This window comes from Pseudomonas sp. PKS, from assembly GCF_051913525.1.
Taxonomy (GTDB): Bacteria; Pseudomonadota; Gammaproteobacteria; order Pseudomonadales; family Pseudomonadaceae; genus Aquipseudomonas; species Aquipseudomonas guariconensis_D.
The window spans coordinates 54803-147902 of sequence record NZ_JBEGDO010000013.1; the positions used below are offsets into that span (position 1 = coordinate 54803).

The 93100-nt window shown below is 62.0% G+C and carries 85 protein-coding genes, 2 tRNA genes and 1 other RNA gene (1 of these 88 only partly in view); 55 read left to right on the top strand and 33 right to left on the bottom strand.

Annotated elements, in window-relative coordinates:
- The 3 genes from ABOA88_RS14790 to ABOA88_RS14800 all read right to left on the bottom strand — a co-directional run.
- Positions 1-546 carry the 5' portion of an endonuclease/exonuclease/phosphatase family protein gene (locus ABOA88_RS14790; protein ID WP_367851771.1) on the bottom strand. 537 nt of this gene lie to the left of the window's left edge, so 546 of the gene's 1083 nt are visible here — the first part of the coding sequence; the start codon lies at positions 544-546; its stop codon lies off the left edge, out of view.
- Between the two features lie 61 nt (positions 547-607).
- Positions 608-1102 carry a hypothetical protein gene (locus ABOA88_RS14795; RefSeq protein ID WP_196170162.1) on the bottom strand — a complete coding sequence of 165 codons (495 nt, stop codon included), beginning with the start codon at positions 1100-1102 and terminating at the stop codon, positions 608-610.
- A 123-nt stretch (positions 1103-1225) separates the two neighbouring features.
- Positions 1226-1882, bottom strand: a complete 657-nt coding sequence (locus ABOA88_RS14800; RefSeq protein WP_090346781.1) for a YciC family protein — start codon at positions 1880-1882, stop codon at positions 1226-1228.
- A gap of 156 nt (positions 1883-2038) precedes the next feature.
- Between ABOA88_RS14800 and ABOA88_RS14805 the strand changes: the two genes are divergently transcribed.
- Together ABOA88_RS14805 and ABOA88_RS14810 are read left to right on the top strand one after the other, a co-directional pair.
- Positions 2039-2767, top strand: coding sequence for a DUF2076 domain-containing protein (locus ABOA88_RS14805; RefSeq protein WP_367851770.1), 729 nt, complete (start codon positions 2039-2041; stop codon positions 2765-2767).
- A gap of 109 nt (positions 2768-2876) precedes the next feature.
- Entirely contained in the window at positions 2877-3359 is a 483-nt protein-coding gene (locus tag ABOA88_RS14810; protein WP_196170159.1) for an NYN domain-containing protein, read from the top strand.
- Between the two features lie 33 nt (positions 3360-3392).
- On the opposite strand, the gene ABOA88_RS14815 is transcribed toward ABOA88_RS14810, so the two are convergent.
- Complete coding sequence (locus tag ABOA88_RS14815) at positions 3393-3851, bottom strand: Lrp/AsnC family transcriptional regulator (protein WP_043211229.1); 459 nt, start codon at positions 3849-3851, stop codon at positions 3393-3395.
- Between the two features lie 155 nt (positions 3852-4006).
- On the opposite strand from ABOA88_RS14815, the gene yedA reads away from it, so the two are divergent.
- Both yedA and ABOA88_RS14825 read left to right on the top strand, forming a co-directional pair.
- Positions 4007-4927 (top strand): drug/metabolite exporter YedA, encoded by a 921-nt coding sequence (yedA, locus tag ABOA88_RS14820; protein WP_196170158.1) that lies wholly within the window; start codon positions 4007-4009, stop codon positions 4925-4927.
- Between the two features lie 93 nt (positions 4928-5020).
- On the top strand, positions 5021-6352 hold the full coding sequence (locus ABOA88_RS14825) for a DEAD/DEAH box helicase (protein WP_367851769.1): 1332 nt from the start codon (positions 5021-5023) through the stop codon (positions 6350-6352).
- Positions 6353-6386: 34 nt separating this feature from the next.
- Here ABOA88_RS14825 and ABOA88_RS14830 read toward each other — a convergent pair whose 3' ends face one another.
- The 3 genes from ABOA88_RS14830 to ABOA88_RS14840 all read right to left on the bottom strand — a co-directional run bounded on the left by ABOA88_RS14830 (position 6387) and on the right by ABOA88_RS14840 (position 9529).
- A complete protein-coding gene (locus ABOA88_RS14830) occupies positions 6387-7628 on the bottom strand; it encodes a TIGR03862 family flavoprotein (RefSeq protein ID WP_367851768.1) in 1242 nt (413 codons plus the stop codon).
- Between the two features lie 149 nt (positions 7629-7777).
- The gene (locus tag ABOA88_RS14835; protein WP_367851767.1) at positions 7778-8692 is read right to left on the bottom strand and encodes a histone deacetylase family protein; all 915 of its coding nucleotides are present in this window, start codon (positions 8690-8692) and stop codon (positions 7778-7780) included.
- A 147-nt stretch (positions 8693-8839) separates the two neighbouring features.
- Positions 8840-9529: a histidine phosphatase family protein gene (locus tag ABOA88_RS14840; protein WP_196170154.1), complete on the bottom strand. Its 690-nt coding sequence runs from the start codon at positions 9527-9529 to the stop codon at positions 8840-8842.
- A gap of 168 nt (positions 9530-9697) precedes the next feature.
- Here ABOA88_RS14840 and ABOA88_RS14845 point away from each other — a divergent pair, with 168 nt between their 5' ends.
- The 7 genes from ABOA88_RS14845 (at position 9698) to ABOA88_RS14875 (ending at position 15552) form a co-directional block, all read left to right on the top strand.
- Complete coding sequence (locus ABOA88_RS14845) at positions 9698-10267, top strand: GNAT family N-acetyltransferase (RefSeq protein ID WP_070576566.1); 570 nt, start codon at positions 9698-9700, stop codon at positions 10265-10267.
- 95 nt (positions 10268-10362) lie between these two features.
- Entirely contained in the window at positions 10363-11232 is an 870-nt protein-coding gene (tesB, locus tag ABOA88_RS14850; RefSeq protein ID WP_367851766.1) for an acyl-CoA thioesterase II, read from the top strand.
- Positions 11229-11819, top strand: coding sequence for an HAD family hydrolase (locus ABOA88_RS14855; RefSeq protein ID WP_196170152.1), 591 nt, complete (start codon positions 11229-11231; stop codon positions 11817-11819). The genes tesB and ABOA88_RS14855 overlap by 4 nt, the downstream gene beginning before the upstream one ends.
- Positions 11820-11880: 61 nt before the next feature.
- Complete coding sequence (locus ABOA88_RS14860) at positions 11881-12891, top strand: zinc-dependent alcohol dehydrogenase family protein (RefSeq protein WP_196170151.1); 1011 nt, start codon at positions 11881-11883, stop codon at positions 12889-12891.
- Positions 12892-13286: 395 nt separating this feature from the next.
- On the top strand, positions 13287-14681 hold the full coding sequence (gene gabP / locus ABOA88_RS14865) for a GABA permease (RefSeq protein ID WP_070576557.1): 1395 nt from the start codon (positions 13287-13289) through the stop codon (positions 14679-14681).
- Between the two features lie 142 nt (positions 14682-14823).
- Entirely contained in the window at positions 14824-15042 is a 219-nt protein-coding gene (locus ABOA88_RS14870) for a hypothetical protein (RefSeq protein ID WP_070092222.1), read from the top strand.
- Between the two features lie 57 nt (positions 15043-15099).
- Positions 15100-15552, top strand: coding sequence for a hypothetical protein (locus tag ABOA88_RS14875; protein ID WP_230387851.1), 453 nt, complete (start codon positions 15100-15102; stop codon positions 15550-15552).
- 62 nt (positions 15553-15614) lie between these two features.
- Here ABOA88_RS14875 and ssrA read toward each other — a convergent pair.
- From ssrA to ABOA88_RS14900, 5 genes are all read right to left on the bottom strand, one after another.
- Positions 15615-16006, bottom strand: a transfer-messenger RNA (tmRNA) gene (gene ssrA / locus ABOA88_RS14880).
- A gap of 89 nt (positions 16007-16095) precedes the next feature.
- On the bottom strand, positions 16096-16389 hold the full coding sequence (locus ABOA88_RS14885) for a hypothetical protein (RefSeq protein ID WP_196170141.1): 294 nt from the start codon (positions 16387-16389) through the stop codon (positions 16096-16098).
- Positions 16390-16574: 185 nt separating this feature from the next.
- Positions 16575-19385, bottom strand: coding sequence for an FAD-binding and (Fe-S)-binding domain-containing protein (locus ABOA88_RS14890; RefSeq protein ID WP_367851765.1), 2811 nt, complete (start codon positions 19383-19385; stop codon positions 16575-16577).
- Between the two features lie 72 nt (positions 19386-19457).
- Entirely contained in the window at positions 19458-20603 is a 1146-nt protein-coding gene (lldD, locus tag ABOA88_RS14895; protein WP_043210138.1) for an FMN-dependent L-lactate dehydrogenase LldD, read from the bottom strand.
- Positions 20604-20666: 63 nt separating this feature from the next.
- On the bottom strand, positions 20667-22337 hold the full coding sequence (locus ABOA88_RS14900; RefSeq protein ID WP_196170139.1) for a lactate permease LctP family transporter: 1671 nt from the start codon (positions 22335-22337) through the stop codon (positions 20667-20669).
- 254 nt (positions 22338-22591) lie between these two features.
- On the opposite strand from ABOA88_RS14900, the gene ABOA88_RS14905 reads away from it, so the two are divergent.
- On the top strand, positions 22592-23359 hold the full coding sequence (locus tag ABOA88_RS14905; protein ID WP_196170138.1) for an FCD domain-containing protein: 768 nt from the start codon (positions 22592-22594) through the stop codon (positions 23357-23359).
- Positions 23360-23489: 130 nt separating this feature from the next.
- Here the strand turns inward: ABOA88_RS14905 and smpB are convergent, their stop codons facing one another.
- A complete protein-coding gene (gene smpB, locus ABOA88_RS14910; RefSeq protein ID WP_070092229.1) occupies positions 23490-23972 on the bottom strand; it encodes an SsrA-binding protein SmpB in 483 nt (160 codons plus the stop codon).
- Positions 23973-24135: 163 nt separating this feature from the next.
- On the opposite strand from smpB, the gene ABOA88_RS14915 reads away from it, so the two are divergent.
- Both ABOA88_RS14915 and ABOA88_RS14920 read left to right on the top strand, forming a co-directional pair.
- Positions 24136-24570, top strand: coding sequence for a type II toxin-antitoxin system RatA family toxin (locus ABOA88_RS14915; RefSeq protein WP_043210130.1), 435 nt, complete (start codon positions 24136-24138; stop codon positions 24568-24570).
- The gene (locus ABOA88_RS14920) at positions 24563-24871 is read left to right on the top strand and encodes an RnfH family protein (protein WP_367851764.1); all 309 of its coding nucleotides are present in this window, start codon (positions 24563-24565) and stop codon (positions 24869-24871) included. The genes ABOA88_RS14915 and ABOA88_RS14920 overlap by 8 nt, the downstream gene beginning before the upstream one ends.
- Positions 24872-24963: 92 nt before the next feature.
- Here the strand turns inward: ABOA88_RS14920 and ABOA88_RS14925 are convergent, their stop codons facing one another.
- Complete coding sequence (locus tag ABOA88_RS14925; protein ID WP_196170137.1) at positions 24964-25494, bottom strand: outer membrane protein assembly factor BamE; 531 nt, start codon at positions 25492-25494, stop codon at positions 24964-24966.
- A 97-nt stretch (positions 25495-25591) separates the two neighbouring features.
- On the opposite strand from ABOA88_RS14925, the gene fur reads away from it, so the two are divergent.
- Positions 25592-25996 (top strand): ferric iron uptake transcriptional regulator, encoded by a 405-nt coding sequence (fur, locus tag ABOA88_RS14930; RefSeq protein WP_043210124.1) that lies wholly within the window; start codon positions 25592-25594, stop codon positions 25994-25996.
- Between the two features lie 137 nt (positions 25997-26133).
- On the opposite strand, the gene recN is transcribed toward fur, so the two are convergent.
- Entirely contained in the window at positions 26134-27807 is a 1674-nt protein-coding gene (recN, locus tag ABOA88_RS14935) for a DNA repair protein RecN (RefSeq protein ID WP_196170136.1), read from the bottom strand.
- A gap of 194 nt (positions 27808-28001) precedes the next feature.
- Between recN and grpE the strand changes: the two genes are divergently transcribed.
- The 8 genes from grpE (at position 28002) to ABOA88_RS14975 (ending at position 38438) form a co-directional block, all read left to right on the top strand.
- The gene (grpE, locus tag ABOA88_RS14940) at positions 28002-28556 is read left to right on the top strand and encodes a nucleotide exchange factor GrpE (protein WP_196170135.1); all 555 of its coding nucleotides are present in this window, start codon (positions 28002-28004) and stop codon (positions 28554-28556) included.
- A 101-nt stretch (positions 28557-28657) separates the two neighbouring features.
- Positions 28658-30583, top strand: a complete 1926-nt coding sequence (gene dnaK, locus ABOA88_RS14945; RefSeq protein ID WP_043210119.1) for a molecular chaperone DnaK — start codon at positions 28658-28660, stop codon at positions 30581-30583.
- Between the two features lie 207 nt (positions 30584-30790).
- Positions 30791-31915 (top strand): molecular chaperone DnaJ, encoded by a 1125-nt coding sequence (gene dnaJ / locus ABOA88_RS14950; protein ID WP_043210117.1) that lies wholly within the window; start codon positions 30791-30793, stop codon positions 31913-31915.
- Between the two features lie 13 nt (positions 31916-31928).
- Entirely contained in the window at positions 31929-32735 is an 807-nt protein-coding gene (gene dapB, locus ABOA88_RS14955) for a 4-hydroxy-tetrahydrodipicolinate reductase (RefSeq protein ID WP_043210115.1), read from the top strand.
- A 332-nt stretch (positions 32736-33067) separates the two neighbouring features.
- The gene (gene carA / locus ABOA88_RS14960; RefSeq protein ID WP_196170134.1) at positions 33068-34204 is read left to right on the top strand and encodes a glutamine-hydrolyzing carbamoyl-phosphate synthase small subunit; all 1137 of its coding nucleotides are present in this window, start codon (positions 33068-33070) and stop codon (positions 34202-34204) included.
- 106 nt (positions 34205-34310) lie between these two features.
- Positions 34311-37532 carry a carbamoyl-phosphate synthase large subunit gene (gene carB, locus ABOA88_RS14965; RefSeq protein WP_043210112.1) on the top strand — a complete coding sequence of 1074 codons (3222 nt, stop codon included), beginning with the start codon at positions 34311-34313 and terminating at the stop codon, positions 37530-37532.
- Positions 37529-38011 (top strand): transcription elongation factor GreA, encoded by a 483-nt coding sequence (greA, locus tag ABOA88_RS14970; RefSeq protein ID WP_196170133.1) that lies wholly within the window; start codon positions 37529-37531, stop codon positions 38009-38011. The genes carB and greA overlap by 4 nt, the downstream gene beginning before the upstream one ends.
- Positions 37989-38438: an MFS transporter gene (locus ABOA88_RS14975; RefSeq protein ID WP_081337442.1), complete on the top strand. Its 450-nt coding sequence runs from the start codon at positions 37989-37991 to the stop codon at positions 38436-38438. Before greA ends, ABOA88_RS14975 begins: the two co-directional genes overlap by 23 nt.
- A 12-nt stretch (positions 38439-38450) precedes the next feature.
- Here the strand turns inward: ABOA88_RS14975 and yhbY are convergent, their stop codons facing one another.
- Positions 38451-38759: a ribosome assembly RNA-binding protein YhbY gene (yhbY, locus tag ABOA88_RS14980; protein ID WP_023378620.1), complete on the bottom strand. Its 309-nt coding sequence runs from the start codon at positions 38757-38759 to the stop codon at positions 38451-38453.
- 102 nt (positions 38760-38861) lie between these two features.
- Here yhbY and rlmE point away from each other — a divergent pair, with 102 nt between their 5' ends.
- The 16 genes from rlmE to ABOA88_RS15060 all read left to right on the top strand — a co-directional run bounded on the left by rlmE (position 38862) and on the right by ABOA88_RS15060 (position 54827).
- Positions 38862-39488 (top strand): 23S rRNA (uridine(2552)-2'-O)-methyltransferase RlmE, encoded by a 627-nt coding sequence (gene rlmE, locus ABOA88_RS14985; protein ID WP_196170132.1) that lies wholly within the window; start codon positions 38862-38864, stop codon positions 39486-39488.
- A gap of 203 nt (positions 39489-39691) precedes the next feature.
- Positions 39692-41599 (top strand): ATP-dependent zinc metalloprotease FtsH, encoded by a 1908-nt coding sequence (gene ftsH, locus ABOA88_RS14990; protein WP_043210103.1) that lies wholly within the window; start codon positions 39692-39694, stop codon positions 41597-41599.
- Between the two features lie 8 nt (positions 41600-41607).
- On the top strand, positions 41608-42459 hold the full coding sequence (gene folP / locus ABOA88_RS14995) for a dihydropteroate synthase (protein WP_196170131.1): 852 nt from the start codon (positions 41608-41610) through the stop codon (positions 42457-42459).
- A gap of 16 nt (positions 42460-42475) precedes the next feature.
- Positions 42476-43816 (top strand): phosphoglucosamine mutase, encoded by a 1341-nt coding sequence (gene glmM / locus ABOA88_RS15000; RefSeq protein WP_367851763.1) that lies wholly within the window; start codon positions 42476-42478, stop codon positions 43814-43816.
- 66 nt (positions 43817-43882) lie between these two features.
- On the top strand, positions 43883-44638 hold the full coding sequence (gene tpiA / locus ABOA88_RS15005; RefSeq protein ID WP_367851762.1) for a triose-phosphate isomerase: 756 nt from the start codon (positions 43883-43885) through the stop codon (positions 44636-44638).
- 4 nt (positions 44639-44642) lie between these two features.
- Positions 44643-45035 carry a preprotein translocase subunit SecG gene (gene secG / locus ABOA88_RS15010; protein ID WP_367851761.1) on the top strand — a complete coding sequence of 131 codons (393 nt, stop codon included), beginning with the start codon at positions 44643-44645 and terminating at the stop codon, positions 45033-45035.
- A gap of 21 nt (positions 45036-45056) precedes the next feature.
- A tRNA-Leu gene (locus tag ABOA88_RS15015) sits at positions 45057-45142 on the top strand.
- A 98-nt stretch (positions 45143-45240) separates the two neighbouring features.
- Positions 45241-45317: transfer RNA gene (locus ABOA88_RS15020), tRNA-Met, on the top strand.
- Positions 45318-45446: 129 nt separating this feature from the next.
- Positions 45447-45905 (top strand): ribosome maturation factor RimP, encoded by a 459-nt coding sequence (gene rimP / locus ABOA88_RS15025; protein WP_043210161.1) that lies wholly within the window; start codon positions 45447-45449, stop codon positions 45903-45905.
- 59 nt (positions 45906-45964) lie between these two features.
- Entirely contained in the window at positions 45965-47446 is a 1482-nt protein-coding gene (gene nusA, locus ABOA88_RS15030; RefSeq protein ID WP_043210092.1) for a transcription termination factor NusA, read from the top strand.
- 27 nt (positions 47447-47473) lie between these two features.
- Positions 47474-50008: a translation initiation factor IF-2 gene (infB, locus tag ABOA88_RS15035; protein WP_367851760.1), complete on the top strand. Its 2535-nt coding sequence runs from the start codon at positions 47474-47476 to the stop codon at positions 50006-50008.
- A 115-nt stretch (positions 50009-50123) separates the two neighbouring features.
- On the top strand, positions 50124-50522 hold the full coding sequence (gene rbfA / locus ABOA88_RS15040) for a 30S ribosome-binding factor RbfA (protein WP_043210088.1): 399 nt from the start codon (positions 50124-50126) through the stop codon (positions 50520-50522).
- Between the two features lie 3 nt (positions 50523-50525).
- Positions 50526-51443 (top strand): tRNA pseudouridine(55) synthase TruB, encoded by a 918-nt coding sequence (gene truB / locus ABOA88_RS15045; protein ID WP_367851759.1) that lies wholly within the window; start codon positions 50526-50528, stop codon positions 51441-51443.
- Positions 51444-51592: 149 nt separating this feature from the next.
- Positions 51593-51862 (top strand): 30S ribosomal protein S15, encoded by a 270-nt coding sequence (gene rpsO, locus ABOA88_RS15050; RefSeq protein ID WP_011532144.1) that lies wholly within the window; start codon positions 51593-51595, stop codon positions 51860-51862.
- 250 nt (positions 51863-52112) lie between these two features.
- Positions 52113-54218: a polyribonucleotide nucleotidyltransferase gene (gene pnp / locus ABOA88_RS15055; protein WP_196170125.1), complete on the top strand. Its 2106-nt coding sequence runs from the start codon at positions 52113-52115 to the stop codon at positions 54216-54218.
- A 255-nt stretch (positions 54219-54473) separates the two neighbouring features.
- Positions 54474-54827 (top strand): BON domain-containing protein, encoded by a 354-nt coding sequence (locus tag ABOA88_RS15060; protein WP_043210081.1) that lies wholly within the window; start codon positions 54474-54476, stop codon positions 54825-54827.
- Between the two features lie 111 nt (positions 54828-54938).
- On the opposite strand, the gene ABOA88_RS15065 is transcribed toward ABOA88_RS15060, so the two are convergent.
- Entirely contained in the window at positions 54939-55253 is a 315-nt protein-coding gene (locus tag ABOA88_RS15065; protein WP_367851758.1) for a putative quinol monooxygenase, read from the bottom strand.
- Between the two features lie 60 nt (positions 55254-55313).
- Here ABOA88_RS15065 and ABOA88_RS15070 point away from each other — a divergent pair, with 60 nt between their 5' ends.
- Entirely contained in the window at positions 55314-55727 is a 414-nt protein-coding gene (locus tag ABOA88_RS15070) for a VOC family protein (protein WP_043210077.1), read from the top strand.
- A 118-nt stretch (positions 55728-55845) separates the two neighbouring features.
- On the opposite strand, the gene ABOA88_RS15075 is transcribed toward ABOA88_RS15070, so the two are convergent.
- The 13 genes from ABOA88_RS15075 to dksA form a co-directional block, all read right to left on the bottom strand.
- The gene (locus ABOA88_RS15075) at positions 55846-58782 is read right to left on the bottom strand and encodes a DUF748 domain-containing protein (RefSeq protein ID WP_196170123.1); all 2937 of its coding nucleotides are present in this window, start codon (positions 58780-58782) and stop codon (positions 55846-55848) included.
- A 78-nt stretch (positions 58783-58860) separates the two neighbouring features.
- Positions 58861-59730: an oxygenase MpaB family protein gene (locus ABOA88_RS15080; RefSeq protein WP_196170122.1), complete on the bottom strand. Its 870-nt coding sequence runs from the start codon at positions 59728-59730 to the stop codon at positions 58861-58863.
- A 31-nt stretch (positions 59731-59761) separates the two neighbouring features.
- Positions 59762-61696 (bottom strand): acetate--CoA ligase, encoded by a 1935-nt coding sequence (gene acs, locus ABOA88_RS15085; RefSeq protein WP_367851757.1) that lies wholly within the window; start codon positions 61694-61696, stop codon positions 59762-59764.
- 258 nt (positions 61697-61954) lie between these two features.
- Positions 61955-63619, bottom strand: a complete 1665-nt coding sequence (pgi, locus tag ABOA88_RS15090) for a glucose-6-phosphate isomerase (protein ID WP_196170120.1) — start codon at positions 63617-63619, stop codon at positions 61955-61957.
- Positions 63620-63809: 190 nt separating this feature from the next.
- Positions 63810-64673 (bottom strand): pantoate--beta-alanine ligase, encoded by an 864-nt coding sequence (gene panC / locus ABOA88_RS15095; protein WP_367851756.1) that lies wholly within the window; start codon positions 64671-64673, stop codon positions 63810-63812.
- A complete protein-coding gene (gene panB / locus ABOA88_RS15100; RefSeq protein ID WP_196170118.1) occupies positions 64670-65470 on the bottom strand; it encodes a 3-methyl-2-oxobutanoate hydroxymethyltransferase in 801 nt (266 codons plus the stop codon). The genes panC and panB overlap by 4 nt, the downstream gene beginning before the upstream one ends.
- A 250-nt stretch (positions 65471-65720) precedes the next feature.
- Positions 65721-66200 carry a 2-amino-4-hydroxy-6-hydroxymethyldihydropteridine diphosphokinase gene (gene folK, locus ABOA88_RS15105; protein WP_196170117.1) on the bottom strand — a complete coding sequence of 160 codons (480 nt, stop codon included), beginning with the start codon at positions 66198-66200 and terminating at the stop codon, positions 65721-65723.
- A gap of 2 nt (positions 66201-66202) precedes the next feature.
- Entirely contained in the window at positions 66203-67591 is a 1389-nt protein-coding gene (locus tag ABOA88_RS15110) for a polynucleotide adenylyltransferase PcnB (RefSeq protein WP_196170116.1), read from the bottom strand.
- Between the two features lie 909 nt (positions 67592-68500).
- Positions 68501-69955, bottom strand: a complete 1455-nt coding sequence (locus ABOA88_RS15115; RefSeq protein WP_196170115.1) for a sigma-54-dependent transcriptional regulator — start codon at positions 69953-69955, stop codon at positions 68501-68503.
- A 4-nt stretch (positions 69956-69959) separates the two neighbouring features.
- Positions 69960-72935: a sensor histidine kinase gene (locus ABOA88_RS15120; protein WP_367851755.1), complete on the bottom strand. Its 2976-nt coding sequence runs from the start codon at positions 72933-72935 to the stop codon at positions 69960-69962.
- Positions 72919-73095: a hypothetical protein gene (locus tag ABOA88_RS15125; RefSeq protein WP_003250005.1), complete on the bottom strand. Its 177-nt coding sequence runs from the start codon at positions 73093-73095 to the stop codon at positions 72919-72921. The genes ABOA88_RS15120 and ABOA88_RS15125 overlap by 17 nt, the downstream gene beginning before the upstream one ends.
- A 155-nt stretch (positions 73096-73250) precedes the next feature.
- Positions 73251-74138, bottom strand: coding sequence for a tRNA glutamyl-Q(34) synthetase GluQRS (gene gluQRS / locus ABOA88_RS15130; RefSeq protein WP_196170113.1), 888 nt, complete (start codon positions 74136-74138; stop codon positions 73251-73253).
- Between the two features lie 63 nt (positions 74139-74201).
- Positions 74202-74648: an RNA polymerase-binding protein DksA gene (gene dksA / locus ABOA88_RS15135; protein ID WP_070092263.1), complete on the bottom strand. Its 447-nt coding sequence runs from the start codon at positions 74646-74648 to the stop codon at positions 74202-74204.
- 211 nt (positions 74649-74859) lie between these two features.
- Here dksA and ABOA88_RS15140 point away from each other — a divergent pair, with 211 nt between their 5' ends.
- Complete coding sequence (locus ABOA88_RS15140; RefSeq protein WP_367851754.1) at positions 74860-76032, top strand: pyridoxal phosphate-dependent aminotransferase; 1173 nt, start codon at positions 74860-74862, stop codon at positions 76030-76032.
- Positions 76032-76745, top strand: coding sequence for a DNA/RNA nuclease SfsA (sfsA, locus tag ABOA88_RS15145; RefSeq protein WP_367851753.1), 714 nt, complete (start codon positions 76032-76034; stop codon positions 76743-76745). The genes ABOA88_RS15140 and sfsA overlap by 1 nt, the downstream gene beginning before the upstream one ends.
- On the opposite strand, the gene ABOA88_RS15150 is transcribed toward sfsA, so the two are convergent.
- Entirely contained in the window at positions 76735-77052 is a 318-nt protein-coding gene (locus ABOA88_RS15150; protein WP_337159731.1) for a Rieske (2Fe-2S) protein, read from the bottom strand. The two genes, sfsA and ABOA88_RS15150, sit on opposite strands and share 11 nt — an antisense overlap.
- 152 nt (positions 77053-77204) lie before the next feature.
- On the opposite strand from ABOA88_RS15150, the gene ABOA88_RS15155 reads away from it, so the two are divergent.
- The 4 genes from ABOA88_RS15155 to ABOA88_RS15170 are packed head-to-tail and all read left to right on the top strand — an operon-like array spanning position 77205 to position 80781.
- On the top strand, positions 77205-78080 hold the full coding sequence (locus ABOA88_RS15155) for a heme/hemin ABC transporter substrate-binding protein (RefSeq protein ID WP_367851752.1): 876 nt from the start codon (positions 77205-77207) through the stop codon (positions 78078-78080).
- 50 nt (positions 78081-78130) lie between these two features.
- Positions 78131-79114, top strand: a complete 984-nt coding sequence (locus ABOA88_RS15160) for a FecCD family ABC transporter permease (RefSeq protein WP_367851783.1) — start codon at positions 78131-78133, stop codon at positions 79112-79114.
- On the top strand, positions 79114-79881 hold the full coding sequence (locus ABOA88_RS15165) for a heme ABC transporter ATP-binding protein (RefSeq protein WP_367851751.1): 768 nt from the start codon (positions 79114-79116) through the stop codon (positions 79879-79881). Before ABOA88_RS15160 ends, ABOA88_RS15165 begins: the two co-directional genes overlap by 1 nt.
- A 12-nt stretch (positions 79882-79893) precedes the next feature.
- The gene (locus ABOA88_RS15170) at positions 79894-80781 is read left to right on the top strand and encodes a ChaN family lipoprotein (RefSeq protein WP_196170107.1); all 888 of its coding nucleotides are present in this window, start codon (positions 79894-79896) and stop codon (positions 80779-80781) included.
- A gap of 183 nt (positions 80782-80964) precedes the next feature.
- Here the strand turns inward: ABOA88_RS15170 and ABOA88_RS15175 are convergent, their stop codons facing one another.
- Entirely contained in the window at positions 80965-81243 is a 279-nt protein-coding gene (locus tag ABOA88_RS15175; protein ID WP_043210034.1) for a TfoX/Sxy family protein, read from the bottom strand.
- Between the two features lie 225 nt (positions 81244-81468).
- On the bottom strand, positions 81469-83031 hold the full coding sequence (locus ABOA88_RS15180; RefSeq protein ID WP_367851750.1) for an AAA family ATPase: 1563 nt from the start codon (positions 83029-83031) through the stop codon (positions 81469-81471).
- 153 nt (positions 83032-83184) lie between these two features.
- Between ABOA88_RS15180 and mrcB the strand changes: the two genes are divergently transcribed.
- From mrcB to msrQ, 9 genes are all read left to right on the top strand, one after another.
- Complete coding sequence (gene mrcB, locus ABOA88_RS15185; RefSeq protein WP_367851749.1) at positions 83185-85506, top strand: penicillin-binding protein 1B; 2322 nt, start codon at positions 83185-83187, stop codon at positions 85504-85506.
- Positions 85507-85531: 25 nt separating this feature from the next.
- Positions 85532-86308: a tetratricopeptide repeat protein gene (locus tag ABOA88_RS15190; RefSeq protein ID WP_367851748.1), complete on the top strand. Its 777-nt coding sequence runs from the start codon at positions 85532-85534 to the stop codon at positions 86306-86308.
- Positions 86305-86637: a YqcC family protein gene (locus ABOA88_RS15195; RefSeq protein WP_070576444.1), complete on the top strand. Its 333-nt coding sequence runs from the start codon at positions 86305-86307 to the stop codon at positions 86635-86637. The genes ABOA88_RS15190 and ABOA88_RS15195 overlap by 4 nt, the downstream gene beginning before the upstream one ends.
- Before the next feature lie 408 nt (positions 86638-87045).
- Positions 87046-88770: an acetolactate synthase 3 large subunit gene (locus tag ABOA88_RS15200; protein ID WP_367851747.1), complete on the top strand. Its 1725-nt coding sequence runs from the start codon at positions 87046-87048 to the stop codon at positions 88768-88770.
- 1 nt (position 88771) lies between these two features.
- On the top strand, positions 88772-89263 hold the full coding sequence (gene ilvN, locus ABOA88_RS15205; RefSeq protein WP_003250040.1) for an acetolactate synthase small subunit: 492 nt from the start codon (positions 88772-88774) through the stop codon (positions 89261-89263).
- A 58-nt stretch (positions 89264-89321) separates the two neighbouring features.
- Positions 89322-90338 (top strand): ketol-acid reductoisomerase, encoded by a 1017-nt coding sequence (gene ilvC / locus ABOA88_RS15210; protein WP_043215774.1) that lies wholly within the window; start codon positions 89322-89324, stop codon positions 90336-90338.
- Positions 90339-90491: 153 nt separating this feature from the next.
- Positions 90492-91343 carry a CDP-diacylglycerol--serine O-phosphatidyltransferase gene (gene pssA / locus ABOA88_RS15215; RefSeq protein ID WP_043215775.1) on the top strand — a complete coding sequence of 284 codons (852 nt, stop codon included), beginning with the start codon at positions 90492-90494 and terminating at the stop codon, positions 91341-91343.
- A gap of 77 nt (positions 91344-91420) precedes the next feature.
- The gene (gene msrP / locus ABOA88_RS15220; RefSeq protein ID WP_196170103.1) at positions 91421-92434 is read left to right on the top strand and encodes a protein-methionine-sulfoxide reductase catalytic subunit MsrP; all 1014 of its coding nucleotides are present in this window, start codon (positions 91421-91423) and stop codon (positions 92432-92434) included.
- On the top strand, positions 92434-93042 hold the full coding sequence (gene msrQ, locus ABOA88_RS15225) for a protein-methionine-sulfoxide reductase heme-binding subunit MsrQ (RefSeq protein ID WP_367851746.1): 609 nt from the start codon (positions 92434-92436) through the stop codon (positions 93040-93042). The genes msrP and msrQ overlap by 1 nt, the downstream gene beginning before the upstream one ends.
- Positions 93043-93100: the final 58 nt, after the last annotated feature.

Here is a 93100-nt window from a genome sequence, read left to right on the forward strand (position 1 = left end):
CGCGGCGTTGGGCAGTTGCAGGCGCTCGGCCTTTTCGATCGGGTAGCGGCTGAGGGTGGCCAGGGTGCGGCCAACACTGCCGAAGATATGCCGATCAGGCACGAAATCGGCTTTCCACTCGTAGGTCTGGACGGTGCAGGGGAAGAGGTCGGCCAAACGTTCACGCAGCAGTGCCAACTGGTCCTGGTAGTCGCTGGCCTTGGCGTTGTTGTCCAGCTCCTGCAACAGGACGACATCCGGCGTTTCTGCACGGATCACGCGGGTGACTTCGTCGAGGTTGAAGGCCAGGTCGTCTGCGCTGGGGCGGGTGTCGCTGCCTTGTCCTTGGTCGTACCAGAACACGTAGCGCTTGCCCGCCAGGTATTGCACGTTCCAGGTCATGACCTTGAGGGCCTGGCCAGGTTGTAGCGATTGGGGGTTGCCTTGGCAGGCGACTGGCAGCGGTTCTCGGGGGGAAGGCTGCCAGCCCAGGTAGTCGGCGAACAGCCAGAGCAGGGGCAACAGCAAGAGCAGGCAGAGCAAGACGTTGCGCAGTAGTCGGATCATCGGCTCGGTTTGTCGGTGCAGGTAGCGTCAGCATAACTGAGCCGTTCGTCGGTCGGCCAGCTTAGTGCGTTCGGACGATCAGGAACTCAAGGGCGTTTCCTGCGCCAACCGTCAGGTAAAAAGGGGCGTTCGCCTGTGCCTTCACCTGCTGGCCTCGATGATCACGAATCCGGCAACGCAGGGTATCCGCGCCCCAGGCCAAAGGTTCGATTTTCCAGAAGTCCTCGACGCTCGAATACTTGTAGAGCCCCACGTAGTTGTTGTTGCTGATACCCAGCTTTCGGTCTCGGTCGCTCTCCAGCGAGAGCATGAAGTTCAACCGGTTCGTGGTCTGGGAGTGATAGTGGAAATGCAGCGTCATGGCGGTCTGCGTGGCGCTCAACCTCAGCCAGCCATCGTCTTTCGTCCCCTGTTCAGGGCTGCCAGTGCTGCCTATCGGAGCATAGAACCGGGAGAGATGGCTGACAGCGATCTTGCGGGTGCCGTCGAGTGCGAAGAGGTGGGCCGAGAAGGAGCGTTTGTCCGCCCAGCCCGCTGTAGAAACGATATCGCTCATAGGATTGATCCTCTAATGTGAAGTGCCAGCCCTGTCCATCGACAAAGGGCTTGACCACTCTAGAGGTCCTCTGCCTGCACGGCAGATTGAAGCGGTTCCCTGAGAAGGGCGCTCGTTCAGATGTCAGGCGAGCGCGTCGTTCTCCAGCAGCATGAACAGGCGGTACAGCACCACGCTGCTGAACAGCTGCAGGAAACCGCTGAGGCTATCCAGTGCCAGTTGCACGCCCGGCTGCGGCTCGGGGAAGGCCATCAGCAGCAGGCCGTCGAGCAGCCACAGCGGTGCCAGTACCGCAACGACACAGACCAGGATGCGCATGAAATGCCCGGTGGTCATCCTGGCGCTTTCGCGCATGGCCTGTACCACGGGCAGGCCGCGCAAGACCAGCAGGTACTCGGCGAACACCAGGTTGATCATGATCCACACGCCCGGGAAGATGAACAGCGCAAGGCCCGCCATGATCAGCAGCGAACTGATCAGGATCAGCAGTGCCAGCGATGGCCACAGCTGCACGGCACGGGCGAACAGGTTGCGCTTGGCGATGTCCTGGCCATTGCTGCGGGTATCCATGTAGAGGATCAACGCGGCGCTGTACAGCGGGTAGAACAGCAGGCTGACCAGCATGCCGTAGCCCGCCGAAGCCTGGTCGCCCAACTGGCGATACAGCAGTTGAGTGCACAGGGCCTCGAGGATCACCAGCGGCAGGCAGAGTTGGAGGATGCTCACCAAGTGGCGGCGGAAGAAATACAAGGAGTCGCGCAGAACGCTCAGCGGATTCATCGGGTCAACATCGCATGGCAGAAAAAGCAGGGCGTAACTTTAGCCCAGTCCACCCCTGGCTGAAAAAAGTTTCACGGTTTTGCTGATTGAATCCCCGGCCGGCGAGCCCCATCTTTGACGCTATCCGATGTATTGCCCAGCGCACGAGGTAGCTCCATGAACACTGAAGAACAAACCCTGATCGACGGCCTGTTCAGCCGCATCAAGCAAGCCGAGGACGCAGGCCAGGCCCGTGATCCCCAGGCCCAGGCGCGCATCGAGGAGCACCTGCGCCAGCAGCCGGCAGCGGCGTACTACATGGCCCAGGCGATCCTGGTCCAGGAGGCGGCGATCAAGCGCCTGGATGAGCAGAACAAACAGCTCGAGGCCGAACTCAAGCAAGCCAAGGCACAAGCCGAGGCGAGCCGAAGCGGCGCTGCGGGTGGCGGGTTCCTGTCGAGCTTGTTTGGCTCAAGCTCCCGTGAACCTGTACCCGCGCCGCAGCCACAGCGTCAGGCCGCGCCGGTGGCCCCTGCCGGCGGTTGGCGTGAACCCTCGGCCCAGGGTTTCGCCCAGCCACAAGCGCAGCCGGGTTTCAATGCTGCACCCGCTCGCAGTGGGGCCAGCAGTTTCCTCGGCGGCGCCATGCAGACCGCCGCGGGCGTGGCTGGTGGCGTGTTGCTGGCGCAAGGCATCAGCAGCCTGTTCAACCACCATTCCCAGCCAGAGGAGGTGGTCGAGGTGATCAAGGAAGAGCCCGCTCCGGCCAGTGACAGCAGCGGCTGGAGTGACCAGGATAGCCAGCATCAGGTAGCCGACAACGGCTACGACCAGGGCGGCTTCATGGACAGCGATTACGGCAACGATGGCGGTGGCTTCTTCTCCGACGACGACACCTTCATCTGAGGCCTCTGGCATACTGGCTGCACTTGGGGGCGCACACGGCGCCCCTTTCGCGATACGAGGGCCGATCCCGCGGGCAGTCTTCGTTACCCGCGCAATTGCCAGAGAGGTCATGGTGAAGAAGATCGCGCTGTTCGCCGATGTGCAGAACCTCTACTACACCGTGCGCCAGGTGCATGGCTGTCATTTCAACTACGCCGCGCTGTGGGCTGATGTCAGCAGCCAGGGGCAGATCGTCGAGGCGGTGGCCTATGCCATCGACCGCGGCGACAGCAAGCAGCAACAGTTCCAGCAGATCCTGCGCAACCTCGGCTTCGAGGTACGCCTCAAGCCCTTCATCCAGCGCAGCGACGGTTCGGCAAAGGGCGACTGGGACGTGGGCATCACCCTCGATGTAATCGATGCCGCCAGCCGTGTCGACCAAGTGGTGCTGGCCTCCGGCGATGGCGACTTCGATCTGCTGATGGAGCGGGCCAGCCAACGTCACGGTGTCGAGACGGTGGTCTATGGGGTGCCTGGGCTTACCGCGTTGTCGCTGATCCGGGCGGCTGGCCGATATGTGCCGATCGAAGGGCGGCTGCTGTTGCGCCATTGAGGCTGGTACCCCTGGTCGATAGGCAGGAGCGCCTCAAGGCTTTCTGCCATTGCCCTCCAGATGGTCGAGCGGCACTCGCCGCTCGACCGCACTGGACAGGATGATCGACGTCTTGGTGAACCCCAGTTGGGATACCTGATTGATCAGCGCCTCCAGCTCGTTCATCGACGCTACCGCCGCTTGCATGATCACGCAGGGGTCACCGGTGACGCGATGGCATTCGGTGAGCTGCGGGATGCGGGTCAGCGCATCGTATGCCTGTTGGGTGCCGTGGCTGGCCAGCCGCAGTTCGATCACGCACTGGATCGGCAAGCCGATTTTCTCCAGGTCCACCTTGGCGGCATAGCCGGTGATCACCCCACTGGCTTCCAGCTTGGCGACTCGCTCGGCTACCGCGGGTGCGGAAAGGTTCACTTGGCGCGCCAGTTGCGCGTAGGTGGCCCGGCCGTTTTCCAGCAGGGCAGCAAGGAGCATGCGGTCGTACTTGTCCATGAATGGTTCCAGTGTGCTTTGCAATCGATGGTAAAGCCCCTGCACAACCATGCATTGCAAAGTGTTTCGGTCATTTAAAGCTGTTTTGTAACTTAAGTTTGCGGTGGTGCCTTCTTAAACTAAGTCACCCGTAAACGGATTTCGAGTGTTTTCCCATGCCTGCCTCCCGTCGCTTCCCGTTGTTGCTCATTGGTGCCTTCCTGGCCTTGTACTTGGTCTGGGGCTCGACCTACCTGTTCATCCGCATTGGCGTGGAGTCGTGGCCGCCGATGCTCATGGCTGGAGTGCGTTTCGTCATTGCGGGCAGCCTGCTGTACGGGTTCTTGCGTTGGCGGGGTGTGCCGGCGCCGACCTGGCCACAATGGCGGGCGGCCGGGGCGATCGGTTTTTTGCTGCTCAGTTGCGGCAATGGTGGCGTGACCTTGGCCGAGCATGCCGGTGTTGCATCGGGCGTTGCCGCCTTGGCGGTGGCCACTGTGCCGCTGTTCACCCTGGTGTTTGGCCTGTTGTTCGGTCATCGCAACTCGCGGCTTGAATGGGCGGGAATCGGCCTGGGCCTGGTGGGCATCGGCATGCTCAACATGGGCTCTAACCTCCAGGCCAGCCCTATGGGTGCGGCGCTGATTCTGTTCGCGGCCGCCGCCTGGGCCTTTGGCTCGGTGTGGAGCAAGAGCCTGCCCTTGCCCCAGGGTGCCATGGCCAGTGCCGCCGAGATGCTCGTTGGCGGCGCCGCCTTGCTGATCGGCAGCGCGCTCAGTGGCGAGCGCCTGACCCAGATGCCGACCGCAGCCGGTTGGGGCGCGCTGGCGTACCTGGTGTTCTTTGGCTCGATCCTGGCCTTCAGTTCCTACATGTACCTGCTCAAGCACGTACGCCCGGCGGCGGCCACCAGCTATGCCTACGTCAACCCGGCGGTGGCGGTGCTGCTGGGGATCATCTTTGCAGGTGAGCGCATCGGCGCGGAGGAGTGTGTGGCCATGGCGGTGATCATCGGCGCGGTGGTGCTGATCGGCTTGCCGCAGTGGCGCAAGGCGCCCGAGCTGCCAGCGCCGCTCAAAGAGCAGGTGTGCAAGTAACCTCGAGGTATCGTGAGCGCGGCAAAGCGTCCACAGGGGCAGCGTCGGTTGCGGTAAACTGCCGCCTTCGCTGAACCCCCTGACGGTATTGCCATGAATTTCGCCAAACTCGGCCTGATCGAACCCTTGCTGCGCACTTTGCAGCGCCTGGACTACACCACCCCAACCCCAGTCCAGGCCCAGGCCATCCCCGCCGTGCTGGCCGGCCGCGACCTGATGGCCGCGGCCCAGACCGGTACCGGCAAGACGGCCGGCTTTGCCTTGCCGGTGCTGCAACGCTTGGCCCTGGAAGGCGCCAAGGTCGCCAGCAACTCGATCCGTGCCTTGGTGCTGGTGCCGACGCGCGAGCTGGCCGAGCAGGTCCATGCCAATATCCGTGAATACGCCGAGAACCTGCCGGTGAGCACCTATGCGGTGTATGGCGGCGTCAGTCTTAATCCGCAGATGATGCGCCTGCGTCGTGGCGTGGACCTGCTGGTGGCTACTCCGGGGCGTTTGCTCGACCTGTTCCGGCAGAACGCCGTCAAGTTCGGTCAGGTGCAGACCCTGGTGCTCGACGAGGCTGATCGCATGCTGGACCTGGGCTTTGCCGAGGAGCTGCAGGCGGTCTATACCGCCTTGCCACGCAAACGCCAGACGTTGCTGTTCTCCGCCACCTTCTCAGACCAGATCCGCATGCTGGCCGGGCTTGCGTTGAATGATCCGCTGAGCATCGAAGTCAGTCCGCGCAATACCACGGCCAGCACCGTGAAGCAGTGGCTGGTGCCGGTGGACAAGAAGCGCAAGGCCGACCTGTTCTGCCACCTGCTGCGCAAGCAGCGCTGGAAGCAGGTGCTGGTGTTTGCCAAGACCCGCAATGGTGTCGACCAGTTGGTGGAGCGGTTGCTTGCCGAGGGTGTCAATGCCGACGGTATCCATGGTGACCGCCCGCAGGCCACCCGCCAGCGTGCCCTGGACACTTTCAAGGCCCGTGAGATCCAGGTGCTGGTGGCGACCGATGTCGCTGCCCGTGGCCTGGACATCGACGACTTGCCATTGGTGGTCAACCTCGATCTGCCGATCGTGGCCGAAGACTATGTGCACCGCATCGGGCGCACCGGACGTGCAGGAAACAAGGGCGAGGCGATTTCGTTGGTGTGTGCCGATGAAGTGCAATTGCTGGCGGCCATCGAGACGTTGATTCGCCAGACCTTGCCGCGTCACGAAGAACCGGACTTCATCCCCGATCACCGCGTGCCGATGACCGATGCCAGTGGCCAGGTCGTGAAGAAGCCGAAAAAGCCCAAGAAACCGAAGGAGAACAGCGCCAAGCGTGGCCTGGGGCGCTGGATGGACAGTGCCGAGTCGAGTTTCTCGGAACCTTCGGTCAAACCGGTGCGCAAGGTGCCGAGCTTCAACAGCGGGCCGCGCAAGCGCAAGCCGTAAGGCCTGGGGGGCCGCAAAGCGGCCCCTTAACGTTTCAACGACACCGAGCCAGCCAATCCACCACCGCCTTGCCTGCCCGCAATCCGCTGGCAAAACAGGCCGTCAGCAGATACCCGCCGGTTGGCGCCTCCCAATCGAGCATCTCCCCTGCGCAGAAAACCCCGGGCAGTTGCTTGAGCATCAATCCGCCGTCCAGCGCTTCAAAGCGCACACCACCGGCGCTGCTGATCGCCTCATCCAGTGGCCTTGGCCGCACCAGTTCGATCGGCAAGGCCTTGATCGCCCGGGCTAGCGCTTGGGGATCAGCGAAGGTCGCTTGATCGGTCAGCTCCCGCAGCAACGCTGCCTTGATCCCATCGATGCCCAGTTGGCCTTGCAGGTGCTTGGCCATCGAGCGAGATCCACGGGGCTTGGCCAGCGTCTGGGCGATTTTATCCACAGGGCGGTCCGGCAGCAGGTCGAGCAGCAGCCTGCCCCGGCCATCTCGGTTGATGGCCTCGCGCACCGCTGCCGACCAGGCATATACCAGGCTGCCTTCGACGCCTTGGGCGGTGAGGATGAACTCGCCCTTGCGCGGGGCGCTGCCGGGTACGCTTAGGGCAATATTCTTCAGCGGTGCGCCGGCGAACTTGTCCTTGAGCAGTTGGCTCCAGCCCTGAACCTCGAAACCACAGTTGCTCGGCTGCAACGGTGAGATATCCACACCCCGCTCAGCCAACAAGGGTTGCCACGTACCGTCGGAACCCAGGCGTGCCCAACTGCCACCACCCAGGGCCAGCACCACGGCATCGGCGCGCACCCGCAGTTCGCCCTGTGGATAAGCGATCCGCAAGGTGCCGTCGCTGTTCCAGCCTAACCAGCGGTGACGGGTGTGGATAACCACGCCGCGCTCACGCAGGCGCTTGAGCCAGGCGCGCAGCAGCGGTGCGGCTTTCATGTCACGGGGGAACACCCGACCTGAGGTGCCGACAAAGGTTTCGATGCCCAAGCCGTGAATCCATTGGCGCAGGGCATCGGCATCGAAGTCGTGCAGCAGCGCATCGATTGCGTCCTGGCGCTCGGCATAACGGGAGAGGAATGCGGGGTAAGGCTCGGAGTGGGTGATGTTCATGCCGCCAACACCGGCCAGCAGGAACTTGCGGCCCACTGATGGCATGGCATCGAACACCTGCACCGCCAGGCCGGCATTGGCCAGTGCCTCGGCCGCCATCAGGCCGGCGGGGCCGCCACCGATGACGGCGACGAGGGAAGGGGAGGCGGGATGTTGATCGGACATGGTGGGCGGCAGGCTGTGGAAAAGAGCCGGCATTCTACCCCAGCGAGGCCTGTCCAAGCACTGATCAGAAAATGATCAGATCCTTGTGGGGCAGGCAGTTAAAGGCCTGCAGCGGCTTCCTCGCAGGTTATCCACAGGCGGTTCCACAGTCATTGTGCACAACCCAGCACCCGCGCCGCGCTGTGATGAAGAATGCCATGGCGCCTGGCCAGGGCTTCGCGGTCTTTGCTGTAGCCACCGCCGATGACGCCGACCACGGGGATGTCCCGACCCAGGCAATGACGCATCACGCGTTCATCCCGGGCGGCCAGCCCTTCGTCGGTCAGTTGCAGGTAACCCAGGGCATCGTCCTTGTGGACATCCACGCCGGCGTCATACAGCACCAGGTCGGGCTGGTACAGCGGCAGAAGGTAGTTCAGGGCGTCGTCCACGACCTTAAGGTACGCCGTGTCGCCCATCCCTCGGGGCAGGGGGATGTCCCAGTCGCTCTGGGCCTTGCGCGCCGGGAAGTTCTGCTCGCAGTGCAGCGACACGGTGATCGCCTCAGGGGTGTCGTGGAGGATGCGCGCGGTGCCATCGCCCTGGTGCACGTCGCAGTCGAAGATCAGTACCCGATGCACCCGTCCGGCTTCGAGCAGGTAGCGGCTGATCACCGCCAGGTCGTTGAAGATGCAAAACCCTGCCGGGTGGTCGTAGTGGGCATGGTGGGTGCCACCCGCCAGGTGGCAGGCGATACCGTGGCGCAGGGCCATTTCGGCGGTCAGCAGCGAGCCGCCCACTGCCCGTACCGTACGCCGGGCCAGCGCCTCGCTCCAGGGCAGGCCCAGGCGCCGTTGGTCCTCTCGCGACAGCTCGCCCTGCATGTAGCGCTCGATGTAGCTGCGGTCATGGGCCAGGGCGAGGATGTCGTTGGGGCAAATGTCCGGGCGCAGCAATTGCTCGTCCGTGACCAGGCCGCTGTCGACCAGGTGATCGCGCAGCAGGCGGAACTTGTCCATGGGGAAGCGATGCTCGGGTGGAAAGTCCGGGCTGTAGTCGTCGTGGTAGATCAGCGGCAACGGCATGGAAGGTATCGCGGTGAGGGCCAAGGACTGATGTTGCCAGCAGTCGCAGTGGGATGCCATCGCGGGCAGACGGTGCGCAGCCAGACACCGCCGGCACAGTGTCCAGGCGATGTATCCAGTCGCCGGCAATCGTAGGGTCGCCGCGCACTACTTGCCGGCGCTGGCCAGCACCCGCTGCCAGTCGGGCTCGTTCATGCGCCCAAGGATCCGTGCCTTGCCGTTGCTGTCCACCGAGACGAACAGGGCGCTGGCATAGCCGCTTTCGCGTTCTCCCCCGAGTACATGCAGTTCACGCTGGAAGTGATCGATGCAGCCGTTGTGGGTGACCAGCACCAGGTTGTGGCCAGGGCGCTTGCGGGCGAGGGCTTCGGCAGGAAACTGACTGTCGCAGTTTCCCAGCCAGCCTTCACTGGGCACGGCCTGGCCGAGAATGAAGTGTGCGGTCTGGCGGGTTCGCAGCTTGGGGCTGCTGTACTGATCGGCAGTACCCAAGCCCAGTTGCTGCAGGCCTTGACCGACGCGTGTCGCCGCCTGGCTACCGGCGACGGTGATCCCGCTCGGGTCGTCCAGGCACGGGCCGGGGGCGCTGTCGCAGCGTTCGGCGTGGCGAATCATCACGATCACCGCTCCCTGTGCCCAATCTTGCAGCAACCCGCTGTCGCTCAGCTGTTGCTCGTTGCCAAGGTCCACGATGTGCGTCCTCGTCGAAAGCCAGGTGGTCAGCCCGGCCAGCACCAGCAGCAGGCCTGCTGCTGCGCCAATCGCCTTGCGCGAGTAGCGGCGTCGTTTGGGGGGCGTATGTACGGCGGGGTTTTGCAAGGTGTTGCTCGGGTGCATGCTTGACTCCAATGACAGGACGCAGCCGTGGGCCGCGGCGTTTGGCGGCATTGTGCAAAGCGGGCTGTTGGAGGCCGGTGAAGTGCGTGTGAAAATTGCATTCACAGTGCCAAAGGCGCGCCGGCGCCTACGCTGTACAGTGCATGACCGCGAATTCGGAGCCCCCTGATGACCCCTATCCTCGAACTGGAAAGCGCACGGCTTGTGTTGCGCCAATGGCAGGACGACGATTTGCGCGAGTTCGCCGCGCTGTGCGCCGACCCGCAGGTGATGCGCTATTTTCCGGCACCGATGACGCGCCTTGAGTCCGCGGCGCTGATCGGGCGGATTCGTGGGCATTTCAATGAATACGGTTTTGGCCTATGGGCCTTGGAGCGCAAGGACAGCGGCGCCTTCATCGGCATGACGGGGCTGCTCAATGTCAATTTCGACGCCCCTTTCGGCCCTGCCGTGGAGATCGGCTGGCGCCTGGCCCGGCGTCATTGGGGCCTGGGCTTTGCCAGCGAGGCGGCGTGGACCTGCCTGCGTTGTGCTTTCGCCCAATTGCACCTGGATGAAGTGGTGTCGTTCACTACTGAGGGCAACCTGCCGTCGCAGAAGGTCATGCAGGCCATCGGCATGGTCCAGGACCTTGCCGGCAGTTTCGAGCATCCTCGCCTGGCCGCCGGCCACCCCCTGCGCCCTCATGTGCTCTACCGCATCGATCGCGCGCGGTGGCAACAGACCTTGCGTGGCTGAATGGCGCGCCATGCAGGGCGCGAATGACAAACCCTGTATCATTTGCCCGCATGAGAGCGCCGTAGAGCCGTGATGCCTTGCTAGGAGAATTCCCCATGAGCCATGTATTGGACGACCTGGTCGACCTGCTGAGCCTCGAGTCCATCGAAGAAAACCTGTTCCGAGGTCGCAGCCAGGACCTGGGCTTCCGTCAGTTGTACGGCGGACAGGTGCTTGGCCAGTCGCTGTCGGCGGCCAGCCAGACCGTCGAAGAGGCGCGCCATGTGCATTCATTGCACGGTTACTTCCTGCGCCCGGGCGACGCCAGCATGCCGGTCGTGTATTCGGTCGATCGTGTACGCGACGGCGGCAGCTTCAGCACCCGGCGGGTGACGGCGATCCAGAAGGGGCACCCGATCTTCACGTGCAGCGCTTCGTTCCAGTACGACGAGGGTGGTTTCGAGCACCAAGCGCCGATGCCGGATGTGGTCGGGCCGGAAAACCTGCCCAGCGAAGTCGAGTTGGCGAGCGCCATGGCCGACCATCTGCCCGAGCGCATTCGCGACAAGGTGCTGTGCGCCAAGCCCATCGAGATCCGCCCTGTCACCGAACGCGATCCGTTCAACCCCAAGCCGGGCGATCCGATCAAGTACGCCTGGTTCCGTGCCGACGGCAAGCTGCCGGACATGCCGGCCTTGCACAAATACCTGTTGGCCTACGCCTCGGACTTCGGCCTGCTGACCACCTCGCTGCTGCCCCATGGCAAGTCGGTGTGGCAGAAGGACATGCAGATTGCCAGTCTCGATCACTCGCTGTGGTTCCACGGCAACCTGCGCGCCGATGAGTGGCTGCTGTACGCCACTGACAGCCCCTGGGCGGGCAACGCCCGTGGCTTCAACCGCGGCAGCATCTTCAACCGCGCCGGCCAGTTGGTGGCGTCGTCGGCCCAGGAAGGCTTGATCCGCCATCGTGAGGACTGGGCATGAGCCTGGGCAGCATTCGCCACTGGGTGTTCGACATGGACGGCACGCTCACGGTGGCGGTGCACGATTTCGCGGCGATTCGCGAGGCCCTGGGCATACCGCCTGAGCACGACATCCTCACTCACCTGGCGGCCTTGCCGGCCGAGGAGGCTGCGGCCAAGCATGCCTGGCTGCTTGAACACGAGCGTGACCTGGCGATTGCGTCCAAGCCGGCTGAAGGGGCGGTGGAGTTGGTACGCGAACTGGCCGGACGGGGTTGTCAGCTGGGCATCCTGACCCGCAATGCACGGGAGCTGGCGCACGTCACCCTCGAGGCCATCGGCCTGGCCGACTGCTTTGCTGTCGAGCACATCCTCGGTCGCGACGAAGCCGCGCCCAAGCCCAGCCCCGACGGTTTGTTCAAGATCGCCCAGGCCTGGGACGTTTCTCCGGCTTCACTGGTAATGGTTGGCGACTACCGTTTCGACCTGGATTGCGGCCGCGCCGCAGGGGCGCGCACGGTGCTGGTCAATCTGCCGGACAACCCCTGGCCGGAACTGGCGGACTGGCATGCCGCCGATTGCCGCGCCCTGAGGTCGTTGCTCGGCTGACCCTGCCCAGACCGGTCTAATCTGCTGTGTTGGTTTTTCGATCCCTCAAGGAGACTTCGTGATGAGCAACAAGGCCATCTATGTGCAACCCGGTGGCGGTTACGACAAGGTCCAGGTAGGGACCAGCGAGGCACGCGCGCCGCAGGCCGGCGAAATCACCGTGCGCCTGCACGCCAGCTCCCTCAATTACCATGATTTCGCCGTGGTCAGTGGCATGTGGGGGCCGAGCGAGCGACGCATCCCAATGGCCGATGGCGCAGGCGAGGTGGTCGCGGTCGGGCCGGGTGTCAGCGAGCTCCAGGTGGGGGACTCTGTGGTGAGCACGTTCTTCCCCGACTGGCTCGATGGCCAGGCGAACGTGGAAGGCTTCGCCACGGTGCCCGGTGATGGTATCGATGGCTACGCCCGTGAACAGGTGACGGCCCGCGCCACTGCCTTCACCCTGGCACCCAAAGGCTACAGCCACGCCGAGGCGGCCACCCTGACCACCGCCGGCCTTACCGCCTGGCGAGCCCTGATGAGTGACGATCACCTCAAGCCGGGCGACACTGTGCTGGTGCAGGGCACCGGTGGTGTGTCGATCTTCGCTTTGCAGTTCGCCAAGCTGGCCGGTGCTACGGTGATCGCCACCTCCTCCAGCGATGCCAAGCTCGAGCGCCTCAAAGCCCTGGGTGCCGATCATTTGATCAACTACCGCAGTACCCCGGCATGGGGCGAGAAGGTACGTGAGCTCACGGATAACCGCGGTGTCGATCATGTGATCGAAGTCGGTGGGCCAGCCACCCTCGAGCAGTCGATGATCGCTGCACGTATCGGCGGACACGTCTCGTTGATCGGCATCCTCACCGGTGTTGCCGGTCAGTTGCCGTTGGTCCAGGCGCTGGTGCGCCAGATCCGCCTGCAGGGCGTGCTGGTGGGCAGTCGCGCCCAGCAACAGGCGATGATCCGGGCAATCGACGCCAATGGCCTGCGCCCTGTGGTGGACAAGCACTTCGAGCTCGAGCAGATCGTCGAGGCCTTCCGCTATCAGGAAAGCAACCGGCATTTCGGCAAGATCTGCCTGACCTATTGAGGCGGGTAAGGGGGCCGCTGTGCGGCCCTTCGCGGGTAGATCCGCTCCCACAGCTTCCGCGCCGTTTTCAAAGCCTGCAATGGGGCCGTCCTGTCACGCTGGAACGAGCGTTCCAGAGCGATTCTGTGCAAACATAGGTGGCAATCTACTGGCTATGGCATGGATGGAAACACCATGTCGTGATCGAGCAGTTGTGGGGCGTTTTCGAGCATTTTTTCGTCGTCCACCCCCGCTTAAAGTGGTCCCTGCGTTTTGTGGGTGCATCGCCCTGGATACGTGAAAACCTCAACAACACCACGTAAGCGATGCGCCGTGTCACCGTTCTTTCAAAGGAGAAGTTGTTCGCCTACCTCTGCCCGTCCTTTCCTTGTGTCAGCAAAAAGAGAACAAGATCAATGAACACCGTGGGATCTGATGGCAACCTTGCACAAGGTTTCAAGCCACGTCATGTAACGATGCTGTCCATCGCAGGCATCATCGGTGCCGGACTTTTCGTAGGCTCAGGGCATGCCATCGCGGCAGCCGGGCCGGCAACCATTCTTTCTTATTTCGTGGCCGGGACCTTGGTGGTTCTGGTCATGCGCATGCTCGGTGAAATGGCGGTCGCCCATCCTGACACCGGCTCCTTCTCCACTTACGCCGAGCAGGCCATCGGCCGCTGGGCCGGCTACACCATCGGTTGGCTGTACTGGTGGTTCTGGGTCTTGGTGATCCCGATCGAGGCCCTGGCCGCCGGGCACGTGCTCAATGCCTGGTTCCCCCAGGTGGACAGCTGGATCTTCGCCCTGCTTTCGGTCGTGCTGCTGGCCGGCACCAACCTGTTCAGCGTGGCCAAGTACGGTGAGTTCGAGTTCTGGTTCGCGATCCTCAAGGTCACGGCGATTCTCGGTTTCATCGGCCTGGGCTTCGCCGCTCTGCTGGGCTGGCTGCCCAATCGCGAAGTCAGCGGCTTGAGCACGCTGATGGCTGAGCACGGTGGCTTCACGCCCAAGGGCTGGTCCGCCGTGGTTGGCGCCTTCATCACCGTGATGTTCAGCTTCATCGGCACCGAGGCGGTGACGATTGCCGCTGCCGAATCCAGCGACCCGTCGCGCAACATCGCCAAGGCCACCCGCTCGGTGATCTGGCGGATCAGTACCTTCTACATCCTGTCGATCTTCGTGATCATCTCCGTCGTGCCGTGGAACGATCCGCAACTGGCAGTGGTGGGGTCCTATCAGCGTGCCCTGGAAATCATGAACATCCCCAATGCGGCCTTCATGGTCGATCTGGTGGTGTTGGTGGCTGTGACCAGCTGCATGAACTCCTCGATCTACATCGCCTCGCGGATGATGTACTCCCTGGCCAAGCGCGGTGACGCCCCGGCGATCCTGAACAAGACCAACAGTGTCGGCGTACCTCGTGCCGCAGTGTTCGGCAGTACCTTGATCGGCGCGGCCATTGCCATCCTCAACTACTTCGCGCCCAAGGGCGTGTTCGAGTTCCTGCTCGCCAGCTCTGGTGCCATCGCATTGCTGGTGTACATGGTCATCGCCATTTCCCAGCTGCGCATGCGCCGCCGTCTGGAACGCGAGAGCACGGAGCTCAAGTTCCGCATGTGGCTGTTCCCCTACCTGACCTGGGCAGTGATCATCTTCATCGCCTGTGCGCTGGGCGTGATGATGTTCACCGAGGAGCACCGTGCGGAGGTGACGGCAACCTTGAGCCTGGCATTGGTGATTTCCTTCCTGGGGATCGTCACGACCCGTGGGCAGGCGCGCAGGGAAATGGGCGTGCGCTCGATGGGTTGATCCAAGAGCCCGAGCGGGAGCTTCGATGGCATCGCCGCCGCTGCTCCCGACTCGGTAGCCTTATGGATGACATTGAATTGCTATCACTGTGGTGATAATTTTTGAAACAGTTCAATGGCGCCCTCATCTATAAGGAAGCTTCATGTCGCTCAAGGGAAAACTCATCGCCGGCTATTTCGCCATCGGTTTGATCTACACCCTCTACTCCTGGCTGTTCGGCCAATACTCCCACTTCAGTTTCGCCTACAACCTCGGCCGCGGGGTGATCTGGCCTGCGGCGATGTTCCCGGCCGTTGGCGCGGTGCTGGGCGTCATCGTCCTGCTCGTGGTTATCGTCGGCCTTCACCTCAACCGCCGCTAGGCGCTGTTTTCTCACCCAGACAAGGGCATCGGACTCATGGATTTAAGGACACTGGTCATGGCTGCCGCCTGTGCGGCCATGCTGACGGGCTGCGGCTCGAGCAAGGACAAGGCTGAGGAGCTCATCAAGACCACCGGGCTGACTGAGCAATATGGCGTGATCGTGGACATTGCATCGTCCGGCTACGCTACCCAGTACCCGATGCTTGGGCGTGATCAGATTCGCAATGTGGTACGCCAGAATCTGCCGCAGGACGCATTGAAAGAGGCGATGGTCGAGGTCTATGCCGATCATTTCGATGACGATGAGCTGGACCTGATGATCCGCGCCAACCAGCACCCGGAGCAAGCGATGGCGATTATCCTGGGTTCCAAGGATGGTCGTGAGCTGGCGCTGAAAGTGGTCGAGGTGCAGAAGGCCATGATGCAAGACATGCAGGATGCGATGTCCGACAACGACGAAGCGATCGTGGATGCGCTGGATGATCTGAAGAATCAGGCCGAAGGCTGACCGGTAGCCGTCGTGCAGGCATAAAAAAAGGCACCTGGATGACCAGGTGCCTTTTGTGTGTCTGGTGGAGCCGGGGGGATTTGAACCCCCGTCCGCCAGTCCTCCGCTGTCGGTACTACATGCTTAGCCGTGTCTATTGAGTTAATCCGCAGCCGCCCGACGGGCAGGGTGCTTTGGACGAGTTGTGTAAGTTTTAGCCGCTTCGTCCACAACGTACTACGCGGCGATCCTGTTCTGTATGACAATCACTTCGGGTTTACAGGCATCCCCTGGTGATTGCTGGAGCCGAAGCTACCAGGAGAGCGGGCTCAGCTGCTTACGCAGCGAGAGCGTAGCCCTCGTAGTTTTCGTCATTGGCAACTATAGAAAGTTGCAACAGTGGATTTACGAGTTCTGTTACCAACTCGGCATGCACCTAGAGTTTCGATACCGGCGTCGAATCCTAATCGGCCCCACACTCAGCTCTAGCTGACGTGCCTTTCGACACGTGAGTGGAGTATACGCGTTTGCACGCTCGGCGTCGACAGCTGCGCCGATGGCGCGTCAGGAGCCGCTACCGCTGCTGGAGCCACTGCCTTTCTCGGTTTTTTCCATGCGTTCGAGTACCTGGCTGGTGATGGCGATGCATTCCTTGGTGTTGCCGGAGGCCTGGGCGGCCTTGGCCTTGTCGACGCGCTCGGTGATGGCTTTGTCCAAGCCTTCGGAGGTCGTGCCGAGGGTGGCCATGTTGTCATCGATTTTTTGCAGGTTGATGGCGCAGAGGTCTTCGTCGGCGAACACCGGCGAGGCCAGCAGGGTTGCGGCCGCGAACAGGGCGGAAAGCGCAGTACCTTTCATGGGGTGTCTCCTCGTGATGGCCTCTGGAAGGTGGGCCTGTAACGGTGGACTGCGCAGGCTTTGCCAGGGTTCCATTTGGTGGCGCTACTGTCTTGATGTGTGGTGTCTTCTTCGCGGGTAAACCCGCTACCGCAGGGGGAGGCGGGTTCATTCGAGAAAGAGGCCACTAGGCGCCCCCAGCGACATTAAAGGCTGCGTGGCCGGGTGACGCGATCCACAAGGTAGACCAGCCCGTGATAGTCGATACCGCTATGGCTCGACAGGCCGATTTCGCAGGTACGGCTGGTGGAGATCCCTTCGCTGCAATACTGCACGGCACCCTTCAGGCTGCGCAGCGAGTGGGCGTTGAGTTCCGGTGTGGTGAAGCCTTTGTCACCGGCGAAGCCGCAGCAATGGATATCCTCCGGGATCACCACCTGCTTGCTGCACCGTCGCGCCAAGTCGATCAGCGCCTGGCTCTCACCCAGGTGTTGGGTGCTGCAGGTGACATGCACGGCGACTGGCTCGTCCTGCGGAGTGAACTCCAGGCGCTCGACCAGGTGGGTGCGAATGAAACGTACCGGGTCATACAGGTCCAGGCGGGTATCGGCCAAATCCTGGACCAAGCGCAGGGTGCAGGGGCTGGTGTCGCAGTAGATCGGGTCGAGGCCTCCGCGACTGGCGTGCAATAGCGCGTTGAGCAGCTCCTGGCGCTTGTGCTCGGCCTGTTCGGCATAGCCTTTTGAGGCGAAGGGCTGGCCGCAGCACAGGCTGTCGGCGTTCTCGGGGAACACCACCTGGTAGCCGGCTTTTTCCAGCAGAGCGCGGGTTTTATCCAGCAGCGAGCTTTGCTCTCGATCCCCGGCTGACGGCCCCATCACCCGCGAGACGCAGGCGGCGAGATAGACCACCCGTGGGCGAGCGTCATGGCTTGCTGGCACGATATTGACGGCCCGAACCGCTTGGGGCATGGCTGGGGTCCACTGGGGCAGGCGGCCATTGCTGGCTTTGCGTAGGGAGGCGCTCAAGCGGCTCAGGCGCGGGGCACCGAGCAGCTTGCGTGCACCGTTGGCGGCGGTCAGGGTGAGGCGAGCGCCGCGCAGGGCGGTCGTGAAATGCTCGGCGAGCCAGTCGGCGGCCTGGCCGTGTGCGGCAGCCTGGCCACGCAGTTTCTTCACCAGTTCACCGGTATTGATGCCCACCGGGCAGCGCTGGGCGCACAGGCCGGTGGCGGCGCAGGTGTCGATGCCCTGGTACTGGTAGGTTTTCAGCAGCTCCCGAGTATCGAGGCCAGCACGGGTCCTAGCCTGGATATCACGCCACATGACGATGCGCTGGCGCGGGCTCAGGGTCAGTCCCTTGGACGGGCACACCGGTTCGCAGAATCCGCACTCGATGCACTTGTCGACGATCTCGTCGGCCGCAGGCAGAGGTTTGAGGTGCTTGAGATGGATATCGGGATCTTCGCTGAGCACTACGTCGGGATTGAGAATGCCGTTGGGGTCGAGCAGGCGTTTGAGCTGCCACATCAACTGATAGGCGTCCTGGCCCCATTCGAGCTCCACGAAGGGTGCCATGTTGCGTCCGGTGCCGTGTTCGGCCTTGAGCGAACCGCCGAACTCCACGGCCACCAGTTGGGCTACCTCATCCATGAAGGCCTGGTAGCGCGCTACTTCCTCGGGGCTGTTGAAGCCCTGGGTGAAGACGAAGTGCAGGTTGCCCTCCAGGGCATGGCCGAAAATGATCGCCTCGTCGTAGCGGTGCTTGTCGAACAGCTGGATCAGGCGATTGACGCCCTCGGCCAGTTGCTCGATCGGGAACGTCACGTCCTCGATGATGACCGTGGTGCCGGTCTGGCGCACCGCGCCGACGGCGGGGAAGGTGTCCTTGCGGATTTTCCACAGCTGGTTGTACACCGCCGGGTCTTCGCTGAAATCCACGCGTTGTTCCAGGGGGAACTCGGCAATAGCCGCCATGATCTGGCTGAGCTGCTCGTGCAGCAGGCTCTGGCTGGCGGCGCGGGACTCGATCAGCAAGGCGCAGGCATTGGTCGACAGCCCCTTCACCCAAGCAGGCATGCCGGGCATGTCCTGCACCGAACGCAGGCTGCGCCGATCGAGCAATTCCACAGCGGACACCGGCTGCGGTTTCAACAGGGTCACCGCACGGCAGCAGCTTTCCACCGTTGGGAAGACCAGCAGCGCGCTGGCCTTGTGTGGGTGATCGGGCACGGTGTCGTAGGTGACCGCGCTGATGAAGCCCAGGGTGCCTTCGGAGCCGACCAGTAGGTGCTGGAGGATATCCAGCGGTTGGTCGTAGTCCACCAGAGCGTTGAGTGACAGCCCAGTAGTGTTTTTCAGCCGGTACTTGTGCCGGATGCGCTCGGCCAGCGCCGTATTGGCCCGGGTCTCGCGGCCCAGTCGGGCGAGTTCGTCCAGCAAGGGCGCGTGGCTTTGGCTGAAGGCAGCGACACTGGCCGGATCTTCGCTGTCCAAACGAGTGCCGTCGGCCAGCACCATGCGCATACCGGCCAGGGTGTGGTAGGTGTTCTGAGCGGTGCCGCAGCACATGCCGCTGGCGTTGTTGGCGACGATGCCGCCGATCTTGCAGGCGTTGATCGACGCCGGATCCGGGCCGATCTTGCGCCCATAGGGCGCGAGCCAGGCGTTGGCCTGGGCGCCGATGACGCCGGGTTGTAGCCGGATCTGCTCGCCCTGGCCACGGATCTGACGACCGTTCCAGTTATCGCCTAGAACGATCAGCACCGAATCGCTGATGGCCTGGCCGGACAGGCTGGTGCCTGCAGCCCGGAAGGTGACCGGCACGCGATCGCGCTGGGCCAGGTGCAGCAGGCCCACCACCTCGTCCTCGGATTCGACGCGCACCACCAGCTTTGGGATGAGCCGGTAGAAGCTGGCGTCGGTGCCGAACGCCAGGGTCGAGGTCGGGTCATCGAAGCGGCGCTCGGCGGGAATCAGGCGCTGGGCATCTCGCAGGAACGCGGCGGGCAAGCTCATGCAATCTCCTCTCGAGGCCACAGCGTCTGTCGCGCTGCGTGCCCCGGTCAATCAGGCAATTTCGTGCAGGCGTCAGGCGCCCAGTTCGCGGACCAGCGAATCGCGGGTGATTTCGCTGATGGATTTGGCACCGGTCAGCACCATGGCCACGCGCATTTCTTTCTCGAACAGATCGAGCAAATTCTTCACCCCGGCCTCGCCATGGGTGGCCAGGGCGTAGAGGAAGGCGCGACCGATCAGCACAGTGTCAGCGCCCAGGGCGATCATGCGCACCACGTCCAGGCCATTGCGGATACCGGAGTCGGCGAGGATCTTGATGTCGCCTTTGACCGCGTCGGCAATCGCCGGCAGGGCGCGGGCGCTGGACAGTACGCCGTCGAGCTGGCGACCGCCGTGGTTGGAGACGACGATGCCGTCGGCACCGAACTTCACTGCGTCCTTGGCATCCTCGGGGTCAAGGATGCCCTTGATGATCATCGGGCCATCCCAGAACTCGCGGATCCACTCCAGATCCTTCCAGGAGATGGACGGGTCGAAGTTGGCACCCAGCCAGCCGATGTAGTCGGCCAGACCCGTGGGGTTGCCACGGTATTTCGAGATGTTGCCCAGGTCGTGTGGGCGGCCGAGCAGGCCGACATCCAGCGCCCACTGCGGGTGGGTCATGGCTTGCCAGATGCGACGCAGCGGGGCGTTCGGGCCGCTCATGCCGGAGTGGGCATCACGGTAGCGGGCGCCGGGCACCGGCATGTCGACGGTGAACACCAGTGTCTTGACCCCGGCAGCCTTGGCCCGCTCCAGAGCGTTGCGCATGAAGCCGCGATCCTTGAGGACATAAAGCTGGAACCACATGGGCCGGTCGATCGCCGGGGCGACTTCTTCGATGGGGCACACCGAGACCGTCGACATGGTAAAGGGAATGCCCTTGGCCGCCGCCGCCCGTGCGGCCTGGACCTCGCCACGGCGCGCGTACATACCGGTCAAACCGACCGGTGCCAGGGCCACGGGCATGCTCAGGGTTTCGTCGAACAGCCGGGTTTCCAGGCTCAACTCGGACATGTTCTTCAATACGCGCTGGCGCAGGGCGATGCTGGCCAGGTCCTCGACGTTGTGGCGCAAGGTGTATTCGGCGTAGGCACCGCCGTCGGCGTAGTGGAAGAGGAATGGAGGCAGCTTGCGTTGGGCCGCGGCGCGATAGTCGGTGGAGGCGGAAATGATCATGGATTCTCGCAGCGTGGGTGGGGATCGTTGCCGGGCGCGCCAAGGCGCCCGGCACCTTTCACTTTAGTGATGAACCAGCATGCCGGTGAGCCAGTAGGCCTGGACCAGGGTGATCAGGCCGACGATGGTGGCGAAGAACAGGCTGTGCTTGACGGTAAAGCGGAACAGGTCGGACTCCTTGCCCACCAATCCGGTGGCGGCGCAGGCCACGGCGATGGACTGCGGCGAGATCATCTTGCCGGTCACGCCGCCGCTGGTGTTGGCGGCCACCAGCAGGGTGTCGTTGACCCCGATCTGGTGCGCGGTGGTGGCTTGCAGCGAGCTGAACAGGGCGTTGGACGACGTGTCGGAGCCTGTCAGGAACACACCCAGCCAGCCCAGGAACGGCGAGAAGAACGGGAATGCGGCACCCGTACCGGCCAGCACCAGAGCCATGGTCGAGGACATGCCCGAGTAGTTGGTGACGAAGGCGAAGGCCAGGACCATGCCAATCGACAGGATCGGCCAGCGCAGCTCCCAGAACGTCTCCTTCAAAGTGGTCAGACCAGTTTTTACGTTGATCTTGAGAACCCACATCGAGATCAGTGCCGAGAGGAAGATCGCTGTGCCGGTGGCGGAGATCGGGTCGAGCTTGAAGATCGCCGGCATGGCGGTCGGCGCGGTGACGATCGGGGCGGTCTTGATCACCAGCTGGTCCAGGTGCGGGATGGCGAAGTTGAACACGAAGTTGTACATCGCGCCGCCGGGAGCGAAGGCTGCCTTGAACGGTTTTAGGGTCCAGATGGTGACCAGCACGGTCAGGATCAGGAACGGCGACCAGGCCTTGAAGATCTCGCCGAAGCTGTACGGCGAAGGATGGCTGCCGCCACTGCTGACCACGGCTGCGCCGACACTGCCTTTGGCTTCGGCGAAGGCGCGCTTGGGCTGCCAGACTTTCAGGAACAGGGTCAGGGCGATCAGGCTGGCCAGTGCCGAGGTGATATCCGGCAGCTCTGGGCCGATGAAGTTCGAGGTGAAGTACTGGGTGACGGCGAAGCTCAGGCCGGCCACCAGGGCAGCTGGCCAGGTTTCCTTCACGCCGCGCAGGCCATCCATCATGAACACCAGCCAGAACGGCACGAACAGCGACAGCAGTGGCAGCTGGCGGCCCGTCATGGCGCCGATGTGGAAGGCGTCGATCCCCGTGACCTGGCCGGCGACGATGATCGGAATGCCCAGGGCGCCGAACGCCACCGGGGCGGTGTTGGCGATCAGGCACAGGCCGGCGGCGTATAGCGGGTTGAAGCCCAAGCCCACCAGCAGCGCGGCAGTGATGGCCACCGGGGCACCGAAGCCGGCCGCGCCTTCGAGGAAGGCGCCGAAGCAGAAGCCGATCAGCAGCACCTGCAGGCGCTGGTCATCGGTGATCGACAGCACGGAGCTTCGGATCACTTCGAACTGGCCGCTCTTGACCGTGAGTTTGTAGAGGAACACCGCGGCAACGATGATCCAGGCAATCGGCCACAGGCCGTAGAGGAAGCCGTAGCCTGCAGCGGCCAGGGCCATGTCGACAGGCATCTGGAAGGCGAAGATCGCAACCAGGATCGACAGGGCCAGCGTGATGCTGCCGGCGACGTGACCTTTGAGGCGGAACACCGCCAAGGCCAGGAAGAAGAACACGATGGGGATGACCGCCGCCAGCGCGGACAGGCCAAGACTACCAAGCGGGCTATAGAGTTGTTGCCAGGTTTGCATATGGGGTGGCCCCTAATTGTTGTTGGTCAGGCACTGGCATTGGATAATTGGTAATACCAATTTACAATGGCTGGTCGCTAGGTTAAAAGCGCTATCGAGGCTGTGTCAATTTGTCCTGGGCAAAACTTTGGTCGGATGCCGATGAATGGCCGGCTGATGGGCAGGGGAAATCGTCAACTGATGGGTGTCGATACGCTGTGGATCGGCGAGAATGGACGCCCCCCTGAGTGCGCGGGGATTGTGGAGAGCATGTGATGGTTTTTGATCAGGTCCGCCAACGGCGCCTGTCCGACGACATCGTCGATCGGTTGGAAGGGATGATTCTCGAAGGTACGCTGACTTCAGGGCAGCGCCTACCGGCCGAGCGTGTGTTGGCGGAGCAGTTTGGCGTATCCCGGCCTTCGTTGCGCGAGGCGATCCAGAAGCTGGTGGCCAAAGGATTGCTGGTCAGTCGCCAGGGCGGCGGCAATTATGTGGCCGAGGCATTGGGGTCGACGTTCAGCGACCCGTTGCTGCAGTTGCTTGAGCGCAACCCTGAGGCTCAGCGCGACCTGTTGGAGTTTCGCCATACGCTGGAGGCTTCCTGTGCCTACTATGCGGCCCAGCGGGCTACGGAGCCTGACCGTGCGCGGCTCAAGGCTGCCTTCGACGAGCTGCAGGACTGCTATGCCCGTGTCGACGAGGTCAGTCGGGCGGAGGAGGGGGCGGCCGATGCGCGTTTTCACCTGGCGATCGCCGAGGCCAGTCACAATGCAGTGCTGCTCCATACCATCCGCGGCTTGTTCGACCTGCTCAAGCGCAACGTGGTGACCAATATCGGCGGTATGTACCAACAGCGCAGCGAGACCCGCGACATGCTGATCAGTCAGCATCGCGAGTTGTATCGGGCGATCATCGAGGGCAGGGCAGATGATGCGCGGGAGGTATCGAGTCGGCACATTCTGTACGTGCAGGAAGTGCTCGAAGAAGCGCAGCAGGAGGCGCAGCGCGTGGCGCGGGCAGAGCGACGCAGCGGGCGTTGAGATTGGTTGTTTTGTCTTGGGCCCTTCGCGGGTGGACCCGCTTACACAGGAATGCCGCAGTATTCAGAACTCGCGCTGTCCCTGTAGAAGCGGGTTTACCCGCGAATAGGCCTGCACAGGCAGGGAAGGTTTACTCGCCCTTGCCCTTGTTGCGCATCGTGCGCTGGATCTCGCGGTTGGAGTCGCGCTCGCGCAGGGTGTCGCGCTTGTCGTACTCCTTCTTGCCCTTGCCCAGTGCAATTTCGCACTTGATCAGGTGCTTGCTCCAGTACAGCGAGAGGGCTACGCAGGTGTAGCCCTTCTGTGCCACGGCAGCCTCCACGCGTTCGAGCTCGCGCTTGTTCAGCAGCAGCTTGCGGGTGCGGGTGGGGTCAGCGATGACGTGGGTGCTGGCTGTGGTCAGCGGGGTGATGTGGCTGCCGAACAGCCAGGCTTCGCCATCCTTGAGCAGCACGTAGCTGTCGGTCAGGTGCGCCTTGCCGGCCCGCAGGCTCTTTACTTCCCAACCGGACAGGACCAGTCCGGCCTCGAACTTGTGTTCGATGAAGTAATCGTGTCGCGCTTTTTTGTTTTGCGCGATGGTCCCGGTCGGATGTTTCTTTTGCTTAGCCATAGGGGCCGCATTATAGGCAGTCGCTGCGTCGGCGGCTACGGGGTTTAGGTGTGCTTGAGCCTGTAGGATGAATCCCGGACAATGCAGGGCCTGTTCCCTCGAAGGGAACTGTTTTCGATGTGCTTAGAAAGCGCTGCCGCCCTGTCTTGGAAGTGACGCCTGGATGACTACCCATATTCAACGCTCTGCCCTGCTGCCGTACCCTGCCCAAGCGCTCTACGATCTGGTGAATGACGTGGCCAGCTACCCGAAATTCCTGCCGTGGTGCTCGGCTTCGACCGTGATCGAAGCCAGCGACACGCACATGCGGGCGAAGCTGGAGGTGGCCAAGGGCGGCATGAGCCAGCAGTTCGTCACACGTAATGTGCTGGTACCTGGGCAGTCGATCGAAATGAATCTCGAGGAAGGGCCGTTCACGCAGTTGCACGGCCTGTGGGTGTTCAAGGCATTGGGCGATAAGGCCTGCAAGATCAGCCTGGACCTGTCCTTCGATTATGCCGGCCCTCTGGTGCGCGCCACCCTCGGCCCTCTGTTCAACCAGGCGGCCAACACGCTGGTCGATGCATTCTGCCAGCGGGCCAAGCAACTCAATGGTTGAGGCAAGCCTGAGCATCGAGGTCGTATACGCCACTGCCGAGCGTCAGTGGCTGCTGACGTGCGTGGTGCCCGCAGGCACAACCGTACATCAGGCGTTGCTCCACTCTCGGCTCGCCGAGCAAGTGCCGGGCTTGGACGTCGAGGCTTGCCCGGTGGGGATCTTCGGCAAGGTGGTGAATGATCCGTTTGCGCATCAGGTCGAGCAGGGCGATCGCCTGGAGGTCTACCGGCCGTTGTTGGCGGATCCGAAGGAAGTGCGCAAGCTGCGTGCGGCCAAGGCAAGAGCTGCGCGGCAGGGATAGGCCTGATGCTTGTTGGGCACGCAAGTGGTCCTTAAGTCGAGCAGGCAATAAAAAAGCCCGGGTATTGCCCGGGCTTTTTTGTCTCGCCGCGCTTATTGCGGGGAGGTTTCCAGCGGTGCTGGTGTCGGGACCGGCGTGGTCTCGATGGTGTCGATTTCTTTCTGGATCGATTCTTCCAACGAACCTGGCTTGGCCGGTTTTTCTTCCGGTTGGCTTGGCTGGGCCGGTTGAGTGGCTGGGCTGACGGTGGTGTCGCCGCTGCCGCCTAGGATTTCCTGGTCGCGGCTCACGCCAGGCATGAAATCGCCGGACAGGCTGACCAGTTGATCGCTTTCGTTGAAGAAGATGCTCATGCGCTCCTGCTGACGCTGGCCGCCGCCAGGCTGCAGGCTGTAGAGGTAATCCCAGCGATTGGTATTGAACGTGTCCTGGATCAGTGGGTTGCCCATGATAAACCTTACTTGGCGGCGGGTCATTCCGGGGCGCAATTGGTCTATCATGTCCTGCGTAACGACATTGCCCTGCTGGATGTCGATTTTGTAAACCCCGGGAAACGAGCAACCGGCGAGTGCGAGCAGTCCCACTAGGGTGAGGCTGGTTAGCAAGAGCTTGGTGTTTTGCATCGGTGGGCGACTTCCACTATCTTGGCTGGACAACGTAAACCCCGATCATACCCGTATTAAGAGAAGCTGCGAAGCAGCATCGGCGAGAAAGCTGACCATGGTTGAAAATAGCGAATTGCGCAAAGCCGGTCTCAAGGTGACCCTGCCTCGAGTCAAGATTCTACAGATGCTCGACTCCACGGAGCAGCGCCACATGAGCGCCGAAGATGTCTACAAGGCACTGATGGAAGCCGGTGAAGACGTCGGTCTGGCAACCGTGTATCGCGTACTGACCCAGTTCGAAGCGGCGGGTCTGGTGGTTCGCCACAACTTCGACGGCGGTCATGCGGTCTTCGAGCTGGCTGACGGCGGCCACCACGACCATATGGTCAACGTGGACTCTGGTGAAGTCATCGAGTTCGTGGATACAGAGATCGAAAAGCGCCAGAAAGAGATCGTTGCCCAGCACGGCTACGAGCTGGTGGACCATAACCTGGTCCTCTATGTGCGCAAGAAAAAGTAACGATTTATATCGTTATCAAACCAAAAGGCGACCCTCGGGTCGCCTTTTGGTTTTCAGGTGGCTGGGCATCAATGTCGGCGCAATTCGCGGGGCAAGATGGCTGTTCTCATGGGACTGGACTTCGATCCGAGAGGTGCTCAGGCCTTGCCGGTGACAACCATCTTGCGCGCATGGGCCAGCGATTCCTTGGTGAGGTCGATGCCGCCCAGCATACGCGCCACCTCCTCGACCCGCTCGCGCTTGCCCAGGTTGGCCACTGCTGTATGAGTGGTATCGCTGTTGCGTACCTTGTGCACGAACAGGTGATGGTGCCCCTGGGCTGCGACCTGGGGCAGGTGGGTCACGGTCAGTACCTGGCCGCGCTCGCCCAGCCGACGTAGCAGCTGACCGACAATTTCTGCGGTAGGGCCACCGATGCCAACGTCCACTTCATCGAACACCAGGGTGGGAATGCGCGAGGTTTGCGCAGTGATCACCTGGATCGCCAGGCTGATCCGCGACAGCTCGCCACCTGACGCCACTTTTGCCAAGCCCTTGAGTGGCTGGCCCGGGTTGGCGCTCACCAGCAGCTCGACCACTTCCAGGCCATGGGGCGACAGCTCGTTGCCTTCATAGGGTGTGAGTTCGATACAGAAGCGCCCGCCTGGCATGCCCAGGCGCTGGATCTCCTGCTCGACGGCCGTGGCGAGCTGCTTGGCCGCCTGCTGGCGCAAGGCGCTGAGCTCGAGGGCTTTGGTCTGGTAATGCTGGGCATAGGCGGCCAGTTCCTCGCCCAGACGCTCGATCGATTCGTCGCTGGCGTTGAGCCCTTCCAGTTCGTCCATCAGGCGCTGTTGCAAGTGGGGCAGTTCAGTCGGGTGCACGCGATGCTTGCGCGCCAGGGTATAGATGGTGTCGAGGCGTTCCTCCAATGCTTGCAGGCGCATGGGGTCGGCATCGAAATGATCGAGGAAGCGGTTGAGTTCGCCCACGGCTTCCTCGACCTGGATCTGTGCGCTGGCGATCAGATTGGCGGCTTCGCCCAGGGCCTTGGGCGCATTGGCGACGGCGGTCAGGCGATTGAGGCTGGTGGTCAGTGCACTGAGCACATTGCCGGAATCGCTTTCGCTGCAATGGTCGATCACTTGACGGCAGATACCGAACAGGGCCTCGGCGTTGGTCAGGCTTTTATGTTCCTGCTCCAGCTGCTCAAGTTCGTTTTCGCCCAGGCCAAGGTTGTCCAGTTCTTCGAGCTGATAGCTGAGCAACTGGTGGCGGGCGCGTTGCTCGTCGCCGGAGTTGGACAGACGCTCCAACTCCTGACGGGTCTGGCGCCAGCGCTGGGCAGCCAGTTGTACCTGGCGGGCCAGGTCGGTGGCGCCCGCGTACTCGTCCACAAGGCGGCGATGGGTATCGGTTTTCAACAGGGACTGGTGTTCGTGCTGGCTATGGATATCGATCAGCAGTTCGCCCAGGGCCTTGAGATCGCCCAAGGGGGAAGGGGTGCCATTGATATAGCCGCGGCTGCGCCCTTCGGCGGTGATGACCCGGCGCAGGATGCAGGGGCCCGTGTTGTCCAGGTCGCGCTCGGCCAGCCAGGCACGGGCCTCCGCAATCTCGTCCAGGTCGAAGGTGGCAAGGATGTCCGCTTTGTCTGCGCCAGGGCGTACCACGCCGCTGTCAGCGCGATCACCCAGGGCCAGGCCTAGGGCGTCGAGCATGATCGACTTGCCGGCGCCGGTCTCGCCGGTGATCACGCTCATGCCGCGGGCAAGTTCGAGGTCGAGGTGCTCGACGATGGCGTAGTTGTGAATGGACAGGTGCACCAGCATGAGGGCGGCTCCCGAAGGGTCATGTCTGGTTATTTATACAGTGCTTTTTATCAGGCTGACAATGCCCGTCGGGCGATCGATATCCTCATGGGAAAACCGCGTTGGCCCTTGAACCTTGTTTTTCCGGCCCCATATAGCCGGCAAGACAAGACGAGCCTGGGCTCGCATATCAGAAATTGCGGAGGAGAAACCTAATGGCTGACGAACAGCTGGATGAGAAGAACCTTAACGCCGAAGAGGCTGGTGCAGAGGATCTCGGTACCCGCGTTCAGGTGCTCGAGGAGCAGTTGGCCGCCGCCAAGGATCAGTCCCTGCGCGCTGCCGCCGAACTGCAGAACATCCGCCGTCGCGCCGAGCAGGATGTCGAGAAGGCCCACAAGTTTGCCCTGGAGAAGTTCGCGGGCGACCTGCTGCCGGTGATCGACAGCCTGGAGCGTGGCCTGGAGCTGTCCAGTGCCGACGACGAGACCATCAAGCCGATGCGCGAAGGCATCGAGCTGACCCTGAAGATGTTCCACGACACTCTCAAGCGCTACAACCTCGAGGCTGTCGACCCGCACGGCGAGCCGTTCAACGCCGAGCACCACCAGGCCATGGCCATGCAGGAAAGCGCCGACGTCGAGCCGAACAGCGTGCTCAAGGTGTTCCAGAAGGGCTACCTGCTCAATGGCCGTCTGCTGCGTCCCGCCATGGTGGTGGTCAGCAAGGCACCGGCAGCCCCCCAGCCGTCGATTGATGAAAAGGCTTGAAGTCCTTCCGGGCATCCCCATCTAGGTGTCAAGCATTCAAGTATTACCGCAGTTGGCCAATGTAGCCGCTGCAACCAAATTCAAGTTTCGGGAGAGTAAACATGGGCAAAATCATCGGTATCGACCTGGGGACCACCAACTCGTGCGTCTCCATTCTGGAAAACGGTAACGTCAAGGTCATCGAGAACGCCGAAGGCGCGCGTACCACCCCTTCGATCGTGGCCTACGCCAACGATGGCGAGATCCTGGTTGGCCAGTCGGCCAAGCGTCAGGCAGTCACCAACCCGCACAACACCCTGTTCGCAGTGAAGCGCCTGATCGGCCGTCGCTTCGAAGAAGACGTCGTGCAGAAAGACATCAAGCTGGTTCCGTACAAGATCGTCAAGGCCAACAACGGTGACGCCTGGGTCGAAGCCAGCGGCAAGGAAATGGCTCCGCCGCAGATCAGCGCCGAAGTCCTGAAGAAAATGAAGAAGACCGCCGAAGACTACCTCGGTGAGCCAGTGACCGAAGCGGTCATCACCGTGCCGGCCTACTTCAACGACAGCCAGCGCCAGGCCACCAAGGACGCCGGTCGCATTGCCGGTCTGGACGTCAAGCGCATCATCAACGAGCCGACCGCCGCTGCACTGGCCTACGGCATGGACAAGGCCAAGGGTGACCACACTGTCATCGTCTATGACCTCGGTGGTGGTACCTTCGACGTTTCGGTCATCGAAATCGCCGAAGTCGACGGTGAACACCAGTTCGAAGTACTGGCCACAAACGGCGACACCTTCCTGGGTGGTGAAGACTTCGACATGCGCCTGATCGACTACCTCGTCGATGAGTTCAAGAAAGAGTCCGGCATGGATCTGAAGAACGATCCGCTGGCCCTGCAGCGTCTGAAGGAAGCCGCTGAAAAGGCCAAGATCGAGCTGTCTTCCGCTCAGTCGACCGACGTCAACCTGCCGTACATCACTGCAGATGCGACCGGTCCTAAGCACCTGAACGTGAAGATCTCCCGCGCCAAGCTGGAGTCGCTGGTCGAAGACCTGGTCAACCGCACCATCGAGCCTTGCCGCATTGCTCTGAAGGACGCCGGTATCGACGCCAGCAAGATCGACGACGTGATCCTGGTCGGTGGTCAGACCCGTATGCCGCTGGTGCAGAAAGCCGTTGCCGACTTCTTCGGCAAGGAAGCGCGCAAGGACGTCAACCCGGACGAAGCAGTCGCCATGGGTGCTGCCATCCAGGGCGCGGTCCTGGCCGGTGACGTCAAGGACGTTCTGCTGCTGGACGTCAGCCCGCTGACCCTGGGTATCGAAACCATGGGTGGCGTGATGACCGCGCTGATCGAGAAGAACACCACCATCCCGACCAAGAAGTCGCAGGTGTTCTCGACGGCCGATGACAACCAGAGCGCCGTGACCATTCATGTGCTGCAAGGTGAGCGCAAGCAGGCTGCGCAGAACAAGTCGCTGGGTAAATTCGACCTGGCCGACATTCCGCCGGCACCGCGTGGTGTTCCGCAGATCGAAGTGACCTTCGACATCGACGCCAACGGCATCCTGCACGTCAGCGCGAAGGACAAGGCCACTGGCAAGTCCCAGTCGATCGTGATCAAGGCCAACTCGGGCCTGTCCGACGAGGAAATCGAGCGCATGGTGCGTGACGCCGAGGCCAACGCCGAGGAAGACCGCAAGTTCGAAGAGCTGGCCGCTGCCCGTAACCAGGGTGATGCGCTGGTTCACTCGACCCGCAAGATGGTCACCGACGCTGGCGACAAGGCCACCGCTGAAGAGAAAGCGGCGATCGAAGCGGCTGTGGTTGCCCTTGAGGCTGCCCTGAAGGGCGACGACAAGGCTGCCATCGATGCCAAGGTCGAGGAACTGTCCAAGGTCTCTGCGCCGGTTGCCCAGAAGATGTACGCCGAACAGCAGGCCGAACAGCCTCAGGGCGGCGCGCAGCAGGCCGAGCCGGAAGCCAAGCACGATGACGTGGTTGACGCCGAGTTCGAAGAAGTAAAAGACAACAACAAGCAGTAATCCCTGCATGTTGTCGGCCAGCTCACCGTCTGTTGTCGGTGAGCTGGTAGGATGTCGCCGCGCGGGGGCTTGCTCCCGCGTTGGTGTGTCTGGAATACGAGAATTTTTACAGCATCTGTCAGGGCGCAATCGTGTGGTGGCAGGTGCTGACGGCGTGGCGCAGCAAGCGCATGAGCGCGCCGAATGCCCCCAAGAGTGCAATGACCTATGGCAAAGCGTGATTTTTATGAGGTCCTGGGTGTCGAGCGCGGCGCCAGCGAAGGTGACCTCAAGAAGGCCTATCGCCGCCTGGCGATGAAGTACCACCCGGACCGCAATCCGGGCGACAAGGAATCGGAAGACAAATTCAAGGAAGCCAACGAGGCTTACGAGGTACTGTCCGATGCCAGCAAGCGCGCAGCCTACGACCAGTACGGACACGCCGGCGTCGATCCGAGCATGGGTGGTGGCGGTGCCGGCTTTGGTGGTGCCAACTTCTCGGACATCTTCGGTGATGTCTTCAGTGACTTCTTCGGTGGTGGGCGCGGCGGTTCGCGTGGCGGCGCGCAGCGCGGCAGCGACCTGCGCTACACCCTTGAGCTGAATCTCGAGGAGGCCGTGCGCGGCACCACAGTCAGCATCCGTGTGCCCACCCTGGTCAACTGCAAGCCTTGCGATGGTTCCGGTGCGAAGAAGGGCTCGACCCCGTCGGCTTGCCCAACCTGTGGCGGCATCGGTCAGGTGCGCATGCAGCAGGGCTTTTTCTCGGTGCAGCAAACCTGCCCGCGCTGCCACGGTCAAGGCAAGATCATCACCGATCCTTGCACCGCCTGCCATGGCGAGGGGCGTGTCGAGGAATACAAGACGCTGTCGGTCAAGGTGCCGGCGGGTGTCGATACCGGCGATCGCATTCGTCTGTCTGGCGAGGGCGAGGCGGGGACCCATGGTGGTCCGACCGGTGATCTCTATGTCGTCATCAGTGTGCGCGAGCACGCCATCTTCCAGCGTGACGGCAAGCACCTGTACTGCGAGGTGCCGATCAGCTACACCGATGCGGCCCTGGGTGGCGAACTGGAAGTGCCGACTCTCGATGGTCGGGTCAAGCTCAAGATCCCGGAAGGTACCCAGACCGGCAAGCAGTTCCGTCTGCGTGGCAAGGGCGTGGCCCCTGTGCGCGGTGGCGGGGCTGGCGACCTGCTGTGCCGTGTGGCTGTGGAGACCCCGGTCAACCTCAGTCGCCGTCAGCGCGAGCTGCTTGAGGAGCTGCGCGACTCGTTGCAGGGCGACAGCTCTCATTCGCCCAAGGCCAGTGGCTGGTTCGAGGGTGTGAAGCGCTTCTTCGGCGATCTCTGACAAGGAACAGGCTATGCGACGTATTGCGGTAATGGGCGCGGCGGGACGAATGGGCAAGACCCTCGTCGAGGCTGTGCAGCAACAGGCGCCCCAGGCTGGCTTGACGGCGGCCATCGATCGTCCGGACAGCTCTTTGGTCGGTGCTGATGCCGGCGAACTGGCGGCCCTGGGGCGTATCGGCGTGGAAATCTCCAGCGATCTGTCCAAGGTCGCTGACGAATTCGACGTGTTGATCGACTTCACCCATCCGTCGGTGACGCTGAAGAACCTCGCCTTCTGTCGCAAGGCAGGCAAGGCGATGGTGATCGGTACTACCGGTTTCACGCCCGAGGAAAAAGAACAGTTGGCCGAGGCGGGCAAGGAGATTCCGATCGTCTTCGCCGCCAACTTCAGCGTTGGCGTCAATCTTTGCCTCAAGCTTCTGGATACCGCGGCGCGGGTGTTGGGTGACGAGGTGGACATCGAGATCATCGAGGCTCACCACCGCCACAAGGTCGATGCGCCATCGGGTACTGCCTTGCGTATGGGGGAGGTAGTCGCCCAGGCGTTGGGTCGTGATCTGGGGGAAGTGGCAGTCTATGGGCGTGAGGGGCAGACGGGTGCTCGCGATCGTAAGACCATCGGCTTCGCCACGGTGCGCGCCGGTGACGTGGTGGGAGACCATACCGTGTTGTTCGCCGCTGAAGGCGAGCGCGTGGAGATCACTCACAAAGCTTCCAGCCGCATGACCTTCGCCAAAGGGGCGGTGCGTGCCGCGCTATGGCTGGAGGGGCGCGAGCCGGGCTTGTACGATATGCAAGATGTGCTCGAGCTGCGCTAAGGCAAGCTAGAGCGGTGCTGGTTCCTCGTGGGCAAGTCCGCTCCCGCAGCAAGCAATAGCGTTGCTCTCATGTGTGGCGCGGTTCTTGTGGGAGCGGGTTTGCCCGGCGAAGGGGCAGTGCGGATCTCAGCCTGTCGCATTCCTGTGTTTCAGAGGCACATACGCGGTAGACCTAAAACGTAATTTTCTGTAAGCTACAGCTTTAGTGTGTCCACTAAAAGCGCGCAGCGAATTGAATTCAGCACATGAAAGCGGGGTGACGTGTCCATACGTCACTCCGCTTTTTTGCAACCTGCGATCGCCCTTTCATGCTTGATTTACGGGAGGTCTTCTTGACAAAGCCAGCCATACTCGCCCTTGCCGACGGCAGTATTTTCCGCGGTGAAGCTATCGGTGCCGACGGTCAGACCGTTGGTGAGGTGGTATTCAACACCGCTATGACCGGCTACCAGGAAATCCTTACAGACCCTTCCTATGCGCAGCAAATCGTTACCCTGACCTACCCACACATCGGCAATACCGGTACTACTCCGGAAGACGCCGAGTCGAACCGTGTCTGGTCCGCTGGCCTGGTCATCCGTGACCTGCCCCTGCTGGCCAGCAACTGGCGCAATACCCAGTCGCTGCCTGACTACCTCAAGGCCAACAATGTCGTCGCCATCGCCGGCATCGACACCCGTCGCCTGACCCGTATCCTGCGCGAAAAGGGCGCCCAGAACGGCTGCATCCTCGCCGGTGACAACATCAGCGAAGAAGCCGCCATCGCCGCTGCTCGCGCCTTTCCAGGCCTGAAGGGCATGGACCTGGCCAAGGAAGTTTCCACCAAGGAACGCTACGAATGGCGCTCCAGTGTTTGGAATCTGGCAACCGACAGCCACCCGACCCTGGAAGCTGCAGAGCTGCCGTATCACGTGGTTGCCTACGACTATGGCGTCAAGCTGAACATCCTGCGAATGCTGGTCGCCCGCGGCTGCCGCCTGACCGTCGTGCCGGCCCAGACCCCCGCCAGCGAAGTCCTGGCCCTGAATCCGGATGGCGTGTTCCTGTCCAACGGCCCTGGCGATCCCGAGCCTTGCGACTACGCGATCCAGGCGATCAAGGACATCCTCGAGACCGATATCCCGGTCTTTGGTATCTGCCTCGGCCACCAGTTGCTGGCCCTGGCTTCCGGCGCCAAGACCGTCAAGATGGGCCACGGCCACCACGGTGCCAACCACCCGGTCCAGGACCTGGACACCGGCGTGGTCATGATCACCAGCCAGAACCACGGTTTCGCCGTCGACGAAGCCACCCTGCCGGGCAACGTCCGCGCCATCCACAAGTCGCTGTTCGACGGTACCCTGCAGGGCATCGAGCGCACCGACAAGAGCGCGTTCAGCTTCCAGGGTCACCCTGAAGCGAGCCCAGGCCCGACCGACGTCGCGCCACTGTTCGATCGTTTCATCGATGCCATGGCCAAGCGCCGCTGAGCATCCTGCATCAAGGCCCCGGGGCGGCAAGTGCCGCGCCCGGAAGCGCCTGACCCAGATTGTTCAAGACGGCTTGCCGACTGACCCGCGGATTTGAGTGACAACCATGCCAAAACGTACAGACATCAAAAGCATCCTGATTCTCGGCGCTGGCCCGATCGTGATCGGCCAGGCCTGCGAATTCGACTACTCCGGCGCCCAGGCCTGTAAAGCCCTGCGCGAGGAAGGTTTCCGCGTCATCCTGGTGAACTCCAACCCGGCCACCATCATGACCGACCCGGCCATGGCCGATGCCACCTACATCGAGCCGATCAAGTGGCAGTCGGTGGCCAAGATCATCGAAAAAGAGCGCCCGGACGCACTGCTGCCGACCATGGGTGGCCAGACCGCGCTGAACTGCGCCTTGGACCTGGAGCGCCACGGCGTTCTGGAGAAATTCGGCGTCGAGATGATCGGTGCCAATGCCGACACCATCGACAAGGCCGAAGACCGTTCGCGCTTCGACAAGGCGATGAAGGCCATTGGCCTTGAATGCCCGCGCTCCGGTATCGCCCATAGCATGGAAGAAGCCAATGCGGTGCTCGAGCGCCTGGGCTTCCCATGCATCATCCGTCCGTCCTTCACCATGGGTGGCACGGGTGGCGGTATTGCCTACAACCGTGAAGAGTTCGAAGAAATCTGCGCCCGTGGTCTGGACCTCTCGCCGACCAAGGAGCTGCTGATCGACGAATCGCTGATCGGCTGGAAGGAATACGAGATGGAGGTTGTCCGTGACAAGAAGGACAACTGCATCATCGTCTGCTCTATCGAAAACTTCGACCCGATGGGTGTGCATACCGGTGACTCCATCACCGTTGCGCCAGCACAGACCCTGACCGACAAGGAATACCAGATCATGCGCAACGCCTCCCTGGCGGTGCTGCGCGAGATCGGCGTCGAAACCGGCGGTTCCAACGTCCAGTTCGGCATCTGCCCGAACACCGGCCGCATGGTCGTGATCGAGATGAACCCGCGTGTATCGCGCTCCTCGGCGCTGGCCTCCAAGGCCACCGGCTTCCCGATCGCCAAGATCGCCGCCAAGCTGGCGGTGGGTTATACCCTCGACGAACTGCAGAACGACATCACCGGCGGTCGTACCCCGGCGTCCTTCGAACCGTCGATCGACTATGTCGTCACCAAGCTGCCGCGCTTTGCCTTCGAGAAGTTCCCGAAAGCCGACGCCCGCCTGACCACCCAGATGAAATCCGTGGGTGAGGTCATGGCCATCGGTCGTACCTTCCAGGAGTCCTTGCAGAAAGCCCTGCGTGGTCTGGAAGTCGGTGCATGCGGCCTCGACCCGAAAGTCGACCTGGCCAACCCGGAAGCCAACAGTATCCTCAAGCGCGAGCTGACCGTGCCAGGCGCCGAGCGTATCTGGTACGTCGCTGATGCCATGCGCGCCGGCATGACCTGCGAGCAGATCTTCGACCTGACCGGCATCGACATGTGGTTCCTGGTGCAGATGGAAGACCTGATCAAGGAAGAAGAGAAGGTCAAGACCCTGGCCCTGTCGTCGATCGACAAGGACTACATGCTGCGCCTCAAGCGCAAGGGCTTCTCGGACCAGCGTCTGGCCAAGCTGCTCGGCATCACTGACAAGAACCTGCGCCGTCACCGTCACAAGCTGGAAGTGTTCCCGGTGTACAAGCGCGTCGACACCTGCGCTGCCGAGTTCGCCACCGACACCGCCTACCTGTACTCGACCTACGAGGAAGAGTGCGAGGCCAACCCATCGACCCGCGACAAGATCATGATCCTGGGCGGTGGCCCGAACCGTATTGGCCAAGGTATCGAGTTCGACTACTGCTGCGTACACGCCGCCCTCGCGCTGCGTGAAGATGGTTACGAGACCATCATGGTCAACTGCAACCCGGAAACCGTCTCCACCGACTACGACACCTCCGACCGTCTGTACTTCGAGCCGCTGACCCTGGAAGACGTGCTGGAAGTCTGCCGCGTCGAGAAACCGAAAGGCGTCATCGTTCACTACGGTGGCCAGACCCCGTTGAAACTCGCCCGCGCCCTGGAAGAGGCCGGCGTACCGATCATCGGTACCAGCCCGGACGCTATCGACCGCGCCGAAGACCGTGAGCGCTTCCAGCAGATGGTTCAGCGTCTGAGCCTGCTGCAGCCGCCAAACGCCACCGTGCGCAGCGAAGAAGAAGCCATTAGCGCCGCTGGCGGCATCGGCTACCCGCTGGTGGTGCGTCCTTCCTACGTACTTGGCGGTCGTGCCATGGAGATCGTCTACGAACTGGACGAGCTCAAGCGCTATCTGCGTGAAGCGGTGCAGGTCTCGAACGACAGTCCGGTACTGCTCGACCACTTCCTCAACTGCGCCATTGAAATGGACGTGGATGCGGTCTGCGACGGTACTGACGTGGTGATCGGCGCGATCATGCAGCACATCGAGCAGGCCGGTGTTCACTCCGGTGACTCGGCGTGCTCGCTGCCACCTTACTCGTTGAGCAAGGAAGTACAGGACGAAGTCCGCGTTCAGGTCAAGAAAATGGCCCTTGAGCTGGGTGTCGTCGGTCTGATGAACGTGCAGTTGGCCCTGCAGGGCGACAAGATCTACGTGATCGAAGTCAACCCGCGCGCCTCGCGTACCGTACCGTTCGTCTCTAAGTGCATCGGCACTTCGCTGGCGATGATCGCGGCGCGAGTCATGGCTGGTAAGACGCTGAAAGAGCTGGGCTTCACCCAGGAAATCATTCCGAACTTCTACAGCGTCAAGGAAGCTGTCTTCCCGTTCGCGAAGTTCCCAGGTGTTGACCCGATCCTCGGCCCTGAGATGAAATCCACTGGTGAAGTCATGGGTGTCGGCGACAGCTTCGGCGAAGCCTTCGCCAAGGCCCAAATGGGTGCCAGCGAAGTGCTGCCAAGCGGTGGTACCGCCTTCATCAGCGTGCGTGACGACGACAAGCCGCAGGTTGCGGGTGTCGCCCGCGACCTGATCGCCCTGGGCTTCGAAGTGGTTGCTACCGCAGGCACCGCCAAGGTCATCGAGGCGGCTGGCCTGAAGGTGCGCCGTGTGAACAAAGTGACCGAAGGCCGTCCGCACGTGGTCGACATGATCAAGAACGACGAAGTGTCGCTGATCATCAACACTACCGAAGGTCGTCAGTCGATCGCCGACTCCTACTCGATTCGTCGCAATGCGCTGCAGCACAAGATCTATTGCACGACTACCATTGCGGCTGGTGAAGCCATCTGCGAAGCGCTGAAATTCGGTCCCGAGAAGACCGTTCGCCGCTTGCAGGATCTGCACGCAGGACTCAAAGCATGAGCATTACCAAGTACCCAATGACCGTCCAGGGCGCTCGCGCCCTGGAAGAGGAGCTGTTCTTCCTGAGCAAGACCGAGCGTCCGCGCCTGAGCCAGGCGATCGGCGAAGCGCGGGAGCTGGGCGACCTCAAGGAAAACGCCGAGTACCACGCCGCTCGTGAAGAGCAGGGTATGGTCGAGGCGCGCATCCGCGATATCGAAGGGCGTCTGCAGAACTCGGTGGTGATCGATGTCACTACCATTGCCCACACCGGCAAGGTGATTTTCGGTACCACCGTGGATCTGGAGAACACCGAGACCGGCGATCAGGTTTCCTACCAGATCGTGGGTGAGGATGAGGCGGACATCAAGAAGGGCAAGCTCTCGGCGAGCGCGCCGATTGCCCGTGCCATCATCGGCAAGGAAGAAGGTGACACCGTCGTCGTCAACACGCCAAGCGGCACGGTCGAGTACGAGATTGTCGAAGTCAAGCACATCTGACCGGCGCCTGAGGGCGCCTTCCCTTGAGGGGATCCTCTGGCAACTGGCCCAGGTGTTCTGGGTCGGTGGCCTGTGGGTTTTTCATGTGGGATTGGTGCCAGCACTCAAGGTGACGGGCCTTGCGCCCTTGTTGGTGCAGGACGTGGCGGCGCAGATCGACCGTTGGTTGATTGGCGTCGCGCTGCTTGGCCTGATGACCCAGCTGGCGGTGTTGGCGAGGGTAGACGGCCTGGCGGCCTGGTGGCGACAGTTCCGTGGGCAGATGCTCTTGCTCGGCTTCGGTGCCTGTGTTGGCTACTACACGCTGCGCTACGGGATTTCCGTGGGCGAGCGTTGGCAGATGTTCTGCTTCTTGGTGCTGGGCTTCTCCGGCATCGTGCTGGTGGCCCAACCGGTCCCGGTCAGGGCGCGTCCACCGCGCCACTGACCGGAGCCACCGTTACTTGTAACGGTGGATGTTGGACAGCTGCTTGTTCGGCTGCGGATTTTTGCGATAGATCAACGCTTTCTTGCCGATGGTCTGTACCAGTTCGGCACGGCCAGCCTTGCACAGTTCGGCGATGGCTGCAGCGCGTTCTTCGCGATCTTCCGAGCGGATTTCGACCTTGATCAGTTCGTGATCGGTCAGTGCGCGCTCCAGTTCGGCGATGACGCCTTCGTTCAATCCATTGCCCGCGACGATCAGGACCGGCTTCAGGTCGTGACCAATCGATTTGTATTGTTTCTTCTGCTCGTTATTGAGCGGCATAATCTGACCCTTTTCGTCTGATTCTGTAAAATTGGTGGCCATTTTACCCGAGGGCCCGTGGCTCCGCCCAGTCAATCACGACGCTAATCATCGAGGTGCCCCGTGGCGCAACGTTCCAAGAGCAGCCATAACTGGCTGAGAGAGCATTTCAACGATCCTTTCGTCAAGCAGGCGCAGAAGGATGGCTACCGCTCGCGCGCGAGCTACAAGCTGCTGGAGATCCAGGAAAAGGACAAGCTCATCCGCCCTGGCATGAGCGTGATCGATCTCGGTGCCGCGCCGGGTGGCTGGTCGCAGGTGACCAGTCGTCTGATTGGTGGGCAGGGGCGGCTGATCGCCTCTGACATCCTGGAAATGGACTCGATCCCCGACGTTACCTTCATTCAGGGCGACTTTACCCAGGATGAGGTGCTGCAGCGGATCCTCGAGGCGGTCGGCGATTCGCACGTGGACCTTGTGATTTCAGACATGGCCCCCAATATGAGTGGTACGCCCGCCGTGGACATGCCGCGCGCCATGTTCCTGTGCGAGCTGGCCCTGGATCTGGCGTGCCGCGTGCTGCGACCTGGTGGGGATTTCCTGATCAAGATCTTCCAGGGCGAAGGTTTCGACCATTACCTGAAGGACGTGCGTGGCAAGTTCGACAAGGTGCAGATGCGCAAACCGTCGTCGTCCCGCGATCGCTCCCGCGAGCAGTACCTGTTGGGGCGTGGCTTCAAAGGGGCGTGAGAGGCGTTTTGCGGATCGGCCGATAGTTATTTCCAATCGGCGGTTCCGTCAGGATCGTCCGAACTTCGTGTAGTCTAGCTTTCACAAAGGGTTACAGACGGCGCCTGCGGATGCGTAGGTAATGTAGTAAGTTAGGGCGGTGAATATCATGCGAGGCACGGCTGCGTCGTGCGCCGACCTCAGAGGGTAGCTAATTGAACGACATGGCAAAGAATCTGATCCTGTGGTTGATCATCGCGGCTGTCCTTGTGACGGTGATGAACAACTTCTCCAGCCCTAATGAGCCGCAGACCCTCAACTATTCCGACTTCATTCAGCAGGTCAAGGACGGGAAGGTCGAGCGCGTGACCGTCGACGGCTATGTCATTACCGGCAAGCGTACCGATGGCGACAACTTCAAGACCGTTCGTCCGGCCATTACCGATAACGGCCTGATCGGCGATCTGGTCGATAACCATGTCGTGGTTGAAGGCAAGCAGCCTGAGCAGCAGAGCATCTGGACTCAGTTGCTGGTCGCCAGTTTCCCGATCCTGGTGATCATCGCCGTGTTCATGTTCTTCATGCGCCAGATGCAAGGCGGTGCGGGCGGCAAGGGCGGACCGATGAGCTTTGGCAAGAGCAAGGCGCGCCTGCTGTCCGAAGACCAGGTCAAGACTACCTTGGCCGACGTCGCAGGTTGCGATGAGGCCAAGGAAGAGGTCGGCGAGTTGGTTGAGTTCCTGCGTGATCCGGGCAAATTCCAGCGTCTGGGTGGTCGCATCCCGCGTGGCGTGCTGATGGTCGGTCCGCCCGGTACCGGTAAAACGCTGCTGGCCAAGGCTATCGCAGGCGAGGCCAAGGTGCCGTTCTTCACCATTTCCGGTTCCGACTTCGTCGAGATGTTTGTCGGTGTGGGCGCCAGCCGTGTGCGCGACATGTTCGAGCAGGCGAAAAAGCACGCCCCTTGCATCATTTTCATCGATGAAATCGACGCCGTTGGTCGCCACCGTGGCGCCGGCATGGGCGGTGGTCACGACGAGCGTGAGCAGACCCTCAACCAGTTGCTGGTGGAGATGGACGGCTTTGAAATGAACGATGGCATCATCGTGATCGCCGCCACCAACCGTCCTGACGTGCTCGACCCGGCGCTGCTGCGGCCAGGTCGCTTCGACCGTCAGGTGGTGGTCGGCCTGCCGGACATCCGCGGTCGTGAGCAGATCCTCAAGGTACATATGCGCAAGGTGCCGGTTGGCGAGAACGTCAACGCCGCCGTCATTGCCCGCGGTACGCCAGGTTTCTCCGGCGCCGACTTGGCCAACCTGGTCAACGAGGCCTCTCTGTTCGCCGCGCGCGCTAGCAAGCGTCTGGTCGAGATGAAGGAGTTCGAGCTGGCCAAGGACAAGATCATGATGGGCGCCGAGCGCAAGACCATGGTCATGTCCGAGAAGGAAAAACAGAACACCGCCTACCACGAAGCCGGTCACGCCATCGTCGGTCGTCTCGTTCCCGAGCATGACCCGGTCTACAAGGTCTCGATCATTCCGCGCGGTCGCGCGTTGGGTGTGACCATGTTCTTGCCTGAGGAAGACCGCTACAGCCTCTCCAAGCGCGCGCTCGTCAGCCAGATCTGCTCGCTGTATGGTGGCCGTATCGCCGAAGAAATGACGCTGGGCTTCGATGGCGTCACAACCGGTGCCTCCAACGACATCATGCGCGCCAGCCAGATCGCCCGGAACATGGTCACCAAGTGGGGCCTGTCCGAGAAGCTCGGCCCGTTGATGTACGCCGAAGAAGAGGGCGAGGTATTCCTCGGTCGCAGTGCGGCGAGCCAGCATGCCAGCGTCTCGGGTGAGACCGCCAAGCTGATCGACTCCGAAGTGCGCAGCATCATTGATCATTGCTACGCCACCGCCAAGCAGATCCTTACCGACAACCGCGACAAGCTCGATGCGATGGCCGAAGCCTTGATGAAGTATGAGACCATCGATGCCGATCAGATCGACGACATCATGGCCGGTCGTACGCCGCGTGAACCGCGTGATTGGGACAATGATGCCGGCACCTCCGGCAACCAGGCCTCCCAAGATGATCGTCCGGAGTCGCCAATCGGCGGTCCAGCGGCTCAACACTAAGGGCTTCTATGACCTCACAGCAGTACCCGACCCGGTTGCCTTGCGGCAACCGGGTTCTTGATTTGTCCCGTACCCATGTCATGGGTATCCTCAATATCACCCCAGATTCCTTCTCCGATGGCGGGCGCTTCAATCAGCGCGACGAGGCGTTGCGCCATGCCGAGGCGATGGTGGCTGCCGGCGCGACGCTGATCGACATCGGCGGTGAATCCACGCGTCCCGGCGCCAGGGCGGTGTCGCCGACCGAGGAGCTGGAGCGTGTGGCGCCTATGGTCGAGGCGATCAACAGCCGACTCGACGTCATCATCTCGGTCGATACCTCCACACCAGCAGTCATGCGCGAATCCGCTCGCCTGGGCGCGGGGCTGATCAACGACGTGCGGGCCCTGGAGCGTGACGGCGCCCTGGATGCTGCCGCCGACACTGGCCTGCCGGTGTGCCTGATGCACATGCGTGGCGAGCCGGGCACCATGCAGGACAATCCGCATTACGACGATGTGTCCGCTGACGTGACGCGCTATCTTGAACAACGGATGGCCGCATGCGCTGTCGCAGGGATCGGCGCTGATCGAATCATCCTCGATCCGGGTTTTGGCTTTGCCAAGACGCTTGATCACAACCTCAGCCTCTTCAAACACATGGAAGTGCTCTATCGCCTGGGCCGGCCGTTGCTGGTTGGTGTTTCGCGCAAGAGCATGATCGGCCTCACGCTCGATCGCCCCGTGGGTGAGCGGCTTTACGGCAGCCTGGCGCTGGCCGCACTGGCCATGACCAAGGGGGCCAGCATCTTGCGTGTGCACGATGTGGCCGAGACCGTCGACGTGGTGCGAATGATCACCGCGGTGCAGAACGCCGAATAAGAACATTGGAGTCCCTATGAGCAGAAAATACTTTGGTACCGACGGTATCCGTGGCCGCGTCGGCGAATACCCGATCACCCCTGACTTCATGTTGAAGCTGGGTTGGGCGGCGGGCATGGCGTTTCGCAAGCAGGGCAATTGCCGCGTGCTGGTGGGCAAGGACACCCGGATTTCGGGCTACATGTTCGAGTCCGCGCTCGAAGCGGGCCTCTCTGCTGCCGGTGCCGATGTGATGCTGCTCGGCCCCATGCCGACTCCGGCGATCGCTTACCTGACCCGAACCTTCCATGCCGAGGCCGGCATCGTCATCAGTGCTTCGCACAATCCGCACGATGACAACGGCATCAAGTTCTTCTCTGGCCAAGGCACCAAATTGCCCGACGAGGTCGAGTTGATGATCGAGGAACTGCTCGACCAGCCGATGACCGTGGTCGAGTCCAGCAAGCTGGGCAAGGTTTCGCGCATCAACGACGCGGCGGGCCGTTACATCGAGTTCTGTAAAAGCAGTGTGCCAACCAGCACGAACTTCGAGGGGCTCAAGCTGGTGATCGATTGCGCTCATGGTGCTACCTACAAGGTGGCCCCAAGCGTGTTCCGTGAGCTCGGTGCCGACGTCACTGTGCTGCACGCCCAGCCTGATGGGCTGAACATCAATGAAGGGTGCGGCTCGACCCATATCGAGTCGCTGCAGGCCGCTGTGCTGGTAGGCCATGCCGACCTTGGGATCGCCTTCGACGGTGATGGCGACCGCGTGCTGATGGTCGACCATACCGGCGCCATCGTTGATGGTGACGAACTGCTGTTCATCATCGCCCGCGACCTGAAAGATCGAGGCAAGCTGCAGGGTGGAGTGGTCGGTACGCTGATGAGCAACCTAGGCCTGGAGCTGGCACTCAAGGACCTGGACATTCCCTTTGCCCGGGCCAAGGTGGGTGATCGTTATGTGATGGCTGAGCTGCTCGAACGCGACTGGCAGCTCGGCGGCGAGAATTCCGGACACGTGGTGTGCTGCAATCACACCACCACCGGAGATGCGATCATCGCCGCGCTGCAGGTGTTGCTGGCGCTCAAGCGCCGGGGCGAGACGCTCGCACAGGCCCGTCAGGGGCTGCGTAAGTGCCCGCAGGTGCTGATCAACGTGCGCTTTGGCGCGAGCAAGGTCGACCCACTGGAGAACCCTGCCGTGCAAGAGGCCAGCGCCAAGGTTACCGAGGCCATGGCGGGGCGCGGGCGTGTGCTGCTGCGCAAGTCCGGTACCGAGCCGCTGGTGCGAGTGATGGTCGAAGGCGACGACGAAAACCAGGTTCGCGGTCATGCCGAAGCCTTGGCTAAATTGGTCGCTGAAGTTTGTGCCTGAAATAGGCTTGCCAGCGCAGATCGGGTTGGGTAAGATCTGCGCCCACTTTGACCGACGAGGTAAAGCATGCGTCGCCCTATGGTAGCTGGTAACTGGAAGATGCACGGTACCCGCGCCAGCGTCGCTGAGCTGACCAAAGGCTTGAGTAATCTGGCCTTGCCGAGCGGAGTGGAAGTCGCGGTCTTTCCGCCGTCCCTGTTCATCAATCAAGTGATTGAAAGCTTACAGGGCAAGGAAATCATCGTCGGCGCACAGAATTCTGCTGTACAGCTCGAGCAGGGCGCGCTGACTGGCGAGATCGCACCGAGTCAGCTGGCCGAAGCAGGGTGCAAGCTTGTGCTGATCGGGCACTCGGAGCGTCGCCAGATCATTGGCGAAAGCGATGAAGTCCTCAATCGCAAGTTCGCAGCCGCTCAGGCAAGTGGTTTGAAGCCTGTGCTCTGTGTGGGGGAAACCCTTGAGGAGCGCGAGGCAGGCAAGACGCTGGAAGTGGTTGGGCGTCAACTGAGCAGTATCATCGATGAGTTCGGTGTTGCCGCTTTTGCCAATGCGGTAATTGCCTATGAGCCTGTTTGGGCCATCGGTACAGGTCTGACGGCCACGCCTCAGCAGGCTCAGGATGTGCATGCAGCCATTCGAGCCCAGCTGGCGGCGCAGGACGCCGAAGTTGCCGCAAAGGTGCAGCTTCTTTATGGCGGCAGCGTGAAGGCGGCCAATGCGGCCGAACTGTTCGGCATGCCGGATATCGATGGGGGGCTCATTGGTGGAGCGTCCCTGAACGCAGACGAATTCGGTGCAATTTGTCGCGCCGCAGGAAACTGAACAAATGCTGGAAACAGTCGTAGTTGTTTTTCATCTGTTGGCTGCACTGGCTGTGGTAGTGCTGGTACTGTTGCAACAGGGTAAAGGTGCTGAAGCAGGTGCATCTTTCGGCGCAGGTGCTTCAAATACTGTGTTCGGAAGCCAAGGTTCCGCTACCTTTTTGAGTAAAGTTACTGCTATACTTGCTGCCACTTTCTTTTTGACTGCTCTTGGGTTAGGATACTTCGCTAAAGAGAAAGCTCACCAGCTGACTCAAGCAGGTCTGCCAGATCCAGCGGTTCTGGAAGTCAAAGAGCAGAAGCCGGCAGTAAATGATGATGTACCGGTGCTCCAGGAAAAGAAGAGCGAAGCCACCAACACTGGTGACGTACCTCCTACAACTGAAGAGCAGAAGTAACGGGTTTCAAGAAGTAGTATTGCCGAGGTGGTGGAATTGGTAGACACGCAACCTTGAGGTGGTTGTGCCCATAGGGTGTAGGGGTTCGAGTCCCCTTCTCGGTACCAATTGAAGCATGAGAGCCCGCTTTAGCGGGCTTTCTTGCAGGTGGAGGTTAGATTGACCCTGTAGCGGGTTCGGTCTTATACTTCCGCCCCAGCTTTGTCGCGGGGTGGAGCAGCTTGGTAGCTCGTCGGGCTCATAACCCGAAGGTCGTTGGTTCAAATCCAGCCCCCGCAACCAGCTTCAGCGGAGCCCCTTTTCAGGGGCTTTTTGCTAGCTGAACAGTTCTTGCGCCGTTGTTCAACGGCGCTTTCAGGGATGGGCGCTTCGCCCATTTTTTATTTGCACAGCATGCACGAGGGGGTTCAGGTGTCGAGCAAGCTAGAACAGTTGCAGGCCTTGTTGGCCCCGGTGGTCGAGGGTCTGGGCTATCAATGCTGGGGGATCGAATACGTTTCCCAGGGTAAGCATTCGGTCCTGCGCATCTATATCGACAAGGAAGGCGGAATCCTGGTGGACGATTGCGAAGCTGTCAGTCGTCAAGCCAGTGCCATCCTGGATGTGGAAGATCCGATCACCAACGAATATACCCTCGAGGTGTCCTCTCCTGGCATGGACCGCCCGCTGTTCACTCTGGAACAGTTTGCCTCGCATGCCGGCGAACAAGTGAAGATCAAGCTGCGTACGCCCTTCGAAGGTCGTCGTAACTTCCAGGGCCTTCTCCGCGGTGTGGAGGATCAGGATGTGGTGGTCCAGGTGGACAACCACGAGTTCCTGTTGCCGATCGACTCGATCGACAAGGCCAATATTATTCCCAGTTTTGACTGAGACGTGCCGGGCCCGGCGGACTATCCGGGCCCAATGGCTTGCGCAAGGCGAGGCGTACGATGAGCAAAGAAGTACTGCTGGTTGTTGAATCGGTATCCAACGAAAAGGGTGTACCACCCGGCGTCATTTTCGAAGCGCTGGAAGTGGCCCTGGCCACTGCAACCAAAAAACGTTTTGAGGACGAAGTCGACCTGCGTGTGGAAATCAACCGCCACACCGGTAGCTACGAGACCTTCCGTCGCTGGACCGTGGTTGACGAAGCCGATCTGGATGATCCGGCGATCGAGACCTGGTTGAGCAAGATCCACGAGACCCACCCTGATGCCAAGGTCGGTGACGTGATCGAAGAGAAGATCGAGTCGATCGAGTTCGGCCGCATCGCCGCCCAGACCGCCAAGCAGGTGATCGTGCAGAAGGTCCGCGAGGCCGAGCGCGCCCAGGTGGTCGACGCCTACCGCGAGCGCGTTGGCGAGATCATCTCCGGCACCGTCAAGAAGGTGACCCGCGACAATGTCATCGTTGACCTTGGCAACAACGCTGAGGCCCTGCTGGCCCGCGAGGACATCATCCCACGCGAAACCTTCCGTGTCGGTGTCCGCCTGCGTGCGCTGCTCAAGGAAATTCGCACCGAGAACCGCGGCCCTCAGTTGATCCTGTCGCGCACCGCGCCGCAGATGCTGATCGAGCTGTTCCGCATCGAAGTGCCAGAGATCGCTGAAGGTCTCATCGAAGTCATGGCCGCCTCCCGTGATCCGGGGTCGCGTGCCAAGATCGCCGTCCGCTCCAAGGACAAGCGCATCGACCCGCAAGGCGCCTGCATCGGCATGCGTGGTTCGCGCGTCCAGGCCGTATCCGGCGAGCTGGGTGGTGAGCGCGTGGATATCGTCCTGTGGGATGAGAACCCGGCGCAGTTCGTCATCAACGCCATGTCGCCGGCCGAAGTCGCGGCGATCATCGTTGATGAAGATGCCCATGCAATGGACATCGCAGTCGCCGAAGACAACCTGGCCCAAGCCATTGGTCGTGGTGGTCAGAACGTTCGCCTGGCCAGTCAGTTGACCGGTTGGACCCTGAACGTTATGACCGAGAAGGACATCCAGGCCAAGCAACAAGCAGAAACCGGCGACATCCTGCGCAACTTTATCGAGGAACTGGAAGTCGACGAGGAGCTGGCCCAAGTGCTGGTCGACGAAGGCTTCACCAGTCTCGAAGAAATTGCCTACGTACCGTTGGAAGAAATGCTCAACATCGATGGCTTTGACGAGGAAATCGTCAACGAGCTGCGTGCTCGTGCCAAGGACCGTTTGTTGACCAAGGCCATCGCTACCGAAGAAAAACTGGCAGACGCCCATCCGGCCGACGACCTGCTCTCCCTCGAGGGTATGGACAAGGATCTGGCGGCGGAACTGGCGGTGCGCGGCGTGGTTAACCGCGAAGACCTGGCCGAGCAGTCGATTGACGATCTGCTCGACATCGACGGCATCGACGAAGAGCGTGCCGGCAAGTTGATCATGGCCGCCCGAGCCCATTGGTTCGAGTAATTAGGCGCGGCCTGAGGAGAGAAGTGCATGACGCAAGTCACGGTGAAAGAACTGGCCCAAGAGGTCGAGGCACCGGTAGAGCGCCTGCTGCAGCAGATGCGTGAGGCAGGTCTGCCGCACACCGACGCCGGTCAGGTAGTGACCGATAACGAGAAGCAGGTTTTGCTGACTCATCTGAAGAGCAGCCACAAGAGCAAGGCGGAAGAGCCGCGCAAGATCACCTTGCAGCGCAAGACCACCAGCACCCTGCGTGTCGCCGGTAGCAAAAGCATCAGCGTAGAAGTACGCAAGAAGAAAGTATTCGTGCAGCGCAGCCCGGAGGAAATCCAGGCTGAGCAGAAGCGCGAGCTGGAGGAGCGCCGTGCAGCCGAGAACGCCGCACGCGAGAAGGCTGACGCCGAAGCTCGCCAGCGCGCTGAAGAGCAGGCGCGTCGTCAAGTGGCTGAAACCGCTACCCAAGCGCCTGTCGAGAAAGCCGCGCCAGCAGCGGTCGCTGCCCCGGCTCCAGTTGTTGCCGACGCGCCTGCGTCCGAAGATGCTGCCGCGCGTGCCGCTGAGCGCAAGAAGGACGAAACCCGTCGCAACGAAAGCCGTGTCCGTGACGAAGATCGTCGTGGTGGCGAGCGCCGTGGCGAAGCCCCGCGCGTTTCCATCAAGGTCAAGGTCAAGGAAAAGGAAAAGGCGCCGACCCCTCGCGCTGCCCCGCGTACCACCGATGAAGAGAGCGATGGTTTCCGTCGCGGTCGCGGTGGCAAAGGCAAGCCGAAGAAGCGCAACCAGCATGGTTTCCAGAACCCGACCGGTCCAGTCATCCGTGACGTGACCATCGGCGAGACCATCACCGTTTCCGAACTTGCTCAGCAGATGTCGGTCAAGGCCGCTGAAGTCGTCAAGTTCATGTTCAAGCTGGGTACTCCGGTCACCATCAACCAGGTGCTCGACCAGGAAACCGCTCAGTTGGTAGCCGAAGAACTGGGCCACAAAGTGACCCTGATCAGCGACACCGCCCTGGAAGACTCCCTGGCAGAATCGCTGAAATTCGAAGGCGAGACCGAGCCGCGTGCACCGGTAGTGACCGTCATGGGCCACGTTGACCACGGTAAGACCTCGCTGCTCGACTACATCCGTCGTGCCAAGGTTGCCGCAGGCGAGGCCGGTGGCATTACCCAGCACATCGGTGCTTACCACGTCGAAACCGATCGTGGCATGGTCACCTTCCTCGACACCCCTGGCCACGCTGCGTTCACCGCGATGCGTGCCCGTGGTGCCAAGGCCACCGACATTGTGATCCTGGTGGTGGCGGCGGACGACGGCGTGATGCCGCAGACCCGCGAAGCCGTACAGCACGCCAAGGCCGCCGGTGTTCCGCTGGTGGTTGCGGTGAACAAGATCGACAAGCCGGGTGCCGACATCGATCGCATCCGTAACGAACTGGCCGTCGAAGGCGTAACCTCCGAGGATTGGGGTGGTGACACTCCGTTCGTCAAGGTTTCCGCGAAGATGGGTACCGGTGTCGACGAACTGCTCGAGGCCGTGCTGCTGCAGGCCGAGATCCTCGAACTGACCGCCACGCCAACCGCACCTGGTCGTGGTGTCGTGGTCGAGTCGCGCCTGGACAAGGGCCGCGGTCCAGTCGCTACCATCCTGGTTCAGGACGGTACCCTGCGTCAGGGCGACATGGTCCTGTGCGGCTCCAACTATGGCCGCGTACGTGCCATGCTCGACGAGAACGGCAAGCCTGTGAAGGAAGCTGGCCCGTCGATCCCGGTCGAGATCCTCGGCCTGGATGGCACCCCGGAAGCCGGTGACGAGCTGTCCGTGGTCGCCGACGAGAAGAAGGCCCGCGAAGTCGCCCTGTTCCGTCAGGGCAAGTACCGCGAGGTCAAGCTGGCCCGTGCCCATGCCGGCAAGCTGGAAAACATCTTCGAGACCATGGGTCAGGAAGAGAAGAAGACGCTCAACATCGTCCTCAAGACTGACGTGCGTGGTTCTCTGGAAGCGCTGCAGGGCTCGCTGTCGGGCCTGGGCAACGATGAAGTTCAGGTACGTGTGATCGGTGGCGGTGTCGGTGGTATCACCGAGAGCGATGCCAACCTGGCGCTGGCTTCCAACGCGGTGCTGTTCGGCTTCAACGTGCGTGCCGATGCCGGTGCGCGCAAGATCGTCGAGCAGGAAGGTCTGGATATGCGTTACTACAACGTGATCTACGACATCATCGAAGACGTCAAGAAGGCCCTGACCGGCATGCTCGGCAGCGATGTTCGTGAGAACATCCTGGGTGTCGCCGAGGTGCGTGACGTGTTCCGCTCTCCGAAGTTCGGCGCCATCGCTGGCTGTATGGTCATCGAGGGTACCGTGTACCGCAACCGTCCGATCCGCGTACTGCGCGAGGATGTGGTGATCTTCGAAGGCGAACTGGAATCGCTGCGTCGCTTCAAGGACGATGCTGCCGAAGTTCGTTCGGGTATGGAATGCGGTATTGGCGTCAAGAGCTACAACGACGTCAAGGTCGGCGACAAGATCGAAGTCTTCGAGAAAGTCCAGGTGGCACGTACCCTGTAAGGGCCGTGCCTGGCGTAAGCGCCGCCCCTGGGCGGTTTGCGGCGCCTCTGAAGGTAACGCCCGGTCAGGCCTCAGCCTGTCCGGGCGTTTGCCGCTTTAGTTACAGGTAGCAAGAATGGCAAAAGAATATAGCCGTACCCAACGCATCGGCGATCAGATGCAGCGTGAGCTGGCCGAACTGATCCGTCGTGAAGTCAAGGATCCGCGTGTCGGCCTGGTGACCATCACCGCCGTGGATGTCAGCCGTGACCTGGGCCATGCGAAGGTCTTCATCACCGTCATGGGCCAGGATGGCGCCGATGCCGTGCCACAGACCCTCAAGGCCCTCAACAGTGCGGCGAGTTTCCTGCGCCTGCACCTAGGGCGAGTCATGCAACTGCGCAGCGTGCCGCAGCTGCATTTCCACTTCGATGAGAGCGTCAGCCGCGGTGCCCACCTGTCGGCGCTGATCGAGCGTGCAGTGGCTGAAGATCGCCTGCACAAGGATGCTGACAAGCCGGACGCCGAGGAGTAATCGGTGGCTCAGGTCAAACGAATCCGCCGCAACGTAAGCGGCATCATCCTGCTGGACAAACCGTTGGGGTTCACCTCCAACGCCGCGTTGCAGAAGGTCCGCTGGCTGCTCAATGCCGAGAAGGCTGGCCACACCGGTAGCCTCGACCCGCTGGCCTCTGGCGTGTTGCCGCTATGCTTCGGCGAGGCCACCAAGTTCTCCCAGTACCTGCTTGACTCCGACAAAGGCTACGAAACGGTCATGCAGCTGGGGCAGACTACCAGTACCGCCGATGCCGAAGGCGAAGTCCTGCAGACGCGGGATGTGACCGTTGGTCGTGCCGATATCGAAGCCGTTTTGCCACGTTTTCGCGGTGAAATCAGTCAGGTACCGCCGATGTACTCGGCCCTCAAGCGTGACGGCCAGCCGCTGTATAAGCTGGCACGTGCAGGAGAGGTAGTGGAGCGCGAGGCGCGTTCTGTTACTATTAGCCGCTTGGAGTTGCTCGAGTGTGAAGGCACTCGGGTTCGCCTGTCGGTCGGCTGCAGCAAAGGCACCTATATCCGCACCCTGGTAGAGGATATTGGTGAGGCGTTGGGCTGTGGTGCCTACGTCGCGGAACTGCGCCGTACCCAGGCCGGCCCCTTCGAGCTGGCACAGACCGTGACTCTCGATGAACTCGAGCAGGCCCACGCCGAAGGCGGCAACGAAGCGCTTGATCGCTTCCTGATGCCGTCCGACAGCGGGTTGCTGGATTGGCCACTGGTGCGTCTTTCCGAGCACAGCGCGTTCTACTGGCTGCATGGCCAGGCGGTTCGCGCGCCGGATGCGCCGCAGTTCGGCATGGTCCGGGTACAGGATCACAATGAACGCTTCATCGGTATCGGTGAGGTGAGCGAAGACGGGCGTATTGCGCCGCGTCGACTGATTCGGTCGGAATGATCGAAACCGTACGTCCAAGCCTTGGCCCAAGCGTACGGAACCGAGGGTGGCTGTTAATAGGCACGGTCACACCTCTACTTATTAATACAGGGACTCGTCCCTGGCCTATTGGAGACCGTCCGCGGGATCCGTTTATTAGGAGAAGCCAAATGGCCCTCAGCGTTGAAGAAAAAGCTCAGATCGTTGCCGAATACCAGCAAGCCGCCGGCGATACCGGTAGCCCGGAAGTGCAGGTTGCTCTGCTGACCGCCAACATCAACAAGCTGCAAGGCCACTTCAAGGCCAACGAGAAAGACCACCACTCCCGTCGTGGTCTGATCCGTATGGTTAACCAGCGTCGTAAGCTGCTGGACTACCTGAAGGGCAAAGACACCACTCGTTACAGCGCCCTGATCGGTCGCCTGGGCCTGCGTCGCTAATAGCGTCCTGGCCAGTGGTGTGCATGGCGTGTCGCAGTTTTCGGGAGTGCTGCCTGGCAGCATTCGCGTCAGACACGCCACGCGTATCTCCGAGGTTGGCAGCCTGGTTGTGCCGAGCGGTTTACCGCGCGGCGGCCAGGCTCCCAGCCTCGTGTTGTATCTGGACGGTCAATGGGGCCGATTCCCCGTTCTGCCCAAGAATTCGCAAGAACAAGTTCCCCCCAGAGCCACTGAAAAAAGGTAGGAAACCGTGAACCCGGTAATCAAGAAATTCCAGTTCGGTCAGTCGACCGTAACCCTCGAGACGGGCCGCATTGCTCGCCAGGCGACCGGCGCCGTGCTGGTCACCGTCGACAACGACGTCACCGTGCTGGTGACCGTGGTCGGTGCCAAGCAGGCAGATCCAGGCAAGGGCTTCTTCCCGTTGTCCGTCCACTATCAGGAAAAGACCTACGCCGCTGGCAAGATCCCAGGTGGCTTCTTCAAGCGTGAAGGCCGTCCTTCCGAGAAAGAAACCCTGACTTCGCGCCTGATCGACCGCCCGATCCGCCCGCTGTTCCCTGAAGGGTTCATGAACGAAGTGCAGGTTGTCTGCACCGTGGTTTCCACCAGCAAGAAGACCGATCCGGACATCGCTGCGATGATCGGTACCTCGGCTGCCCTGGCCATCTCCGGCATCCCGTTCGAAGGCCCGATCGGCGCAGCCCGCGTTGCTTTCCACGAAAGCACCGGCTACCTGCTGAACCCAACCTACGAGCAACTGGAAGCCTCCAGCCTCGACATGGTCGTGGCCGGTACCGAATCCGCTGTACTGATGGTTGAATCGGAAGCCAAAGAGCTGACCGAAGACCAGATGCTGGGCGCTGTGCTGTTCGCTCACGACGAGTTCCAGGTCGTAATCCAGGCCATCAAGGAATTCGCCGCCGAAGCCGGCAAGCCGACCTGGGACTGGCAGCCAGCCCCCGCCAACACCGAGCTGCTCAACCTGGTGCGCGCCGAGTTCGGCGAGGCCATCTCCCAGGCCTACACCATCACCCTGAAGGCCGATCGCTACAACCGTTTGGGCGAGCTGCGCGACCAGGCCGTCGCCCGTCTGTCCAACGAAGAAACCGGCCCGACCGCCGGCCAGATCAAGGACATCTTCGGCGAGCTGGAATACCGCACCGTCCGCGAGAACATCGTCAACGGCAAGCCACGTATCGACGGTCGTGACACCCGCACCGTGCGCCCGCTGAACATCGAAGTCGGTGTTCTGCCCAAGACCCACGGCTCGGCCCTGTTCACCCGTGGCGAAACCCAGGCCCTGGTCGTCGCGACCCTGGGTACTGCCCGTGATGCCCAGCTGCTGGACACCCTGGAAGGCGAGAAGAAAGACGCCTTCATGCTGCATTACAACTTCCCACCGTTCTCGGTAGGCGAGTGCGGCCGCATGGGCGGCGCTGGCCGTCGTGAAATCGGCCACGGCCGTCTGGCCCGTCGTGGTGTCCAGGCCATGCTGCCGAGCGACAGCGAGTTCCCGTACACCATCCGCGTCGTATCGGAAATCACCGAGTCCAACGGCTCCAGCTCCATGGCGTCGGTCTGCGGTGCCTCCCTGGCACTGATGGACGCAGGCGTACCGATGAAGGCGCCTGTAGCTGGTATCGCCATGGGTCTGGTCAAGGAAGGCGACAAGTTCGCAGTCCTGACCGACATTCTGGGTGACGAAGACCACCTGGGCGACATGGACTTCAAGGTTGCCGGTACCGCCAAGGGCGTTACCGCACTGCAGATGGACATCAAGATCAACGGCATCACCGAAGAGATCATGGAAATCGCCCTGGGCCAGGCCCTGGAAGCGCGCCTGAACATCCTCGGCCAGATGAACCAGATCATTGCCCAGTCACGCAGCGAGCTGTCGGCCAACGCACCGACCATGCTGGCGATGAAGATCGACACCGACAAGATCCGTGACGTCATCGGCAAAGGCGGCGCCACCATCCGTGCCATCTGCGAAGAGACCAAGGCGTCGATCGACATCGAAGACGACGGTTCGATCAAGATCTTCGGCGAGACCAAGGAAGCGGCCGAGGCGGCCAAGCAGCGTATCCTGGGCATCACCGCCGAGGCCGAGATCGGCAAGATCTACGTGGGCAAGGTCGAGCGCATCGTCGACTTCGGCGCCTTCGTCAACATCCTGCCGGGCAAAGACGGTCTGGTGCACATCTCCATGCTCAGCGATGCGCGTGTAGAGAAGGTCACTGACGTTCTGAAAGAAGGTCAGGAAGTCGAAGTGTTGGTACTGGACGTGGACAACCGCGGCCGTATCAAGCTGTCGATCAAGGACGTTGCGGCTGCCAAGGCCTCCGGCGTCTAAGCCTCTTCAGGCGAAGAAAGGACCCAACAGGGTCCTTTTTTTTCGCCTCGATTTTTCCTTGGTCCACTTGCATCTTGCATGCAGGATCTTGCCTGGTCTTGCAAATTGCACGATGGCAATTCGAATCTATTATTTTAAGTATTTGAATTTAAACGGATTTTTTATCGTAAAAAGCTGGCACAGCCCATGCAAAGGTATGTTTACCTGCTGCCAGGAACCACGGCGCAGACCTTTCGAACAACAGGAGTGACTCACATGAAGAAATTCGCCATTGCTGCCGCTACTGCCACCGCCCTGACCCTGACCATGGCTAATGCGGCATTTGCCCAGCAGCCCGCCCAGTCGTCCCCAATGACGCTGGCGGCCGGTGAAGTGACCAAGGCCAAGGAAGAGACGAAAGACACTTGGATCACCACCAAAGTGAAGGCCGACCTGATGACAGAGAAAGGCATCCCTGGCAGCGATATCAAGGTCGAAACCAACAAGGGTGTGGTCTCCCTGTCCTCTGACGTGGCGATTACCGCTTCGCAGAAAGAACAGGCGATCGCCATCGCCAAGGCTATCAAGGGTGTCCAGGCTGTGTCGGCTGACGGCCTGAAAACAGAGTAAGGATTGTTCCGTCGGCCAAAGGGATTTGGCCACCTTTTCATCGAGGGCCGCTGTGCGCCTCTATCGCTGGCATTGACGCGAGCGACAGGGGTGCACAGCGGCCCTCGATTTTCATTCGCCGCCCAGACGCACTGGGTTGAGCGCGATCACATCGCTCTCGAAGCACACCTGCTCGACGATCAGCGGTTCCACCAGTGGACGGCTGTCACGGAAATGCGCGGTTTGGGTGTGGGCCTCGTACGCGGCGTCGTCGCGATAGATCTCATAGAGGTAGATCACCTCCGGATCGAGACGGTCCTGTGACACATCGAACACCAGGCATCCTGGCTCATTGGCCACCGAGGCCGCTGCATTGACCTTGATGGCGTCCAGAAATTGTTCAGCGCTGCCGGGCTTTACACGGGTCTTGATGAATAGGCTGTACACAAAGCGTTCCTTTTGTTTTAAATTTGCTGACAAATTGTATACACAAAAGGAGCCGCGTCCATGTCCGATCTTCCTGCTCGTCCTGGCCGTCTAAATGGTCTGCGTCATCTCGCCCTGCTGGTTCCCAACCTGGAGGAGTGCGAGCGTTTCTACGTCGACCTGCTGGGTATGGAAGTGCTGCACCGTGCTCACGAAGACTTGGTCTACCTGACCTGCGGTAACGACAATTTGTCCTTGGGGCGCGGTGCGGGTGCGGCCAACGGCCTGCAGACCTTGGATCACTATGGCTTCATTGTCGACAGCGTGGAGGAACTGGACGCCTGGTACCTGTACTTCAAGGCTCACGGCGTGACCCTGCTGGATCGCCCATTCGATCATGGCGATGGCGCGCGCAGCTTCCATGTGCTCGACCCGGCTGGTAACAAGGTGCAGCCGCTGTATCACCCGGCGGTTTCCGGACAGCGGCTGGTCTGAAGGTAGGGCTTGCGGGTGGCTCCGCTCCTACAGGGCCACTACACCCTCTGTAGGAGCGGGTTTACCCGCGAAGATGACACCGGTGGCCAAGGGCCCCAAAGGTGCCTGTAGGGGCGGGCTACTCGGCATCCAAGTGCAATGGCGTGATGACCCGCCCATCGCTTTCAGCCTGGCCCAGGTTGGTATCGATGAAGTACACCCGGTCGTCTTCCAACTGACCTTTGTCCACCAGGTAGTCCTTGATGCTGCCAGCCCGATCTTGGCCCAACTGACGCAACAGCGCGGTACTTTCAGCCCAGGACTTGATCACCGCATCGTGCAGCTTGGCGGTGCGTTCGTCGCGGCTTAGTTGCTGCCATTCGGCCGGAGGTTGCTGCTTGAGACGAGCGCGGTAGATACCCTCGAGCATCGCCGGTTTGTCACTGTCATCGACCACCAGCATCGATGCATTGGCTGGCACCTTGTCGCCGCGGCGCTGGAGGATCTTGTACCAGGTCGCCTGGTACTCGCGCTCCAGGCGTTGCTTGGCGATCAGCGGGCCATCGCTGCTCTGAGCACTGGTGCCTTCGATTTCCAGGCGCAGTTCCGGGCGCTCCTTGAGCGCACTGGCCAGTTTGTCCAGTGCGGACTGAGCGTCGGCATTGAGGTCGCTGGAGCCTGGCGCGAATGCCACATTACCGAGATCCTCGGCGCCACCGCCGGCAATCAGGCCGCCGATGAACTTGAATGGTGCCTGGGCTGCGCGCAGCACCAGATTGCGCAAGGTTTGCCAGATGATCGGCATGACGCTGAACTGTGGGTTGTTCAGGTCACCGGTCACCGGCAGCTCAATGGAGATCTTGCCTTCGGTATCTTTGAGCAGGGCCACTGCCAGACGGATCGGCAGGTCCACGGCATCGGGGCTGTCGACCTTCTCACCCAGCTGCAGCTGTTCGACCACTACCTTGTTTTCGGCCTTGAGTTGGCCGTTGGTGATCAGGTAGTGCAGGTCCAGGTTCAGCCGGCCTTTACGGATGCGGAAGCCCGCGAACTTGCCGGAATAGGGCGTCAGCGTGGTCAGCTCGACACGTTTGAAGCTGGTGGCGATGTCCAGGCTGGCCAGTGGGTTGAACGGGTTGAGCGCACCTTTGATGGTCACCGGTGCGTAACGATCGACCTTGCCTTTCACATCGACCTTGGCCGGTGCCGGCTTGCGGTTGTCGATGGTGCCGATCTGGCCGTTGAGTTGCTGGATGGCAGTGGCGAAGTTGGGGGTCAGGGTGAGGTCGGCGAAGTTGGCCGAGCCATCGTTGATGTCGATGCCACCGATGCGGATGCCCAGCGGTTTTTCAGTGCTGGCAGTGGCCGGCTTGGTCCGACTGGTTGCGGGCGCGCTGGCCGGTTGGGGGATCAGCAGATCGTCGACGTTGGTGGTGCGGTCTTCATTGATGATGAAGCGTGCATAGGGCTGCAACAGCGTCACCTTGTCGATTGACAGGGCATCGCCATGGATATACGACAGACCGCTCAGATCCAGTTGCTGCCATTTGACGAAGTCCCGGTTCTTGATGGTGTCCAGGGTGTGCAGTTGGCTGACCTGGGCCTTGCCGCCGACGCTGAAGGCCAGTGGTTCGGTACTCTTGAGATCGACCTTCAGGTCGCTGGAAAGCATGCCGCTGCGCAATTCCAGGCGGATGAACGGGCTGATGTAGGCCTGGGCCAGGCGCAAGTCGATGTCACGGGTGCTGACATCGAGCTTGGCGGTGACCGGCGCCAGATTGACTTGGCCGGCCGCCTGCAGCTTGCCTTGCTTGCCGACCCCGGTGTCGAGCTTGAGTGTGAAGGGCGACTGGTTGAGGCTGTCGAAGTTCTGCAGGTCGGCGTTGAGCGGGCCCACATCCAGTGCCACAGGCTCCTTCTGGCTACGGTCGGCCAGGTGTACCTGATAGTTGCGCAGTTGCACATCCTTGAGCAGCACCTGCCAGGGCTTGCTCGGCGTCTTGGCAGCCTTTTCTTCGGCACTCGGCTCGGCAGCGGCAGGTTCGGCTTTTTCCTTCGGGGTGGCCTTGGCCGGCTGACTGGCGAACAGCTTTTGCCAGTCAAGCTGGCCGTCGCGTTCGAGTGCGGCCCAGGTCTCGAGTTTTTCGCTGCGGATCTTGCCGACGGTGACCAGTTGCTTGGCCAGGTCGATGGAGGTCTCGCTGACTTCCAGGCTGGCCAGGCGTGCCAGTTGGCGTCCGTCCGGTGCCTTGATAGCAAAGGGCGCGATGCGCACCGAGGTGTTGTCCAGCAGCAGCTCGGTTTCCTTGGACAGGTTGAGCTTGTAATGGGTGTCCAGGCTCACCACGCCTTCTTCCAGCACGAGGGGCACCGCATCGCGCACGTAGGGCCAAAAGGCTTTCATCTTGCCGTCGGTAACCTTGAGGGTACCTTCGGAGGCGATTGGGGCCAGACTCAGGGTGCCGTTCCAATCGATGCGTCCGCCATTGGGGCCATTGGCCACCAGGGTCATGTCGGCGTTGTCGTCGGGTAGGGTGCTGAGGTTTTTCAGCTCAAGGTTCATCGAGTCGTAAAGAAACTCGATCGGTTCGCTCGGGCGAAGGTCCTCGAAATGCAGGTAGCCTTCGCTGAGCTTGATACTGCCAATGCGCAGTGGGAAGGGGTCGCCTGCCGGTTCTTCGGGCTTGGGTTCGCTGGTGGGCAGCTTGAACAACCGGGTCAGGTTGAGCGTGCCGTCTTTGGCGAACAGCACTTCGTTGCGTGGCTTGTCCAGCTCGACCGCTTCCAGGTGCAAGGCCTTGGTCCACAGGCTGTCCAGCGAGAGATTGGCATAGAGGCGTTCGAAACCCACCTGCTCCTTGCCCGGTTCGCCGATCTGCAGGCCCCAAAGCGTGAGCTCGAGGCTGAACGGGTTGAACTCGATGCGTTGCAGGTGCGCCGGCACCGTGGCGTATTGCGCCAGTTGCTGGTTGGCGATGCGCAGGCCGACACCGGGGATGATGAGAAAGCCAAGCAGGCTGTACAGGGCCACGAGGGCCAGCAGGGCGCCGAAGGCGCGTGTCAATCCTTTGGGCATGTAAGACGTCATCTGTCTGAAGCGGGGTGCCTTGGAGTATGGCACGTTAAAACGGTTCCGACGAAACGACCAAAAACCTTACTCGATTCCCATGCGTCGTCTTGCCCGGTGTGCCGAGCCGTTGCGCATTGCCCAGCGCAACACCGGTGCGATGCGATTGATGCCCAGGCGGATCATGTGCTGTTGAAGAGGGTTCTGGTGCAGGTCGAGCATGTCGCGGGCCCAGTCCGGCAGCAGGTCGATGCCGGCATTGAGCATCAATTTGCCGACCGGTTGCGCCATGCGGCTGGGGGCAGGGGCATCGAGCAGGATATCCACCACCCCATGGCTACGCGCGTCGCACAACAGCTGTGGGCGCATGCGTTGCAAGTAGTCTTCGACCGCCTGACATGAGCGCGGCACATCGCGTGCGCCCAAGCGTTCGGCGATCAGGGCGATCTCGTTGTAGTAGGCATCCTGGGCCTCGCGGCTGAGACGGGGGTTGCGGTAGCGCAGATGGGCGGCCAGGAAGCTGCTGACCTCGGCGACATGGACCCAGGTCAGCAAATCGGGGTCGCTGGCGGCATAGGGGCGCCCGTCGGGGGCGGTGCCGACCACCTTGAGGTGGATGGTGCGGACCTTTTCGATCAGCCATTCGGCATCGCGGGTCGAGCCGAACGTGGTGCCGGATATGAACTGGCTGGTGCGGCGCAGGCGACCGAGCAGGTCCTGGCGGAAGTTGGAGTGATCCCAAACCCCGGCCAGGGCCAAAGGGTGCAGCAGTTGCAGCATCAGGGCGCTGATACCGCCGACCAGCATGCTGGGAAAGTCGCCGTGCACCTGCCAACTGATGCTCTGCGGGCCGAACAGACCCGGGTCACCTTTGGGGGATTCCAGGTCGAGCTGGCCGAGGGCCAGCCCGGTGAGGCTCATGACCTGGGTTTCGATGCGGCGGCGTAAGGCTTCCATGGCGGTCCCGCAGGCCGCCATGGGCGGCCGTCTATTGATTGAGGCGGTTGTCGATCAAGCCCTGGACCACGCTCGGGTCGGCCAGGGTTGAGGTATCGCCCAGATTGTCCAGCTCGTTGCAGGCGATCTTGCGCAGTATACGCCGCATGATCTTGCCCGAGCGGGTCTTGGGCAATGCGGGCGCCCACTGGATGAGCTCGGGTTTGGCGAAGCTGCCGATCTCCTTGCTGACCAACGCCAGCAACGCGTTCTTGAGCGCGTCGTCCGGGGTGACGCCGTTCATGGGCGTGATGAAGGCATAGATGCCCTGGCCCTTGAGGTCGTGCGGGTAGCCGACCACAGCGGCCTCGGCGATGCTGTCGTGCAGCACCAGGGCGCTTTCCACTTCGGCGGTGCCGATGCGGTGGCCGGAAACGTTGATCACATCGTCGACGCGCCCGGTGATCCAGTAATCGCCATCGGCATCGCGGCGGGCGCCGTCACCGGTGAAGTAGTAGCCGGGCATGGGCTTGAAGTAGGTGTCGACCATGCGCTGAGGGTCGCCATAGACACTGCGGATCTGTCCGGGCCAACTGGCCTTGATCACCAGCAGGCCAGCGCCTGGGCCTTCGATGACCTTGCCTTTCTCGTCCAGCAGCACCGGTTGCACGCCAAACAAGGGTTGCGTGGCGCAGCCCGGCTTGAGGTGGGTGTTGCCCGGCAGCGGGCTGAGCATGATGCCCCCGGTCTCGGTCTGCCACCAGGTATCGACGATGGGGCAGCGCTTTTGGCCCACCGCCTCGAAGTACCATTCCCAGGCTTCCGGGTTGATCGGCTCGCCCACGCTGCCTAGCAGGCGCAGGCTTTGTCGGGAGGTGCTCTGCAGGGGCGCCGAACCTTCGCGCATCAGTGCGCGCAGGGCGGTGGGAGCTGTGTAGAAGATGTTCACCTGATGCTTGTCGACCACCTGCCAGAAGCGCGAGCTGTCCGGGTAATTGGGCACGCCTTCGAACATCAGTGAGATGGCGCCATTGGCCAGGGGGCCGTAGACGATGTAGCTGTGGCCAGTGACCCAGCCGACATCGGCGGTGCACCAGAAGACCTCGCCATCACGATAGTCGAACACCACTTTGAAGGTCAGGGTGGCCTGCAGCAGGTAACCGGCGGTGGTGTGCAGCACGCCCTTGGGCTTGCCGGTACTGCCGGAGGTGTAGAGGATGAACAGTGGATCTTCGGCCTCCATGGCCTCGGGCGGGCAGTCGTCACCGGCCTGTTCCGTGGCCTCGTGATACCAGAGATCACGGCCCTCGCGCCAGGCGATATCGGCCCCGGTGCGGCGTACCACCAGCACGCTGCTGACCGCCGGGCAACTGGCCAGGGCCTTGTCGACGTTCTGCTTGAGCGCAATGCGCTTGGCGCCGCGAACCCCTTCGTCCGCGGTGATCACGGTGCGGCAGTCCGCGTCGAGAATGCGATCACGCAGGGCATCGGGTGAGAAACCGCCAAACACGACCGAGTGAATGGCGCCGATGCGGGTGCAGGCGAGCATGGCGTAGGCCGCCTCAGGGATCATCGGCATGTAGATGCACACACGATCGCCTTTCTTCACCCCACGGGCCTTCAAGGCATTGGCGAGACGGCAGACCTGGCGGTGCAGCTCGTGGTAAGTGATGGCCTTGGTGTCTTTGGGATCGTCACCTTCCCACAGCAATGCCGTCTGCTGGCCGCGGGTGGCCAGGTGGCGGTCGATGCAGTTGTAGCTGACGTTCAACTGGCCCCCATCGAACCAGCGCGCCTTGCCGGTCTTCAAATCGCATTGCTGCACACTCGACCAAGGCTTGATCCAGTCCAGGCGCTTGGCCTGTTCGGCCCAGAAGGTATCGGGGTCTTCGACCGACTGGCGGTAAAGGCACTGGTAGTCGTCGGGGGAAAGGGCGGCGGACTGGCTGACGGCCAGGGCCTGGGGGTAGTTGCGGATATCGAACATGGCGGGTTGTCCTGCTCTTGTGAGGGGCGATGGACTGCGGCGGCTATTCGATGGACAGTGTAGAAGGTAGGGGTGTTCCCTGAAGGGCTTCCCCGGCGATTGAGTTGCGTTGTCAGCACTTAGCTATGTGGCTTTAGCCGCGAAGCAGGCGACTCGGTGCATGGCACCGGCTGTGCCGGTGTTCGCGGCTAAAGCCGCTCCCACAGGGCTCTGTGCACATCAGCCAGTGATGTGCAGAGCCGTGAGAGCGGCCGTGTATCAACCGCGGTGACGACCGCGGAAGTAGTTGATCAGGCCTTGGGTGGAACCATCTTCAGCGCTGTCTTCCAGGCTGCCGACCAGGCGTTGATACACGCCCTTGCCCAACTCCTTGCCCAACTCCACGCCCCACTGGTCGAAGGCGTTGATGCCCCAGATTACGCTCTGCACAAATACCTTGTGTTCGTACATGGCCACCAGCGCGCCGAGGCGACGGGGGCTGATGCGCTCTACCACGAGGGTGTTGCTCGGGCGGTTGCCGGGAATCACTTTGTGTGGTGCCAGCTTCTCGATGTCCGCTTCATTCAGGCCTTTGGCGCGCAGTTCGGTCTCGGCTTCCTCACGGGTCTTGCCGAGCATCAGCGCCTGGCTCTGGGACAGGCAGTTGGCGTACAGCCACTGGTGGTGGTCGGCCACCGGGTTGAAGCTCACCACCGGGACGATGAAGTCGGCCGGGATCAATTGAGTGCCCTGGTGCAACAGCTGGTGGTAGGCGTGCTGGCCGTTGCAGCCGACGCCGCCCCAGATCACCGGGCCGGTATCGGTTTTCACCGGGGTGCCGTCCTGCAGGACGCTCTTGCCGTTGGATTCCATGTCCAACTGCTGGAGGTGTTTGGTGATGTTGCGCAGGTAATGGTCGTACGGCAGGATCGCATGGCTCTGGGCGCCCCAGAAATTGCCGTACCAGACGCCCAGCAGGGCCAGCAGCACGGGCATGTTCTTCTCGAACGGCGTGTTCTGGAAGTGCTGGTCCATGGTGTAGGCACCGGACAGCAGTTCCTTGAAGTTGGCGGTGCCGATGGCCAGGGCGATCGGCAGACCGATGGCCGACCACAGCGAGTAGCGCCCTCCCACCCAGTCCCACATCGGGAAGATGTTCTCTTCGCGCATACCGAAGGCCACGGCGGCGGCCTTGTTGCTCGATACCGCGATGAAGTGGCGGTACAACTCAGCCTCGGAACCGCCCTGCGCCAGGTACCAGGTACGCGCAGCGGTAGCGTTCTTCAGGGTTTCGAGGGTGTTGAACGATTTGGACGAGACGATGAACAGGGTGGTCTCGGCGCGCAGATTGGCCGATAGCTCGTGGAACTCGCTGCCGTCGATGTTCGCCAGGTAGTGGCAGCGTACGCCACGCTGGGCGTAGGGCAGCAAGGCTTCGGAGACCAGCTCCGGCCCCAGGAAGGAGCCGCCGATACCGATGTTCACCACGTCGGTGATGGGCTTTTCGCTGTAGCCGCGCCACAGGCCGTCATGGATACGTCCCACCAGTTCGGTGATCTGGTTGAGGACCTTGTGTACTTCCGGCATCACATTGACGCCATTGACACTGAGCTTGTCGCCCACCGGGCGACGCAAGGCGGTGTGCAGGACCGGACGACCTTCGGAGGCGTTGATGATCTCGCCGCTGAACATCGACTTGATGGCGTCTGCCAGACCGACCTCGTTGGCCAGGTTTACCAACAGGTCGCGGGTCTGCTCGGTGATCAGGTTTTTCGAGTAGTCGAGGAACAGGCCGCAGCTGCTGAGGGAAAACTGATCGAAGCGCTTGGGATCGGCTGCGAAGGCTTCGCGCATGCTGAAACCCTGCATGGCGTCGCGGTGTTGCTGGAGCGCCTGCCAGGCGGGCAGCGCCGTCACATCGTGGGGGGTACGGTAATACGCCATTGCGGATGCTTTCCTTGGTGCGTGATGGGCCTTGGACAACAGACAGTTGCTGGCAGTTGCAGGCTGGCCATCATTATAGGCATTGGCTGTCAGGAAGGAATGGGGGGCATTGCGCCCCCCTCATAAGCTCCCGCCGCTTGGGTGTAGGCGCTGGCGAAGCCTGCGATGGGCTGCGAAGCAGCCCCGGGTGTCACGCGGTCTTTTCGTCCAGGTGCAGGTAAAGGTTGTCGATCAAGCGGGTAGTGCCCATGTAGGCCGCCGCCAGGATCACCAGATCGCGGTCATCGATCATCGCCGGGCGCAAGGTCACGGCGTGGCGCACTTCCAGGTAGTCGGGGCGGAACCCCGCGGCTACCAGTTGCGCCTGGCCCTCGGCAATCAGAGCGGGATAGTCGCGCTGGCCCTTGGTAATGGCCTCGGCCATGGTCCTCAAGGTGCGGTACAGCGCAGGCGCCGCAGCGCGCTGCTCCGGGCTCAGGTAACCGTTGCGCGACGACAGCGCCAGGCCGTCCTCGGCGCGCACGGTGGGTTCGCCGATGATCTGGATCGGCATGTTCAGGTCACGCACCATGGCGCGGATCACCGCCAGCTGCTGGAAGTCCTTTTCGCCGAACACTGCCAGGTCGGGCTGGACCATGTTGAACAGCTTGCTGACCACAGTGGCGACGCCTTCGAAGTGGCCGGGGCGGCTGGCGCCGCACAGCCCTTCGGACAGCTGCGGCACGCTGACGCGCGTCTGCACCGCCATACCGTCGGGGTACATCTCCTCGACGGTGGGAGCGAACAGCAGGTGACACCCAGCTTCGAGCAAGCGCTCTTGGTCGGCGGCGAGGGTACGGGGATATTTGTCCAGGTCTTCGCCGGCGCCAAACTGCAGCGGGTTGACGAAGATGCTCGCGACCACGAAATCGGCACGTTGTGCGGCTTTGGTCACCAGCGCGGCATGGCCACTGTGCAGGTTGCCCATGGTCGGCACGAAGCCGATCCGCTTGCCTTCGCCGCGGGCGCGTGCCACGGCGGCGCGCAGTTCTCGGACAGTCTTGACTGTATTCATGCGCTGAACCCGTGTTCGCTGGCTGGGAAGCTGACTGCCTTGACCGCCGCCACGTAGGCCGCCAGGGCGCTGTGGATATCCGGCTGGCCTTCCATGAAGTTCTTCACGAACTTGGGTACACGCCCGCTCAGCGACAGGCCGAGCATGTCATGCAGGACCAGCACCTGACCGTCGGTGGCGCTGCCGGCACCGATGCCGATGACCGGGATGCTGACCGCCTGGGTGATCTCGGCGGCCAGGTCACTGGGCACGCACTCGAGCAGCAGCATGGCCGCACCGGCTTGTTCCAAGGCGATGGCGTCTGCACGCATTTGCCGGGCCTGGGCTTCCTGGCGGCCCTGCACCTTGTAGCCGCCCAGCACATTGACGGTCTGTGGGGTCAGGCCCATGTGCGCGCATACCGGCACGCCGCGTTCGGCCAGTAGGCGGATGGTCTCGGCCAGCCAGGCGGCGCCCTCGAGCTTGATCATGTGGGCGCCGGCCTGCATCAGGGTGGCGCAGTTGGAGAAGGCCTGCTCAGGTGTGGCGTGGGCCATGAACGGCAGGTCGGCGAGGATCAGGGCGCCCTCGTTGCCACGCTTGACGCAGGCAGTGTGGTAGGCCATTTCGGCGGTCGTGACCGGCAGGGTACTGTCATGGCCCTGCAGGACCATGCCCAGGGAGTCACCCACCAACAGTATTTCCACGCCGGCTGCGCAGGCGGCCTTGGCGAAGGTCGCGTCGTAGCACGTCAGCATGGCGATTTTCTCACCCTTGGCCTTGAGGCCGTGCAGGGTGGTCAGGGTTACTTCAGGCATGTAGGAAATCCTCGTTCAGGCGCTGTGAAAAACGACTGCGTACAACGCGTGTAATCATCTTCCGGAGCGGCACATCATCGTGTGTGATGTTCGGGCACAGGTCCGTCCGAGCCTAAATAGGTAAAAAGGCGGCACTTTGGTGCCACGGGACGCCTATAGTCGTGAGCGAGGGGGGGGAAGTCAATCACCCTGTTACCGCATTGTTACGATCAGGGTGTTACTGGCGTTACCGTTGTCCGAAACGCCCGGATTACAGGCGTTCCAGACCCACGAAGGGGCAGGCATCGAGCAATTGCGCGAGGCTACGGCCGTCGGCAAGGTGGAAATCGGCGGGTACCAGCTCGGCCAGGGGATAAAGCACGAAAGGGCGCGCCTGCATGTGGTAGTGCGGGACTTTGAGGCGTGGCACGTCGATGACCTGGTCGCCGAACAACAGGACGTCCAGGTCGAGGGTGCGTGGGCCCCAACGTTCCTTGCGCTCGCGGCCTTGGTCAAGCTCGATGGCCTGCAGTGCGTCGAGCAGCGCCAGTGGCGCGAGATGGGTGTCCACGGCGGCCACGGCATTGGTATAGCGCGGTTGGCCGGGGAGCAGGGAGTCGCTGGTATAGAAAGCCGAGGTCGCTGCCAGGCGGGTACCTTCGACATTGTCCAGCGCCTGCAGGGCGCTTCGCAGTTGTTCGGCGGGCTCGGCCAGGTTGCTGCCCAGGCCGATGTAGGCGCGGGTCGTCATGTTCAATCCCAGTTTTCGTCGCCGCTGCGCTTGCGTTTGCTGCCACTGCGCTTGCGTTTGCGTGGCGCGGCTCCCGCACCGTCGTCGCGGCTGCCCAGGTCACGGATCATGTCGCGACGTTCGCTGTCGTTGGCGTCCTGATAGTCGGTCCACCACTGGCCCAGATCGTCGGTTTCCTCGCCGGCGCTTTCGCGCAGTAGCAGGAAGTCGTAGCCAGCTCGGAAGCGTGGGTTGTCGAGCATCATATCGGCGCGCTTGCCACTGCGGCGTGGCAGACGCTCCTGCATGTCCCAGATCTCACGGATCGGCAGGGTGAAACGCTTAGGAATCGCGATGCGTGCGCACTGTTCGGCGATCAGGTCGTGGGCGGCGTTGTTCATGGCCGGAATCGGCGGCACACCTTGGCTTTGCAGGTACAGGGCGCGGCCCGGCAGTGCAGGCCAGAGCAGGGCGGCGAACAGGAAGGCCGGGGTGACCGGCTTGCCTTGCTTGACCCGCAGGTCGGTATTGGCCAGCGCCTGGCTGATCAGGGTGTGGGTGTAGGTCGGGCGTTCTTCCAGCGCGTGGGCGCTGGCTGGGAACAGCGGGTCGAACAGCTGCAGGTCGACCAGCATCTCGAAGGTGATTGCGCCTTGGCCGGAAAGGAACAGCTTGAGGCTCTCTTCGAACAGGCGCGCTGGCGGGATCTCCCGCAGCAGCGGTGCCAGCTCGCGGATCGGCTGTACGGTGTGCTTTTCGATGCCGAAGTCGAGCTTGGCGGCAAAGCGCACGGCACGCAGCATGCGCACAGGGTCTTCCTGGTAGCGCTGGGTAGGGTCACCGATCAGGCGCAGCAGGCGGTTGCGGATATCGTGCACGCCATTGGCATAGTCGAGGATGCGCTCGCTGACCGGATCGTAGTACAGCGCGTTGATGGTGAAGTCGCGACGCTGGGCGTCATCTTCCAAGGTGCCGTAAACGTTGTCGCGCAGAATGCGCCCGCTGGCATTGTGCGACGAGCGGTGGCTATCGCCCTGGTCTTCCTCGGAATGATGGGCACGGAAAGTGGCGACTTCGATGATCTCACGGCCGAAATGCACGTGGACCAGCTTGAAGCGGCGGCCAATGATTCGAGCGTTGCGAAACTCCGCACGGACTTGCTCGGGAGTGGCACTGGTGGCGACGTCGAAATCCTTGGGGTTGATACCCAGGAGCAGGTCGCGGACACAGCCGCCGACCAGATAGGCCTGGTAACCGGCGCTTTGCAGGCGCTCGACGATACTCACCGCGTGGCGGCTGAACTGGCTGCGTTGCAGCGAGTGCTGGCTCTTGTTGATCACTTCAGGCGTGGTGCGCCTGTGGTGTTGACCACGGATAGGAGGACGGAACGACTGGAACAGCTTCTTCAGCATGGGATGCACTGTTTGAAGGAATGTTCGGCCAAGAATAGGAGAATGGCCGCATGATGGGCGGGGATTCTAGCATTTACTCGGGGAATGGTGTAGGCGCTGCTTGGGGGTGATGCTGGAGGGGGAGAAACGACATGGGGAGCCGAAGCTCCCCAGGAAAGTCGTTGCGTGCTCTTATTGTTTTTTTGCCGGGCTTTTTGTTTTTGTTGATGCCCTGTCCACAAATCTCAAAGCTTGTGGACGACCCCCAACCCGGGGGTGAAGAGCAAACGGATTGCTTTGGTCGCTGATGTTATGCTGATCATTCGATCCAACCAGTTCAGGCGCTGCTTTTTAGTGCAGTTTTTGTTGTTCTCTGCCTGGCTGTGGGGCAAGCCCCAAACACAACTCCTCTCCAAAAGAATCAGTTAGCTGCGCCTCCGCCGTCTTGTTTTTATTGTGCGTGAGCCGTTTCGTCTTGTTCTTATTCTGGATTGCAGTGCTTGTTATTGTTCTTGTACCAGACATATAGCAGGTGCCGTGCCAACTTTGCTAAACCCAATAAAATCAAGGCCTTGCGGGTTCTGTGCTTCGGGCGCCAGGCAGAAAATGTCGCAATTTCGTTACCGTACGCCTCGGCCAATGTTACGCCTGGGCGGGTGGGGTAACAGATTCCTTGGGCAACTGCGCTGTTACCGGGGAACACCGGCACGCCGGTGCCAGGCGCCGGCTGGGATTCGTTGCGGCTAAACCGCTCCCGCAGGGTTCTCTGGCGCTCTCGGCAACACGCTGTACCTGGAGAAACCGGTTCACCCGCGAATGGGCCGGCGCGAGCAACACAAGACAGTGCTCCCCGCGGCTGTGTGGCGTTTTAGATAAGGGACGAGGGGCAGGAGAAGAGCTCTTCTGCCCCTATAGCGGTGAGGGGCGGGATCAATTGTCGCTGGTGGCGTTGCTCTTGCGCCGGGGAATACCCAGGCGTTGACGTCGTTCCCACAGGCATTTGCGGCTGACGCCCAGCTTGCGGGCCAGTTCGGTCTCTGTCATGTGATCCTGGTGCTCGAGGACGAAATGCTGGAAGTAATCTTCCAGGGACAAGTCCTCGGTCGGTTCATGGCTGGCGTTGTTGGCACTGGCGCCGGCCACGACCGGAGCGGTGTCGAACGGCTCTTCGTCCTCCAGGCCACTCAGCTCGATGTCGATGCCCAGCAGATCAGCGGAGATCTCCGCGCTCTCGCTGAGAATCACTGCGCGCTCCACGGCGTTTTCCAGTTCGCGTACGTTGCCTGGCCAGCTGTAATGACGGATCGCTTGCTCGGCCTCGGCGGAGAAGTGCAGGTCGTCTCGGCCGATGCGGGCGCTCTGGCGGGCCAGGAAGGCATCGGCGATTTCGTTGACGTCGCTGCCGCGCTCGCGCAGGGCCGGAAGCTTCAGGGCGATCACGTGCAGGCGGTAATAAAGGTCTTCGCGGAACTGCCCGGCCTTGGCCAGGTTCTTCAGGTCGCGATGGGTCGCGGCGATCAGACGGACATCGACCTTCTGCGATTGCACCGAGCCGACCCGGCGAATCTCGCCTTCCTGCAGCACACGCAGCAGTCGGGCCTGGGCTTCGAGTGGCAGCTCGCCGATTTCATCGAGGAACAGCGTACCGCCGTCGGCCGCTTCGACAAGACCGGCACGGCCGGCGCTGGCACCTGTGAACGCGCCTTTCTCGTGGCCGAACAGTTCGGACTCGATCAGGGTTTCCGGGATGGCCGCGCAGTTCACCGAGATCATCGGGGCCTTGGCGCGACGCGACAGGTTGTGCAGGGCGCGGGCGACCAGCTCCTTGCCGGTGCCGGATTCACCCTGGATCAGGACATTGGAGTCGGTAGGCGCGACCTTGCGGATCTTGCCGAACATGTCCTGCATCGGTGGGCACGAGCCAATGATGCCGATCTCGCCGTTGGCCGAGGCCGGGCTGGCTTTGTCGGCGGCGACTGCCTTGCCGTTGGCGCGCGGCTCGGCGGCACTGACAGCGGCAGGTGCCGGGGCGTTCTGCCGGTCGCGCAGGATGCGCGCCACAGCCTGGAGCATCTCGTCGTGATCGAAGGGCTTGGCGATGTAGTCCACCGCGCCCATTTTCATCGAATCGACTGCCGAGCGCAGGCTGGCATAGCTGGTCATGATCAGCACCGGTGTGCCCTGGCCGAGCTTGATCAACTCGGTGCCCGGGGCGCCGGGCAGGCGCAGGTCGCTGACGATCAGGTCGAAGGTGGCAATGCTGAAGCGTTCCTGGGCTTCCTGCACCGAGCCGGCTTCGCTGACTTGGTACTGGTTCCGCTCGAGCAGTCGACGCAAGGCCGAGCGGATGATGGTTTCGTCTTCGACGATCAGAATGTGCGGCATTGATTCAATTCTCTCGACGGTCTCGAATTTCAGGGGACGTCGCTACGACATGCCTTGGCAGGGTCACGCGGATCCGGGTACCACGTTGGCGTTCGATATCGGCCGGGCTGTCGATGGTGATTTGCCCATAATGCTCTTCCACGATGGAATAGACCAGAGCAAGCCCCAGTCCAGTGCCTTCGCCTGGGTCCTTGGTGGTGAAGAAGGGCTCGAACAGCCGGTCCATGATGTTTTTCGGGATTCCGCTGCCTTCGTCCTCGACGATCAGGTCGACAGTGTGCTCACACACAGCGCTGCGCACACGCACGGCGCTGCCGGGCGGGGAGGCGTCGCGGGCGTTGGAAAGCAGGTTGATCAGCACCTGGGCCAGACGCTGGGGATCACCCTCGGCCCAGTGATCCGGGTCGCAGAGGTTGAAGAACTGTACTTCGAAATTGCGCCGGTTCAACGCCAGCAGACCAATGGCATCTTGTGCGACTTCGGCCAGGCACACCGGCTCCTCGCTGTTCTGGTGGCTGCCGCCGGCATGGGCGAAGCTCATCAGCGACTGGACGATGCGCGAAACGCGTTTGGTCTGTTCGATGATCTGGCTGGAAAGCTCGATGATCTCGACATCGTCTTCACGCTCTTCGCGCAGGTTCTGCGCAAGGCAGGCGATGCCGGTGATGGGGTTGCCGATCTCATGGGCCACACCCGCAGCCAGGCGGCCGATGCTCGCCAGGCGCTCGGAGTGCACCAGTTTGTCTTCCAGGGCCTGGGTTTCGGTCAGGTCCTCGACCAGCAGCACCAGGCCGCTGTTGCCCGGTGCCAAGGGCTCGGCGATGGCAGCTTTATGCAGGTTGAGCCAGCGGGTCTGTCCGTCCAGGGCCAGGCGCTGCTTGTGCAGGTGTTCGTCGGGGATGTTGATGAAGTTCTGCAACAGGCCGCGCCAAGGCTCGCTGACAGTGACCAGGCGTGAGCCGACCACGTGCATGGCGGCCACGCCGGTCAGCTCTTCCATGGCCTTGTTCCACATCAGGATCTCCTGGTCCTTGGCCAGGGAGCACACGCCCATGGGTAGTTCCTGCAGCGTCTGGCGGTGGTAGCGGCGCAGGGCATCGAGCTCGGCGGCAAGGCCGGTCAGGCGCGAGTGGTAGTCTTCCAGGCGGCTTTCGATGAAGTGGATGTCTTCGGTGACGTAGTTCTCGTTGCCTGATTTGTAGGGCAGGAAGGTCTCGACCATGTCCTGGGCCACGCTCGGCCCCATCAGGCCCGACAGGTTGGCCTCGATGCGGTCGCGCAGGCGGCGTAGGGCATAGGGGCGGCGCTCGTCGAAGGGCAGGTAGAGGTCACGCAGGGCCTGTTCGACTTCCTTCTGCGCGGCCTTGGCGCCCAGGGGCTTGGCCAGCTGGGTGGCGAACTCCTGGGGCGAGGCGGCATGCAGCTCGCGCCGTTGCGGACGACGCACGTTGTCCACGGCGCAGGCCTCGGCGGCGCTGACTTCTTCGCTGCTGGCGTTGGTGAACAGCGAGATCAGGGTGAACAGCAGGACGTTGGCGGCCAGCGAGCCGATGGCCGCCATGTGCCAGCTGGTGTCGTCCAGCACGTAGATCATGTCCAGCAGCGGGATATAGAAGCCCTGCAGATTGCCCAGCAGCGGCAGCAGCATGGTCACCATCCATACCGCGATGCCCGCCATCAGGCCAGCGATGAAGCCGCGGCGGTTGGCGGTCGGCCAGTACAGTACCGAGAGCACGCCCGGCAGGAACTGCAAGGTGGCGACGAAAGCGACGATGCCCAGGTTGGCCAGGCTCTGGTGATTGTTCTGGGTCAGGTAGAAGACAAAACCGGCGGTGATGATGGCGACGATCAGGGCGCGGCGGGTCCACTTCAGCCAGCGGTAGATGTTGCCCTCGGCCGGCGGTTGGTAGAGCGGCAGCACCAAGTGGTTGAGGGCCATGCCCGAGAGGGCCAGGGTGGTGACGATGATCAGCCCGCTGGCGGCAGAGAGGCCGCCCACATAGGCGAGCAGGGCCAGCGCTGGGTTGTCGGCGGCGATGCCCAGGCCCAGGGTGAAGTACTCTGGGTTGGTACTGGCCCCCAGGCGCAGGCCGGCCCAGAGCACCAGCGGCACGGCTAGGCTCATCAGCAGCAGGAACAGCGGCAGGCCCCAGCTGGCGCTGACCAGCGAGCGCGGGTTGAGGTTTTCGGTGAAGGCCATGTGGTACATGTGCGGCATGACAATGGCCGAGGCGAAGAACACCAGCAGCAGGGTTCGCCACGGACCTTCCTGCAGCGGCGTGTGCAGTGCGGCCAGCGCGGTCTGGTTCTGCAGCAGCCAGACCTCCAGCTGGTGCGGGCCGCCGAATACGCCATACAGCGCATACAGACCGATACCGCCCAGGGCCAGCAGTTTGATCACCGATTCGAAGGCGATGGCAAACACCAGGCCTTCGTGTTTTTCACGCGTGGCGATGTGGCGCGAGCCGAAGAAGATCGTGAACAGGATGATCAACACGCAGAAAGCGAAGGCTACCCGGGCCTTGACCGGCTCGCCGGTGAGGATGCTGATCGAGTCGGCCACTGCCTGGATCTGCAGGGCCAGCAGGGGCAGCACACCGATCAACATGAAGATGGTGGTCAGCGCGCCGGCCCAAGTGCTACGAAAGCGAAACGCCAGCAAGTCGGCCAGCGAAGAGAGCTGGTAGGTGCGGGTGATCTTGAGAATGGGATAGAGCAGCACCGGCGCCAGCAGGAAGGCCCCGGATACACCCAGGTAACAGGCCAGGAAACCATAGCCGTACTGGTAGGCCAGGCCCACCGAGCCATAGAAGGCCCAGGCACTGGCATAGACGCCCAGGGACAGGGTGTAGGTCAGCGGGTGGCGGATGATCGAACGCGGGATCAGCCCACGCTCGCTGATCCAGGCCACACCGAACAGCACCAGCAGGTAGGCGGCGCTGATCAGGATCATCTGGGTCAGGCTAAAGCTCATCGGCATCTCGTTGGCTCTGCAAAATGAAGGTGACGACGATGAGGATCAGCCAGAGCAGGTAGGGGCGGTACCAGGCACCGGTTGGCTCGATCCACCAGTCCATGATGGCCGGGGAAAACAGGTAGATCCCCACGACCAGAAGCAGGACCAAACGATAGATGTACATGCTGGCCTCGAAGGTTGGGCGCTGCGGGCTTGGACTTATTATTGGCGCAAATGGCTGGGGCGATGCTAGCGGGATTCATCCTCGCTCGGCAACAATTTGAATTTATTGGGTTTTTGCGCCGCTGTTGTTAAAGCGGGCCTGCGCGAATGCCTGATTCAGTGCAGGTCAGCCTCCGGCACCGTCAACTGGTGGGCAATCGCCTCGGGGCGCCACTGCTGCCGTGCGATCGACAGCACCTCGGCGGGGCTGGCGCTCTCCATCCCGGGCTCAGTGGCCTGGCCCAGGGCTCGCAGGGCGCGCAACAACAAGGGGGTGGCCTGGTCGGCCGCCAGTGGCGGAGAGCGATAGGATTTGCCCAGCTTGTGGCCGTCCGGCTGGGTGATCAGCGGGATGTGCAGGTAGCGTGGCTGGGAGAAGCCCAGTAGTTCCTGCAGGTAGAGCTGGCGCGGCGTGTTGTCCAGCAGGTCGGCGCCTCGCACGATATCGGTGACGCCTTGCCAGGCATCGTCCAGCACCACCGCCAATTGGTAGGCGTAGAGCCCGTCCCGGCGCTGGATGACGAAATCGCCCACCTCACGTCCCAGGTGTTGCTCGAACCCCCCTTGGACGCGATCGGTGAAGCGGTAGATCAATTCCGGCACCCGCAGGCGGATCGCCGCGCCTTCGCGGGCATGTCCGGCGTTTCGGCACAGCCCCGGATACACCCCGCCATAACCTTCCAGCTGTTTGCGCGAGCACGTGCAGGCATAGGCCAGGCCCATGCGCAACAGACGCTCGACCACCTCGGCGTAGGCTTCGTGGCGCTGGCTTTGGTAGACGACTTCGCCGTCCCATTCCAGGCCGTAACGCTCCAGGGTCTGCAGGATGGCATCCCGGGCACCGGGCATTTCCCGAGGCGGGTCGGTGTCCTCCATGCGCAACAACCAGCGCCCGCCAACCGCGCGGGCATCGAGCCAGGAGGCGAGCGCCGCGACGAGCGATCCGAAGTGCAGAAATCCGCTGGGGGTGGGGGCGAAGCGCCCGATGTAGCTGGAGTCGTTCATGGGTTTGCAGGCTATATAAATGAAACGGGGCGCCTCGAGCGCCCCGTTCAGGTGGGAATCAGGTCAGGCCTTGCCGACCTGCTTTTCCTTCTTCTCTGCCAGTTCCTTGCAGTCGAAGCACAGGTCGGCGGTTGGGCGCGCCTCCAAGCGACGCAGGCCGATCTCGACGCCGCAGGCTTCGCACCAGCCGTACTCTTCGTCCTGGATCGATTGCAGGGTCTTGTCGATCTTCTTGATCAGCTTGCGTTCACGATCCCGGTTGCGCAGTTCCAGGGCGAATTCTTCTTCCTGGCTGGCACGGTCGGCAGGGTCTGGGAAGTTGGCTGCTTCATCCTTCATGTGGTCTACGGTCCGATCCACACTGGTCATCAGCTCTTGCTTCCAGGCACTGAGGAGTTTGGTGAAATGCTTGCGCATGGGTTCACCCATGTACTCTTCGCCCGGCGTTTCCTTATAGGGTTCGACACCGTACATGGACTGACCGGCTTTTTGCTTTTCTACGGTGGACATGAATAGACCGCCTCTCACTCATCTGATCCAATGCGCAGGCTGCTCCATCTCCGGCACCCGCCGGCCCTGCGACTGCGAGCCGCCGAACTTACCAGATAGATCGGGGGTGCGCTACCCCGCCCGATCCTAGGAGTTGACAGCGGCGCGAGCCGCACGTTCGATGCGGCGCAGGGGTAGAATCACCAGTTTAGACCCAATTGAGAGAAGGCCCATGGCTCAGCCCCACAGTGCGCGTAGTCGCGCTATCGAACCCTTCCACGTCATGGCATTGCTGGCACGCGCCAACGAGTTGCAGGCGGCTGGCCATGACGTCATCCACCTGGAGATCGGCGAGCCGGACTTCACCACCGCCGAGCCCATTGTGGCGGCAGGCCAGGCGGCGCTGGCCGCTGGCCACACGCGCTATACCGCGGCACGTGGCCTGCCGGCTCTACGCGAGGCAATCGCAGGTTTCTACGACCAGCGCTACGGGGTCAGTGTCGACCCTGAGCGGATCCTCATCACGCCCGGCGGCTCCGGTGCCTTGCTGCTGGCCAGCAGCCTGTTGGTCGATCCAGGCAAGCACTGGCTGCTGGCCGACCCCGGCTACCCGTGCAACCGCCATTTCCTGCGGCTGGTCGAAGGCGGGGCGCAACTGGTGCCGGTAGGGCCGGAGGTCAACTACCAATTGACGGCCGACCTGGTCGATCGCTACTGGGACAAGGACACTGTCGGTGCCTTGGTGGCCTCGCCCGCCAACCCTACGGGCACGGTGCTCGACCGTGACGAGCTGGCCAGCCTGTCCAAGGCCACCCGTGAGCGCCACGGGCATCTGGTGGTGGACGAGATCTATCACGGTCTCACCTACGGCATGGATGCACCGAGCGTGCTGGAAGTGGACGACCAGGCATTCGTCCTGAATAGTTTTTCCAAGTATTTCGGTATGACCGGCTGGCGGCTCGGTTGGCTGGTTGCGCCGCCCAGCGCGGTGAAGGACCTGGAGAAGCTGGCGCAGAACCTCTACATCAGCGCGCCGAGCATGGCCCAGCATGCCGCGCTGGCCTGCTTCGAACCCCAGACCCTGGCCATCCTCGAAGAACGTCGCGCCGAGTTCGCTCGCCGCCGGGACTTCCTGCTACCGGCCTTGCGTGAGCTGGGCTTTGGCATTGCCGTGGAGCCGCAGGGCGCCTTCTATCTGTATGCCGACATCAGTGCCTTTGGCGGTGATGCCTTCGCCTTCTGCCAGCACTTCCTGGAAACCGAGCACCTGGCCTTCACGCCGGGCCTGGATTTTGGCCGTCACCAGGCTGGCCATCATGTGCGCTTCGCCTACACCCAGAGCCTGCCGCGTCTGGAAGAAGCCGTGCAGCGCATCGCCCGTGGCCTGAAGAGCTGGCAAGGCTGATGTTGTTCTTTCCTGCACTCGAACAGGCGCGCTTGTTGCGCCGGTACAAACGGTTCCTGGCTGACATTGAGTTGGCCAACGGCGAGCAACTGACCATCCATTGTCCCAACACCGGCTCCATGCTCAATTGCATGCGCGAAGGCGGGCAGGTCTGGTTCAGTCGCTCCAACGACCCCAAGCGCAAGCTGCCGGGTACCTGGGAGATCAGCGAAACGCCCCAGGGGCGCCTGGCCTGCGTCAACACCGGGCGTGCCAATGCCCTGGTAGAGGAAGCGCTGCGGGCCGGACGCATCACTGAGCTCGCCGGGTTCACGGCGCTCAAGCGCGAAGTGGCCTATGGCGAGGAGGGCAGCCGGGTGGACTTTCGCCTGGAGTTCGCCGAAGGGCCGGCCTATGTGGAGGTCAAGAGCGTGACCCTGGGCTACCCGGACACGCCGGTCGCAGCCTTCCCCGACGCGGTGACCCAGCGCGGCGCCAAGCACCTGCGCGAGCTGGCCGCCTTGGCGCGCCAGGGGATTCGTGCCGTGCAGCTGTATTGCGTCAACCTGACCGGTGTCGAGGCGGTGCGCCCGGCCGAGGAGATTGACGCGGCCTATGCCCAGGCCCTGCGCACAGCAGTGGCCGATGGCGTTGAGGTGCTGGCTTACGGCACGCGCCTGGACGCCGAACAGATTGTCATCGACCGGCCATTGCCGGTGCTGCTCACGCCTTGAGCCAGATGCCCTGGCTGTCTTCCAGGCAGTCCAGGGCCTGCAACTGCTCGCCCTCGCAGGGGCCGGCCACGCATTCGCCGCTTTCGATCAAGAACAACGCCCCGTGATGGGCGCAGTGGATGAGGCTGGCACTCTCGTCGAGAAAGGCATCCGCCTCCCAGTTCAATGCGATGCCTCGATGGGGGCAGCGGTTGCGATAAAGGTAGACCTGACCCTGGCGGCGTACGCCGAACACCTGCTCGCCAGCTACGCTGAATGCGCGGCTGTGGCCTTCGGCGAGGTCGATGGATGCGCAAAGAAAATGCATTGCAGCGGACAGCTCGTGTGACAAAGGGATGGCTTGACGCCTCAATGCGAACAATTATCAAATTGCCCTCAGTCGCTGCGCCAGGCTGTCTATGGTGCGCAGTTCCGTCGCTCGCTACAAGGCGCGCGGCCCGCCTTCTGCAAAGGAAAACGATGATGCGTCGTCCCGCTGCCCTGATCGTCCTGTGCGCAGGTCTTGTGCTTGCCACCCAGGCATTGACCGCCGAACTCCCGCAGCGCTGGGTCAGTGCCGGCGGTGCCCTGAGCGAATGGATCAGCGCCCTGGGCGGCGAGCAGCGGCTGGTGGGGGTAGATACCACCAGCCAGCATCCTGAGTCGCTCAAGTCGCTGCCCAGTATTGGCTACCAACGGCAATTGTCCGCCGAAGGGATTCTCAGCCTGCGCCCGGATGTCCTGGTCGGCACCGAGGAGATGGGGCCGCCGCCAGTGCTGGCGCAGGTGCGCAAGGCCGGAGTGCGGGTGGAGCTGTTCTCCAGCAAGGCCGAGTTGGGCGCCGTGGACGATAACCTCCTACGCCTGGGCCGCCTGCTGGGTACCGAGCAGAAAGCCGCCGCACTGACCGCCGATTACCACCAGCAACTCGATGCGCTGCAGGGCAGGGTCAAACAGGCCCAGGCGAGCCAGAAGGCGCCAGGTGTGTTGCTGCTGGTCGGGCACGCAGGTGCCAAGCCCTTGATCGCAGGCCAAGGTACGTCAGGAGACTGGCTGTTGCGCCAGGCCGGTGCGCGTAACCTGGCCGACCATTCGGGTTACAAGAACTTCTCCGTGGAAGCGCTGGCGGCGCTGGATCCGGATGTGCTGGTGTTCTCCGACCGCACTCTCGATGGCGAGCAGGCGTTGCAGGCCTTGCTCAAGGAGAACCCGGCGTTGGCCGCATCCCGGGCGGTGCGTGAGCAGCGAGTGATAGCGCTGGACCCTACCTTGCTGGTCGGTGGTCTTGGCCCGCGCTTGCCGGCCACCTTGAACACGCTGGCCTTGGCCTTCTACCCGGCGGCCAAGGCTCAATGAGACGTCGTGTTCAACCCCGTACGCTGTTTGCCTGTCTGACCTTGCTGTGCCTGCTGGCGATCTGGTTGTCGCTGGCGCTTGGGCCGGTGAGTCTTGCGCTGTTCGACACCTTGCGTGCTGGCCTGCGGCTGCTGGGTGTGCCGGTTCGTGCCGAGGGGCTGGAGCAGGCGCAGATGATTCTTGGCCAGATCCGCTTGCCGCGAACCTTGTTGGGGCTGGCGGTCGGCGCGGTGCTGGCGTTGTCCGGCGTGACGATGCAGGGGCTGTTTCGCAATCCCCTGGCAGATCCAGGGCTGGTCGGTGTGGCCAGTGGGGCGGCGTTGGGCGCGGCGGTGGCGATTGTCGGCGGTAGCTGGCTGGGCGGAATTCCGGAGTGGTTCTCGCCTTACCTGTTGTCCGTCAGTGCCTTCGTGGGCGGCCTCGGTGTGACCGCTCTGGTCTATCGCCTGGGCCGGCGCGACGGGCGGACCAGCGTCGCCACCATGCTGCTCGCGGGCATCGCCCTGACCGCGTTGGCCGGTTCGGCTGTCGGCTTGTTCACTTATCTGGCCGATGACGCCACGCTGCGTACCTTGACCTTCTGGAACCTGGGCAGCCTCAACGGCGCCAGCTACGAGCGCCTGTGGCCTTTGCTGCTAGTGACGGGCGCAGTGGCCTTGTGGTTGCCCCGCCGCGCACAGGCGCTCAATGCCCTGTTGCTGGGCGAGTCGGAGGCCCGGCATCTGGGCATCGAAGTGGAGGCGCTCAAGCGCGAACTGGTGTTCTGTACCGCCCTGGGCGTGGGCGCTGCGGTGGCCGCTGCGGGGCTGATCGGTTTTATCGGGTTGGTGGTGCCACACCTGGTGCGGTTGCTGGCAGGCCCGGATCATCGGGTGCTGCTGCCAGCCTCGTTACTCGCCGGGGGAGCCTTGCTCCTGTTCGCCGATCTGGTGGCACGGCTGGCGCTGGCACCGGCGGAACTGCCGATCGGTATCGTCACGGCGCTCATCGGTGCGCCGTTCTTCTTGTTCTTGCTGGTACGGGGACGCAGCTGATGTTGGAAGCCCAAGGGGTGCGCCTGCGGCGCGGAACCCAGGAAGTGCTGCAGGGGATCGATCTGCAAGTGCGCCCAGGGCAGGTCCTGGGTGTGTTGGGCCCCAATGGCGCGGGCAAGAGCAGCCTGTTGAGCGTGCTGTGCGGCGAACTGGCCCCCAGCCAGGGACGAGTCCGTTTGCTTGGGCGCGCGCTGGCGGACTGGCCCGGCCAGGCGCGCGCGCGTCATTTGGCGGTACTGCCGCAGGTCTCCACCCTCGGGTTTGCATTTGGTGTCGAGGAAGTGGTTGGTCTTGGTCGATTGCCTCACGCCAGCGGTCAGCAACGCGACCGGGAGATCGTTCAGGCGGCGTTGGGCGCGGCCGACGCCCTGCACTTGGTCGATCGCAGCTATCTGGCGCTGTCCGGCGGCGAGCGCCAGCGGGTGCACCTGGCCCGGGTGCTGGCGCAGTTGTGGCCGGGGGAGGAGGGCGTGACGCTGCTGTTGGACGAGCCTACCTCGATGCTCGACCCCTTGCACCAGCACACCACCTTGCAAGCGGTGCGGCGTTTTGCCGACCAAGGCGCGGCGGTGATGGTGATTCTGCACGACCTCAATCTCGCCGCGCGCTACTGTGACCAGATCCTGTTGCTGGAGCAGGGACGCTGTCATGCGTTGGGCGCCCCGCACCAGGTCCTGACGCCTGACGCGCTCAAGGCGGTATTTGGAATCGATGTGCTGGTGCAGCCGCACCCGGAGCTTGGTCATCCGCTGATCATCACCCGCTAGGAGGCCTTGCCCATGCGCCATCCCGTGTTGTCTGGCCTTTCTATCCTGCTGGCTTTGGTGCTGTCTGGCTGTCAGGCCAGCCTGCCCGACTTGCCGGCGTGGCAGGCCAGCGAAGGGCGCGACAGCGCGCAACTGGGGCAAATTCGCGACTTGGCCAGTGGTGAGCGGCTCACGCCAGAGCAGCTTGTTGCGCACCTGGCACCGGCGACGCGGGTGCTGGTGGGAGAGAAGCACGACAATCCGGATCATCACGCTTTGCAGCTTTGGTTGTTGCAAGCCTTGGAGGCCCGTCGCTCCCAGGGCAGCGTGTTGCTGGAGATGCTGCAGCCTTCGCAGCAACCCCTGATCGATGCCGTGCAAGGACAGGCGGCAATGCCCGAGGATTTGCCCAAAGCCCTGGCCTGGCAGGACGGCTGGGACTGGCAATGGTATGGGCCGATCGTGCGGGAGACTTTGCACCGGAGGATTGCGTTGCTGGCGGCCAATTTATCGCCGGAGGAGTTGCGTCAGGCTTATCGTGATGCCCCGTTGTTGCAGGGGCCGCGCTCGAACGCACCTACGGTCAAGGCCGCGCTGCTCGACCAAGTGCGCGCCGGGCACTGTGGATTGCTGCCGGAAAACCAGCTTCCGGCCATGCTTGCCGTACAGCAGCAACGCGACCGACGCATCGCCGAGCGCGTGCTGGCTGCGCCACAACCGGCCCTGTTGCTGACTGGCAGCTACCATGCGCGCAAGGACTTGGGTGTGCCACTGCACCTGGATGATCTGGGCGCAAAGGGTGAATCCAAAGTGTTGTTGCTGGTGGAGGTGGGCGAAAAAGTCGAGCCGGGCATGGCCGACTACGTCTGGTACACGGCCGCCTTGCCTGAGCAGGACTACTGCGCCCAACTGCGTCGTTGATCGGACCTGGGTTTCGCAGGCAAAAAAAGACCCGGCAGAGTGCCGGGTCAATAACCGTGATTAGCCTGATGAGGAGATAATCTGAGCGTCCGAACCAGGGACTTTTCAGGTTATCCAACCAGTCTCGCGACCAGTTGTGATAATCATAACGATTCTCATTTGTGGGTCAATCCCCCCTCTCGCTTATTTTGATTTTTTTTGCACAGGGCTTTTGGCGTCCAACTGTTCATCGAGCGCCTGTTTACGCTCGACCGGTAAATCGTTCCAGTGCATGTCCAGCAGTGCCGCCTCAATGGAGTACAACAACACCTTCGATGCCCGGAACCCCCGCGACTTCACAGCCTGATAGGCGCCTACCGCGCCCAGGCGGCGCAAGTCCGATGCACTGTGGATGCCGACGGCATGGAGCCATTGCGCGGAGGTCTTGCCAAGATTTCTCAGATGCTGCAATTCATCGTTCATCGGGCCTCCTTGCGATGGCTGAACGAGGTCTTTGGGATAAATCGCGAGCAGGTTTCAGAGGAGTGTAGCGGGGGTTGGGAAATGCGCGGCCTTTTGCCATCGCCCCCCGACGAGGGCCAGCCTGAAAGCCGGGTGTTGGCATCCGTGGAAGCGGCGTTACCCGCAAAGAAGACGCCGCGATGGCATGCAAAAAAAGGGCTGCAAAAGCAGCCCTTCATGACTCGTTCAGATGCCCGGGAGGCGCTGGCGGATCTGCGCGATCAACTGGTCCATGCTGGCGCTTTCCTGAGTGTCCACCCGCTTGCAGTGGGGCAGTTCTTCGGCGCTCAGCGGTTCGCGGCTGGCTTGTTGGGCCTTGACCACTTCCAGGGTGGCATCGGAGGGGTCGTTGGCCTCGGTCTGGCGCTGGGCCAGCCAGCTGGCGATGACGGCGTCGGGCGCCTGGCAATCGAGGATCAGGAACGGAACGCCCGTTTCGTTGGCAACCTGTGCCGCAGCCTGGCGCTGAGCCAGCTTGAGGTAGGTGGCATCGAGCACCACCGGGAAGCCTGCACGCAGGATGATCGCCGCCAGCTCATGCAGGCGCTGATATGTGGCGCGGCTGGCCTCTTGGTCATAAATGCCGGCCTGCAGTTGGCCTGCGCTTTGTTGCTGTTGCTCGCCGAACAGGCGCTTGCGCTCGACATCCGAACGTACACGAATCGCGCCCAGGGCTTCGACCAGACGCATGGCTACGTGGCTCTTGCCCACGGCCGAGACGCCATGGGTGATGGCCAGCAGCCGCGATGGAATGGCGCTGTAGCTTTCGGCGAGGTTGGCATAGTTGCGGTAGGTGCGCAGGGTGGTGGCTCGCTGCACGCCATCGGCATCAGCCGGCATGCTGAACAGCGCGACCTTGGCGCGCACCAGGGCGCGGTAGGCCTTGTAGAAGTTGAGCAGTTCCAGGCCTTCGTAGTCGCCGGTCAGCTCCAGGTACTGGCTGATGAAGCGACGGGCCAAGCATTTCAGGCCGCGGTCCTCGAGGTCCATCGCCAGGAACGCGGTGTCGGCATAGACGTCGGTCAGGCGGAACGGCTCGTTGAATTCGATGCAGTCGAAGATCACCACCTTGCCGTCGATCAGCGTGGCATTGCCCAGGTGGATGTCGCCATGGCATTCGCGGATGAACCCCTGGGCCTTGCGCGCCTCGAGCAAGCCGTGAAGCCGCTCGAAGCTGCTGCGGGCCCACGCCTGAAGGTTATCCAGTTGTTGCAGGTCGGCCTTGTCGCTTAGAAACGGACGGATCTGCTCGAAGTTCTGCTCGACCGGTGCCATGACACTGTCAGGCGTGCCCAACGGATGGTCGACCGACACCTTGGGCGCCTGCAGGTGGAATTCGGCGATCTGGCGGGCCATCTGGTCGATGTGGCTGGCATTGAGTTCGCCATTGGCCTGCAAGGTACTGAGCATTTGGCCCTGGGGGAACTGGCGCATCTTCAAGGCGTACTCGATCGGTGTGCCGTCACCGCCTAGTTGCGGGGCCTCGGCGGTGCCTGTGATCGGCAGCACTTCAAGGTACAGGCCCTCGGTCAGGCGCTGGTTCAGGCGCAGCTCTTCGTTGCAGAAGTGACGGCGTTGGTCCAACTCGGTGAAATCCAGGAAGCCGAAGTTCATCGGCTTCTTGATCTTGTAGGCGTACTCGCCGGTCAGCAGCACCCAGGAGATATGCGTCTCGATGAGTTGGAACCCGTCCACCGGGTGGGCATAGAGGGCGGGGTTCTGCAGCGCGCTGATCAGGGCTTGGCTCACGGGCAATCCTTCTGGGATAGGGAATTCGAAAGCGCCATTATGGTCAATGGTGCCGTCCCTGCAAACCGCTGGAAATCCTGGCGGATGAACGCGAGCTTTCCGTTTCGTCCCGCAGGCCACTAGCCTTTATCAAAGTGCGTATAATCCGCCGCCATGACTCGTACCCGAAACTCCCGTACCCCCAAGAAACGCCCGACCGGCCGCTCCCGCGCCTGGCTGGGCTGGGCGCTCAAGCTCAGCCTGGTCGGCCTGGTGGTGCTCGCCGGCTTCGCGGTTTATCTCGATGCTGTCGTCCAGGAGAAGTTCTCCGGCAAGCGTTGGACCATTCCGGCCAAGGTATACGCCCGTCCGCTGGAGCTGTTCGTCGGCCAGAAGCTGAGCCGCAACGACTTCCTCACAGAGCTCGATGCCCTCGGCTATCGCCGTGAGGCGGCCGCCAACGGCCCGGGCGCGGCGTCGGTCGACGGCAACACCGTCGACCTCAATACCCGAGGCTTCCAGTTCTACGAGGGCATGGAGCCGGCGCAGTTCGTGCGCGTGCGTTTCTCCGGCGATTACGTCGCCGGGCTGTCCGGTGCCAATGGTGGCAAGCTGGACGTGGTGCGTCTCGAACCGCTGATGATTGGCGGCATCTATCCTAAGAATCTCGAAGATCGGATCCTGATCAAGATCGACCAGGTCCCGCCTTATCTGCTGGAAACCCTCGTCGCGGTGGAAGACCGAGACTTCTATAGCCACCACGGTGTATCGCCCAAGTCCATTGCCCGTGCACTCTGGGTCAACACCTCCGCAGGCGCCATGCGCCAGGGCGGCAGTACTCTGACCCAGCAGTTGGTGAAGAACTTCTTCCTGACCAACGAGCGCAGCCTCAGCCGCAAGCTGAACGAGGCCATGATGGCCATGCTGCTGGAACTGCACTACGACAAGCGCGAGATCCTTGAGGCGTACCTCAATGAGGTATTCGTCGGCCAGGATGGGCAGCGTGCGGTGCACGGCTTCGGTCTGGCCAGCCAGTTCTTCTTCAGCCAACCGCTGCAGGAGCTCAAACTGCACCAGATCGCCTTGCTGGTGGGGATGGTCAAGGGGCCGTCCTATTACAACCCTCGCCGCTATCCCGAGCGTGCCCTCACGCGACGTAATCTGGTGCTCGACCTGCTCGCCGAGCAGGGCGTGGTCAGCCAGGACGTGGCCGAAGCGGCGAAAAAGATGCCGCTGGGCGTGACCAAGCGCGGCAGCCTGGCTGACAGTTCCTTCCCGGCCTTCCTCGACCTGGTCAAGCGCCAACTGCGCCAGGACTACCGCGACGAGGACTTGACCGAAGAAGGCCTGCGTATCTTCACCAGCTTCGATCCGATCCTGCAGATGAAGGCCGAGACGGCCATGAGCGAGACCTTCAAGCGCTTGGCCGGTCGCAAGGGCGCCGATGAGGTCGAGTCGGCGATGGTGGTGACTAATCCGGAAACCGGTGAGGTGCAGGCGCTGATCGGCAGCCGGCAGGCCGGCTTCGCCGGTTTCAACCGCGCCATCGACGCCGTGCGGCCGATCGGATCGCTGGTCAAGCCAGCGGTCTACCTGACCGCCCTGGAACAGCCCAGCAAGTACACCTTGACCAGTTGGGTGCAGGACGAGCCGTTCTCGGTCAAAGGTGCCGACGGCCAAGTCTGGCGCCCGCAAAACTACGATCGTCGCCCCCACGGCACCATCTACCTGTACCAAGGGCTGGCCAACTCCTACAACTTGTCCACCGCCAAGATCGGCCTGGAAGTGGGCGTGCCCAACGTGATCAAGACCATTGGCAGGCTGGGCGTGAAGGTCGATTGGCCGGCGTTCCCATCCATGCTGCTGGGCGCGGGCGGTATGTCGCCGATGCAGGTGGCGACCATGTACCAGACCATCGCCAATGGCGGTTTCAACACGCCGATGCGCGGTATCCGCAGTGTGCTCACCGCCGAAGGCGAGCCGCTCAAGCGCTACCCGTTCCAGATCCAGCAGACCTTCGATCCAGGTGCCATCTATCTGGTGCAGAACGGCATGCAGCGGGTGATGCGCGAGGGTACCGGTCGTTCGGTCTACAACGTGCTGCCCCGTTCGCTGACCCTGGCGGGCAAGACCGGTACCAGTAACGATTCGCGCGACAGTTGGTTCTCCGGCTTCAGCCAAGATTTGCTGGCGGTGGTCTGGCTGGGCCGCGACGACAACGGCAAGACGCCGTTCACCGGTGCCACGGGTGCCTTGCAGGTGTGGACCAGCTTCATGAAGAAAGCCGACCCGTTGCCGCTGGACATGCCGCAACCGGACAACGTGGTGCAGGCCTGGATCGACCCGTATAGCGGGCAGGGGTCGGACGGTAGCTGTCCGGGTGCGGTGCAGATGCCGTATATTCGTGGAAGTGAACCGCCTGCCGGTGCTGCCTGTGGTGGCCCGCAAGACCCAGTGGAATCCGTCATGGATTGGGTCAAGGGATGGATGAATTGAGCGCTAGCTTTGAAGAGGGTGTGAAGTGAACAAGTGGTTGTTTCCTGCCTTGACGGCGATTGCCGTGCTCCAGGGGTGCTCCAGCGTTCCGCGCGGCAATATCCCCGTGGTGGACTCGAGCACCCGGGTTTCGAACAGTGAGCGAATTGCGAGCAACCGTAATGTTGCCCGCCAGCCCAGCGGAGGCACCAGCCAGGCGCAGTCCCTGCCTGAGGACTCCGGTGTGACCGTGGTGATCCCACAGGGCGCTGGCGCAGCACCCATCCAGGCCTTCCCGGCCGGTACGGGCGCCGCGCCAATCAGCACTGGGCCGATCACCCCGGGTCCTGTCAGCAGCGGCCCTATCGCCACCAACCCCAACCCAATTGCCGACGAGCCGTTCGACATCGCCTCGATGAACAGCGCGTCCAGCACGCCTAGCGCTCCGACCGGTATCCCGCGCAGCAATGCCGCCGGCGGGCTGTCGGCTGATGAGCAGCTCGATGGTCCGGTGCTGGCGCTGCTGACCACCGCTCAGCAGCAACAGAGTGGTGGCGACTTCAACGGTGCCGCCTCGAGCCTGGAGCGTGCCCAGCGCATCGCCCCGCGCGAGCCGCAGGTACTGTTCCGCCTGGCCCAGGTGCGCCTGGCCCAGGGCGACTCGGCGCAGGCCGAGCAACTGGCGCGTCGTGCCTTGACCTACGCCAATGGACGTCCCGACCTACAGGCCGAACTGTGGAACACCATCGCCCAGGCCCGCGAGAAGCAAGGGGACAGCCAGGGCGCTGCATTGGCGCGGCAGAAGGCGCGGACTACCTCGTGATGGAGCAACGCATCCTCGATATTGCCGATCATCTGCTGTTGATCGAGCGCGAGTTGCAGGTCCAAGGCTGGTGGAGCGAACAGGAACCCAGCGCCGAAGCGCTCGCCAGCGTGGTGCCGTTCGCGGTGGACGTGATGACCTTCGAGCAGTGGCTGCAATGGATATTCCTGCCGCGCATGAAGCTCATCATCGAGCACGGTCACCCGCTGCCCAATGCCTCCGGCATTCTGGTCATGGCCGAAACGGTGTTTGTCGATCGCCCGGAGCAGAGCCGCGAGCTAAGACGTCTGCTGGCAGCGTTTGACCAATTGATCAGTCCTTCCGCCTGATTTCTTCTTTTTTTCCTATAAGGGCCGCAGATTGTGGCCCTTTTTCATGGAAATCTTTATTTTCCTGCTGCTGAGCTCCTTTTTCGTGGTGGCAGGAATTCATCCTGGGGAAAAATTGGCAATAATTTTTCTTGACTTGCGCGCGACGAATCAGAAGAATCCAGATTCCGCTGTAGAGGGACTGCCAGAAGCAGACCCGCTAAGCAGATCATGAGGCGCACACCCGCGCCGACTTGTAACACCCCGCAACGCGTTACCTCGCGCTGGGTGGGAACCCCCCGCAACACTCTGGGGCGCTCCCAATACTTGCTCAGTCAGTGCTGACGTTCGCTCATGCTCTGCTTGGCAGTAAACCTATTAAGACCCGTCCATTGAGGACGGTATTCTGGCGTTTTAGAGGTGAACAACGTGGAGCTTTTATCTGGCGCTGAGATGGTCGTCCGCTTCTTGCGTGACGAAGGCGTTAAGCACATCTATGGGTACCCTGGCGGTGCTCTCCTTCATGTTTACGACGCCCTGTTCAAGGAACCGGAGATCAACCACATCCTGGTTCGTCACGAGCAGGCTGCCACCCATATGGCGGACGGTTACGCCCGTGCCACCGGCAAGGCCGGCGTGGTGCTAGTGACTTCCGGCCCAGGCGCGACCAATGCCATCACCGGCATTGCCACTGCCTATATGGACTCGATTCCGATGGTCATCCTGTCCGGCCAGGTGCCTAGCACCATGGTAGGTACCGATGCCTTCCAGGAAACCGACATGATTGGTATTTCCCGGCCGATCGTGAAGCATAGCTTCATGGTCAAGCACGCCTCGGAAATTCCCGAAGTCCTGAAAAAAGCCTTCTACCTGGCGCAATCCGGCCGTCCCGGCCCGGTCGTGGTCGATATTCCAAAAGATATGACCAACCCGGCCGAGAAGTTCGAATACGTCTATCCCAAGAAGGTCAAGCTGCGCTCCTACAGCCCGGCTGTCCGCGGTCATTCCGGCCAGATCCGCAAAGCGGCCGAGATGCTCTTGGCAGCCAAGCGTCCGGTGGTCTATTCCGGCGGTGGCGTCATTCTTGGCGGCGGCTCCGAAGCCCTTACCGAGATTGCCAAGTCGTTGAATCTGCCAGTCACCAATACCCTGATGGGGCTGGGTGGCTTCCCGGGCACCGATCGTCAGTTCATCGGTATGCTCGGCATGCACGGCAGCTACACCGCCAACATGGCGATGCACAATGCAGACGTGATCTTCGCTGTCGGTGCGCGTTTCGACGACCGCGTGGTCAATGGCCCGGCCAAGTTCTGCCCGAACGCCAAGATCATTCACATCGACATCGACCCGGCGTCGATCTCCAAGATGATCAAGGCCGACGTGCCGATCGTGGGCCCGGTGGAAAGCGTGCTCACCGAGATGCTGGCCATCCTCAAGGAAATCGGCGAGCAGCCTGACAAGGCGGCACTCGATGCCTGGTGGAAGCAGATCGACGAGTGGCGCGGTGACCGCGGCCTGTTCCCTTACGACAAGGGCGACGGCAGCGTCATCAAGCCGCAGACCGTGATCGAAACCCTGTGCGAAGTGACCAAGGGCGATGCTTTCATCACCTCCGATGTCGGTCAGCACCAGATGTTCGCGGCGCAGTACTACCGCTTCAACAAGCCAAATCGTTGGGTCAACTCCGGCGGCCTGGGCACCATGGGCTTCGGCTTCCCGGCGGCGATGGGCATCAAGCTCAACTTCCCTGAACAGGACGTGGCCTGCGTGACCGGTGAAGGCAGTATCCAGATGAACATCCAGGAGCTGTCCACCTGCATGCAGTACGACCTGCCGGTGAAGATCGTCAACCTGAACAACGGTGTGTTGGGCATGGTTCGTCAATGGCAGGACATGGCCTACAGCGGCCGTCACTCGCACTCCTACGTGGAGTCGCTGCCTGACTTCGTCAAGCTGGTTGAGGCCTATGGCCATGTGGGTATCCGCATCACCAGCCTGAAGGACCTCAAGCCAAAACTGGAAGAGGCTTTCGCGATGAAGGACCGCCTGGTGTTCATCGACATCGCGGTCGACAGGACCGAGCACGTCTATCCAATGCAGATCAAGGACGGCTCGATGCGTGACATGTGGCTGAGCAAGACGGAGCGTACCTGATATGCGGCACATCATTTCCTTGCTGTTGGAAAACGAACCCGGTGCCTTGTCTCGCGTGGTCGGTCTGTTCTCCCAGCGTAACTACAACATCGAAAGCCTGACCGTGGCGCCGACCGAGGACCCGACTCTGTCGCGCCTGACCCTCACGACCGTTGGTCATGACGAAGTGATCGAGCAGATCACCAAGAACCTGAACAAGCTGGTCGAAGTGGTCAAACTCGTCGATCTGTCGGAAAGTGCTCACATCGAGCGCGAGCTGATGCTGGTCAAGGTCAAGGCCACCGGCGCCCAGCGCGCCGAGATCAAGCGCACCACGGATATCTTCCGTGGCCAGATCGTCGATGTCACCGCCAGCGTGTACACCGTGCAACTGAGCGGCACCAGCGATAAGCTGGACAGCTTCATCCAGGCTATTGGCACCGCGTCGATCCTGGAAACCGTGCGCAGCGGCGTTACCGGCATTGCCCGTGGCGACAAAGTGCTCAGTATCTGAATACGCATACAAGAATCAGTGATGGCTCCGTGGAGCCGAGATATAACAGGGGTATTTCATGAAAGTTTATTACGACAAAGACTGCGACCTTTCCATCATCCAGGGCAAGAAAGTCGCCATCATCGGTTACGGCTCCCAGGGTCACGCCCAGGCGTGCAACCTGAAGGACTCCGGTGTGGACGTTACCGTCGGTCTGCGTAAAGGTTCGGCCACCGTTGCCAAGGCAGAAGCCCATGGCCTGAAAGTCGCTGACGTTGCCACCGCCGTCGCCGCTGCCGACCTGGTCATGATCCTGACCCCGGACGAGTTCCAAGGCGCCCTGTACAAGAACGAAATCGAGCCGAACATCAAGAAGGGCGCTACCCTGGCCTTCTCCCATGGCTTCTCGATCCACTACAACCAAGTCGTTCCGCGTGCCGACCTCGACGTGATCATGATCGCGCCGAAGGCTCCGGGTCACACCGTTCGCTCCGAGTTCGTCAAGGGCGGCGGCATCCCTGACCTGATCGCCGTCTATCAAGACGCCTCTGGCAACGCCAAGAACGTTGCTCTGTCGTACGCCTCGGGCGTCGGCGGTGGCCGTACCGGCATCATCGAAACCACCTTCAAGGATGAGACCGAAACCGACCTGTTCGGTGAGCAGGCCGTTCTGTGCGGTGGTACCGTCGAGCTGGTCAAGGCCGGTTTCGAAACCCTGGTCGAAGCGGGCTACGCGCCGGAAATGGCCTACTTCGAGTGCCTGCACGAGCTGAAGCTGATCGTTGACCTCATGTACGAAGGCGGTATCGCCAACATGAACTACTCGATCTCCAACAACGCCGAGTACGGTGAGTACGTCACCGGTCCGGAAGTCATCAACGAAGAATCCCGCAAGGCCATGCGCAACGCTCTGAAGCGCATTCAGGACGGCGAGTACGCGAAGATGTTCATCTCCGAAGGCGCCACCAACTATCCATCGATGACCGCCAAGCGTCGTAACAACGCCGCTCACGGCATCGAAGTCATCGGTGAGCAACTGCGCTCCATGATGCCTTGGATCGCGGCCAACAAGATCGTCGATAAGACCAAGAACTAAGTCTTGCGTCGGTAACATGAAAAACGCGGCTTCGGCCGCGTTTTTTCGTTTACGTGGCCTGCTTCTGGTATAAAGCGACCAGTGGCTTGCCGTCAGAACCTGTTTCGCAGGCCCGTGTCGAACATTTTCCACCCCAGTTGCAAGGTACTTTTCATGAGCGAACGTCCCGAAGAGCCGAACAAGCCCTCCGACGCCGAAAGCCTGCTACCTGTCGATGAGCATATTGAAGAAGGACATGACGCCGAAGGGCGCAAGGTCCGTCACCGTGGCATCTACCTGCTACCCAACCTGTTCACGACCGCCAACCTGTTTGCCGGTTTCTATTCCATCGTCAGCTCCATCAGCGCCCACGGTTACCTAAGTGCGGGCGACCCGCGTGAAGCGAGCAAGTACTTCGCCTTCGCCGCGATCGCCATCTTCGTGGCCATGGTCCTCGATAGCCTCGATGGTCGTGTTGCACGCATGACCAACACCCAGAGTGCCTTCGGTGCCGAGTACGACTCGCTGTCGGACATGGCGGCCTTTGGCGTTGCGCCTGCCTTGCTGGCGTTCGTCTGGGCGCTGGGCGACATGGGCAAGGTCGGCTGGATGGTTGCCTTCATCTATGTCGCTGGCGCGGCATTGCGTCTGGCGCGCTTCAACACCCAGGTCGGCACCGCTGACAAGCGCTACTTCATCGGCCTGGCCAGCCCGGCTGCCGCCGGTGTGGTCGCCGGCACCGTATGGGCCTTCAGCGACTATGGCATCCAGGGCTCCAAGCTGTCGTTCCTGGTCGCCTTGCTGGTGGCGGCTGCCGGCATGCTGATGGTCAGCAACATCAAGTACAACAGCTTCAAGGAGCTGGACCTCAAGGGGCGTGTGCCCTTCGTGGCCATCCTGGCTGTGGTGCTGGTGTTCGCGGTGGTGTTCAGCGACCCGCCGCGAATCCTGCTGCTGATCTTCCTCGGCTACGCGATTTCCGGCCCTGTGCAGTACCTGCTGCGTGGCCGTCGCCGCAAAAGCTGACAAAGCGTTAATGTTGGAATAACCCTCCGGCTCCATAGTCTTACAGGTACATCCGTTGCCTGTGCTGTGGAGCCGTCATGCTTATCAAGTCTCCCAGATCGTCCGATTGCAAAGCGTCGGAGATCACCCCCGAAAGACTCTATCTTTCCAGGCGTACAGTGCTTGGGGCTTCCCTCGCAGGGCTGGCCCTTGGCGCGTTGCCGCGTGCGGGTTCGGCTGTCGAGGCGTCGCGCTATGCTGACGTCGCGCCTAGTGCCGCGCCCGGCTGGTTCACCGACAAGCTGGCAGCCACGCGCTGGCAGGCTGTGACGGTCAAGGACGAAGCGATCACGCCGTTCAAGGACGCCACTCACTACAACAACTTCTATGAATTCGGCCCCGACAAGGGGGATCCGGCGGCAAATGCCGGTGCGCTTAAGACCGAGCCCTGGAGCCTGGTGGTCGACGGTGAAGTGGCCAAGCCCGGTCGCTATGCCTTGGAAGACTTCGTCAAACCCTACCAGCTCGAAGAGCGCATCTACCGGTTGCGTTGTGTCGAGGCCTGGTCGATGGTCATTCCCTGGCTGGGTTTTCCATTGGCGCAGGTGCTCAAGCAGGTCGAGCCGAATTCCAAGGCGCGCTATGTACGTTTCGAGACGCTGCAGGATCCGCAGAGCATGCCTGGGCAGCGCTCTGGCTTTGCCTTGATCGACTGGCCCTATGTGGAGGGGCTGCGCCTGGACGAGGCGATGCATCCCTTGGCGATTCTGGCGGTAGGCATGTATGGCCGGGAGTTGGCCAATCAGAACGGCGCGCCGTTGCGCTTGGTAGTGCCATGGAAGTACGGGTTCAAGAGTATCAAGTCGATCGTGCGCATGAGCCTGGTGGCGGAGCGGCCGAGCACCACATGGGAGAGCCTGGCGCCTACGGAGTATGGCTTCTATGCCAACGTCAATCCGATGGTCGACCACCCGCGCTGGAGCCAGGCCAGGGAAAGGCGTTTGCCCAGCGGGCTCTTCAGTCCCAATGTGCGCGATACCCTGATGTTCAATGGCTACGCCGATGAAGTGGCGTCGCTGTATACGGGGCTCGATCTGCGGAAGAACTACTGATGCGTTATCCCTGGTTTCGCTTGGCCATTTTCCTGATGGGGTGTGCGCTTCCCGGGTGGTGGCTATATGAAGCGGCGATGAATCTGCTGGGGCCAGACCCTGGCAAGATCCTGGTGGATCGCCTGGGTCTTGGCGCGTTGACCTTCCTGCTGGTCACCTTGAGCATGACGCCGTTGCAGAGGCTTACAGGATGGCCCGGTTGGATCGTCGTGCGGCGGCAACTGGGATTGTGGTGCTTCGCTTACGTCGTCCTGCACATGGCTTCCTATATTGTCTTCATCCTCGGGTTGGACTGGGGGCAGTTGGGCGTCGAGTTGCGCAAGCGCCCTTACATCATCGTGGGAGCGCTGGGCTTTCTTGGCCTGCTGGCGCTGGCAGCGACGTCTAATCGTTACAGTCAGCGACGGCTCGGGGCGCGATGGAAGAAGTTGCACCGGTTGGCCTATGGGATTCTCGGCTTAGGATTGTTGCATTTCCTCTGGATCGTTCGCTCGGACCTGCAAGAGTGGGTGATATACGCGGCTGTCGGGGCAGTATTGATGATTGTGCGTATTCCGCCGGTGTGGCGGCGTGTCCCTCGTTTACTGGGACGGGGCAGGGCGGTTTGAAACTTTTTTGAAATAAGGGTTGACGGGGTTTTGAATCCCCTTATAATGCGCCCCACTT

Bases quoted from the DNA above. Each gene is read 5' to 3' on its own strand.
- ABOA88_RS14795 (WP_196170162.1), bottom strand. From the start codon at position 1,102: ATGAGCGATATCGTTTCTACAGCGGGCTGGGCGGACAAACGCTCCTTC.
- ABOA88_RS14800 (WP_090346781.1), bottom strand. From the start codon at position 1,882: ATGAATCCGCTGAGCGTTCTGCGCGACTCCTTGTATTTCTTCCGCCGC.
- ABOA88_RS14805 (WP_367851770.1), top strand. From the start codon at position 2,039: ATGAACACTGAAGAACAAACCCTGATCGACGGCCTGTTCAGCCGCATC.
- ABOA88_RS14810 (WP_196170159.1), top strand. From the start codon at position 2,877: ATGGTGAAGAAGATCGCGCTGTTCGCCGATGTGCAGAACCTCTACTAC.
- ABOA88_RS14815 (WP_043211229.1), bottom strand. From the start codon at position 3,851: ATGGACAAGTACGACCGCATGCTCCTTGCTGCCCTGCTGGAAAACGGC.
- yedA (WP_196170158.1), top strand. From the start codon at position 4,007: ATGCCTGCCTCCCGTCGCTTCCCGTTGTTGCTCATTGGTGCCTTCCTG.
- ABOA88_RS14825 (WP_367851769.1), top strand. From the start codon at position 5,021: ATGAATTTCGCCAAACTCGGCCTGATCGAACCCTTGCTGCGCACTTTG.
- ABOA88_RS14830 (WP_367851768.1), bottom strand. From the start codon at position 7,628: ATGTCCGATCAACATCCCGCCTCCCCTTCCCTCGTCGCCGTCATCGGT.
- ABOA88_RS14835 (WP_367851767.1), bottom strand. From the start codon at position 8,692: ATGCCGTTGCCGCTGATCTACCACGACGACTACAGCCCGGACTTTCCA.
- ABOA88_RS14840 (WP_196170154.1), bottom strand. From the start codon at position 9,529: ATGCACCCGAGCAACACCTTGCAAAACCCCGCCGTACATACGCCCCCC.
- ABOA88_RS14845 (WP_070576566.1), top strand. From the start codon at position 9,698: ATGACCCCTATCCTCGAACTGGAAAGCGCACGGCTTGTGTTGCGCCAA.
- tesB (WP_367851766.1), top strand. From the start codon at position 10,363: ATGAGCCATGTATTGGACGACCTGGTCGACCTGCTGAGCCTCGAGTCC.
- ABOA88_RS14855 (WP_196170152.1), top strand. From the start codon at position 11,229: ATGAGCCTGGGCAGCATTCGCCACTGGGTGTTCGACATGGACGGCACG.
- ABOA88_RS14860 (WP_196170151.1), top strand. From the start codon at position 11,881: ATGAGCAACAAGGCCATCTATGTGCAACCCGGTGGCGGTTACGACAAG.
- gabP (WP_070576557.1), top strand. From the start codon at position 13,287: ATGAACACCGTGGGATCTGATGGCAACCTTGCACAAGGTTTCAAGCCA.
- ABOA88_RS14870 (WP_070092222.1), top strand. From the start codon at position 14,824: ATGTCGCTCAAGGGAAAACTCATCGCCGGCTATTTCGCCATCGGTTTG.
- ABOA88_RS14875 (WP_230387851.1), top strand. From the start codon at position 15,100: ATGGCTGCCGCCTGTGCGGCCATGCTGACGGGCTGCGGCTCGAGCAAG.
- ABOA88_RS14885 (WP_196170141.1), bottom strand. From the start codon at position 16,389: ATGAAAGGTACTGCGCTTTCCGCCCTGTTCGCGGCCGCAACCCTGCTG.
- ABOA88_RS14890 (WP_367851765.1), bottom strand. From the start codon at position 19,385: ATGAGCTTGCCCGCCGCGTTCCTGCGAGATGCCCAGCGCCTGATTCCC.
- lldD (WP_043210138.1), bottom strand. From the start codon at position 20,603: ATGATCATTTCCGCCTCCACCGACTATCGCGCCGCGGCCCAACGCAAG.
- ABOA88_RS14900 (WP_196170139.1), bottom strand. From the start codon at position 22,337: ATGCAAACCTGGCAACAACTCTATAGCCCGCTTGGTAGTCTTGGCCTG.
- ABOA88_RS14905 (WP_196170138.1), top strand. From the start codon at position 22,592: ATGGTTTTTGATCAGGTCCGCCAACGGCGCCTGTCCGACGACATCGTC.
- smpB (WP_070092229.1), bottom strand. From the start codon at position 23,972: ATGGCTAAGCAAAAGAAACATCCGACCGGGACCATCGCGCAAAACAAA.
- ABOA88_RS14915 (WP_043210130.1), top strand. From the start codon at position 24,136: ATGACTACCCATATTCAACGCTCTGCCCTGCTGCCGTACCCTGCCCAA.
- ABOA88_RS14920 (WP_367851764.1), top strand. From the start codon at position 24,563: ATGGTTGAGGCAAGCCTGAGCATCGAGGTCGTATACGCCACTGCCGAG.
- ABOA88_RS14925 (WP_196170137.1), bottom strand. From the start codon at position 25,494: ATGCAAAACACCAAGCTCTTGCTAACCAGCCTCACCCTAGTGGGACTG.
- fur (WP_043210124.1), top strand. From the start codon at position 25,592: ATGGTTGAAAATAGCGAATTGCGCAAAGCCGGTCTCAAGGTGACCCTG.
- recN (WP_196170136.1), bottom strand. From the start codon at position 27,807: ATGCTGGTGCACCTGTCCATTCACAACTACGCCATCGTCGAGCACCTC.
- grpE (WP_196170135.1), top strand. From the start codon at position 28,002: ATGGCTGACGAACAGCTGGATGAGAAGAACCTTAACGCCGAAGAGGCT.
- dnaK (WP_043210119.1), top strand. From the start codon at position 28,658: ATGGGCAAAATCATCGGTATCGACCTGGGGACCACCAACTCGTGCGTC.
- dnaJ (WP_043210117.1), top strand. From the start codon at position 30,791: ATGGCAAAGCGTGATTTTTATGAGGTCCTGGGTGTCGAGCGCGGCGCC.
- dapB (WP_043210115.1), top strand. From the start codon at position 31,929: ATGCGACGTATTGCGGTAATGGGCGCGGCGGGACGAATGGGCAAGACC.
- carB (WP_043210112.1), top strand. From the start codon at position 34,311: ATGCCAAAACGTACAGACATCAAAAGCATCCTGATTCTCGGCGCTGGC.
- greA (WP_196170133.1), top strand. From the start codon at position 37,529: ATGAGCATTACCAAGTACCCAATGACCGTCCAGGGCGCTCGCGCCCTG.
- yhbY (WP_023378620.1), bottom strand. From the start codon at position 38,759: ATGCCGCTCAATAACGAGCAGAAGAAACAATACAAATCGATTGGTCAC.
- ftsH (WP_043210103.1), top strand. From the start codon at position 39,692: ATGGCAAAGAATCTGATCCTGTGGTTGATCATCGCGGCTGTCCTTGTG.
- folP (WP_196170131.1), top strand. From the start codon at position 41,608: ATGACCTCACAGCAGTACCCGACCCGGTTGCCTTGCGGCAACCGGGTT.
- glmM (WP_367851763.1), top strand. From the start codon at position 42,476: ATGAGCAGAAAATACTTTGGTACCGACGGTATCCGTGGCCGCGTCGGC.
- tpiA (WP_367851762.1), top strand. From the start codon at position 43,883: ATGCGTCGCCCTATGGTAGCTGGTAACTGGAAGATGCACGGTACCCGC.
- secG (WP_367851761.1), top strand. From the start codon at position 44,643: ATGCTGGAAACAGTCGTAGTTGTTTTTCATCTGTTGGCTGCACTGGCT.
- nusA (WP_043210092.1), top strand. From the start codon at position 45,965: ATGAGCAAAGAAGTACTGCTGGTTGTTGAATCGGTATCCAACGAAAAG.
- infB (WP_367851760.1), top strand. From the start codon at position 47,474: ATGACGCAAGTCACGGTGAAAGAACTGGCCCAAGAGGTCGAGGCACCG.
- rbfA (WP_043210088.1), top strand. From the start codon at position 50,124: ATGGCAAAAGAATATAGCCGTACCCAACGCATCGGCGATCAGATGCAG.
- rpsO (WP_011532144.1), top strand. From the start codon at position 51,593: ATGGCCCTCAGCGTTGAAGAAAAAGCTCAGATCGTTGCCGAATACCAG.
- ABOA88_RS15060 (WP_043210081.1), top strand. From the start codon at position 54,474: ATGAAGAAATTCGCCATTGCTGCCGCTACTGCCACCGCCCTGACCCTG.
- ABOA88_RS15070 (WP_043210077.1), top strand. From the start codon at position 55,314: ATGTCCGATCTTCCTGCTCGTCCTGGCCGTCTAAATGGTCTGCGTCAT.
- ABOA88_RS15075 (WP_196170123.1), bottom strand. From the start codon at position 58,782: ATGCCCAAAGGATTGACACGCGCCTTCGGCGCCCTGCTGGCCCTCGTG.
- ABOA88_RS15080 (WP_196170122.1), bottom strand. From the start codon at position 59,730: ATGGAAGCCTTACGCCGCCGCATCGAAACCCAGGTCATGAGCCTCACC.
- acs (WP_367851757.1), bottom strand. From the start codon at position 61,696: ATGTTCGATATCCGCAACTACCCCCAGGCCCTGGCCGTCAGCCAGTCC.
- pgi (WP_196170120.1), bottom strand. From the start codon at position 63,619: ATGGCGTATTACCGTACCCCCCACGATGTGACGGCGCTGCCCGCCTGG.
- panC (WP_367851756.1), bottom strand. From the start codon at position 64,673: ATGAATACAGTCAAGACTGTCCGAGAACTGCGCGCCGCCGTGGCACGC.
- panB (WP_196170118.1), bottom strand. From the start codon at position 65,470: ATGCCTGAAGTAACCCTGACCACCCTGCACGGCCTCAAGGCCAAGGGT.
- folK (WP_196170117.1), bottom strand. From the start codon at position 66,200: ATGACGACCCGCGCCTACATCGGCCTGGGCAGCAACCTGGCCGAGCCC.
- ABOA88_RS15110 (WP_196170116.1), bottom strand. From the start codon at position 67,591: ATGCTGAAGAAGCTGTTCCAGTCGTTCCGTCCTCCTATCCGTGGTCAA.
- ABOA88_RS15115 (WP_196170115.1), bottom strand. From the start codon at position 69,955: ATGCCGCACATTCTGATCGTCGAAGACGAAACCATCATCCGCTCGGCC.
- ABOA88_RS15120 (WP_367851755.1), bottom strand. From the start codon at position 72,935: ATGCCGATGAGCTTTAGCCTGACCCAGATGATCCTGATCAGCGCCGCC.
- ABOA88_RS15125 (WP_003250005.1), bottom strand. From the start codon at position 73,095: ATGTACATCTATCGTTTGGTCCTGCTTCTGGTCGTGGGGATCTACCTG.
- gluQRS (WP_196170113.1), bottom strand. From the start codon at position 74,138: ATGAACGACTCCAGCTACATCGGGCGCTTCGCCCCCACCCCCAGCGGA.
- dksA (WP_070092263.1), bottom strand. From the start codon at position 74,648: ATGTCCACCGTAGAAAAGCAAAAAGCCGGTCAGTCCATGTACGGTGTC.
- ABOA88_RS15140 (WP_367851754.1), top strand. From the start codon at position 74,860: ATGGCTCAGCCCCACAGTGCGCGTAGTCGCGCTATCGAACCCTTCCAC.
- sfsA (WP_367851753.1), top strand. From the start codon at position 76,032: ATGTTGTTCTTTCCTGCACTCGAACAGGCGCGCTTGTTGCGCCGGTAC.
- ABOA88_RS15150 (WP_337159731.1), bottom strand. From the start codon at position 77,052: ATGCATTTTCTTTGCGCATCCATCGACCTCGCCGAAGGCCACAGCCGC.
- ABOA88_RS15155 (WP_367851752.1), top strand. From the start codon at position 77,205: ATGATGCGTCGTCCCGCTGCCCTGATCGTCCTGTGCGCAGGTCTTGTG.
- ABOA88_RS15165 (WP_367851751.1), top strand. From the start codon at position 79,114: ATGTTGGAAGCCCAAGGGGTGCGCCTGCGGCGCGGAACCCAGGAAGTG.
- ABOA88_RS15170 (WP_196170107.1), top strand. From the start codon at position 79,894: ATGCGCCATCCCGTGTTGTCTGGCCTTTCTATCCTGCTGGCTTTGGTG.
- ABOA88_RS15175 (WP_043210034.1), bottom strand. From the start codon at position 81,243: ATGAACGATGAATTGCAGCATCTGAGAAATCTTGGCAAGACCTCCGCG.
- mrcB (WP_367851749.1), top strand. From the start codon at position 83,185: ATGACTCGTACCCGAAACTCCCGTACCCCCAAGAAACGCCCGACCGGC.
- ilvN (WP_003250040.1), top strand. From the start codon at position 88,772: ATGCGGCACATCATTTCCTTGCTGTTGGAAAACGAACCCGGTGCCTTG.
- ilvC (WP_043215774.1), top strand. From the start codon at position 89,322: ATGAAAGTTTATTACGACAAAGACTGCGACCTTTCCATCATCCAGGGC.
- pssA (WP_043215775.1), top strand. From the start codon at position 90,492: ATGAGCGAACGTCCCGAAGAGCCGAACAAGCCCTCCGACGCCGAAAGC.
- msrP (WP_196170103.1), top strand. From the start codon at position 91,421: ATGCTTATCAAGTCTCCCAGATCGTCCGATTGCAAAGCGTCGGAGATC.
- msrQ (WP_367851746.1), top strand. From the start codon at position 92,434: ATGCGTTATCCCTGGTTTCGCTTGGCCATTTTCCTGATGGGGTGTGCG.